A 111,822-nucleotide genomic window follows, 5' to 3' on the forward strand; every position below is an offset into this window, starting at 1 on the left:
CAACTACAAGGCGCTGGCCGACCTGGGCTACAGCGAAGCGCAAGTGGGCCTGGCCGACATCAAGGTCGCCACCCGCGACCCGGCGAAAATCAAGGAAGCCGAGGCCACCTACCGCGCCGCGGCCGCCATCTCGCCGCGTGCCCAGGCGCGCCTTGGCCGCCTGCTGGTGGCCAAGCCCGACAGCACCCAGGCCGAGCGCGAAGAAGCCGAAACCCTGCTCAAGCAAGCCGCCAAGCAGGGCGAAAGCAACACCCTGATCCCGCTGGCGATGCTCTACCTGACCTACCCGCAGAGCTTCCCCAAGGTCAACGCGCAGCAGCAGATCGACCAGTGGCGCGCCGCCGGTAACCCGGAAGCGGGCCTGGCCCAGGTGCTGCTGTACCGCACCCAGGGCACCTACGACCAGCACCTGGGCGAAGTGGAGAAAATCTGCAAGGCCGCCCTGAACACCACCGACATCTGCTACGTCGAGCTGGCCACCGTGTACCAGAAGCGTGGCCAGGCCGACCAGCAGGCTGCCCTGCTCGGCCAGCTCAAGGCTGCCTACGCCCGTGGCGCAGTGCCGGCCACCCGGGTCGACAGCGTTGCCCGGGTACTGGCTGACCGCAGCCTCGGCCAGACCGACGAAAAAACCGCCAAGGACCTGCTCGAGCAGGTGGCCCCGGCCAACCCGGCGTCCTGGGTCAGCCTGGCGCAACTGGTGTACGACTTCCCCGAGCTGGGCGATACCGACCAGCTGATGGCCTACATCGACAAGGGCCGCGAAGCCGAACAGCCACGCGCCGAACTGTTGCTGGGCCGCCTGTACTACGAAGGCAAGACCGTGCCTGCGGACGCGGCCAAAGCCGAAGAACACCTGCAGGCTGCCGCCGACGCCGGCGAAGTCAGCGCCCATTACTACCTGGGCCAGCTGTACCGCCGCGGCTACCTGGGCAATGTCGAGCCGCAGAAGGCCGTCGACCACCTGCTGGCCGCCGCCCGTGGCGGACAGAACAGCGCCGACTACGCCTTGGCCCAGCTGTTCAGCGAAGGCCACGGCATTCGCCCGCAGCCGGGCAACGCCTGGGTATTCGCCCAGCTCGCCCAGGCCAACCCGTCGCCGCAATCCGCTGAACTGCTGCAGCAGCTCGACCAGCAACTTACGCCTGACCAGCGCAGCCAGGCCCAGCAACTGCTGGCACAAGAGAAGCAGGCGCGCGGCAGCATGGCGCAAGGTGCCAACAGCACCCTGGCCATCGAAGCCCTGCAAGACGACGAAAAAGAAGTAACCGGTGAGGACTCGCTATGACGCTCAATCCCTTCGTGAAAGCTGGCATCGGCCTGAGCTTCGCCCTGCTGTGGTCCTGCCCGACCCTGGCGGAAATGACCGCTGAAAAGAACTTCGGCCTGGATGTGAAGATCACCGGCCAGTCGGAAGACGACCGTGACCTGGGCACCCGCTCCGGCGGCGACGTCAACGGCCTCGGTCTTGATCTGCGCCCCTGGGTATATGGCGAGCGTGGCAACTGGAGCGCCTATGCCATGGGCCAGGCAGTCACCGCCACCGACACCATCGAAACCGACACCCTGCGCCAGAACGACGACGGCACCACCACCGACACCGCCGCCGACGGCCGCGAACAAGACAAGAGCTACCTGGCCATGCGCGAATTCTGGGTCGGCTACAGCGGCCTGACCGCCTACCCCGGCGAGCAGCTGCGTTTCGGCCGCCAGCGCCTGCGCAGCGACGATGGCATGTGGCGTGACACCAATATCGAGGCGCTGAACTGGACCTTCGACACCACCCTGCTCAAGGCCGACCTGGGCGTGGCCCAGCGCTTCAGCGAATACCGCACCGACCTCACCGAGCTGGCCCCGGAAGACAAGGACCGCACGCACCTCTACGGCAACGTCGCCACGCAGTGGACCCCTGGCCACTGGGTCGGCGTACGCGCCCACCACACCCACGACGGCGGCAGCCTGAAGAACCCGGGCGAAACCGTCGATGCGCTGGACAAGACCCGCACCGGCGACCTCACCTGGCTGGGCCTGGAAGCGAACAGCGACGCCTACAACTGGCGCAACGACCACACCGTCAACTACTGGGGCAGCGTCACCTGGCTGACCGGTGACCGCGACACCCTCAGCAGCCAGGTCGTCGGTGACGAAACCGTGGCCACCGGCAAGCAGAGCGGTGACGTCAACGCCTGGGCCACCGACCTCGGCATCCGCCTGCGCCTCGACCCGCAATGGCAGGTCGGTGCGGCCTACGCCCGTGGCAGCGGCGGTGGTGGCGACGACGGTTCGAGCAACTACGAGCAGACCGGCCTGGAGAGCAACCGCTCCAACTACACCGGCACCCGTTCGCGCGTGCACCGCTTCGGTGAAGCCTTCCGTGGCGAGCTGGGCAACCTGCAGGCGGCCACCCTGTTCGCCTCCTGGCAGCTGCGCGACGACTACGACGCCAGCTTCATCTACCACAAGTTCTGGCGCGTCGATGGCAACCAGAACATCGGTTCCAGCGGCATCAACGCGGTGGTCAACGACAACGGTGTGAACCGCCCGCTGGTCGATGGTGAAAAAGACCTTGGCCAGGAAATGGACGTGGTCGTGACCAAGTACTTCAAGCAAGGCCTGCTGCCGGCTTCGATGAGCCAGGCCATCGACGAGCCATCTGCCCTGGTGCGCCTGCGCGCCGGTGTGTTCAAGCCGGGTGACGCCTACGGCAAGGAAGCGGACTCGTACATGCACCGCGCCTTCGTCGACGTGATCTGGCGCTTCTGAGGCCGGGAGACCCTGATGAACCTTCACCCGCACTTACGTCACAGCCTCCTGGCCAGCGCCCTGCTGCTGGCCAGTGGCCTGGTCGCTGCCGCAGAGCCCCAGGTGATCGCCAAGGAACTGCAGCAGGCCAAGACCTACACGGTCTCCAGTGCACCGGTCGAGCCGCTGCACATGGACCCGCCGAAGCTGCCTGACCTGACCGGCTACACCGCCGAGGCGGTGCAGAAGAAAATCGACCGTCGCCACAAAGGCAAGGTCAGCCTGCGCCGCATGTTCCAGGAGGACACCCTCAAGGAATTCGTCGGCGGCGACAACAAGGCGGCCGAGTGGGTCCAGCGCCAGCATGGCATTCCGCAGGCGATCTTCGTCGATGACGGCCATGTCGACCTGGTCGAGCTGAGCAAGAAGGTACCCAAGCAGTACCTCAGCGAAGTCGAGCCAGGGGTCTACCTGGCGCGCCTGCCGATCGTGGTCGGGCAGAAGGGCATCCTCGAGATCGACGGCAAGGTCAAGCAACTGCGCCTGTCCCAGGAAGGCGGTTCGTTCCTGGTCAACGACGGCAAGCTGTTCGTCACCGACACCCAGGTGACCGGCTGGCGGGAAAAGGAAAACGGCCCGGCGACCTTCCGCTCGCCCAAGGAGTTCCGCCCGTTCCTGCTGTCGTGGGGCGGTACCGAGACCTACATCGTCAACACCAAGATGGCCAGCTTCGGCTACGCCAAGTCCAAGTCGTACGGCGTGAGCATCTCGCAGTACACGCCGAACATGGCCAAGCGCATGGGCCGCCCGGAACCCACCGGCTGGATCATCGGCTCCGAGTTCAGCGACATGTGGTACGGCTTCTACTGCTACGAAACCCAGGACTTCGTGGTCAAGGACAGCACCTACCGCGACAACATCGTCTACGGCATCGACCCGCACGACCGCTCGCACCGGCTGATCATCGCCGGCAACACGGTGTACGGCACCAAGAAAAAGCACGGCATCATCGTTTCGCGTGAGGTCAACGACAGCTGGATCATCAACAACAAGAGCTTCGACAACAAGCTCTCGGGCGTGGTGATCGACCGTAACAGCGTCAACAACCTGATTGCCTACAACGAGATCTACCGCAACCACACCGACGGCATCACCCTGTACGAAAGTGGCGACAACCTGATCTGGGGCAACAAGCTGATCAACAACCGCCGCCACGGCATCCGCGTGCGTAACAGCGTGAACATCCGCCTGTACGAGAACGTCGCAATGGCCAACGGCCTGGTCGGCGTGTACGGCCACATCAAGGACCTGTCCAACACCGACCGCGACATCGCCCTCGACCCGTTCGACACCAAGGTGTCGCTGATCCTGGTCGGTGGCGAACTGGCGGCCAACGGCTCGGGCCCGCTGTCGATCGACTCGCCGCTGTCGGTCGAGCTCTACAAGGTATCCATGCTCGCCCCGCGCAAGGCCAACGGCATCAGCCTCAACGGCATCCTCGGCGAACGCCAGGACGAAATCCTCGACCTGCTGGTACGCCAGCAAAAGGCTGTGCTGATCGACCCGGTCGAACGCCAGACCGAAATGATCGATTAAGGAAGCCCAGACCATGACTCCACATCTGATGAAACTGCTGGGCCTGTCCGCCGCCCTTCTGGCGATCAGCCAGGGCGTGCGCGCCGAAGACGTCAAGGCCCCCACCTTCAGCGCCGAGCCTTGCTGCCAACTGTGCCCTGAAGCGCATGACCCAAGCCGCTACACCACCCGTTACCAGCAGAACTTCACCACGCTGGTGCAGGCCCAGGGCGACTGGCTGTTCCGTACCCGCGAAGACCTGCGCACCGAGTTCAATACCACCCCGGCCGGCTACAAGCGCCTGCAGCAAGTGCACGACGCGTTCAAGAAGCGCGGCGTGGAACTGGTGGTGGTGTACCAGCCGACCCGTGGCCTGGTGAACCGCAACATGCTCAACCCGGCGGAAAAGGCGGCCTTCGACTACCAGAAGGCCCTGGGCAACTACCAGGCCATGCTCAAGCGCTTTGCCAGCATGGGCTACAACGTGCCCGACCTGTCGCCGCTGACCAACGAACAGCTGGCCGCTGCCGACCAGGGCAAGGACTTCTACTTCCGTGGCGACCAGCACTGGACGCCTTATGGCGCCGAGCGCGCAGCCAGGATCGTGGCCGATACCGTGCACAAGATGCCGGCCTTCGAAGGCATCCCGCGCAAGGAATTCGAAACGAAAAAGTCCGGGCGCATGGGCAAGACCGGCACCCTGCATAACGTGGCCGGCCAGCTGTGCGGCACCAGCTATGCCGTCCAGTACATGGACCAGTTCGCCACCGAGCCGAAAGGTTCCACCGGCGGCGGCGACGACCTGTTCGGTGACGGCGGCAACGCGCAGATCACCCTGGTCGGCACCAGCCACAGTGGCAAGAACTACAACTTCTCCGGCTTCCTCGAGCAGTACATTGGCGCCGACGTGCTCAACGTGGCCTTCCCTGGTGGTGGCCTGGAAGGTTCGATGATCCAGTACCTGGGCAGCGAGGAGTTCCAGAAGAACCCGCCGAAGATCCTGATCTGGGAATTCTCCCCGCTGTATCGCCTGGACCAGGAAACCATCTGGCGGCAAATCCTTGGCCTGCTCGACGACGGCTGCGATGACCGCCCGGCCCTGATGAGCGCCAGCGCCACCCTCAAGCCCGGCAAGAACGAGCTGATGGTCAATGGCAAGGGCGGCGTGATCAAAGACCTGATCAACCGCAACATGCAGATGGACATCAAGTTCGAAGACCCGTCGGTGAAGGTGCTGCAGGCGACCCTCTGGTACCTCAACGGCCGCCACGAGGACATCAAGCTGGAAAAACCGGAAACCTCCGACACCGACGGCCGCTTCGTCTTCCAGATGCGCGAAGACGAGGACTGGGCCAGCCAGAGCCTGCTGGCGTTCGAGGTGCAGGGGCCGGAAAGCGGTACCCAGAAGGTCGAAGCCAAGCTCTGCAAACGCAACAACTTCGCCGTGCCTGCGCAGACCGCGCAGGCCGGCCAGTGAGGCGACCATGATCCCGTTCAAGCGAATTTCCCGCCCCGCCCTGCTTGCCCTGGCGTTGTGCGGCGGTGCCGCGCACGCCGCGCTGGTACCGCCCCAGGGTTACTACGAGGGGATCGAAAAGCTCAAGACCGGCGACGGCAACTTCCGCTGCGAAGCTGCCCCCAAACCGTATACCGGTGCCCTGCAGTTCCGCAGCAAGTACGAAGGCTCGGACAAGGCGCGGGCAACACTCAACGCCGCCTCGGAAAAGGCCTTTCGCAAGTCCACCGAAGACATCACCACCCTTGAGAAAGGCGTGAGCAAGATGATCGGCCAGTACATGCGTGACGGCCGCCCGGCGCAACTCGACTGCACCCTGGCCTGGCTGGGCAGCTGGGCCCGCGCCGATGCGCTGATGTCCACCGACTACAACCACACCGGCAAGTCTATGCGCAAATGGGCGCTGGGCAGCATGAGTGGTTCGTGGCTGCGCCTGAAGTTCTCCAATTCGCAGCCGTTGGCCGCGCACCAGGCCGAGGCCGAGCTGATCGAAAAATGGTTCGCCCGCCTGGCCGAGCAGACCGTGCGCGACTGGAGCGACCTGCCACTGGAGAAGATCAACAACCACAGCTACTGGGCTGCCTGGGCGGTAATGGCCACCGCCGTGGCCACCGACCGTCGCGACCTGTTCGACTGGGCCGTGAAGGAATACAGGGTTGGCGCCAACCAGGTAGACGAGCAGGGCTTCCTGCCCAACGAACTGAAGCGCAAGCAACGCGCCCTGGCCTACCACAACTACGCCCTGCCGCCGTTGACGATGATCGCCAGCTTCGCCCAGGTCAATGGCGTGGACGTGCGCGGCGAGAACAACAACGCCCTGCAGCGCCTGGCGCAGCGGGTGCTGAACGGGTCGAAGGACCCCAGCGCGTTCAAGGCCCGCAATGGCGAGAAACAGGACATGAAAGACCTGAAGATCGACAGCAAGTACTCGTGGATGGAGCCCTATTGCAGCCTGTATGCGTGCAGTGGCGACACCCTGCAGCGCAAGCGCGGTATGCAGCCGTTCAACAGCTTCCGGCTGGGCGGCGACCTGACCCGGGTCTATGACCCGAGCGCGGAATCGAAAAAGTAACGTAAAACCCCTGTGGGAGCGGGTTTACCCGCGAAAAGGCCAGACCTGCCATGTGCGGTGCCTGTGCCGGCCTCTTCGCGGGTAAACCCGCTCCCACAGGAATCTAGGTAGCCCGCCACGAACATGTGGGGGGTTTGGGGGGCGCTTTGCCCCGGATGCTGTGAACAAAAAGGAGAACCGGGATGGTCTTCTCGTCCAACGTGTTCCTGTTCCTGTTCTTGCCGATCTTCCTCGGCCTGTACTACTTGAGCGGGCAACGCTATCGCAACCTGCTGCTGCTGATCGCCAGCTACATCTTCTACGCCTGGTGGCGGGTCGACTTCCTCGCCCTGTTCGCCGGCGTGACCCTGTGGAACTACTGGATCGGCCTGAAAGTCGGCGCCGCCGGTGTGCGCACCAAGCCCGCGCAGCGCTGGCTGCTGCTCGGCGTCGGTGTGGACCTGGCGATTCTCGGCTACTTCAAGTACGCCAACTTCGGCGTCGACAGCCTCAACGCGATCATCTCCTCGTTCGGCCTGGAGCCGTTCATCCTCACCCACGTGCTGCTGCCGATCGGTATCTCGTTCTACATCTTCGAGTCGATCAGCTACATCATCGACGTCTACCGCGGCGACACCCCGGCCACCCGCAACCTGATCGACTTCGCGGCGTTCGTGGCGATCTTCCCGCACCTGATCGCCGGCCCCGTGCTGCGCTTCAAGGACCTGGTCGACCAGTTCAACAACCGCACCCACACCCTGGACAAGTTCTCCGAAGGCTGCACCCGCTTCATGCAGGGCTTCATCAAGAAAGTGTTCATCGCCGACACCCTGGCGGTAGTGGCCGACCACTGCTTCGCCCTGCAGAACCCGACCACCGGGGATGCCTGGCTCGGCGCTTTGGCCTACACCGCGCAGCTGTACTTCGACTTCAGTGGCTACAGCGACATGGCCATCGGCCTGGGCCTGATGATGGGCTTCCGCTTCATGGAGAACTTCAAGCAGCCGTACATCAGCCAGTCGATCACCGAGTTCTGGCGGCGCTGGCACATCAGCCTGTCGACCTGGCTGCGCGACTACCTGTACATCACCCTGGGCGGTAACCGCAAAGGCACCTTCAACACCTACCGCAACCTGTTCCTGACCATGCTGCTGGGTGGCCTGTGGCACGGCGCCAACTTCACCTACATCATCTGGGGCGCCTGGCACGGCATGTGGCTGGCCATCGAGCGCGCGCTGGGCATCGACACCAACCCCCAGCGTTTCAACCCGGTGAAGTGGGCATTCACCTTCCTGCTGGTGGTGGTCGGCTGGGTGATCTTCCGTGCCGAGAACCTGGAAGTGGCCGGTCGCATGTACGGCGCCATGTTCAGCTTCGGCGACTGGCAGCTGTCGGAACTCAACCGTGCCCAGCTCACCGGCCTGCAGGTAGCCACCCTGGTGGTCGCCTACATCACCCTGGCGTTCTTCGGCCTGCGCGACTTCTACCGCAACGCCCGGCCAACGCCCAAGGCCACCCCGGTGCAGGTCAACAGCGACGGTTCGATCGGCCTGGACTGGCCCCGGGTGATGACCCGCGCCCTGGTGCTGCTGCTGTTCGTAGCCTCGATCCTCAAGCTTTCGGCGCAGAGCTACTCGCCGTTCCTCTACTTCCAGTTCTGAGGTTGATGACATGACCCGGACATTACGCATTACCTATTCGCTGTCGTTCCTCGGCCTGCTGGTGGGCATGGGCGTCTGGTCCACCGGTGGCCTGCAAAGCTTCCAGCGTACCGAGCAGATGACCCTGCTCAACGGCAAGCTGGCCAAGGCCGCCGAGACCCACTACGACGAGCAGTTCCCGATCAAGCGCCTGGGCACCAACCTTTGGGCGGCGATGGACTTCAAGCTGTTCAACGAAGGCCGCCCTGGCGTGGTGCTGGGCCGCGACCAGTGGCTGTTCAGTGACGAAGAGTTCAAGCCCACCGCCGGTGCCGAGCAGCTGATGCAGGAAAACCTGGCGCTGATCCGTGGCGTGCGCGACACCCTGCAGCAGCACGGCAGCCAGCTGGTGCTGGCGATCGTGCCGGCCAAGGCGCGGGTGTACGCCGAGTACCTGGGCAAGGAACTGCCGACCAGCCTGCATGACGACCTGTACAACCAGTTCCATGCCCAGGCACGCCAGGCCAACGTGTTCGCCCCGGACCTGATGGCACCCATGGAGCAGGCCAAGGCCCGCGGCCAGGTGTTCCTGCGCACCGACACCCACTGGACGCCGATGGGCGCCGAAGTGGCGGCGCAGGCACTGGCCGAAGCGGTCAACCGCCAGAGCCTGCTCAACGGCGACCCGCAGGCGTTCATCACCGAAGCCGGCAGCACCGCGCCATACAAGGGCGACCTGACCAACTTCCTGCCACTGGACCCGCTGTTCAGCAACCTGCTGCCAGCCCCGGACAACCTGCAGCAACGCACCACTCGCCCGGTCGAGGCCGAAGGTGAAGCCGGTGACGCACTGTTCGCCGACACGCAGATCCCGGTTGCGCTGGTGGGTACCAGCTACAGCGCCAATCCGCACTGGAACTTCCTCGGTGCGCTGCAGCAGGCCCTGCGCAGCGACGTGGCCAACTACGCCGAAGACGGCCATGGCCCGCTACTGCCGATGCTCAAGTACCTGCAAAGCGATGCCTTCAAGAACGCCGCACCCCAGGTGGTGGTGTGGGAATTCCCAGAACGTTATCTGCCAATGAAGAACGACCTCAGCAGCTTCGATCCACAGTGGATCGCCCAGCTGAAGAACACCCGTAAATCCGAAGAAAACCTGGCTTTGTCGTCCACCCGGACTAACCACTAATCAGAGGAACATACATATGACTACCAAGACTTCCATTGCCAAAGCTCTCACCCTCGCTGCCGGCCTGTCCCTGGCCTCCATGCAGGCCTTCGCCGGCGCCGACGCCGCGCTGTATGGCCCGAGCGCGCCGAAAGGCTCGACCTTCGTGCGCCTTTACAACGCTTCCAGCGCACCGGCGGCAGCTTCGGTCGGCAACACCCAGATCAAACAGGTTGGTGCACAGGGCAGCAGTGACTTCAGCTTCCTGCCAGGGGGTGACTACACCGCTCAGGTCGGTGGCAAGAGCGTGCCGGTCAAGCTGGCTGCGGACAAGTACTACACCCTGGTCAACAGCGCCAGCGGCAACCCGCAGTTGATCGAAGAGCCGCCGTTCAAGAACAAGCAGAAAGCCCTGGTTCGCGTGCAGAACCTGAGTGACCAGCAACTGACCCTGAAGACCGCCGACGGCAAGACCGAAGTGGTCAAGCCGGTGGCCGCCAACGGCCGCGGCGAACGCGAAATCAACCCGGTCAAGGTCAACCTGGCGCTGTTCCAAGGAGACAAGAAAGTGGGTGACGTCAAACCCGTCGCCCTGGAGCGCGGCGAAGCCGCAGTGCTGTACGTAACGGGTTCCGGCAACGCCTTGTCGCCGGTGTGGGTAACTCGCCCCGTGGCTAGCAACTGATTCCCCTGCCTCTCAACGACTATTGGAGAAACATGATGATCCCGGTAATTCTTTCTGGTGGTAGCGGTTCCCGTCTGTGGCCTCTGTCGCGAAAGCAGTTCCCCAAGCAGTTCCTGGCCCTGACCGGTGAACACACACTGTTCCAGCAAACCCTCGAGCGCCTGGTGTTCGAAGGCATGGACACGCCGATCGTGGTCTGTAACAAGGACCACAAGTTCATCGTCCAGGAGCAACTGGCCGCGCTGAAGCTGGAAACCCAAGGCATCCTGATGGAACCGTTCGGCCGCAATACCGCGCCGGCCGTGGCCATGGCTGCCATGAAACTGGTCAACGAAGGCCGCGACGAGCTGATGCTGGTGCTGCCCGCCGACCACGTGATCGATGACCAGAAGGCTCTGCAACGCGCCCTAGCCCTGGCCACCGTGGCCGCCGAGCGTGGCGAGATGGTGCTGTTCGGCGTGCCGGCGACCAAGCCGGAAACCGGCTACGGCTACATCCGTTCCAGCCAGGACGCCCTGCTGCCTGAAGGCGTGGCGCGCGTGGCGCAGTTCGTCGAGAAGCCCGACGAAAAACGCGCCGCCGAGTTCGTCCAGGCCGGCGGCTACTTCTGGAACAGCGGCATGTTCCTGTTCCGTGCCAGCCGCTTCCTCGAAGAGCTGAAAAAGCACGACGGCGACATCTACGACACCTGCGTGCTGGCCCTGGAGCGCAGCCAGGAAGACGGTGATGTGCTGAGCATCGACGAAGCCACCTTCGCCTGCTGCCCGGACAACTCCATCGACTACGCGGTGATGGAAAAGACCCAGCGCGCCTGCGTGGTGCCGATGTCGGCTGGCTGGAGCGACGTGGGCTGCTGGTCGTCGCTGTGGGAAGTGCACGAGAAGGACGACAACGGCAACGTCACCAAGGGCGATGTGGTGGTGCAGGACAGCCACAACTGCATGATCCACGGCAACGGCAAGCTGGTGTCGGTGATCGGCCTGGAGAACATCGTGGTGGTCGAGACCAAGGACGCCATGATGATTGCCCACAAGGACAAGGTCCAGGGCGTCAAGCAGATGGTCAAGACCCTCGACGAGCAGGGCCGCAGCGAAACCCAGAACCACCTGGAAGTGTATCGCCCGTGGGGCTCGTACGACTCGGTGGACATGGGCGGCCGCTTCCAGGTCAAGCACATCACCGTCAAGCCGGGCGCCAGCCTGTCGCTGCAGATGCACCACCACCGTGCCGAGCACTGGATCGTGGTGTCCGGCACCGCCGAGGTGACCTGTGACGAGAACGTGTTCCTGCTGACCGAGAACCAGTCCACCTACATCCCGATCGCATCGGTGCACCGCCTGCGCAACCCGGGCAAGATCCCGCTGGAGATCATCGAAGTGCAGTCCGGCAGCTACCTCGGCGAGGATGACATCGAGCGCTTCGAGGATGTTTACGGGCGTACCTCCACTCCGATCGAACGGGGTGTTTCGGTGAAGACCATCGCGCAGTAATGCAACCCTGGGGCCGCTTTGCGGCCCCGCTTTTTGAGCCACTCTCCATTTCGGGCTACGATGGTCAGACCCCGCGCAATCAAGGTCTGCACGTCCCATGATCATCGGTGCCTTCCTCATCCTCACCTGGCTGGTGCTGCTGTTGCGCTACCCGGCCAAGGCCCTGCCGATCTCGCTGGCTGCCGTTTGTGGCCTGGGCCTGGTGGCCCTGTTCGTCGTCTGGCAGGACACCCGCGAAACCTCGCAACTGGCCCGCCTGGACCTGCGCCTGACCTACGCCCCCGAACACTGCCCCGCCGACCGCGCCCTGCAGGTACGCATGAAGAATGGCAATGACGTGCCGCTGACCGAGTTGCGCTGGCGGGTGGCGGCGTATGCGCCGGGCGATACCGTGAACCTGGCGGAGAACACCTACAACGCCCCGCGCTACCGTGGGCCGGGTGAGCTGCAGCCAGGGGCCGAGTGGAAGGACTGCCTGCCACTGCCGCCACTGCGCTCCGGGTACAGGCCGCAGACCCTGGAGTTTCGTGCAGAGCATCTGCAAGGTACGTTTGCCAACTAATGTATCGCCTGTGCCGGCCTCTTCGCGGGTAAACCCGCTCCCACACGGACTACACAGGTCTCAAATTCTGTGGGGTACCTGTGGGAGCGGGTTTACCCGCGAAGAGGCCGGCACAGGAAAAACCAATCCTCACTGACAACAGGCCCCAACCATGCCCACCGTCCTGATCACCGGTTGTTCCAGCGGCATCGGCCGCGCCTTGGCCGACGCCTTCCGCGATGCCGGCCACCACGTCTGGGCTACCGCCCGCAAACCTGAGGATGTCGAGCAACTGAACGCCGCCGGCTTCACCGCCCGGCAACTTGATGTGAACGACAGCGAGGCGCTGGCCCGCCTGGCCGAGGAACTGGTAAACCTCGATATCCTGATCAACAACGCCGGCTACGGCGCCATGGGCCCGCTGCTCGATGGTGGTGTGGATGCCCTGCGCCAGCAGTTCGAAACCAATGTATTCGCCGTGGTCGGCGTTACCCGCGCATTGTTCCCCCAGCTACGCCGCTCACGGGGCCTGGTGGTGAACATCGGCAGCGTATCAGGCGTGCTGGTCACGCCATTCGCCGGCGCCTACTGCGCCTCGAAAGCCGCCGTGCATGCCCTGAGCGATGCCTTGCGCCTGGAGCTGGCGCCGTTTGGTGTGCAGGTTATGGAAGTGCAGCCAGGGGCGATTGCCTCGCAGTTCGCCAGCAATGCCCAGCGCCAGGCCGAGCAGGTGCTGGCGACGGATTCGGCGTGGTGGCCGTTGCGCGAGCATGTGCAGGCACGGGCACGGGCTTCGCAGGACAAGCCCACCTCGGCGGCGGTGTTTGCCCAGGGCGTGTTGGCAGCGGTCGGGAAGTCGCCGGTGCCGGCGGTGGTGCGGTTGGGGAACGGCAGTACGGCGTTGCCGTTGATGGCCCGGTTACTGCCGCGGCGGGTGCTGGATTGGGCGTTGCGCAAGCGGTTTGGCCTGCTGCGCCCGCTCTGATCGAATGGTTACCTGTGCTGGCCTCTTCGCGGGTAAACCCGCTCCCACAGGTACCCCACAGAATTTGAGTCCTGTGCGATACCTGTGGGAGCGGGTTTACCCGCGAAGAGGCCGGTACAGGCAAAACAGATCAGGCAATGGAACGCAGCACCCCGCCATCTACCCGCAAGGCAGCCCCGGTAGTGGCACTGGCCTGCATCGACGCCAGGTACACCACCATGTTCGCCACCTCCTCCACCGTCGCCAGCCGCTTGATCAGCGAGGTCGGCCGGTGCTCGGCCAGGAAGTTGGCTTCCAGCTCTTCAGTCGACACCCCCTGCTCCTCGGCCAGCCTGGCAAAGAAATCGCCCACGCCTTCCGAACGCGTAGGCCCCGGCAACACCGAGTTCACCGTGACCCCGGTGCCAGCCAGGGTCTCGGCCAGCCCGCGCGACACCGCCAGCAATGCGGTCTTGGTCATGCCGTAATGAACCATCTCGGTCGGGATCTGCAGTGCAGACTCACTGGACAGGAACACCACTCGCCCCCATTTGCGCTCGGCCATGCCCGGGGCATAGTGGCGCGACAGGCGAACGGCACTGAGCACATTAACGTCGAAGAAACGCTGCCAGTCCTCATCCTCGATCTCGAAGAACGGCTTGGGCTCGAAGATGCCCAGGTTGTTGACCAGGATGTCGGTGTGCGGCACCTGCTTGAAAAGCGTCTGCGCACCGGCCTGGGTGCCCAGGTCGGCAGCGATGCCGATGATGCGCGCCTGCGGCAGGCGCTCGCGCACTACCTTGAGGGCTTCGTCGACCCGGGCCTGGGTGCGACCGTTGAGGACCACTTCGGCCCCCGCCTCGGCCAGGCCGATGGCGATGGCCAGGCCGATGCCGGCGGTGGAGCCGCTGACGATGGCGCGCTTGCCGTTCAGGGAAATGTGCATCTGTGCCTCCTCATCTGTCTGGGAAATTGCTGGGGCTGCTCCGCAGCCCTTCGCGGGCACGCCCGCTCCTACAGGTTTAACTGTGGGAGCGGGCATGCCCGCGAAGGGCCGCAGGGCGGCCCCCTGCCGCTATGCCTTCTTCACAGGCTGCTCATCAAACGCCTGCCAGCCACCACCCAGGGCCTTGTACAACCCCACCAGCGCCTGCGACACCGCCGCAGAACTGTCGATCCACTGCTCCTCGCTGGCCAGCAAAGCCCCCTGCACCGTCAGCACATTGAGAAAGTCCACCGCCCCTTCCACATACTGGCGCTGGGCAGTTTCCAGGGCGATGCGGTTCTGCCGCACCGCCTCGGCCAAGTGGTCGCGGCGCAGCTGGCTGGCGTTGTACAGGCGTAGCACATCGTCGATTTCATGCCAGGCACCCAGCACCACCTTGCGGTAGTTCAGCGCCGCTTCCTGCTGCTGCGCCTCGCGCAGCTCCAAGGTGCCCTTGAGCCGGCCACCCTCGAAGATCGGCAGCGACAGCTGCGGCCCGAAGGCGAAGCGGCGTGAATCCCAGGCGCCGAAATCGGACAGCTGCATGGCCTGGAACCCGACACTGCCCGACAGCCGGATGCTGGGGTAGAAGTCGGCCTTGGCCACGCCAATGCTGGCGGTGGCGGCATGCAGGCGGGCCTCGGCCTGGCGAATGTCCGGGCGGCGTTCGGCCAGTTCGGACGGCAGGCCAATGGCGAACTTCTGCTGCGGCGTAGGCAGTTCGCCGCCCTGCAGCAACTCGGCCTGCAGGCTGCGCGGCGGTTCGGCGGCGAGCAGGCTGAGAGCGTTGATCAGGTCATCGCGCCGCGCTTCCAGGCTTGGCAGGCGCGACTCGATCGAGGCGACCTGGGCACTGGCCTGAGCCACGTCCAGGCGCGTGGCGACACCTTCGGCCTGGCGGTTTTCGGACAATTTCAGGCTGTGCTGGGCGACCTTGAGGTTGTCGCGGGTCACATCGATGGTGTGCTGCACAGCGCGCAGCTGGATATAGTTGCCGGCGGTTTCCGAAAGCAATGCCAACAGCACGCCGCGGCGGTCGTTCTCGGCCACTTCGACCGTGGCATCGGCAGCCTCGACCTGGCGCCGCACACGGCCCCACAGGTCCAGCTCCCAGCCGGCCACAAGGTCACCCTGCCAGAGGTTGAAGGCTTCCTTGCCCGCCTTGCCGGACGGGTCACTCAGGCCTTCGGCACTGTTGCGCGAGCGGCTGTAGCCAGCGTTCACATCCACCGACGGTACTTCGTCGGCAGCTACGGTGCTGCGCAGGGCGCGGCTTTGCAGCAGGCGGGCGCTGGCCATCTGCAGGTCGAGATTGCGCTCGGCAACGCGTTGGATCAAGGCACTCAGGCGGGCGTCGTGGAAGCTCTCCCACCAGCGCAGTTCCAGCGGTTCGGCCTGCGGCTGGCTGGCCGCCGCCTCGCCTTGCAGCGGCGCCCACTGTTGCGGGGCCTGGCTGTCAGGGCGCTGGAAGTCAGGGCCCAAGGTGCAGCCGGCCATCAATACGGCCAGCAGCAACGGGCTCAAGCGTAATGCCGCTTTCATCGTGCACTTACCTCTTTGCCGTCCAGCTTGTCACCACGGGTGTCGATGGTCGCTTCCACCGACATGCCCACGCGCAGGCGGGCAAGCAGCGGCTGGCCGTCATCGAAAACGATTTTCACCGGGATGCGCTGCACCACCTTGGTGAAGTTGCCGGTAGCGTTGTCCGGCTTGACCGCAGCGAAGGTCACGCCGGTGGCCGGGGCGATGCTTTCCACATGGCCTTGCAGCTTCTCACCGGCAAAGGTGTCGACGCTGATGCTCACGGCCTGGCCAGGCTGTACGTGGGTCAGCTGGGTTTCCTGGAAGTTGCCGACCACGTAGGCCTGCTGCAACGGCACCACCGACAGCAGGCGGGCGCCCGGGTTGACGTAGGCACCGACACGCAAGGCACGCTCGCCGACCATGCCGTCCACCGGTGCGGTGATGCGGGTGTAGGACAGATCGAGCTGGGCCTTTTCCAGCCCTGCCTCGGCCCGCTTAAGCTGGCCGTCGGCACTGGCCACCTGGGCGGTAAGGATATCCACCTGCTTGCGCGCCGCTACCAGTGCCGCCTGGGCATTGGCCAGGCGTGCGCGGGCCTGGTCGACCCCGCTGCGTGCCTGCTGGGCGTTCTGCACGGTGCCGGCACCTTGCTCGGCCAGGCGGCTGTAGCGGTTGACCTCATGGTCGGCGAACGCAGCTTCGGCCTGGGCCGCTTTCACTGCAGCCTCAGCCTGGGCAATCAGCGACGCCTGGCGCTCGAGCGTGGCACGGGCATCGGCGCTTTGCGCCTGAGCCACCAACAACTGCGCCTGCGCAGCATCCAGCGCGGCCTGGTAGTCACGGGCATCGATGGTAGCCAGCAACTGGCCGGCCTTGACCTGCTGGTTGTCCTCCACCAGCACCTCCTTGATGAAGCCGGCGATCTTGGGCGCGACCACGGTGTAGTCGGCGACAACATACGCGTCATTGGTGCTCTGGCGGTGGTCGCTGCCAAACATCCACGGACCGACGATGGCAGCCAGGACGGCCACGGCAAGCACCGAGCCGATGAACAGGGTTTTGCGGTTGTTGGTCATTTAAGTGGTTCTCGAATTCATCCAGGGTTCAGGCCACCGCGCGCGGCGGATAGACCCGGGTAGGCACGAAAGGAATCAGGCAGATCAGGGCCACGGCAATGCAGGCCATGACCAGGTAGAGGTCGGCCGAGGTCAGCACCAGCGCCTGGTCGTGGATGCGCCTGGCCAAGCCGGCTGCGTTACCATCGACCAGCGGGGCGTTGCCCAGGCTGTCCACCAGGTGGTTGGAATGGAAGTGCCGACGCAGGGTGCCAAGGGCGTCCAGCAGGCCACCGGCGATCACCGCGGCCAGGCCCTTGACGGTGTTGAACCAGCTGGAGGCGAACGGGCCTTCCTGCGGGGTCATGCCGTTGGTGGACAGCATCAGCAGCGGCAGCACTGCCATTGGCTGGCCGAACACCTGCAACAGGTAGAACGGGTAGAAATCGCCTCGGATCCACTCGCTGGTCAGCAGGCTGCTGCCGACACAGGACACCGCCAGCATCGCCAGGCCGATCCCTAGCACCCAGCGGCAGTCCACTGCGCGGATATTGCACAGCGCCGCCGTCAACGGCAGGGCGACCAGCTGCGGCATGGCCACCAGCATCATCAGCGGGCTGGTCTGCGCCGGGCGGTAGCCCTGAATCTGCGCCAGGTAGGCCGACGGAATGCTGCCAATGCCCGAGAGCACGATCAGCACACCGGCCAGGGTCACCAGGGCGAAACTCAGGTTGCGCCGCGACAGCATGCGCAACTGGAAGAATGGCAACGGCTCGGACCATTCGTTGTACATGAACAGCACCAGCAACAGCAGGCCACCGCCGAGCAGCCAGCAGATCAGCGGCGAATCGAACCAGCCCCAGCGGTCACCCAGCGACAGGCCCAGCACGATGCAGCTGATGGCGGGCAGGCCGAGCAGCACGCCGCGCCAGTCGAACTGCTTGAAGCGCTCCAGGCGCAGCGGGTCCTGCGGCAGGCCCCAACCGACGCAGAACATGGCCAGCGCCGAGGGCAGGATGATCTGCCAGAACGCCCACTGCCAACCGACGTATTCAGTCCACAGCCCTGCCAGCGGCGTGCCGAGGTTGGGGCCGAAGGTGGCGGTGAGGGCATAGCAGGCTAGGCCATAGACCTTGATGCCCGGTGGCAGGAAGCGCAGGGCCACGCTCATCAGCATCGGCGGCAAGGCGCCAGAGGCAAAGCCCTGGAGCACACGCAGCAGCATCAGGCTGTGCAGGTTGGGGGCGAACGGTTGCAGCAGGCCGAGCACGGCGAACAGGCCGATGGCGCTCATGGTGAAGCGCCGCAGCGAGAACGTGGTGGCCAGCCATGGCGCGAAGGCCATGGCCGAAACCGAGGCGGCGCTGTAGACCGCCAGCAGCCAGGCGCCTTCGTCGGCACCGATGCCCATGGCCCCACGGATATCGGCCAGGGAGATCTTGGTCACCGACTCGTTGAGGCCCGCGCACAACACGGCCAGCAGCACACCGAACAGCCCGACCACTACCTGCAGGCCGAACGCAGTCTGCGCAGGCGCGGCCGGCGCGGGGGCGGCGGCAATCGCGGCAGACGGGGCGGACAGGGAACTCATGGGCAGACATCTCCAGCAACAAATTTGCGACTGGAGCAAGTCTAAGAAGGTCGAATGCTGACGAAAACTGACTTATCGGTAGGTTTATGTTGCGTCAGGCGCAATCCACTTCAAAACCCAGTCGCCTGCTTCGCGGGTGAACCCGCTCCCAGAGGGACATCACAAGCCTTGAGAGGTGTGTTGTACCTGTGGGAGCGGGTTCACCCGCGAAAAGGCCGGCCCAGGCAGTACATCACTCAAGGGTCGACACTGCAGCAAGCCTTCAGGGTCTGCCGCAACCACCGATGCGCGGGGTCATTGTGAAACCGTGGGTGCCATGCCTGCAGCACGTTGACCCGCTCTAGCGGCACCGGGATCTCGAACGAGCGCAGCGGCAACCCTAGCTTGTGCACGCTGTTGAGAATGTTGGCCGGCATCGGCAGGATCAGGTCGGAATCCGGCAGCGAGAAAAGCGCCGAGTGAAAACTCGGGGTAATCAGTGCCACCCGCCGCTGCACCTTGAAGTTGGCCAGCTCCACATCGATCGGCCCATTGGCCCGTCCACGGCGGGACACGCTGATCTGTGGATAACTGGCAAAACTGTGCGCCGTGATCGGCTGCTCGAAGATCGGGTGGTCGCGCCGCGCCAGGCCCACATAGTAGGTCTGGAACAGGCTCTGTACCTTGATCTCCGGCCCCAGGTCCACGGTCGAGCTGATGATCAGGTCGGTACGCCCGTCGCGCAGCACGCTGTCGTCATCGCCGCCGGGGCTTTCCGGCACGAAGCGCAGCACCGTGCGCGGTGCCTGCTCGTGCATGCGCCGCAGCAACTGGGCGCCGTACAGGGCGATGAACAGGTCGTTGGTGCGGATGTTGAAGGCTCGGTCAAGCTTGGGCAGGTCGACCTCGTCGCCACTGCGGAACACCTCGCCGGCCTGCTCCACCAACGCCGCCACCTGCTCGCGCAGGGCCAGCGCCCGCGGCGTCGGCACCAGGCCGCGACCGGCGCGCACCAGGATCGGGTCACCCAACGCATCGCGGATACGCCCCAGGGTCCGGCTCATCGCCGCCGGGCTGAGGTTCATGCGCTGCGCCGCGCCGACCACGCTGCCTTCGTCGAGCAGGGCATCGAGGGCGACGAGCAGGTTCATGTCCGGGAGTTGCATGGCCGTTTTCCGTTACAGCTGTGGGGAATGGCGATGGTAGCAGGTTGCTGGATTGCACCAGACGCAATGCGCTCGTGCGTGGTGGGGCATTTATTCACTGGCAGTGTTCGGCCTTAAATGAAGCATCGGCAGGTCTGACCCTTTCGCGGGCACGCCCGCTCCCACAGGAACCCCACAATGCTCGAGTGATGTGCGGTACCTGTGGGAGCGGGCATGCCCGCGAAAGGGCCGCCCATGCAGATACATCACCCAGCTTTTGCCAAGGACCCCACATGCCCAGCCCCGTCCTGATCGCCATCGACGCCTCCCATGCATCCACTGCCCTGCTCACCCTCGCTCGCCGCTACTGCAGCCCCGGCGAGCACGAACTGCATGTGCTGCTGGCCATCGACTCGACCTTCGCCGTCCATGACCAACCCGCGCCTTACACCGCAGAAGAACTGGAAGAATACCCCGCCGCCTGCGAAGAGCAGCACCAGGCCGACCAGGCCGTGGCCGAGGCGGTGCGCGAGTTGCAGCAAGCCGGCTTCGCCAGCCGGGGCTGCATGGTGGCCGGGCAGCCGGTCGAGGCGATCGTGGCCAAGGCGCAGGAACTGAATTGTGAACTGATCATCATGGGCCACCGCCACCTGTCGCGGCTGGGGCGGATGCTGGACCCGTCGATCAGCGCGAAGGTGATTGATCGGGTGAGGGTACCAGTGTTGGTGGGGGCAGCGAGCTAACTGCGCCGCTCCCACAGGATTTGCGCCAGCCCCAAGAGCAGCGCTCCACTTGTGGGAGCGGGCAAGCCCGCGAAGAGGCCAGTAGCTGCACCACCTCACCCCGGCTCAGCCCTCGCTCGGCTTCACCACCACCGTACAAGTCGTACCCGCCGCCAGCAAAAACCCGTCCGGCACTTCATCGATATGAATGCGCACCGGCACCCGCTGCGCCAGCCGCACCCAGTTGAAGGTCGGGTTCACATCGGCGATCAACTCGCGGCTCTGTGGGTTGTCGCGGTCGTAGATGCCGCGGGCGATGCTCTCCACGTGACCCTTGATGCGCTCGCCGCTCATCATCTGCAGCTCGGCCTGGTCACCCACCTTCACATGCGGCAGCTTGGTCTCCTCGAAGAACCCGTATACCCAGAACGAATTCTCGTCGACCACCGCCATCACCGCTTCACCGGTACGCGCATAGTCACCCTTGTGGATATTCAGGTTGGTCACATAGCCGTCCACCGTGGCCACGATATGGGTGCGTTTGAGGTTCAGTTCGGCGGCAGCCAGCTCGGCAAGGGCCTGCTGGTAGTCCGCCTGGGCGGAGTTGGCGATGTTGCTGGCGTCGTCGCGGTTTTCCTTGGAGATCACCAGGTTGTCCATGTCGGCACGGCGCTTGGCGTTGACCTTGCGCATCTCCCAGGTGGCCTTGCGCGACGCAACCTGCGCCTTGGCCTGGTCGACCGCCAGCTGGTAGTGCTCAGGGTCGATCTGGATCAGCAGGTCGCCCTTCTTCACCCGCTGGTTGTCCTTGACCGGCACGTCCACCACATAGCCAGGCACGTCGGCAGCGACGTTGATGATGTCGGCACGCACACGGCCGTCGCGAGTCCAAGGCGTGGTCATGTAATGCAGCCACAACTGGCGACCGATCACCACGGCAGCGGCAAGCACCAACAGGGTGGCGATCAGGCTGAAGAACTTTTTCATCGAAGGATTCTCACCAGTAGAGCGACAGCGCCAGGGCGCCGAACAGGCAGACGAACAGGCTCAGGCGCAGCAGCGCCGGGTGCCAGAAGAAGCGGTAGCCATCATGGCTGGCGATGTATCGGTCCAGGCCCCAGGCCAGGCCCAGGGCGAACAGGAACATCAAGGTCATGGTGGGCATGTACACGCCATGGAAGGCGATTTCACGGGGCATGGTTTCACGGAGCATCGTGCAGTCCTTTCGCCGGTGCCAACGGCGACTGTGGGTCGAGCAGGGAAGATCGGATGAAGTGCAGGTAGCTTTGCGCGCGGCGCAGCACCGAAGTGTCGAAGTGGCGGGCGAAGGGCTCGTCGGTGGCCTGCACGCGGGCGATGGCGTGGTCCACTGCCACCAGCGCGCGTTCGTGGTTGCTGGCGCTGGGCTGCAGGAACAACCGGGCCAGGGCACGGCCCATCACGCGGATCGCCTGGCGCCAGGGCTGCGACTCGGCGTAGGCCGGGTGCACCGGCGCGCGGGCCTGCTCCTTGCGCAGCTCGATGATGGCATGGCCGATTTCCAGCACGGTGAACATCCAGCCCATCAACTGGCTCTGTACCTGCGGCTTGCCGGCTGCCAGGCCATAGGCCTGGTGCAGCAGGTCACGGGTGCGGCTTTCGAAGGCTGAACCCAGGCCGCGCAGGCGCCCGCTGATGGCGAACAGCACCTGCTCGCGCAGTTCCTGCTCCAGGCGGCTCCACAGCCAGCGGCTGTTGGGCGGCAGGATGATCGCCCCGGCAGCGGCACAGACGAACATGCCGATGACCATGCCGATGTAGTCGTTGATGAAGGTGTACGGGTCATACACGGTGAGGTTGTTCGGCACCGAGCCGATGGCGAAGAACACCAGCAGGCCGATGCCGTACCCGGCATAGGCCGGCCGTGACGAGAGGAACGCGCCCAGTACGAACACCGGTGCCAGGACCATGCACAGCAGCGGGAAACCGTCGATCCAGGGGAACACGAAGAAGGTTTCGAAGAAGCCGACGAAGGCACCAATCGCCGTGCCGCAGGCCATCTGGAACGACATGCGCTTGGGGTTCGGCGAGGCCGCAGACAGGCCCACGGTGACGGTGGCGATCAGGGTCATCATGGCGCCGCTGGGCCAGTCGCTGAACAGCCAGTAGCTGCCCAGCAACAACAGCACCGCCGAGGCGCGCACACCGGCGGCCAACGATACCAGCCAGCTGGTCTGCGCCACGTAGGGCTCATCCCACTGCTCGCGTTCGTGCCGGTGCGCTGCCAGCGAGGCATGGGTTTCGGCATAACTGTACATCTCGTCGACGAAGCGGTAGAGCAGCTCGAAGGCAGTATGGAAGTCGAGCAGGTCGGACTCGCTCGGCTCGGTTGCCAGGTACTCGGCGCGCAAGCCGCGCACCTGTGCCTGCAAGCCTTCCTTGTAGGCGGCCAGCTCCAGGGTCAGGCGCAGCGCATCGGCGTCGGTCAGCGCCCGGCCCACGTAAGGCTGCAACAGCTCCACCAGGGTGTTCAGGCCTGGCTCGATGGCGCCGACGATCTGCAGCGGGCCGCGGGCGCGAAGGCGTTCCAGCAAACGGTGCAGGGCATTGAAGCGCGTGGTGATGGCCATGAACTCGCTGTTCATGCGCACCAGGCGACCAGAGCGCCGGCGCATGTGCGGGTCTTCGAAGGCGGTGACGTTGCGCAGGCTCTCGAGGCCCACTGCTTCAGCGACGAAGCGCACGTTGCTGCTCTCGAAGCGGTCCCGCTGGCTTTCACCACGCAGGGCCTCGACCACCACCCCCGCGAAAACGCCAAAGCGCTGGTACAGGGCGTTGCGCATGGCGGCACTGGCCGACTGCGGCAGGATCGCGGCGCTGACGAAGGTCGACACCAGAATGCCCAGGGCGATTTCCAGCACCCGCCATACCGCCGCCATGAACGCCTGGTCAGGGTGCTCAAGCACCGGCAGGCCAATCATGGCCGCGGTGTAGCCGGCCAGCACGAAGCCATAGGCGCGGAAGGTGCGGTAGCGCATGGCACCGGCCGAGCACAGGCCTACCCACAGGGCCAGGCTGGGCAGGAACAGCTCGGTGTTCTGCGGGAATATGGCGATCAGCGCCACCATCATCGCCGAGCCGGCCAGGGTGCCGAGCACCCGGTAGAAGCTTTTGGCAAACACATGCCCGCTTTGCGGCTGCATGACGATGAACACGGTGATCATCGCCGTGCGCGGTTGCGGCAACTCCAGGCGCATGGCCAGCCACAGGGTGATGAACGCAGCGGCCAGCACCTTGAAGATGTACACCCAGGTCACCCCGTCGGTGCGCGCCCAGGCAAAGAAGCCCCGGCGCCATTCCAGGCTCTGCAGCCAGCGCACGGGCAAACTGGAAATGCTCATTCGGCGTTATCCGGCTTCTTGTCGAAAATGGCCAGGGTGGCCGGGGTTTTCGGTGCGGCCTGGCGCTCCTCTTTCGGCACATCCTGACCAGCCTGCAAGCCACCGCCCAGGGCGGTGACCAGCTCGGCATGGGCAATCAGGCGGGCAGCCTGCACCTGCTGTTGCACCTGCTGCTGGCGGAACAGCAAGGTCTGGGCGTTGAGCACGTTGAGGTAGTCGGTAAGGCCACGCTGGAAGGCGACCATGGCGATGTCGTAGGTTTTCTGCGCGGCCGCTACCGACTCGGCGGCGAAGTGCGACTGCTCCTTCATCGACTCACGGCGAATCAGCTGGTCGGAGATGTTCTTCAGCGCACCGACCACGGTCTGGTTGTAGCGCGCCACGGCCACGTCATAGCCCGCCGAGGCCACGCCCAGCTGCGAGCGCAGGCGGCCACCGTCGAAGATCGGCAGGCTGATGGCCGGGCCGACGTTGTAGTTGAACTTGCGCCCGGTGAGGAATTCCAGCGGGCCACCACCGGTTGCCATGAAGCCAAGGCTGCCGACCAGGTCGACGTTGGGGAAGAAGCCGGCGTGGGCGACATCGATGCCCCGCGCCTGGGCGGCCACCTGCCAACGGCTGGCGACCACGTCGGGGCGCTGGCCGACCAGTTCGGCCGGCAGGTTCGACGGCAGCTTCAGCGGCGCGGCCAGGGCCAGGCTCGGGCGCTGCAACTGCGCACCCTCCCCCGGGCCCTTGCCGGCCAGGGCGGCCAGCTGGTTGCGGGCCAGGGCAATTTCTTCGTCCAGGCTGTCGAGCTGGCGGTGGGTTTCCGGCAACGGTGCTTCGGCCTGGCTGACTTCGAAGTGAGTGCCGATGCCGGCATCCAGGCGGCGCTTGGCCAGGGCCAGGATCTGCTCCTGCTGTTCCAGCTCGGCCTTGACGATATCGCGCTGGGCGAAGTGCAGGCTCAGCTGGATGTAGGCGCGCACCACGTTGTTCTGCAGCTCCAGCTGCGCCTGGCGGGCTTCGGCCACGCTCATGTGCGCCTGGTCCACGGCCTGCTCGCTGGCGTTGCGTTCGCGGCCCCACAGGTCGAGTGCATAGCTGAAGCCAATGGCGGCGTTGTTGTCCCAGGTATTGGCGCCGGATAGCGCGCCCGGGCCATAGAACTGGTCTTCAGGCCAGTTGTGGCGCTTGAGCGTGGCCTGGCCGTTGGCCTGGAGTTTTTCCGCCGATTCGACCACGCCGGCCATGGCCTTGGCTTCGCGTACCCGCGCAGCAGCCATGGCCAAGCTCGGGCTGCCGGCCACGGCCAGGGCAACCCAGCGGTCCAGCTGTGGGTCGCCATAGGCGTGCCACCACTGCTGGTCGGGCCAGTGGGCGTCGGTCGCGGCTTCGCGTATGGCCGCGTCGGTGGTCAGGGTATTGGCTTGCAGCGTCTTGCTTTGCGGGGCAATGCCCCAGGTTCCGATACAGCCGCTCAAGGTGAGGGCAAGGGCACAGGCACTGAACGCATTGAGCGTTCTGATGATGCGACGCGGCACAGCTGCGATTTCCCGAGGAAGAGGTGAAGGGGCCGGGCAATTCTAGGGGGCGGCAGCACTGGCGATAAGCGTGGATTCCTGCGAATCTTTGTTACCAAAACAGCGATAATCCGCCTTTGGTCGAAGGCAACTTTTCATCTCTTTTACGTTACTTCGTGACACAATTTTGTCCTCTACATCGAGAGTGACCCATGGACACCCTGCAAAACATGCGTGCTTTCAGTTGCGTAGCCCAACTCGGCAGCTTTACCGCTGCCGCCGGGCAACTGGATACAACCACCGCGAACGTGTCGCGGGCGGTATCCAACCTGGAAGCCCATCTGCAAACAAGGCTGCTCAACCGTACAACCCGACGCATTGCGCTGACCGAAGCCGGCAAGCGCTACCTGATGCGTTGCGAACAGATTCTTACCTATGTCGAAGAAGCCGAAGCCGAGGCCAGCGACGCCCATGCCCGCCCGGCCGGGCAGTTGAAGGTGCACTCGATGACCGGGGTCGGTCAGCACTTCGTGGTCGACGCCATCGCCCGCTACCGCGAATCGCACCCGGACGTGACCTTCGACCTGACCATGGCCAACCGCGTGCCCGACCTGCTCGACGAGGGCTATGACGTGTCCATCGTGCTGGCCACCGAACTGCCCGACTCGGGGTTCGTGTCCCAGCGCCTGGGCATCACCTACAGCATCGTCTGCGCCTCGCCCGCCTACATCGCCCGCCACGGCGTTGCGCACAAGCCTGCCGACCTGCTCAAGCACGCCTGCCTGCGCATGGTCAGCCCGGTGATCCCGTTGGAGAAATGGCTGTTCGACGGGCCGGAAGGCCAGGAGATGGTCAACATCACCAGCTCGCCGTTCATGGTCAATACTGCCGATGCCATGAAGACCGCCATCCGCAGCGGCATGGGCGTGGGCGTGCTGCCAATCTATTCGGCCATCGACGGCCTGCGCGATGGCAGCCTGGTACGGGTGCTGCCCGAGTACCGGCTGCAGGAGCTGAACCTGTACGCCATCTACCCATCGCGGCAGTACCTGGATGCCAAGATCAAGACCTGGGTGGAGTACCTGCGCAACTCGCTGCCGGAGATTCTGGCAGCCCATGAGGCAGACCTGAAAACCCATCAGGTGATGATTGCCAACTAAAAAGCTGCTGCATTGCGGGGGCGGACAATGGTAGGTTGCTAACCATTGTTTCCAGCGCCAGGCCCCTGGGAGGGCTCCGCCCTCCATTCGCAGCACAAGGCTGCTCCTACAGAAGGCCCAGCGCCTGTCCTTGTAGGAGCAGCCTTGTGCTGCGAATGACCGCATCGCGGTCAACTGCCCGGCATTCCCCTAGCCTTGCAGAGAAGAAGTTGCCGATGAAAAAGACCGTCCTGGCCTTCAGCCGTATCACCCCGGCCATGGCCGAACGCCTGCAGCAAGACTTCAACGTGATCGTGCCGAACCCCAAGCTCGGCGACATCAATGCCCAGTTCAACGAAGCCCTGCCCGAGGCCCATGGCCTGATCGGCGTTGGCCGCAAGCTCGGCCGGGCGCAACTCGAAGGGGCGGCCAGGCTGGAGGTGGTATCCAGCGTGTCGGTCGGCTACGACAACTACGACCTGGACTACTTCAACGAACGCGGCATCGCCCTGACCAACACCCCCGACGTGCTGACCGAAAGCACCGCCGACCTGGGCTTCTCGCTGATCATGGGCTGCGCCCGCCGCACCGCCGAGCTGGATGCCTGGACCAAGGCCGGCAACTGGCAAGCTACCGTAGGTCCGGCCCATTTCGGCAGCGATGTGCACGGCAAGACCCTGGGTATCGTCGGCATGGGCAACATCGGTGCTGCCATTGCCCGTCGCGGCCGGTTCGGTTTCAACATGCCGGTGATCTATTCCGGCAACAGTCGCAAGACCGCACTGGAACAAGAACTGGGCGCGCAGTTCCGCAGCCTGGAGCAACTGCTGGCCGAAGCCGACTTTGTCTGCATCGTGGTGCCGTTGTCCGATGCCACCCGCAAGCTGATCGGTGCGCGAGAGTTGCAACAGATGAAGCCGAGCGCGTTCCTGATCAACATCGCCCGCGGGCCGGTGGTGGACGAGGCGGCGCTGATCGAGGCACTGCAGAACGGCACCATTCGCGGTGCGGGCCTGGACGTGTACGAAAAAGAACCGCTGAGCGATTCGCCGCTGTTCAAGCTGCCCAATGCCCTGACCTTGCCGCACGTTGGCTCGGCCACTGCAGAAACCCGCGAGGCCATGGCCAACCGGGCAATCGACAACCTGCGCGCGGCGCTGCTGGGTGAGCGGCCGCGGGATCTGGTAAATCCGCAGGTGTGGAAGGGCTGATTGGCCTCTACTGCCTGCACCGGCCCTATCGCCGGCAAGCCAGCTCCCACAGGTAACCCACAGGCCTGAGCCTTGTGCAGTACCTGTGGGAGCTGGCTTGCCGGCGATAGGGCCAGTGCAGGCAACCCATCACCTATTTGGCCACCACAACACCCTCAGCCACCCTGGCCTTGGGCTTGCGAAACACCAGCACATTCCCCGCCATCACCGCCACCAGCCCCAACAAGGCCGGCGCTGTCCACTGATACCCCTCGGCCACCGCCGACACGTTCAACGCCACCAACGGGAACAGCACCGTGCAGTACGCTGCCCGCTCCGGCCCCATGCGCCCGACCAGGGTCAAGTAGGCGGTAAAGGCGATCACCGAGCCCGGCACCACCAGGTACAGCAACGAGCCGATGTAGCGCACGTTCCACTCCATGCTGAACGGCACGCCGCTGACCACGCAGAACACCGCCAGCATCGCGGCCCCGTAGACCATGCCCCAGGCGTTGGTGGTCATGGGTTTGAGCCCGGCCTTCTGCTGCATGCTCGACAGCATGTTGCCGGCCGAGAAGCACAGCGTGCCGAGCAGGGCCAGGCCAAGGCCGTACAGGGTTTCGCGGCTGGCCGCGTGGTGGGACAGCTCGGGCCAGAACAGCAGGCCCAGGCCAAGTAGCCCCAGGGCGCCGCCGCCGAGCACGTTGCTGGCGATCTTCTGGCCGAAGAAGATCCGCGCGTTGAGCGCATTCCACAGGGTGGCGGTGGAGAACACCACGGCGATCAGGCCGCTGGCAATCCACTGGCTGGCGCTGAGGAAGCAGATGAAGTTGACGCAGAACAGGCACAGGCCCTGGGCCAGGCAGATCTGGTGGCCACGCCGGTTCATTGGCTGCAGGCGGCGGGTGAGCAGCAGGAAGGCGAACAGGATCAGCCCGGCCAGGGCGAAGCGGTAGACGATCGAGACCGGAATGGCGACCACGCCCAGTTGGAGTTTCAAGGCAATCCAGGTGGTGCCCCAGATCAGGACGGTTAGCAGGTAGAGTGACAGGTTCATGGCGACGGTTCCTTGGGCCTTTCAAGATCGGTGCCCGGCGCTTCGCGGCTAAAGCCGCTCCCACAAGGACCGCGCTGCTCTCGAGGCTGGCGCGGTCCCTGTAGGAGCGGGTTCACCCGCGAATCGAGGGCGCAGCCCTCGCCGAGGCATTTCAGTGTTCTCCTGTCGAACACCCACGCGCTTGCACAAACTTGCGCATTTGTCCCGCGGGTAGCTGTAAGCCTGGCCAAGGCGCAGTAGGATGGCTGGCAAGAGGAACCGCCCATGACGCCACTCACCCAGCTGCAAGTGTTCAACGCCATGCACGCCTCGCCCCACGCCCGGCTGGAGCTGAGCGCGCACCTGGGCGACGGGCTGGCGGCGGCGTTGTGGAGCAACCGCGACGATGCCCGCGACTACCAGGCACCGAGCCATCACACCCTGTCGTGCTACATCGCCGACGGCACCGGCACCTTTCGCCGCCAGCGCCCCGGCGACAAAGGGGCGCCCGACAAGCTGTGCGTGATGCCGGCCGGGCAGGAATCGAACTGGGTGGTCAATGGCGCGATACGCCTGGCGCACCTGTATGTCAGCGAAACGCAATTCGCCCTGGGCTGTGTGCGCCTGCTCGACCGTGAACCGCGTGAGCTGCAACTGCGGGAAGCGACCTTTCTCGACGACCCGCAGCAAGCCAAGCGCTTTCGCCAGCTGATAACCCTGGACTGGGATGAACCTGGCGAACGCTTGCTGGCCAGCAGCCTGGCGCACGAGATCGTCGACCATGCGCTGCTCAACCAGGTCGGGCTGCGCCAGGGCCTGCGCCTGAAAGGCGGGCTGGCACCGAGCCTGCGCCGGCAACTGGTTGACTACATCGAAGCGCACCTGGACCAGCCCATTACCCTGGGTGAACTAGCCTTGTACTGCAACCTGTCCGAATACCACTTTGCCCGTATGTTCCGCGCCAGTTTCGGGCTGCCGCCGCACCAGTACCTGCTGGCTCGACGGCTGCATCGGGCCTGCCAGCTGTTGCGGCTGGGGGTGATGCCGCTGGGGGAGATTGCCCTGTTGTGCGGGTTTGCCAGTGCCAGCCATTTCAGCAACCGGTTCCGCCAGGCGGTCGGTGCAACGCCAGGCGAATACCGTTCGGCCATTCGCGGCTAAAGCCGCTCCCACAGGGACCGCGCCACCCTCAAGGGCAGTGCAGTACCTGTGGGAGCGGCTTTAGCCGCGAAGAGGCCGGTACAGGCTGGCCTAGAACTCGAAGGTACTGGACAAGCTCACCTGCCGCGCATCGCCAATGGCCACAAAGTACTGGTTCACCGCCGAGCTGTAGTAAACCTTGTCGAACAGGTTCTTCACGTTCAGTTGCAACAGCACCTTGTGCTCGTCGAGCCTGGTCTCGTAGCTGGCAAAGGCATCGGCCACGGTATAGGACGGCAGGTCGAAGGTGTTGGTCGGGTTGCCAGCGCGCTCGCCCACGTATCGGGCCCCCGCGCCAATGCGCAGGCGATCGCCGCCGAACAGGCTGCCATAGTCATACACCGCCGACAGCGAACCACTGTGGCGGGCCACGTTCTGCAGGCGGTTGCCCTTGAGGTCCGGGTCCTTGGTCACTTGCGCATCGGTGAAGGCGTAGCTGCCGATCAGGCTCCAGCGCTCGCTCAACTGACCGGTCAGGTCCAGCTCGACACCCCGTGAGCTGACCTCTCCAGCATTGCTGTACACCGTTTCGCGCGTACTGGCATCAAAATTGGAAACCAGCACGTTGCGCTTGGTGATGTCGAACAACGCCAGGGTTCCGGTAAGGCGGCCTGGCATGTCGAGCTTGGCGCCCAGCTCCCACGATTTGCCCTCCTCCGGCGCCACCGACGAGTCAAGCACCACATTGCCGACCAGCGGCGCGATGGTGGAGTTGGGCTTGAACGACTCGCTATAGCTGCCATAAAACGACAGCTGCTCGTCCACCTTGTAGACGATACCTGCATGCGGCACCCACGCCTGGCCATTGATGTCTGTGTTGGCCTTGAACGGGCGGCCGCGGCCGGCGTATTGGTCGAACTGCTGGAAGCGTGCACCGGCCACCAGGATCCAGTGATCATCCAGGTGCAGCGCGTCCTGCACGAACAACGCGTCGGTGCGTAGCTTGTCGGTCTGGTCGCTGTCACTGGCTTTGACGGTGGTGCCCTCCACTTCCTGCCCGTAGATCGGGTTCATGTAGCTGAAGGTAGATTGGGCGCTCTGCCGGATCAGGTCCCCACGAAAGACCTTGCGGTCTTCATGATCGACACCGAACAGCAGGTCGTTCTGCATCCCGGCCAGTTGCACATTGCCGGCCAGGCTCAGGGTGGCGAACTGGTCACGGCTCATGGCGTTGTGGGTGCCGTCGATGCTGCGCGACAGCGTGCCGCTATTTTCATTCACGCCGGTCACCCGCACCTGGCTGGCATCATAGGTTTCGCGGTTGAAGCTGTAGCCGAAGTGCAGCTTCCAGTCATCGGCCAGCTGGTGGTCGACTTCCAGACGGTACAGGTCGGAGCGCCCTTCCATGTCGTTGAAGGGCTCGTCCAGGCGCCGCGTGGCTGGGATGTCCAGCGGGTGGCCGTTGTTGCCGAACGCCGTGCCACGGTCGAAGGGGTAGAGAAACTCGCGATGCTCGTAGGCCAGCACCACCTGGGTATCCTCGCCCAGCCAGGCCAGCGATGGCGCTACCAGCGACTCACGGTGCACGCCGTAGTTGCGCCAGTAGTCCTCATCTTCGTGGTCGACGATCAGCCGATAGGCGAAGTTGCTGTCGCCCAGTGCGCCGGTACTGTCGAACCCGCCACCGCTGCCGTTCTTGCCGCTGCCGTAGGTAGAACCGCGCACGGTCAGGGCGTTGTACTGCTCGAGTTGCGGGCGCTTGCTGACCACGTTGATGACCCCGCCCGGGTCCTGGATGCCGTACAGCAGCGAGGCCGGGCCCTTGAGCACTTCGACCCGCTCGGTGCTGGCGTTGAGGCTGCGGCCCTGCACGATGGGCATGCCATCGCGCATGATCGAGCCGTCGCGGTTGTCGCCGAAGCCGCGCTTCATCACGGTATCGGAGGTGCCACCGAAATTGTTGCCCTGGGTGATGCCGCTGACATTGGCCAGAGCGTCATCAAGGTTGCGTGGGGCCTGGTCACGGATGACCTGGGCCGGTACCACATTGATGGCCTGGGGGATGTCCTGGCTCGGGCCCTGCCCGCGCATGATCGAGGCGGTAGCGGGGGGCTGATAGCTGTAGTCGTCCAGTTGCGAGGTCACGGTGATGGCCTGCAGGTTGAGGGCGCCGGAAGTGTCCACCGCTTCGAGGGTGAGCGTGCGCGAATCGACGCGGCGCCAGGCCAGCCCGGTAGTGCCCAGCAACTGTTGCAGGGCCTGTTCGGCGCTGAACCTGCCGTTCAATGCCGACGCCTGCACACCTGGCAGTTCCAGGGTGTAGACCACGCTCTGGCCGGTGGTGCGGCTGAAGGCGCTGAGTGCCTGGGCAAGGGGTTGCGCCGGCTGCGCGAAGGTATACGCCTGCTGCTGCTCGGCGGCACAGGCCAGGGGGGCGACAGCGAATGCCGGGAGCGCGGAAAGGCCGAGCCAGAGAGGGACGCAACGCGGGGTGAACTTCATGGACGCTGACCTGTGAGAGGGATATGACTGCGAATGAATCGCACTTCCACTCATTACACGGATGCCACGTCCTGTTACCTCACCCGCTATCTGAAAATTTTTTTGCCTGTGCGGGCCTCTTCGCGGGTGAACCCGCTCCCACAGGTACTGCACAGGATTTGAAACTTGCGCCCTTCCTGTGGGAGCGGGTTCACCCGCGAAGAGGTCCGCACAGGCGACTACCGGATCAGGGTCAACCGCCCCAGCACTGTCTGCCGCGAAAAGCCCATCACCTTGCCCAGCGAATCCAGCGCCAGCAACGGCTCGGCCACGGGGAAACTGCCACTGACCTTGCGCTGCCCCAACTCATAATCGAGCAACAGGATGCGCCCCGGGTAATAGCGCCCCAGGTCTTCGACCACCTGCGCCAGCGGCACCTGGTAGTAATTCAGCCAGCCCTGGCGCCAGGCCAGGCGGTTGTCGCTGTCCACCGCCAGGGTGTCGCCGACTTGGCCGGCAGCGTAGGCCGCCTGCTGGTTGGCCGTCAGTTCACGCGCTGCTGCGCCCGGCGCCGGGCTCACCGCCACCCGCCCGCTGCTCACAGTGACCTGGGCTCCCTCGTCCTGCTCGCGCACTTCGAACTGGGTGCCAAGCACGCGCACCTCGCCACCGGCAGCTTCCACTACGAACGGCGTGCCGGTATGCGTGACCTGGAAAAACGCCGCGCCATGCAACAACCGCACGCGGCGCTCGCCCTGCACAAAATCGACTGCAATCGCGCTCCCCGCATCCAGCGTCACCTGCGACTGGTCGGCCAAGGTCACCTGGCGAACTTGACCAGCACTGCTGTAGTCGGCCTGCAGGTCCTGCAGCCACAGGGCCGGGTGCCAACCACCGGCAACGCCCACGGCCAGTACCAGGCACGCAGCCACCGCCAGCGCCGCGGCCCGCTGCCGCCAGGGGTGCCTGACCGGTGGCCTGGCCATCGCATCCAGGTAACGTTGCAGGCTTGCCTGTTCTTCAGCGGCCAGACGCGCAGCCGGGGCGGCGCTGTTCTGCCACAGCGCCTGGGCCTGGGCGTAGGCCTCACGGTGCCCAGGTTCGGCCAGCAGCCAGCGCTTGAACGCCGCGCCCTCGGCTTGCGCAGGTTGCTCGTTGATGCGGCTGAGCCATTCAAGTGCAGCCCGGGACTGCGCCTCGGTGATCGGCGGTAAACGGCTCATCGACGGGCACTCCCTGGCCGGCGTGGGGTGGACGCGGGCTCGGCAACACTCGCCTTGCACGCTTCGAGGGCGCGCATCATATGCTTTTCCACAGCACTCTGGGACAGTTGCATGGCCTTGGCGATTTCGCCGTACTTGCAGCCGTGGATACGGTTGAGCAGGAAGATCTGCCGGGTGCGCTCGGGCAAGGCGCGCAAGGCAGCGTCGATGCGCTGCAAGTCGTGATCGACCTCCACGGCCTGTTCCGGGGCCTGGGCCATGGCCGCTTCATCCTGCGGCAGCACAGCTTCGGCTGCGCGCTCGCGGCTGCCTTCGCTGCGCAGGTGGTCGATGGCGAGGTTCCCGGCGCAACGCAGCAGGTAGGTATCCAGTGCCTCGACCTTGACCTCAGGGCGACGCCAGAAGCGCAGGAACAACTCCTGGACCAGGTCCGATGCCGTCGCCCGGCAGCCGACCCGGCGGCTCACCAGGGCCTCCATGCGTGCCCGCTGGGCCTGGAACACCTGGACGAAGCGCGCACGCCCGCCGCCGCTTTCGGCATCCGCCTCGATCATGTCGCCCGGCTCGCTCACCTGGTCACTCGGCGAACACGGCCAGCAACGGCCCCAGCACCACGCTGGCGGCGGCCAGGCCCAGCAACAGGCGGGGCTGGTATGGCAGGCCGAACACCCACAGGGTCACCCCGGCCATCATCACTGCGGTCCATTCCACCAAGCCATGGGCCCAGCCCCGCAGGTGCACGCTGAGCACCAGCGACAGCACCAGCGACAGCACCAGCAACAGCCAACCGGCACTGCGCAACAGGCGCAACTGCCCGGGGCGCGGCTTACGCCCGAGCAGGTCGACGAAGTGCTTCTCCATGGCCAGGCACAGGGCAACGAAGCCGGCGTAAGCGATCAGTGCATTACCCAGCATCAGCTCGCCTCCGCCGTCTCAGTGCTTGGCTTCCTTGCCGCACGAGGGGCCCGCATGGCCACAGCCTTCGGGCTGTGCAACATCTTGCCGGCCAACCAGGCCAGGAACAGGCCGGTGCCCAGCGCTGTCAGGTCGAAACCAGCCATGGCCCAGTCACCCGCAGGTAGCGAATGGTTCAGGCCCTGGCCGGTGGTCAGGCCGTTGAGCAGCGGCAGCAAGGCGAAGGCCAGCGCGCCCAGTGCCAGTTGCTCGCCCCATGCCCGCCGCCCGCTACGCAGCACAGCGTGCACCAGTGACAGGCCCCAGGCGGTGAAGAAGGCGTTGACCTCCCAGTCGGCCCGGTCTGCGACACCCATCGGGATAAGGCGGTTGGCCCAGAAGAAGCCCGCCACGGCCAGCAACAGGCCACTCATGCTGGCGATATTGAGCACCTCGACCAGGCGTAGTTCACCCGGCAGGCGTTCGCTCCTGGCATGCTTGAGCTGGCGCTTGCCCAGCCACATCACCAGGCCGGTGCCAATCACCGCAGTACCGGCCACGCCAAAGAAGAAGTACAGCCAGCGCAGCCAGGGCCCGGCGAAATTGCCCATGTGCAGGCCGGCAAAGCTGAAGGCGGTCATCATTGCCCCACTCTCCGGTTTGCCCTGGCCCAGCAGGGCACCGCTGACGCCATCGAAGGTCCAGTTGGCGCTGCGCCGATAGGCTACATGGTCGGCCGCAGATTGGGTGAAGGTAACGCGGGCATTGCTGTCGCCGGCATTTTCCACCTGGATACGGCCGATACGCGCGCCCGGTTGCAGGGCCTGCACCTTGGCGTACAGGCTCGGCAACGGTACCAGCGGCGCGGCCACATGGGCCGCCTTGGGCGCATTGTTACGGCCGAACAGTTCGTTGAAGTACTTGCCGGTGTCATTGCCGTAGCTGGCCATGATGCCCGCCGGCATCACCATGTACATGAACAACACCAGGCTGCTGTAGCTGATCATCAGGTGGAAGGGCAGCACCAGCACGCCAATGGCGTTGTGCCCGTCCAGCCAGGAGCGCTGGCCCTTGCCTGGGCGGAAAGTGAAGAACTCCTTGAAGATTTTCTTATGGGTGATGATGCCGGTGACCAGCCCCAACAGCATGATGAAGGCGCACAACGTCGATAGCCATCGGCCGAAAGGGTGTGGCATCTGCAACTGGAAGTGGAAACGGTAGAAGAACTCGCCTCCGCGACTGTCGCGTGCCGCCACCGGCTGCCCGGTCTGGGTATCAAGGGTCTTGGTGACGAAACCGCGTGGCCCGCCATTCGGGTCGCGATAACCCACGTTCAAGGCGGCCTCGCGTGCGTTGGGCATACGAATCAGCCAGGTGCCCGAATGCCCTGCATTGTCCTGCAGATAACGCTGGGCCACCTCCAGGCTATGGCTCGGGTCCAGCGCATGGCTTCGTACTTCTGGTTGCGTCCAGTGGGTGATTTCTTCCTTGAAATACGACAGCGTGCCGGTGAGGAAGATGGCGAACAACAGCCAGCCGAAGATCAGGCCGGTCCAGGTGTGCAGCCAGGCCATGGCCTGGCGGAAGCCTTCTTTCATGGGTTTTTCATCCAGTATGCCAACCCGCTGATCACCCCCAGCAGCACGCTTGGCGCCAGTACGCCCAGCCAGGCGCGCAAAGCGCTGCGGCAGGCAAAGCACCAGATGAACGCCAGCAGGTAGAAAACGAATGACAGCAGCAGGCCGGTGAGCGTGGCATCGACCCGTGGCAGCGGCGCTACCAGGGAAATGCAGACGGTGGCCACGGACGCCAGCAGGTAGCCACCCAGCAGCGCGGCAAGGCTGCGTGACGTCACGGCCAGGCGATAGCTGAGCGAGAGACCGGCGGTTTTGCGCGTCATGGCGATGGTCCGGGCGTTTTCGGGGCTGCAATAATAATGATTTCAATTCTCATAAGCAAAGGCCATGCGATGAGCCGCCTGCTGCCTTGAATGCAACAAGAAATTTATTTTCAAAAAGGGCTTGAATTCGTTTCGCCGTTGCCTGACCTTAGAGTCAAGAGACGCAGAAATACCAAGGGTCTCAGAGGCCTAGGCGCGTCTCCATGCGAGCAAGCTGAATAAGGATTGAATCATGCAAATCCAGGTCAACAGCAGCAACCATTTCGAAGGCAACGCCCGGCTCGACCAGTGGGTCCGCAGCACACTGCAGAACTCGCTGGAACGTTACGAAGACGACCTCACCCGCATCGAGGTCCACCTGCGCGACGAGAACGGCGCCAAGCCCGGACCGCATGACAAACGCTGCCAGATGGAGGCTCGCCCCAAAGGCCATCAACCGATTTCCGTGACCCACATCGCCACTTCGCTGGACCAGGCGGTCGATGGTGCCGCCACCAAGCTCAACCACGCGCTGGAACACTTCTACGGCAAACTGCGCAGCAAGCGCGGCGCCCTGGAACTGAGTGACCCAGACGCCTGATCGGTAACGCAAGACGCCCGGCCTGATGCCGGGCGTTTTCGTTTGTATCGATCGATGGCGCTGAACCAACAGGTAATTTCCCCGGTCAACTTCTGCATTCATTCAGCGCAGAAGCATGACCATGAACAACCCATTCGAACGAATCAGTGCTGCATTCGCCCCCGAATACCGGGTCAACCTGAGCATTGCAAACCTCGACGGCAGCATCATGCTGACCCTGTCCGACGACGCTGGCGTGGTCGCCAAGCGCCTCATCACCCAGGCCCAGCGCAATGACCCGGTGCGCCTGCAGCGGGTGATTGACAGCATCCGCCTGGGCCTGGCCATCGAGCACAACCAGAACCCCCTTCAGGTGCTGGCCGCGCTGACCCGTGACGCCCGCCACGAGCCGCGCCATTTCATCGCCAACTGAGGGCTACTTGCCCTCCTCCACTTCCTTGCCGCTGGCATCCAGTACCTTGGTCGAGGGGTAGCGGTACGAGGCGTAGCGCACCACCAGGATCGCGAACGCCAGCAACAGGATGCCGCCGCACAGGTACAACAGCCCTACGTCCGGCGCCTTGTGGTGCGAGACGTCGCCGATCAGCAGGCGGGTCAGCGCGGTGATGGCCACGTACAGCAGGAAGCGGATCGGCATGTGGTTGGTCTTGAAGTAGATGCCGACCATCGCCCCCAGCTCCAGGTAGATGAACAGCAGCAGGATGTCATCGACACTGACCCCGCCCTTGCCGAGCATGTCGAGGAACGTCATCACCGCCGCATAGGCGGTGATCGCGCCAATGCCGAACAGCGCCAGGTAATGGAATGCCTCGACGCACAGGTTTCCCAGCGAGTCGGCCGAGCCGTGCAGACCCTTTCGCAGCTTTTCTGCCCATTTGATGTTCACGATGTTCCATTCCCCGATACGTCTTGAAGGATGATGCGTCACCGGTGTGACGCTTGTGCCATGCAGTTAAAGGGCCAGGCCCCTGCCTTGGAAGGCGACCGATTGCCGCAAGGCACCTTGAGGCGTGGCAAGTTGCATGAGCTGGAGACGTTGCGGGCTTTGCTTGAGTCGGCACTGGTTCAGGTGCAGATGCCCGCTGAGCCTCGGACTTTGCACTGAGGTTTGAGTGTTGCGTTGTCTGGGCTGGCCTCTTCGCGGGTAAACCCGCTCCCACAGGATCTCCACAGGCCTTGAGGTAGATGCCGTACCTGTGGGAGCGGGTTCACCCGCGAAAGTGCCCGGATGGCCAAGGCGCTGATGGATGATGCTGAGTTGGGCATGAAGCAGTAAGCCCTCTGCACCACGCTACAATTTCTGCTTGCGAAGCAATCAACATTGCCATTACTGTATATAAATACAGCAAATCGAAACGCAACCAGCAAAAGGCATAGAGGTGATGAATGGCCGTCGAAGTGGTGTACCGCAGCAGTCGCGACCCGGAGCGCTTGTTCATGGATAAGGCCGAAGCAGACCGTCACGACAAGATGCTCGAACTGGCCGAGCGCCTGGCCGAAGTACTGCACAAGGCAGTGCCCTCGCTGAGCGAGAAACAGGTCGAGGAAGCCGGTATCTACATGGCCAAGAACCGCGATGTGTTCGCTCGGGCGTTCAAGAGCCAGCCGGATGCGCTGGCCGAGTTGCTCGAAGCGCCAGCGGCCGAGTAATTGCCTGCTCCCACAGGGACCGCGCAGGTTTCAAGGTTTGGGCGGGGCAGTTGCTGCTCCACGTACGGCACAAGCGCTGGGCTCGGGCGCTATCCCTGTGGGAGCGGGTTTACCCGCGAAACAGGCGACGCGGTGGATGGCACGGGCTACGCCCGTGTTCGCGGGTGAACCCGCTCCCACAGGGACCGCGCAGGTTTCAAAGTTTTGCGCGGGGCAGTTGCTGCTTCAAGTCCGGCACAAGCGCTGGGCCGGCGCTATCCCTGTGGGAGCGGGCGTGCCCGCGAAGAGGCCAGCAAAGCCGGTATCGCCCCTCAGCCGTAGAGCAACCGCTCCGCCAGCATCTGCGCCACCCGCGCCGGCGAGCGCTTCTCTGCCTGTGCATGGCCAAACACTTCGGTCAGCCGTGAAGGTATCCGCGCCAGGTGCGCGGTGATGGTGCCCAGGTCTTCGCCACGATGGGTAAGTGCCACGTAGATCAACCCACCGGCATTGATCACGTAATCGGGCGCATACAGTATCCCGCGCGACTCCAACTGGTCGGCTACCTGCAAGGTGGTCAGCTGGTTGTTCGCCGCTCCCGCCACGGCCGCACAACGCAACTGCATCACGCTCTGCCCGTTCAACACCGGCCCCACACCGCAAGGGGCAAAGATATCGCAAGGGGTGCTGATCAACGCATCGTTGGTTACCGGATGGGCATTGAACTGCTCCACCGCCAGCCGCACCCGCCCGGGGTCCAGGTCGCTCACCAGCAGGTCAGCACCCGCCGCATGCAGCTGCTCCGCCAGCGCATAACCGACATTGCCCAGCCCTTGCACCGCAACCCGAAGCCCTTGCAGGTCATCACTGCCAAGGCGGAACGAAGTGGTGGCACGAATGCCGGCAAAAACCCCCATCGCCGCATGCGGTGAGGGATCACCCGAGGCCGTGGTGCTGGTCACATGCGGTGTGCTCTGGGCAATGCAGTCCATGTCCAGGGTCGAGGTGCCGCTGTCCACGGCGATGATGAAGCGCCCTTGCAAGGTGTCGATGAAGCGGCCGAAGGCCTCGAACAGCGCGGCACGGTTTTCCACATGCGGGTTGCGCATGATCACCGCCTTGCCGCCCCCCAATTGCAGGCCAGCCAGCGCCGCCTTGTAGCTCATACCCTGGGCAAGGCGAATGGCGTCTGTCATGGCGCTTTCATCATCGGCATAAGGCAGGTAGCGGCAACCGCCCATGGCGGGGCCCAACTGCTCGCTGTGGATCACCACCACAGCCTTCAGGCCGGTAGGCGGATCGGTGAACAAGTGCAGCGACTGGGTACGGGTGCTTTGCATCAGCGCGAACATCGACAGGCTCCCCTACGAGGTGCTCTTTCCAGTATAGGCACGGCCCTTGGGCTGGTAGCGCCGCCGGACCACTGGACGAAACCGCGCACCACGGCTAATACTCAAGCGTGTGTGGAGAAGCCCCATGAAGCCACGTCAAGCCTGCCTGGCCTGCCTGGAACGCGAGCCCGTCGCCCTGCTGGAAGCCGCATTATGGATTGCTGCCGAGCACGACCGAAGCGTCGAGCCCGCGGCCAGCCTTGCCAAGCTGCATGACCTGCAGCGTGAGATAAGCACCAATCTGCCGATGCTGCCGCTGTGCGAACTGGCACAGCCATTGTTGCGCCAACTCAATGCCCTGGGCTTCCAGCAGGATGAATATCACCCGCTGCGCCCGCATGCCGCGATGATGGACAAGGTGCTGCAACGCCGCCGTGGCCAACCGCTGACACTTGCCATCCTCGCCCTGGAACTGGCCCGGCGTCTGTCCATACCCCTTGAGGGCGTAGGCTTCCCTGGCCATTTCCTGCTGCGCGTGCCGGGTGCCGATCACCTGCTTGACCCCTGTGGCGGCCGGCGTCTCTACCCCAACGACTGCCGTGAGCTGCTGGCTCGCCAGTTCGGCCCGCATGTAGCGCTGACTGCCGAGCACATGCGCAGTGCCAGCCCGCTGCAGATGCTGCAACGCCTGTCACGCAACCTGCGCCAGTTGCATATAAGCAACGACAACCACCTGGCGGCACTGATTGATGCCGAGCGGGTCATGCAACTGGGCCCGGTGCAGGTCAGCGACTATGTGACTCGCGCTTCGCTATACCAGCATCTGGATTGCCCGCAGGCCGAGCGCTTTGATCTGGAGCATGCGTTATTGCTGACAGAGGACCCGGTCCAGCGCCTGAAGCTTTCCGAACGTATCGGCAAGCTTCCGGCGGCGAACCGTTCCATTCACTGAGCCGGGCTGTCCGGCTGCCGGGCGGGGTGGGCCTGGGCGAACGCCGCGTGTTCGGCCGCAAGGGCGGCAACCCGAAGGATGCGCGGGAAGCTGTCGAGGTCGACGTTGAAACGTTCGGCCGCGTACAACTGCGGGATCAGATAGACATCCGCCAGGCCCGGCTCATCGCCGAAGCAGAAGCCATGATCGCCTATCAGTTGCTCAACTGCCGCCAACCCTTGGCTGATCCAGTGACCAATCCACTGGTTGACCTGGCTTTCGTCCTGGCCGGCCTGGCGCAGTCGGTTGAGCACGCTGACGTTGTGCAGCGGGTGGATGTCGCAGCCGATGATCGCCGCCACACCCCGCACCTTGGCACGCGCCTCAGCCGTGGCCGGTAACAGCGCAGGTTGTGGATAAACCTCTTCCAGGTACTCGATGATCGCCGGCGACTGCACCAGCAGCTCACCGCCATCGGTACGCAACGCCGGAACGCGCCCCTGCGGGTTGACCGCGACATAACCCGCGCCGCTCTGTTCGCCCTGCAGCAGGTTGACCGGAAGGGACTGGTAACCCAGCCCCTTCAGTGCCAAAGCAATGCGTACCCGGTAGGACGAGGTGGAACGGTAATAGGTGTACAGCTCCATGCCCCTGCCTCCTCAGTTGGCCGCGACGACCTTACCGCGGCATTCGCCGAAACCGATGCTGGCCACGCCATCACGCACGCAGCGGGCACGCAGGATGATCTCGTCGCCGTCTTCGAGGAACTTGCGCACCTCGCCACTGGCCAGTTCCACCGGGTGCTTGCCACCTTCGGTTATCTCCAGCAGGCTGCCGAACGAACCTGGCGTGGCGCCCGACAGCGTGCCCGAACCGAACAGGTCGCCCGGTTGCAGCTGGCAGCCGTTGACGCTGTGGTGCGCGACCAGCTGCGCCACGGTCCAGTACATGCTGCGGGTGTTGCTCAGGGTCAGGCGGTGCGGGGCGAGGCCCTGCTCGCGCATTTGCTCGGTCAGCAGCAATACCTCAAGCTCGATATCGAATGCACCTGCGGCCTGGTCGCGCTTGTCCAGCAGGTACGACAGTGGCTGCGGGTCGCCCTCCGGGCGTGCCGGCTGGGCACAGCGGAACGGCTCAAGCGCTTCGGCGGTAACTACCCAAGGCGAGATGGTGGTGATGAAGCTCTTGGACAGGAACGGCCCCAGCGGCTGGTATTCCCAGGCCTGGATATCGCGCGCCGACCAGTCGTTGAGCAGACACAGGCCAGCCACGTGCTCGGCGGCATCGCCTACCGGGATCGCCTGGCCAATGTCGTTGCCCTGGCCGATCCAGATACCCAGTTCCAGCTCATAGTCCAGGCGCGCGCAGGGGCCGAAGCTTGGCTCGGTGTGCCCGGCCGGCAGAGTCTGGCCCTTGGGCCGGCGCACATCGGTGCCGGATGGGCGGATGGTCGAGGCGCGGCCGTGATAACCGATCGGCACGTACTTGTAGTTGGGCAGCAGCGGGTTGTCGGGGCGGAACAGCTTGCCCACGTTCTTGGCGTGCTCGATGCCCACGTAGAAGTCGGTGTAGTCACCGATCTGCGCCGGTACATGCAGCTGGCAGGCGCTTGCCGGGTACAGGGCGGCCTGCAGCGCCGCCTGGTGTTCGCTGTGCTCGCCCAGCAGCACCAGCAGGCGCTCGCGCAGGGCAACGCGGGCATTGCGGCCGAGGGCGAAGAATGCGTTCAAGGCCCCACCACGGGTGGCCTCGACAGCGGCCTTGGTGGCACCGTCGAACAGGCCGGCGGCCAGCACCGCCTCCAGGTCAAGGATGGCGTCGCCGATGGCCACGCCACAGCGCTTGGCTTCACCCGGCCGGCTGAAGATGCCCAACGGCAGGTTCTGCAGCGGGAAGTCGCTGTGCCCGTTGGCGTGCTCGACCCAGCTACGGGCAATGGCGGTCTGGTTCATGGGTTATCTCCGGTTCGGGTTGAAGGTGCTCGGCAAGGTGGCCCAGCAACTATCGTAGTCGGCCTGCAACTGCGGGCATTCAAGGGCTTGCAGGCTCGGGCGCAGCACCTGGCTGGTCTCGAACATGAAGGCCATGGTGTTGTCGATCTTGTGCGGTGCCAGGTCGGCAGCAATAGCCTTTTCGCAGGTTTCGGCGTCGGGGCCATGGGCGCTCATAACCCCGTGCAGCGAGGCGCCACCCGGCAAGAAGCCCTCGGCCTTGGCGTCGTAGGCACCATTGATCAGGCCCATGAACTCGTTCATCAGGTTGCGGTGGAACCATGGTGGACGGAAGGTGTTCTCGGCCACCATCCAGCGTGGCGGGAAGATCACGAAGTCCATGTTGGCCATGCCATGCACGCTGGTCGGCGAGGTCAGCACAGTGAAGATCGACGGGTCCGGGTGGTCGAAGCTGACCGTGCCGATGGTGTTGAAGCGACGCAGGTCGTACTTGTACGGCACGTTGCTGCCGTGCCAGGCGACCACGTCCAGTGGCGAGTGCTGCAGTTCGCAGGCCCAATGTTCGCCCAGGAACTTCTGCACCAGCTGCATCGGGCCATCGGCCTCTTCGTAGTGCGCCACCGGGGTGAGGAAGTCGCGCGGGTTGGCCAGGCCGTTGCTGCCGATCGGGCCCAGGTCCGGGATACGCAGCGGCGCGCCGTGGTTTTCGGCGATATAGCCGCGGGCCTCGCCGTCGAGCAGTTCGACGCGGAACTTCATGCCACGCGGGATGACCGCGATTTCCAGCGGCTCGACTTCCATCACCCCCAGTTCGGTGGCAATGCGCAGGCGGCCCTGTTGCGGCACCAGCAGCAGTTCACCGTCGGCGTTGAAGAACACCCGCTCCATCGACCGGTTGGCGCGGTAGATGTAGATGCTCACGCCGGCCGGTTTTTCCGCAGCGGCGTTGGCCACCATGGGCAGCCAGCCCTCGATGAAATCGGTCGGTTCGACGGGGATCGGCTGGGGGTTCCAGCGCAGGCGGTTGGGAGTGATGGGCCCCAGCGGGCCGGTCAGCGGCTGACGCGCCAGGCGTTCGAAACGCGGGTGCAAGGCAGACGGACGAATACGATACAGCCAGGTGCGGCGCAGCTCGCTGCGGGTCATGGTGAACGCCGTGCCCGAGAGCAGCTCGGCATACAGCCCATAGGGCGCCTTCTGCGGCGAGTTCTGCCCGACCGGCAAGGCCCCTGGCAGCGCTTCGCTGGCAAACTCGTTGCCGAAGCCGCTGAGGTAGTGAAGGTCGGGTGACGTATCGCGATTCATCGATGCCTCCGGGCTCTGGCCGAGCCGTTGCTGGCAGCTGGCTGCTGGCCCGGGGCGGGGTGGCAGCGCGTCTGCATTGTTTTTATCGTAATCAGATTACGAATAACGTAATTTGCTACGGGCAATGCGTCAAGCTATAAAGGCGCGACTCGACGAATCCGGAAGAAGATGTCCATGGCCAAAGCCAGCTCCCCCGCCGACAACGGCAAGCAGAAAGTCCGCTCGGCGGAGGTCGGCACCGACATCCTCAAGGCCCTTGCCGAGCTCTCCCCGTCCACCTCCCTGTCACGTCTCGCGGAACATGTGCAGATGCCGGCGAGCAAGGTGCACCGTTACCTGCAGGCGTTGATCGCCAGCGGTTTTGCCGAGCAGGATGCGGCCACCAACCATTACGGCCTGGGGCGCGAGGCACTGCGGGTGGGGCTGGCGGCGCTGGGCAGTATCGATGTGCTGAAGATTGCCGCGCTGCCGTTGTCTCAACTGCGCGATGAGCTGAACGAGAGCTGCTTCGTTGCCGTATGGGGCAACCAGGGCGCGACAGTGGTCAGCATCGAGCCGGCAGTACGCGCGGTCACGGTGGTAACGCAGATCGGCTCGGTACTGCCGCTGCTCACTTCGTCCACCGGGCTGGTGTTCGCCGCCTATCTTCCCGAGCGCGAGACCGTGGAGTTGCGTGACCGGGAACTGGCCGCCCTGCAGCACAGCGCCGCCGACTACCAGGCAGTACTGGCGGGCATTCGTGAACGTGGCCTGCACCATGTGCACGGGCTGTTGATGCCGGGCGTGGATGCGCTGTCGGCCCCGGTGTTCAATGCCATGGGGCAGATCGCCGCGGTGATGACGGTGGTCGGGCCGACCTCGATCTTCCATGCCGACGAGCATGGTCCGGCGGCGCAACGGTTGCTGGCAGCAGCACGGGAAACCAGCTGGCGCATGGGCTATTCGCCCGCCGACTGAGCGCCTTCGGCACTATTGCCCGATACGTAAAGGTGAATGTCATAAGCGGCTATTTTTCCTGCAGGATCAGGCGCTTATTCTTACCTCACTGGCCGGCATGAAGGGCTCTCCCCCCCGCCTTTCAGGCCTGCGAGGTTCACCGACGTAGATTTTGAAGCTCCTTGATCTGACGTCTCGATTGGCCGCTGCGGCTTGCAGCGGCCTTTTTTATCTGCCCTGAAAATTTCCGTCGCCTGTGCTGGCCTCTTCGCGGGCTTGCCCGCTCCCACAGGGATATCACCAAGCCTGAGGGCAGTGATATCCCTGTGGGAGCGGGCAAGCCCGCGAAGAGGCCAGCACAGGTAGTACAAAGCTCAGCCCAGCGGATACTTCTGCAAGTTGGCCATCATCTGCTGCAACGCCTGCAAGCTGTCCTGTGGGTGCACTGCCTCGTCGAAGTCGCCAATCCGTGCCCAGTTCTCCGCCACCTGCTCCGGAGTAAAGCCTTCACGCGGATCGAAGCCTACCCCCAGGCTGCGCTCCCACCGCACCTTGCCCACCCAACCGCCACCCACTTCGAACAACTCGCCACTGCCCTGGCACTGCTCGCTGCCCAGGTACACAACCAGCGGGCTGACCAGCTCAGGCTTGAGCCGCTCGAACACCTGGGGCGGGATCAACCCTTCGGTCATGCGGGTGCCACCCGTGGGGGCGATGGCGTTGACCAGGATGCCGTGCTTGCGCCCTTCGATCGCCAGGGTACGTGTCAGCCCATACAGGCCCAGCTTGGCCATGCCGTAATTGGCCTGGCCGAAGTTGCCGTAGATGCCGGACGTGGAAGCGGTGAAGATCACCCGCCCCCAGTTCTGCTCGCGCAGGTGCGGCCAGGCGGCGCGGGTGACCTTGTAAGCCCCCTCGACATGCACCTGATACACCTGCTCCCAGTCGCTGTCTTCCATCTTGTGGAAGGTTTTGTCACGCAGGATGCCGGCATTGTTCACCAGCACATCGACTCGGCCGAAGCTGTCCAGGGCCTGCTCGACAATACGCGCGCCTTGGCTGACCGAATCATGGTTGGCAATGGCACTGCCACCAGCGGCGCGGATCTCCGCTACAACTCGGTCGGCGGCGGAGGCGCTGGCACCTTCACCGTGGGTGGACCCGCCGAGGTCGTTGACCACCACCCGCGCACCACGGGCAGCGAACAGCAGCGCATGGGCACGGCCCAGGCCGCCCCCGGCTCCGGTGACTATCACCACGCGATCTTGCAGACAGACAGGCTCGCTCATGCTCATGGCTCCAGGCAGGTTCAGGTAGGCCGAGTGTCCGCCGCCAGCAGCGGGTGGACAATCAAGCTCACGCAGGCTGAATGCCTGGCAATAACGCAGCACGATGGTTATGGGGCCGCTGTACGGCCCATCGCCGGCAAGCCAGTTCCCACACCAACCGCGCCGGCCTCCAGGCCTGCGCTGTATCTGTGGGAGCAGGCTTGCCGGCGATGAGGACCTGTCAGGACCACGCCACTTTCTGCTGGAAACAGCTCAGCGGTTGTTCTCGAAAGGCCAGGTAATGGCGCAGCACCTGCACCGGCGCTTCGGTATGCGGGTAATGGCCGATGCCCTGCAACTGCACGGTGTCCGGCTCCGGCACCAGTTGCCGGTAGCGCTCCACCATATGTGCGCCGGAAAGCGGGTCGACCACGCCATTGATGAAACGCAGCGGCACGCCTTCATGCTGCATCGCGCCAACCCAGCGGTCCCGGTGCAACCTGCGCTCTGGCATGTAACCCACCAGCTTGTGCAGGATGCGCGTGCCACGGTTGGCGGCTATCAGGCTCCAGAAGTCATCCAGCGCACTTTCACTGGGGTGGGTGCAAGGGCCGTAGACCTGGGTCACGTTGCGCACCAGGTCGTCGCGACCGAACGAGCGCCCTACCAGCCAGCCCAGGCGGCTGAGCAACAGCTTCTGTACCAGCAGCATGCGGCAGCTTTCGGGGAACAGCCCGCTGTTGAGGAACACGCAGCTGGCAATGCTGGCGCGCTGTTCATGATGCCGCGCCAGCATTTCCTGGGCCACACTGCCGCCGTAGTCATGGGCCAGCAGATGCACCGGCTGGTCGACCTTCAGCTCGGCGAGCAAAGCCTGCTGCAGGTCGGCCTGCTCCATCAGGCTATACACGTGATCGACCGGTTTGGCCGAATCGCCAAAGCCGAGCATGTCACAGGCGATAACCCGGAAGCGCTGGGCCAAAGGCCCCCACAGGTAGTGCCAATCCCAGCTGGCGGTGGGGAAACCGTGCAACAGAAGCAGGGGCTCTCCTTGCCCTGCGGTCCAGTAGCGGATGCTCTGGCCCCGGAAGCTGAAACTCTGTCCCCGGGTACGCCAGACGCACAATGGAATTTCGGCCATGGGCATCAGAACGGTCCCGGTGAAGTGGTGTTGGTGGAATAGAGCAAGGCTGCGGTCATTGCATGTCACCTCGGCACTTACATGTGCTCTCTATGTCGAGGCTGAGTCTAGCCAGCAGCCCATCGGCTGGAACTTGCGTTGCCAGCCAGCTTGATGACTTGGCGAGTCAGTGGCACGAACGGTCAGAGGAGCACAGCCAGCAGCGGTGCCGCGAACAGGTTCAACAGCCCGGTCAGGACCATGACCAGGCCGGCCACCGAGCCCTCCTCGCGGCCTACCTCCTGTGCCCGGCTGACACCGGCACCATGGGCGCCCACGCCGAACAGCGCGCCCCGCGCCAGTGGTGTGCGCAATGGCAACCAGCGCAGCAGTACGCCGCCGAACATGGCGCCCAGTACGCCGGTGAACATCACGAACACCGCCGTGAGCTCCGGTACGCCACCCAGGTCATGGGCCAATGGCATAGCAAAGGGCGTGGTGATCGAACGCGGCACCAGCGACAGGCTGGTCGCGCTGTCCAGCGCCAACATATGAGCCAACCCCCAGGAACTGGCGATCGAAGCGCTGCTGCCGGCGACCATGCCCACCATCAGTGCCGGCCAGTGGCGCGCCAGCATGGCCCGTTGCTGCCAGATCGGCACCGCGAAGGCCACGGTCACCGGGCCAAGCACGCTCATCAGCCAGTGGGTGTTGCGGGCGTACTCGGCATAGGCGGTGTGCAGCGGTACGGCCACCGCCAGCAACAGAACCGGCACCAGGATCAGCGGCGACAGCAGGTAGCGCCCGCTGCGCCGGTACAACCAGCGGCTGCCCAGATACGCCAGCAAGGTCAGGGCCAGCCAGAACAGCGGCATGGGTTCAAGGCTCATGGCGCAACCTCCAGCGGCACACCAGTTCCACGGTCAACGCGGTCACCACCATTACCGTCAGGGTGCTCACGGCAATCACCAGCAGGATGCGCCAGCCCTCGTCACGGATCAGAGCGCCATAATCGAGCAGGCTCATCAGCGCCGGAATGAAGAACAGCAGCATCTCAGCCATCAGCCAGCCGGCGCCCAGTTGCAGCATGGCTGGCTTGAGCACACCTGAGGCAAACAGCAACAGCAGCAATGCCAAGCCCATCACGCCGCCAGGAATCGGCCAGCCCAGCCAAGTGGCAAGCTGGCCACCGAGCAGGAACAGAGCACAGAGGATCGCCAGCTCGACGAGCAGGCGCAGGGCTTTTTTCAACAACGCGGGTTTCATGGGGGGTTCCTCTACAGGCCCTCATTTTAAGTTTTGGCTGCCTAGGCCAGAAGCGAATTGTTAGACTGAACACCATTCCATAATGGAATTGTGATCATGGAATTCAAACAGCTGCGCAGCTTTATCGAAGTGGTCCACCGCGGCGGTTTTACCCAGGCCGCGCAGACCCTGCACATCAGCCAGTCGGCGGTGAGCAAGCAGGTGGCTCAGTTGGAGCAAGATGTGGGCCAGCCGCTGCTGGAGCGCCAGGCCTCGCAGTTGCACCTGACCGCTGCCGGGCGCATCGTCCTGGAGCGCGGCGAAGCCTTGTTGCGCCAGCGTCAGGCATTGCTCGGCGAACTGGACGACCTAAGCCAGATGGGCCGCGGCGAACTGCGGCTGGGCCTGCCGATGCTGGGCAGCGACGCGCTGTTCGCCGGGTTGTTCGCCGAATATCGGCGGCGTCACCCGAACATTACGATCCACTTGCTCGAAGGTGGCAGTCGCAGCATCGAACAGGCGGTCAGGAGTGGCGAACTGGAACTGGGGGGCAGCCTGACGCCCAGTGACGAGGCGTTCGACTACCAGCCGTTCTGCAACGAGCCAATGGATGCACTGTTGCCTGCCGGGCACGAGCTGGCAGGCCAGGAAGTGGTAGATCTGCGGCAGCTGGCCGATACCCCGTTCCTGCTTTACCAGCGCAGTTTCGTGCTCAATGACCGGTTGCTGAAGGCGTGCCCGCAGCAGGGCTTTACCCCCAAGGAAGGCGGGCGCAGTGGCCAGGCGGACTTCCTCGCGGCGCTGGCGGCAGCGGGCCAGGGCGTGGTGCTGCTGCCCCGTGTGGTGGCGAAAGCGCTGGAGCGCCCCGGTGTGGTGCGCCTGCCCCTTCGCTCGCCGGCGGATTTGCGTTGGGATATCGCGTTCATCTGGCGGCGCGGGGCGTATCTGTCACGGGCGGCGCAGGCGTGGTTGGCGCTGGTGAGCGAGTGGCCGGTGCTCGGCAGCAAGGGATGAGTTGCCCTTGCCGGCCTCTTCGCGGGTAAACCCGCTCCCACAGGAACACCACAGCCTCTGAAATCTGTGCAGTACCTGTGGGAGCGGGTTCACCCGCGAAGAGGCCGGTACAGGCGAAAAATACCCGTCAGGCTTTAAGTGTACTCACCAACTCAGCCAACCAAGGCTCTGCATCCGCCTCCGGAGTCACCGTCTCGCTGGCATCCAGGCGCAACATCGGCTGCACTTCGCGCACGCCCAGTTCGGCAAACAGTTCGCGCATCTGCTCGCCTCCACCGCAATAGGTATCGCCATAACTGCTGTCGCCCAAGGCAATCACCGCACCCGGCAGGCCACGCCAGGCCGCAGGCAGGGTATCGCGAATGCTGCAATACAACGGCATGAGGTTGTCCGGCAGTTCGCCCATGCCAGTGGTCGAGGTCACGGCCAGCAAGGCGTCGGGGGCGAAACCTTCAAGGTCCTGCAAGGTGGCGCGCGCCGCATGCCAGGCCTCCAGGCCAGCAGCCTTGAGCAGCGATTCAGCGTGACGGGCGACTTCTTCGGCGGTGCCATAGACCGATCCGGAAATAATGGCGACTTTCATCGGGTAGAGGATTCCGAAACTGAGTGAAAACGTAGGATACTAGCATCCGGCGCTGGCAAAAGGCCGCCTCTACCAAAGTCACCATCCTCAACCCTGCTTCGCACCTTTGTTCACTCAATGGCCCGAACATGATCAATGCGCAACTACTGCAATCCATGGTCGATGCGTCCAACGACGGCATCGTGGTCGCCGAACAGGAAGGCGACGACACCATCCTCATCTACGTGAACGCGGCCTTCGAACGCCTGACCGGCTACGGCCGTGACGAAATCCTCTATCAGGATTGCCGCTTCCTGCAGGCCGACGACCGCGACCAGCTTGGCCGCGCCCGCATCCGCAAGGCCCTGGCCGAAGGCCGCCCGTGCCGCGAAGTGCTGCGCAACTACCGCAAGGATGGCAGCCCTTTCTGGAACGAACTGTCGATCACCCCGGTAAGGCACGATGCCGAACAGCGCACTTACTTCATCGGCATTCAGAAAGACGTTACTCGCCAGGTCGAACTGGAGCGGGAACTGGCGCAACTGCGCGTTCGTCAGAAACCCGACGAACGCACCTGAACCAAGTTCGCCACGCACGGTCAATCCCGTTGAAGAAATCGCCATCGAGTTCGATCATGCAAGCAGAAGCGCTCCTGACCCAGGACGAGCTGGACTTCATACAGAACATGCAGCATTCGCCGCAGTTGAACCTGGCCGACCCCATGTCGAGCCTGCTGGTCAATGGCGACCATCGCATCCAGAGCTTGCTCACCCGCTTGGTGGCCAACGAGCAGGTAACCCTGCAGGCCCAGTTCAACAACCAGCAAATCAGCTTCCCGCTGCAACTGGTGGAAGACGAGTTCCACGCCCTGCACCTGCAACTGGGCTCACCGGAAATCTACGAGGACGGCCCCATGCTGCGCCCCTGGCGCCTGTCGATGGAGAAGCCGAGCGCACTGCTCGATGCCCATGGGCAGGAAACTGGCCTGTGGGTTCGCGAGATCTCGTTCAAGGGTACATTGCTGGAAGTCCGTGGCCTGCCAGCGGCACCAGCCCACTTCGAATTGCGTTTCGCCCCTGATGGCATCCCCCCCATCGAACTGCATGGCGTGCTGGGCCGGCGCATCGGCCCGGACCTGGCAGCCTACGACCTCAGCCAAAGCCCGGCCGAAGAGATCGAACGCCTGCGCGACTACATCCTCCAGGCCCATCGCCGGGCCCACCCCGAGCTACACACTCAGGTATCGAACTGACCGGCCAGAAACTGCCGCAAACGCTGGCGCATCACGCTACCCTGCGCACCCAGGCAAGCGATCGGGCTGCCAGCCAGGCTGTCCTGTGCCAGTTCCGCCGCTTCACCCGCCAGTAACAACGGGCACTCCAGCCCTGCCACCAGGCGCGTCAGCCGCCGTGTGAGCTCCGCCGTGGGCGGCTGATGGGAAAACAGCACCAGGGCATCCGGTTTCAGGCGTTCGCAGACCAGTGCCAGTTCTGCCAGCGGCTGCCCGCTCGCCAGTGGCGTCACGCCAACTTCATCGCTGCCCAAGGTCAGGCTGGTCACCAGCAAATCCAACTCGTGGCACTGCCCCGGCAATGGCGCCAGCAGCACCATGCGGCTGCGCGGCGCACGGGCGAGTTGCAAGCGGGTATACACCCGTCCACGCAGGAACTGATCGAGGAACAGCCACTCGCTGGCCTGCCCGTAGCCGCCCTGACCGGCCGCCAGGTCATGCCACACCGGCATGAACACTTCACTGAATACCTGGTCCAGGGTGCAGGCGGCAAATACCTCGTCGAACAGGCGGTCCAGGCCGACAAGGTCAAAACGTTGTAACGCCTGACGAATCTGCTGCTGCCAGCGCCCCCAGGCGCCCGTCGCGCCACCTGCCTGCCCGGCACGGGCATGGTCGCGCGCGAGGATGCTGGCAACCTTGCTTACCGCCACGCCGCGCTCCAGCCAGCCAAGGATGCGGCGGATGTCATCGATGTCGGCCTGGGAATAAAGGCGGTGGCCGCTTTCGGTGCGGGTTGGCTGGATCAGACCGTGGCGGCGCTCCCAGGCGCGCAAGGTCACGGCATTGACGCCGGTCAGGCGGGAAACCTCACGGATCGGAAACAGGTCCTGCGCGAGGCCCGCATCGATTACCGGATTCAGTCCCTGTTCGTTCATCTGCACGGGGTTCCCTGTGTGTCCAAGTTGAACACCTAGTCTACTACGGCAATACCAGACGCTGGGGCGCAACCGTTTGCCGGCTTACAGTTGCCGAAGATCGCAGATGGGCGATAATCCGCGCCCGATTCTTGCATGCATGCCTGTGTCGCCCACCACCCCGGGCCACTCAGCCAAAGGGGCCGGCTACCCGCCAGCCCCGTTGCCAGGAGATACACGATGTCTACCCCACCCGTCACCTTGATGGTGTCGCGCCGCGCCGCCCATGGCCGCTACCAGGACTTGCTGGCCTGGCTGCATGAAGGCGAGCAGCTGGCCACCGACTTCCCCGGCTACCTTGGCTCGGGCATCCTCGCGCCCCCCCGCGACAGCGACGAATTCCAGATCATCTTCCGTTTCAGCGACGAGCCGACTCTGCATGCCTGGGAACATTCCGCCTCGCGTCGGGCCTGGTTGCAACGCGGCAACGGGCTCTTCGAACGCCCCAAGGAAGCGCGCGTGAGTGGCATCGACGACTGGTTTGGCACCAACATGGTGCAAAAACCACCACGCTGGAAGCAGGCTGTGGCCATCTGGCTGGCCTTCTTCCCGGTCTCGCTGGTGTTCAACCTGGTGTTCGGCCACTGGCTCGCTGCGCTGGACCTGGTACCACGGGTACTGCTCAGCACCCTTGGCCTGACGCCGGTGATGGTCTACCTGTTCATCCCCCTGTCCACCCGTTTGCTGGCCGGCTGGCTGCATGCGTCCCCCGCCCCTGCCGGCGCCCTGCGCAGCCGCTGAGGCCAGGCCGTACACGCGGTAGACAGTTCGGGTATGCTGGGCGGCAACCAAAGGACAGACAAGTTGACCGCCCCGAACATGAACAGCCCCATTCTCGTTACCGGAGCCAGCCAGCGCGTCGGGCTGGCCCTGGCCCTTGAACTGGCACAGGCCGGCCATACGGTGGTCAGTGCCAGCCGCAGCGTCCAGCCACAGGCGGCCCACCCGAACATCGTGCAGTTCCAGGCCGACCTGTGCCAGCTGGCCGATCGACAGGCCCTGATCGACTACTTGCACAACCATTACGACGGCCTGCGCGCGATCATCCACAACGCCTCGTTGTGGCTCGACGATGGCCTCGACAACCTCGAGACCATGTTCCGCCTTCACGTCGAAGCGCCCTACCACCTCAACCTGGCCTTGGGCGACCTGCTGGCCAAGGTGGAAAAGGCCGACATCATCCACATTTGCGACGAAACCTCTTCGCGCGGCAGCAAAAGCCACATCGGCTACGCCGCGACCAAGGCCGCGTTGCAGAACATGGTGCTGTCTTTCGCCGAAAAATATGCGCCCAAGGTGCGTGTGAACGGTATCCTGCCCGGGCTGCTGATCCTCAAGGAAGGGGGTGACGAAACCTACCGCCAGCAGACCTTGAAAAAGGCCCTGCTGGAGTTCGAACCCGGCGCCGGCCCGCTGATCGAGACGGTCAGGTACCTGCTCGCCAGCCAGTACAGCACCGGCAGCCAGGTGGTCATCAACGGTGGCCGCCACCTGAAGAACCGCATGACCTGAGAGAAGCCCATGACCCCACAGCAACAGCTCGAACTCGAGGCCGCCGCGTTCCGGCGCCTGGTCGAACACCTGCAGAAGCGCACCGACGTGCAGAACATCGACCTGATGAACCTGTCCGGCTTCTGCCGCAACTGCCTGTCCAAGTGGTACAAGGCCGCGGCTGACGAGCGCCAGCTCGACCTGAGCCTGGATGATGCCCGCGAAGCGGTGTACGGCATGCCTTACGCCGAGTGGAAAGCCCAATACCAGAAAGAAGCCAGCGCCGACCAACAAGCGGCGTTCGAAAAAGGAAAACCCCGTGACTGACCTGAACACCCTGCGCGCCAGCCTGGCCAGCGGCCAACACGTGTTTGCCGACACCCTGGCGTTCATTGCCGACAACTACAGCTACCAGCCACAGGCCTTCGACAATGGCGGCGTGGCAAATGCGGCCGGGCAGAACGAAGGTTCGTGCAAGACCCTGGGCCTGGCGCTGCTGGAAGGGCTGAGCGACCAGGAAGCGCTGCTGGCCTTTGGCGAGCACTACCGTGACGTGGTGGCCACGCCCGAGGGCAGCGACCATGGCAATATCCGTGCGCTGATCAAGCATGGGCTGGCGGGCGTCAAGTTCGCCGAGCTGCCGCTTGCGCGCAAGGCTTGAGATTTTGGGGCCGCTCCGCGGCCCTTTCGCCGGCGCAGACAGCATCAACCCATGATCCTTCCTGGGACCTCACCCGCCAACCCACCCTGCTGCAACCACTGCAAGGCCACCGGCCACAAACTTTCGCGAAAGCGGTCATGGAAGAACGCGAAATGGCCAATTTCATCGACCGAGATATCCACAGGCGCAATACGCAGGTGCTGGCGCTCGGCGCCCTGCAGATAACCCAGCAAACGCTCGGTCGCCGCCACGGTACCAAAGGGATCATCGGTCAGGCTGATGGCCAGCGTCGCCGCCCGCACCTGAGCGAACGGTAGTGCCTCCAGTGCACGCCCGCTGGGTCGGTGCTCATAGCGCGGGGTACGGGTGGTCCAATCGTGCACCACGCCGGATGGCGTGTCCTCCAGCCAACCCAGACGCTTGCCGGGAAAGTAACCGAACACGCGGGTGAGCAGCGGCATTACCACATGCCACTTGCAGAACAGCTGCCAACGCTGGTCAGCCGCATAATCACGCCAGTAGGCGAATTGCGCGCCAACCATCACCACCCGGCGAACCTTGCTCGCCGACGGTGCCAGCCCCACTGCGCACCCGCCAAAACTGTGCCCCACCACGTCCACCGGCTGACCGGGGAAATGTTCTGCTGCATGCACCAGCATGGCTTCGAAATCCAGCCGGCCCCAGTCGCTCCAGGATGCCTGAAAGCCACGCAGCGAGGCCGGGCGGGATTCGCCAATGCCACGGTAATCGTAGGTCAGCACATCGCACCCCTGGGCAAACAGGTGGTCGGCGAAACGCGAGTAGTAACGGCAGCGTACCGAGGTGGCAGCATTGATGATCACCAGCGGGCGCTGGCGGTCAGGTCGGGCGTGGCGCCAGCGAAAACCGCCGAGGCTGTAGCCGTCGGCTGCGGTATGGCGAAAGGCAGTGGCGGGTTGGGTGAGGCTGCTCATGGCACATTCCCTGTCGTTGTGCGCCAAAGCTAGCAAAGATTTTATAGCCTGTACCGGCCTCTTCGCGGGTAAACCCGCTCCTACAGGTACTCCATTCCCCTCAAGTTAGAAGTGATCCCTGTGGGAGCGGGTTTACCCGCGAAAGGGCCGGTACAGGCCGACAGCGATTACAGCTCGATGCAGTCGAACTTCACATCGGTAGCCACGTCTTCGTCATAGTTGACGTCAGCGCGCTCGAAGCCGAACAGGTTGAGGAACTGCTTCTTGTAACCGGCATAGTCGGTCAGCTCGAACAGGTTCTCGGTGGTCACCTGTGGCCACAGCGCCTTGCAAGCGTCCTGCACGTCATCACGCAGTTCCCAGTCGTCCAGGCGCAGGCGGCCCTTCTCGTCGACCTCGGCCGGCGCGCCGTCGGCACGGTACATGCGGTCGCGGTACATGCGGTCCAGCTGGTCCTGGGTGCCTTCGTGAACACCCTTCTCCTGCATGATCTTGAACACCATCGACAGGTACAGCGGCATCACCGGGATGGCCGAGCTGGCCTGGGTAACCACCGACTTCAGCACCGCCACGTTGGCGCCGCCCTTCACTTCATCGGCCAGCTTCTTGTCCAGGCGCAGGGCGGTTTCGTCCAGGTCCTGCTTGGCCTGGCCCAGCGCACCGTGCCAGTAGATCGGCCAGGTGATGTCGCTGCCGATGTAGCTGAAGGCCACGGTGCGGGCGCCTTCGGCCAGCACGTTGGCACCAGCCAGGGCGTCGATCCACAACTGCCAGTCCTGGCCACCCATGACGGTGACGGTGTCGGCGATTTCCTGCTCGGTAGCCGGCTCGATGCTGGCCTCGATGATGGTGTCCTTGTTGGTGTCGATGGCGGTCGACTTGTACGGCTGGCCGATCGGCTTCAGGGCCGAACGCACCAGTTCACCGGTCTGCGGCAGCTTGCGCACTGGCGAGGCCAGCGAGTAGATGACCAGGTCGACCTTGCCGCCCATTTCGTTCTTGATCAGCTCGATGACCTTGGCACGGGCTTCGTCGGAGAAGGCGTCACCATTGATCGACTTGCTGTACAGGCCCTCGGCCTTGGCGAACTTGTCGAAGGCTGCAGCGTTGTACCAGCCAGCGGTGCCGGCCTTGGTCTCGGTGCCTGGTTTTTCGAAGAACACGCCCAGGGTGTCGGCCTTGAAGCCGAACGCCGCGGTGATGCGGGCTGCCAGGCCGTAGCCGCTGGAAGCACCGATGACCAGGACCTTCTTCGGGCCATCCTCGCGCACGCCCAGCTTGCGGGTGGCTTCGATCTGGTCACGGACGTTGAGCTCGCAGCCCTTCGGGTGAGTCGTGGTGCAGATGAAACCGCGGACCTTAGGATGAATGATGGCCAATGTCTGTACCTCGTCAGGTTTATGCCGGGGGAAGCGCCGCCATGGGCGATTCCGGTTGATCAGAGGGTGAGACTACCCCCGCAGGTTATCCGACACATATTACGGGGTGATCTTGGGGATGCAAAACGGTGGATTACCTGTACCGGCCCTATCGCCGGCAAGCCAGCTCCCACAAAGACGGCGCAAAACTTGAGCCCTGTGAGGAACCTGTGGGAGCTGGCTTGCCGGCGATAGGGCCTGTGCAGGCAACATCAATCTGACAAGAGAGCCTCTTTCAGCCATTCCAGGAACTGCCGGGCCAGCAGATCATCCTGGCTGTCCCGATGCACCAGGCAAGCCCACGCCGGCCCACGCACGCGCTGCGCCGACAAAGCCTGCAAACGCCCCTCCTCCACCGCCCGCCGCGCCAGCAACTGGCTGACCAGGGCCACCCCCAACCCCTCGCTCGCCGCATCCAGCAGCAGCCCGGGGTCGGAAAAGTTCAGCCCCTTGCCCTGCTGCCCCACATCCTCGCCACCCTCCAGCTGCCAGTGGCTCCAGTCCATTTCGCGCTCGCCATGCAAGGTGGTGCGCCGCGACATCGGCGTTTGCAGCAACGACGGGTGGCAGGCCGGGTACAGCTGGTCCTGGTGCAGCACGTTGAAGCTGCACTCGGCCTGGGCACTGAGGTCATCGCGGATGGCCAGGTCAATGGTCTCGGTCGCCATGTCCGGCACTTCGAAACTGGTGAACAGCCACAAGTCGACATCCGGGCAGCGCTGGTGAAAGTCGGCCAGCCGCGGCAGCAGCCAGTGCCTGGCAAAGGCCGGGCTGGTGTTGACCACCAGTTGATTGGGCTTGCGGTACTGGTCGAGCCGGCGAATGCCCACCGCCAGGTGCTGCAGCAGCGACTGCGTGGTGCTGAGCAGGTCGTGCCCGGCGTCGGTCAGGCTCACGCTGCGGCCACTGCGGTGGAACAGCGGCTGCTCCAGGTAGGTTTCCAGGCTGCGAATCTGCTGGCTGATGGCCGACTGGGTCAGGTTCAGCGCTTCGGCGGCCTTGTGGAAGCTGCCCAGCCGCGCAGCGGCTTCGAAGCCGCGCAGGGCATTCAGGGGTGGCCAGTGTTTGAGCATGATTGATAAGCCCTGCTGATCAGATGTGCGCTAAATCTATCGTTTGTCGCAGGCCAAGCCTAGCCATAGCATGGACATCAACACCCGCGACGGCGGGCTTCGTTGATAAAAATCCTTAATTGATCGGAGTTCTCTATGCACCTGTCCCTCGACAGCGGCTGGCGCATGCCCGCCGAATGGGCCCGCCACGCTGCCACCTGGATGGTCTGGCCACACAACCAGGCCCTGTGGGAAAGCGGCTGGCACGTGCGCCTGGCCGACGTACAGCAGGACTACGCCCGGGTCGCGGCAGCCATCGCCCGTTTCGAGCCGGTGAAGATGGTGGTCGACCCTTCGGCCTGGCAAAGCGCACGTGCCCTCTGCGGCGCCAATATCGAACTGGTCGAAATGGCCGTGGACGACAGCTGGTGCCGGGACAGCGGCCCAAGCTTCGTCTGCCACCCACAGCATGGCCTGGCCGGCCTGAGCTGGCGCTTCAACGCCTGGGGTGGCAAGTCGCAGCACGGCCAGGACCGCAGCCTCGGCCGGCGCATCCTCGACCACCTGGGCCTGGACGGTTTCAGCACGGCGCTGTGCAACGAAGGCGGGGCGATTCATGTGGACGGCGAAGGCACCTTGATCACCACCGAGTCGGTGCTGCTCAACCCCAACCGCAACCCTGGCGTGAGCAAGGCTGAGTTCGAGGCCTGCTTCGCCCGCTACCTGGGCATCCGCAAGACCATCTGGCTACCGGGCGACCCACAATACATCACCGGCGACATGACCGACGGCCACGTCGACGGTGTATGCGCCTTCGCCCGCCCCGGCGTGCTGCTGGTCGATGCCACCCATGACCAGCATTCGGTGTACGCCGAAGTCGTGCGGGAAAACCGCCGCGCCCTGGAACTGGCCACCGACGCGCAAGGCCGGCACTTCGAGCTGCTCGACCTGTATGAAGCCAGCGCCGCCGTCGACCAGGACGCCGAGGTATTCTGCGCCTCGTACACCAACTTCTACATCGCCAACGGCGCGATCATCATGCCGGCCTATGGCATCGCCGCCGACCAGGAAGCCGCCTCGCAACTGGCTCACGCGTTCCCGGGCCGGGAGATCGTACCGGTGCGCATCGACCACATCGCCCATGGCGGTGGCGGCATTCATTGCATCACCCAGCAACAACCCGAGGTGCAGCCATGAGCCTGCTGCGCATCGCCACCACCCAGATGCCATGCAGCTGGGACCTGCCTGGCAACCTCGACCGCGCCGAACAACTGGTACGCCAGGCCGCCGCCAAGGGCGCCCAGGTGATCCTGCTGCAGGAGCTGTTCGCCACCCCTTATTTCTGCATCGAACAGGACCACCAGCACCAGGCCCTCGCCCAGCCCTACCCCGCCAGCCCGATCCTGCAGCGCTTCGCCGCACTGGCCGGCGAGCTGGGCGTGGTGCTGCCGCTGAGCTGGTACGAGCGCGCCGGCAATGCCTTCTTCAACTCGTTAACCGTGGCCGATGCCGATGGCCGCCTGCTTGGCGTCTACCGCAAGACCCACATCCCCAACGCCATCGGCTACCAGGAGAAGGAATACTTCAGCCCCGGCGATACCGGCTTCAAGGTTTGGGACACCGCCTTCGGCCGCCTGGGCATCGGCATCTGCTGGGACCAGTGGTTCCCCGAGACCGCCCGCTGCCTGGCACTGATGGGCGCCGAAGTGCTGCTGTTCCCCACCGCCATCGGCTCCGAGCCCGGCTGTGCCGAACTGGACTCGCGCGACCACTGGCAGGTAGCCATGCGCGGCCACGCCGCCGCCAACCTGTTGCCGGTGGTGGCGGCCAATCGGGTGGGCGAGGAAGTCGCAGCCAGCGACGCATCGTTGGCCATGCGCTTCTATGGCTCGTCGTTCATCTGCGACCACAAGGGCGCCATGCTCGCCGAAGCCGACCGCGACAGCAGTGGCATCTGGCTGCACGACCTGGATCTGGCCGGCATGCGGGAAGACCGCCTGAGCTGGGGCATCTACCGCGATCGCCGCCCGGAGATGTACACACCGCTGCTGACCCTGGACGGCACTCACCCACACACCCTGAGGGCATGAGCATGAAACGCCACGTTCTGGCCGCCTTGGCGCTGGCTGTCTGCGCCTGCCAGGCTCAGGCCGAGCAGCCCGTGCTGCGCCTGTACAACTGGGCCGACTATTTTGCCGAGGACACCCTCAAGCAGTTCACGGCCGAAACCGGCATCCAGGTGATCTACGACGTGATGGATGGCAGCGAAGTGCTCGAGGCCAAGCTGATGTCCGGGCGCAGTGGCTACGACCTGGTCTTCCCCGGTGATACCGTCGCCGAGCGCCTGATGCACGCCGGCAGCCTACAGCCACTGGACCACAGCCGCCTGCAGGCCCTGGACGACATCGAGCCCGGGCTGCGTCAGCTGCACGCCCGGTACCCCAAGGCCAGCCAGGCGACCGTGCCCTACACCTGGGGCACCATCGGCCTGACGGTGAATGCCGACAAAGTCCGCCAGCGCATGCCCGATGCACCGCTGGACAACCTCGACCTGCTGTTCAAGCCGGAGCTGGCAGCTAAATTCGCCGACTGCGGTATTTCAGTCATCGATTCACCCGACGAAGTGCTGGCAGTGGTCCTCAACTACCTGGGCCGCGAGCCACGCAGTGCCAAGCGCGAGGACCTGGCCGCAGCCAGCGAACTGCTCAAGGCGATTCGCCCGTACGTGCGCAAGTTCCAGTCGCAACCAGTGACCGAACTGGTCAACGAGAACCTGTGCCTGTCACTGGGCTACAGTGGCGACGTGATCCAGGCGCAGCGTACCGCCGAAGCCGCGGGCAAGCATCTCGACTTCCAGTACCGCGTGCCGCGCCAAGGCACCACGGTGTGGATGGATACCATGGCCATCCCGGCCGATGCCAAGCACCCGGAATACGCCTATCGTTTCATCAACTTCGTCATGCGCCCGGCGAACATGGCGGCCATCAGCAACTTCACCGGTTACCCTACCGCCAGCGCCAAGGCACGCCAGGCAGTGGATCCGCGCATGCGCGAAAACCCCGATATCTACCTCGACCAAGCCACCTATGCCCGGCTGATCCCGGGCCGCGATATCCCAAAGGCCGACATGCGTGCACGCATGCGCGTGTGGACCCGCTTCAAGACTGCACAGGACTGAGCCATGCCAAGCCGTAGAACCTTCCTGCAACTTTCGCTGGCCGCCGGCCTCGGTGCCAGCCTCGGCCTGCCGCTGGGCCTGGCCCGCGCCGAAGAACCGGGGCGCTGGTTCATGCCGGACGAAGGCGAGCCGCAGCAACGCGCATTCATCGCCTTTGGCGCCCAGGATGCGATCTGGGAGGACTTCACCGCCGATGTGCAGGCCGCCCTCGGTCGCATCGCCCAGGCCATCGCGCGCTATCAGCCAGTGACGGTGTTCTGCCGGGCCAGCGAGCGCGAGCTGGCCGAGCAGCACTGTGCCAGCCAGCGCACAAGTTTCGTCGAGTGCGAGCTGGACGACATCTGGATGCGCGACATCGGCGCCAACTTCGTCGTCGATGATGACGGAGCTCTGGCGGCGGTGGACTTCAACTTCAATGGCTGGGGCAACAAGCAACGTCACCGCAACGATGCCCAACTGGCCAGACACGTGACCACGCTGGCCGGTGCCCGCTACCAGCGCAGCGACCTGGTGGGTGAAGGCGGCGCCATAGAGGTGGACGGCCACGGCACGGGCATCATGACCGAGAGCAGTTGGGTCAACGCCAACCGTAACAAAGGCTGGAGCAAGGCCGAGATCGAGGCGGAGCTCAAGGAAAGGCTGGGGCTGAGCAAGATCATCTGGCTACCGGGCATCGCCGGCCAGGACATCACCGACGGGCATGTGGACTTCTATGCCCGCTTCGTCAGGCCGGGGGTGGTGATTGCCAACCTGGATAACGACCCGGACTCGTATGACTACGCCGTGACGCGCAAGCACCTGGATATCCTCAAGCGGGCCACCGATGCCGAGGGCCGCAGGTTGCAGGTGCATGTCGTGTCGCCGCCGCTGCACGGGCGGCGCAACAGGTTCAGCAAAGGTAATGACGACTTTGCCGCTGGGTACATCAACTACTTCGTGATCAATGGCGCGATCATTGCGCCACAGTTTGGCGATGGGGCGGCGGACGAGAAAGCGCGGGGGCTGCTGGCGGCGTTGTATCCGGGGCGGGATATCGTGCAGTTGGATATCGATGCCATTGCTGCGGGGGGCGGGGGGATTCACTGTGTAACCCATCAGTGCCCGGCTGTGTAGCAGAGTTGCCTGTGCTGGCCTCTTCGCGGGTAAACCCGCTCCCACAGGTACTGCGCAAACCTTGAGTTTTGCACAATCCTTGTGGAAGCGGGCTTGCCCGCGAAGAGGCCGCCACAGTCAATCGCGGTGCCGACGGCGCCCCGTGATCATCGACCACGGCAGGTTTTCCCGCATGCGCACGCTCTCGTAGATGGCCGCCAGCACATGGACGCAAACCAGCACCAGCAGCGCGTTGGCCAGCCAGCTGTGCAGGTCCATCGGCCAGTCGACACCAAACAGTGCGTCCACCTCCTGCGACGCCCACCCGGTAAGGCCCAGGCCGGCGATGCAAGTCAGCATCAGCACCATCACCAGGGCGCCAATCGGCGAATGCCCCATATGATGGTCAAGCCCCCCATGCAGCAGCGCACGGGCATGTCCGACCAGGCTTGCCGGGGATGGCCAGAAATCGGCCCAGCGCGCGCTGCGTGGCCCGACAAAGCCCCAGACCACACGCACCACCACAACGGCCAGTGCGTAGTAGCCCAGCCACTGGTGCCAGTCTTCACCCTCTTCGTTGAAGAAGTAGTTGGCGAAGAACACCACGGCGATCGACCAGTGGCACAGCCGCAGTAGGGGGTCCCACAGCTGTACCGTGCCGTCGCTGTTCAATCGTGGTACTCGGTCTTGACTGCCTTGCCCGTCACTGGGTCATGGTAGATCTCGACCTTCTTGCCATCCTTGTCGAAACCGTAGATCTCGTAGCAGTTACCCTTGGTGACCTTGAACTTGTTGATCTTGTAGCCCTGCTCCTTGAGCTGCGCCTGGAATTTTTCCTGATCCTGCCAGGTGCTTTTGTCAGCGGTGGTGCATTCGGTGGCGGCGAATGCAGCGCTGCTGCCGATCAGGAGGGTCATGGCGATCAATGTACGCATGGGCATGTGCTCCCATCCAGATGAGTGTAATAGCGCATCCCTGAGCATAGTTCCGCAGGTCGCTTCGCGCTCATTCATTTGCTTTACACATCAATCGCAAAGAAAAACAAACTTAACAAATGAGCCAAAGCCACCGATGCTTGAGGCATTACGCCCATCGCACGGAGAACAACAACATGAACGACGTGGTCATCGTCGCCGCAACCCGTACCGCCATCGGCAGCTTCCAGGGCGCCTTGGCCACTGTGCCTGCAGTAGACCTCGGTGCCGCCGTGATCAAGCGCCTGCTGGAACAGACCGGGCTGGCCCCGGAGCAGGTCGATGAAGTCATCCTCGGCCAGGTGCTTACCGCCGGCGCCGGGCAGAACCCGGCACGCCAGGCCGCGATCAAGGCCGGCCTGCCCTTCAGCGTGCCGGCAATGACCCTGAACAAGGTCTGCGGCTCGGGCCTGAAGGCACTGCACCTGGCCGCTCAGGCCATTCGCTGCGGTGATGCCGAGGTGGTCATCGCCGGCGGCCAGGAGAACATGAGCCTTGCCCCTTATGTGATGCCTTCAGCCCGCACCGGCCAGCGCATGGGCCATGGCCAGCTGATCGACAGCATGATCAGCGACGGCCTGTGGGATGCCTTCAACGACTACCACATGGGTATCACCGCCGAAAACCTGGTGGACCAGTACGGCCTCAGCCGTGAGCAGCAGGATGCCTTCGCCGCCGAGTCGCAGCGCAAGGCGGTGGCGGCGATGGAAGCCGGCCGCTTCGATGATGAAATCACCCCGATCGTGCTGCCGCAGAAGAAGGGAGAACCCAAGGTGTTCGCGCGGGACGAACAGCCACGCCCGGATACCACCGCTGAATCCCTGGGCAAACTGCGCCCGGCGTTCAAGAAGGATGGCAGCGTCACTGCCGGCAACGCCTCGAGCCTGAATGACGGCGCCGCCGCCGTGCTGCTGATGAGCGCCGCCAAGGCCAAGGCCCTGGGCCTGCCGGTGCTGGCCAGGATCGCGGCTTACGCCAGTGCCGGTGTAGATCCGGCGATCATGGGCATCGGCCCGGTGTCGGCCACCCAGCGCTGCCTGGACAAGGCCGGCTGGCAACTGGCCGAGCTGGACCTGATCGAAGCCAATGAAGCCTTTGCCGCGCAGGCGCTGGCCGTGGGCAAGGCGCTGGAATGGGATGCCACGCGGGTCAACGTGAATGGCGGGGCGATTGCCCTTGGCCACCCGATTGGTGCGTCCGGGTGCCGGGTGCTGGTGACCTTGCTGCACGAGATGATCAAGCGGGACGCCAGGAAAGGCCTGGCAACCCTGTGCATTGGTGGCGGGCAAGGCGTGGCCCTGGCAATCGAGCGGTGATCACAGATTGAATTGAACAGGCCTGGCCCTTTCGCGGGTAAACCCGCTCCCACAGGAACCCCACTGAAGCTGAATCCAGTGGGGACCCTGTGGGAGCGGGTTTACCCGCGAAAGGGCCGGTACAGCCAGCGAAAAATCAGGCAGTGGCACGCAGCTCGCGGGCAGCTGCGACCATGTTCACCAGCGCTGCCTCGGTCTCCGGCCAGCCGCGGGTCTTCAGCCCGCAATCCGGGTTGACCCACAGGCGCTCGGCCGGGATACGCTGGGCAGCCTTGCGCAGCAGCTTGACCATTTCCTCACGGGTCGGCACCCGTGGCGAGTGAATGTCATACACACCCGGGCCGATCTCGTTGGGGTAGGCGAACCGTTCGAAAGCCGCCAGCAGCTCCATGTCGGACCGCGAGGTCTCGATGGTGATGACGTCGGCATCCATCGCCGCGATCGACTCAATCACGTCGTTGAACTCGCTGTAGCACATGTGGGTGTGAATCTGGGTTTCGTCACGCACCCCCGAAGCACACAGGCGGAAGGCCTCGGTGGCCCACTCCAGATAATGGGCCCAGGCGCCGTGGCGTAGCGGCAAGCCTTCACGGAACGCCGCTTCGTCGATCTGCACGATCCTGATACCCGCCGCTTCCAGATCGACCACTTCGTCGCGGATCGCCAGCGCCAGCTGCCGCGCCTGCACTTCGCGGCTCACGTCTTCACGCGGGAACGACCACATCAGCATGGTCACCGGGCCGGTCAGCATGCCCTTCATCACCTTGCTGGTCAGGCCCTGGGCATAAGTGATCCACTCCACGGTCATGGCCTTCGGCCGGCTCAGGTCGCCAACGATCACCGCAGGCTTCACACATCGCGAACCATAGCTCTGCACCCAACCGAAGCGGGTGAATACATAGCCATCGATCTGCTCGGCGAAGTACTCGACCATGTCGTTGCGCTCGGCCTCGCCGTGCACCAGCACATCCAGGCCCAGGTCCTCCTGGATTTTCACCGCATGGCGGATCTCGCTGTGCATGGCCTCGACGTAATCGGCCTCGGTCAGCTTGCCCTGCCTGTAGGCCTGGCGTGCCAGACGAATCGCCGAGGTCTGCGGGAACGAACCGATGGTGGTGGTCGGGAACGCCGGCAGGTCGAGCCCCGCACGTTGCTTGACGATACGTTGGGCAAAGGCTGATTTTCGCTGGCTGTCAGCGGGCTTGATGGCCGCCAGGCGGGCCTGCACGGCCGGCTTGTGAATACGCGGCGAAGCGGCGCGGCTGGCCTGCACGGCCTGGCTCTGGGCCAGTGCAGCGGCCACGTCGTCGGCGTGCGGGGCATTGATGGCCTTGGCCAGCAGCGCCACTTCCTGGCACTTCTGCACGGCGAAGGCCAGCCAGCTGTGCAGTTCGGCATCGAGCTGGTCTTCACGGTCCAGGTCCACCGGGCTGTGCAGCAGCGAGCAGGACGGCGCCACCCACAGCCGCTCACCCAGGCGCTCATGGGCATGGCGCAGTACCTCCAGCGCCTTTTCCAGGTCGCAGCGCCAGACGTTGCGGCCGTTGACCAGGCCCAGCGACAGCACCTTGTAGGCCGGCAGGCGGTCGAGGATGGTCGGGTACTGCTCGGGCGCCCGCACCAGGTCGATGTGCAGGCCATCGACTGGAAGGTTGGCGGCCAGGCCCAGGTTGTCTTCCAGGCCGCCGAAGTAGGTGGCGATCAGCTTCTTCAGTGGCGCCCGCTGAAGGATGTTGTAGACGCGCTCGTAGGCATTCTTCCAGTCCTGAGGCAGGTCCAGGGCCAGGATCGGCTCATCGATCTGCACCCATTCCACGCCTTGGGCAGCCAGGCGGTTGAGGATCTGGTCATACAGCGGCAGCAGGCGGTCGAGCAGCTCCAGCTTGTCGAAATCGCCACCTTTGGCCTTGCCCAGCCACAGGTAGGTCAGCGGGCCGATTACCACCGGTTTGACCGCATGGCCCAGGGCCTGGGCTTCTGCCACTTCTTCGAACAGTTGCTCCCAGCTCAGGGCGAACTGCTGGTCGGCGGTGAATTCGGGGACCAGGTAGTGGTAGTTGGTGTCGAACCACTTGGTCATTTCCTGGGCGTGCGCGCCGCCGCAGCAGCTGTCACCCACAGCGCCACGGGCCATGGCGAACAGGGTCTGGAGAGTGGGCCTGGCAGCGTCGTGGCTGCGGAAGCGCTGCGGGATCACGCCGAAGGTCAGCGAGTGTGTGAGCACCTGGTCGTACCAGGCGAAGTCGCCAACCGGTAGCAGTTCGATGCCGGCGTCTTTCTGCACCTGCCAGTGGCGGGCACGCAGCTCGCGGCCGACGGCGCGCAGGCCGGCTTCGTCGAGTTCGCCCTTCCAGAAGGCTTCCTGGGCCTTTTTCAGCTCGCGGTCGCGGCCGATACGTGGAAAGCCCAGGTTGTGTGCCAGTGCCATGTCTTGTCCCTCAGCATGCATAAATGAATGAGGGGATTTTCCGGGCACTTTCATCTTGAGACAAACTCATTAAATTTGAGATGAACTCAAGACTTATTCATGTTCGTGAATTTGTACTGCCTGTACTGGCCCTTTCGCGGCTAAAGCCGCTCCTACAGGTACCGCGCCACCCTGTGGGAGCGGCTTTAGCCGCGAAAGGGCCGGCACAGGCAAACCCGGATGTCTCATTCAGAGCACCAGCCTGCGCATCCGGACATGACCGCACCCGCCTTCTGCCGCACAATGCCAGCCTGACCAAACCAGGTACCCGGCCCCATGAGCCTGCTGAAAACCGCGCTGCGCGAAAACACCTTCGTCTGCATCATGGAGTTCGTCCCCAAGCCCTCCACAGAACGCTTCGCCGCCATGGACGCGATCCTGGCCCGTGCGCACCTGTGCGGCTGGCCGATGACCGTGGCAATCGGCGACCGCGTCGGCAGCCCGCTGGACATGTCGCCACTGGACGCCCTCGCCTCGTTCAGCAACCCGGTACCCGCCCTGCCGCACTTCTCCGGCAAGGACCGCGAACGCCACCACCTGCTCGCCCAACTGCAACGCATGGATGCCGCCGGCCTCGACCAACTGTTGCTGCTTACCGGCGACCGCCTGCCCGGCCACCAGCCCGGCCAGCGCCCGGTGCGCTACCTGGAATCGGTCGCAGCCCTGCAGATCGCCCGCCAGGCCTGCCCGCACTGGCTGCTTGGCGCGGCGCTCAACCCGTTCAAGTACTGCGAGGAAGAAGGCGGCGCCCAATACTTCAAGGCCGAGAAAAAACTGGCGGCGGGCGCCGACTTTCTCACCCTGCAACTGGGTTTCGATGCCGGCAAACACCAGGAAGCCATGCACTGGATGAGCCGCCAGGCCACGCCCAGGCCGATGCTGGCCTGCCTGATGAGCCTCACCCACGGGCGTGCGACGATGCTCGAGCACGTGGCCGGCGTGACCGTCACGCCGTCCATGCGCGACATGCTGGAAGCGGAAGCGGCGCAGTCCAAGGCCTTTGCCCAGGCCCGCAGCGTCGACCGCCTGGCCTTGCAGATCATCGGCGTGAAGCTGATGGGCTACGCCGGCGTGCATCTGTCGGGGGTTCATGAACTCAAGCAACTGCTGGCCCTGGAGGCACGCATCGAGCACTGGCAGGCGCAAATCCACACACTGGAACAATGGGCGCCGGCCTGGCAGGCCAGCTGGCAGATGCCCGGTCTGCCGGCAGTCAGCTTCCATCCGCCGCAGGCAAGCTGGCGCCAGGGCGAGTCACGGGTCGATGCCTCGTTCAAGGAGAAAGCGCGCTATCACCTGATGCACGGCATGCATTCGCTGCTGTTCAGCCGCCGCAATAGCCTGAGCAAGGCATTTGGCTGGGCCGTGCGCCAACCGATGTGGGCTACCCGCCTTGGCGCACAGGTGCTGCACAAGGTGGAACACGCGGTGAAGCACCCGCTGGTAGGCTGCGACACCTGTGGCCGCTGCCGCCTGGAAGACACCCTGTACATCTGCCCGGAAACCTGCCCCAAGGGCCTGGCCAACGGCCCCTGCGGCGGCACCGCGCTGAACCGCTGCGAGTTCGGCGACCGCGAATGCATCCACAGCGTCAAGTACCGCACCGCCAAGGCAGTGCGGCAGACGGCGCTGCTGACCGAGCGCCTGATCCCGTGCATCGAGCTCGAGACACGCCACCGCAGCTCATGGCCGCAGTGGTTCCAGGCCCAGACGCCACGTCAGCTCAGCCCGCAGCCAGCGCCTCGAACCCAGCCCGAATCGTAGCTTCGGGCAATTCGTCAGCGATGAACACCATCACGCTCTCGCGAGTTTCACCCTCGGCCCACTCGGCGTCCCAGTCGAAGCCATAGAGCTTGAGCACACCCTGGAACACCAGCTTGCGCGCTTCACCGGCAATGTTCAGCACGCCCTTGTAGCGCAGCAGCTGCTTGCCGTGGGTTTCCAGCAGTTCGTTCATGAAGTCGCTGAGGCGGTCGATGTCCAGCGCGCTTTCCGTGCGCAGCACCAAGGTGGAGATCCGGTCCGGGGTAGCGGGCTTGAGCAGCGGGCGTAGCGCTGGCTTCAGGTTCGCGCCCAGATCGGGGTTGAGGTTGAAACCACGCACATCCAGCAGCTCGGCCAGGTCGATGCGACCATGCTCGACCACGCGGATCGCCGCCCGGCCATTGATGCGGGCCAGACGCTCGCGCAGGGCCTCGACCGCAGCGGGCTCGACCAGGTCGGTCTTGCTCAGCAGCAGGCGATCGGCAAAGCCGACCTGGGCCTGGGCGATGGTCTGGGTCAGGTGCAGCTCGGCGTGGGCGGCATCGACCAGGGTCATGATGCCATCGAGGATGTAGCGCTCACGCAGTTCCTCGTCGATGAAGAAGGTTTGGGCCACCGGCGCCGGGTCGGCCAGGCCGGTGCATTCGATTACCAGGCGGTCGAAGGCGATCTCGCCGGCATCCAGGCGTTCGAGCAGCAGGTACAAGGCGCGGGTCAGGTCGCCGTGGATGCTGCAGCACACGCAGCCATTGGCCAGGGTCATCACCTGCACCGGCTCGTCGCCCAGCAGCTGGCTGTCGATGCCGGCCTCGCTGAATTCGTTTTCGATCACGGCGATCTTCAGGCCGTGCTCGGCCTTGAGCATGTGCTTGAGCAAGGTGGTCTTGCCGGCACCGAGGAAGCCAGTGAGTACGGTTACGGGGATAGGCGTCTGCACGCAGAACATCTCCTGTGCGGAAAAAACACTGGCCTCATCGCCGGCAAGCCAGCTCCCACAGGTACCGCACAGACCTTGAGGGCTGCGGAGTACCTGTGGGAGCCGGCTTGCCGGCGATGAGGCCGGGACAGGTTAACGCTTGAGGCTCAACAGCACTTGGGCCCGGACTTGCCGCCGTAACGCGCTTCCTGGCGTTCGCGGAAGAACTCCTCGTACGTCATGACCGGCTTGTCCGGGTGCTTGGTCTGCATGTGCTCGACGTAGTTGTCGTAGTCGGGCATGCCGACCATCAGGCGGGCTGCCTGCCCCAGGTATTTACCCAGTCGACCCAGGTCGTTGAACATCGCAGCAGTCCTCTCAAGCGTCAGGCAGGGCCTGGAACGGGGTTTCCTTGTCGGTGCGCTCTTTGCGGCCGAGGGCGGCGAAGCCGACCTTTACAGCGAAGAACAGCACGCTGAACACCACCACCAGGAACAGCACGGTCAGGCCGGCATTGGTGTAGGCATTGAAGATCACGTGCTGCATCTGCCCGATGTCCTTGGCCGGGGCCAGTACCTGGCCGGCGTCCAGTGCGGTGCTGTACTTCTTGGCCAGGGCCAGGAAGCCCACTGCCGGGTTCGGGTCGAACAGCTTGATCAGGCCGGCGGTGGTGGTGCAGATCAGCAGCCACACGGCCGGCAGCAGGGTGACCCAGACGTAGCGCTGACGCTTCATCTTGATCAGCACCACGGTGCCGAGCATCAGGGCGATACCCGCCAGCATCTGGTTGGAGATACCGAACAGCGGCCACAGGGTGTTGATGCCACCCAGCGGGTCGATCACGCCCTGGTACAGCAGGTAGCCCCACAGGGCCACGCAGCCGGCAGTACCGATCAGGTTGGCAGTCCACGATTCGGTGCGCTTGAGCGCCGGCACGAAGCTGCCCAGCAGGTCCTGCAGCATGAAGCGCCCGGCACGGGTGCCGGCGTCCACTGCGGTGAGGATGAACAGCGCCTCGAACAGGATCGCGAAGTGGTACCAGAACGCCATGGTGTTTTCACCCGGCAGCACCTGGTGCAGGATCTGCGCGATTCCCACAGCCAGGGTCGGCGCACCACCGGCACGGGCCAGCACGGTGTGCTCGCCAATGTCGCGGGCAGTGGCCTCGAGTTGCTCAGGGGTGATCAGGAAGCCCCAGCTGCTGACCGTCTGCGCCACCGACGCCACATCGGCACCGACCACCGCGGCCGGGCTGTTCATGGCGAAGTACACGCCTGGTTCGATCACCGAGGCGGCGACCATGGCCATGATGGCAACGAACGATTCCATCAGCATGCCGCCGTAGCCGATGTAGCGAGCGTTGGTTTCGTTGTCCAGCAGCTTCGGCGTGGTCCCCGAGGAGATCAGCGCGTGGAAGCCGGACACCGCGCCACAGGCAATGGTGATGAACAGGAACGGGAACAGGGTGCCCTTCCACACCGGGCCAGTGCCGTCGGTGAACTGGGTCAGCGCCGGCATCTTCAGTTCGGGCGCGATGATCAGGATACCGATGGCCAGGCCGACGATGGTGCCGATCTTGAGGAAGGTCGACAGGTAGTCACGTGGCGCCAGTACCAGCCATACCGGCAGTACCGCGGCGACAAAGCCATAGCCCACCAGCATCCAGGTGATCTGCACGCCGGTGAAGGTGAACGCCGGGCCCCAGGTCGGGTCTGCGGCAATCTGGCCCCCCAGCCAGATCGAAGCCAGCAGCAGCACCACGCCGATGACCGATATCTCACCGATATGGCCCGGACGGATGTAGCGCATGTAGATGCCCATGAACATCGCGATCGGGATGGTCGCCATCACCGTGAACATGCCCCAAGGGCTTTCGGCCAGGGCCTTGACCACGATCAATGCCAGCACCGCAAGGATGATGATCATGATCAGGAAGCAACCGAACAGCGCGATGGTGCCTGGAATGCGGCCCATCTCCTCGCGCACCATGTCGCCCAGCGAGCGGCCGTTGCGGCGGGTGGACAGGAACAGAACCATGAAGTCCTGCACCGCACCGGCCAGCACCACGCCGGCGATCAGCCACAGCGTACCGGGCAGGTAGCCCATCTGCGCGGCAAGTACCGGGCCGACCAAGGGCCCTGCACCAGCGATGGCGGCGAAGTGGTGACCGAAGAGGATGTGTTTGTTGGTCGGGACGTAGTCCAGGCCGTCGTTGTTGAGCACCGCCGGGGTGGCACGGCGTGGGTCGAGCTGCATCACCTTGGTGGCGATGAACAGGCTGTAGTAGCGATAGGCGACCAGGTAGATGGCCACTGCCGCGACCACGATCCACAAGGCATTGATCGCCTCGCCGCGACGCAGGGCAACCACACCCAGCGCACAGGCTCCTATGACTGCCAGCGCCAGCCACGGAATGTGGCGTAGCAGGCTATTATTGTTGTTCATGGTTTGCTTCCAGCTGGTGGATTGGAAAAGACCGCCCATCGAGTCTAGGGCGAGTCATCGCGCATTGCCACACTTGCTTTGGTCTAGAGCCTCTGCGGCCAGATTGCGGTACCTGATGTACATACCACTCTAACTATAGTCAGGATGTCACCTGAGGACCTATGCGAGGATCTAACCCATGAGCGACCACGACGAACGCCGCCGTTTCCAGCGCATCGATTTCGACGCCCCCACCGAGCTGCGCCAGGGCCTGCGACGCTGGCCTGCGAAGCTGCTGGACCTTTCACTCAAGGGTTTGCTGATCGAACGACCGGCCAATTGGGATGTCGACCTGACCCAGGACTTCGATGCCATCATTCACCTGGGCCCCGATGCACGCGTGCAGATGCAGGTTGAACTGCGCCATGAGGAACCAGACCGCCTGGGTTTCATCTGCTTGTACATCGACCTCGATTCGATGAGCCATCTACACCGTCTTGTGGAATTGAACGTGGCCGACAGCACCGAAATGATGCGTGAGCTGCGCGAACTGATCGAATAATGAAATCTCTTAGCTAGCTAATAGCTTCCCCACCTTTTGTTTCCTGTCTACTCAGACAGCTTTAAGCCTGGGTAGCAGCGCTTTGTACACACCCCTCTAGTACAGCCTCTGACAAGTTGGTACGCCTTCTGCATTGAGCTCTCGCACACCTTGCGGGCGCTCTTGTGCGCGCTCCAATCAAAATATTGTATACAATTCTTGTGGCAATCATTTGTAGGAAGTGTCTACAGTAGCACCACAACAATAAACAGAGAGCCTGCTCCATGACTACGTCCCCTAGCACGTCTCCCGCCAAGCGCCCCGAGGATGAAAACCTCGGCCTTGGTGCCAACCTGGCCTATGGTCTGCAGCATGTGCTGACCATGTACGGGGGGATCGTCGCGGTACCCCTGATCCTGGGGCAGGCCGCGGGCCTGAACGGTGCCGAAATCGGCATGCTGATCGCCGCTTCGTTGTTTGCCGGTGGCCTGGCCACCCTGCTGCAAACCCTCGGTCTGCCGTTCTTCGGCTGCCAGTTGCCGCTGGTGCAGGGCGTTTCGTTCGCCGGTGTGGCAACCATGGGTGCAATCCTCAGCAGCGAGGGCGGCGGTGGCCTGCCGGGCGTGCTCGGTGCGGTCATGGCAGCATCGCTGATCGGCTTTCTGATCACCCCGGTGTTCTCGCGCATCACCAAGTTCTTCCCGCCGCTGGTGACCGGCATCGTCATCACCACCATCGGCCTGACCCTGATGCCCGTGGCCGCTCGCTGGGTGATGGGTGGCAACAGCGCCTCGCCGGAATTCGGCAGCGTGGCCAACATCGGCCTGGCGGCCCTGACCTTCGCCATCGTGCTGCTGCTGAGCAAACTGGGCAGCGCGGCGATTTCACGCCTGTCGATCCTGCTGGCCATGGTGGTCGGCACCCTGATCGCCTGGGCGCTGGGCATGGCCGACTTCAGCAAAGTGACCGAGGGCCCGATGTTCGCCTTCCCCACGCCGTTCCATTTCGGCATGCCGGAATTCCACATCGCCGCGATCCTGTCGATGTGCATCGTGATCATGGTGACCTTGGTGGAAACCTCGGCCGACATCCTCGCCGTGGGTGAGATCATCGACACCAAGGTCGACTCCAAACGCCTGGGCAATGGCCTGCGCGCCGACATGGCATCGAGCATCCTGGCGCCAATCTTCGGCTCGTTCACCCAGAGCGCGTTCGCCCAGAACGTCGGCCTGGTAGCCGTGACCGGGGTCAAGAGCCGCTACGTGGTGGCCACCGGTGGCTTGATCCTGGTGGTGCTCGGCCTGCTGCCGATCATGGGCCGGGTGATTGCCGCAGTCCCTACTCCGGTACTGGGTGGCGCGGGCATCGTGCTGTTCGGCACCGTGGCTGCCAGCGGTATCCGCACCTTGTCCAAGGTCAGCTACAAGAACAACGTCAACCTGATCATCGTCGCTGCCTCGCTGGGCTTCGGCATGATCCCGATTGCCGCACCGACCTTCTACCACCACTTCCCGAACTGGTTCGAGACCATCTTCCACTCGGGCATCAGCTCGGCGGCGATCATGGCCATCCTGCTGAACCTGATCTTCAACCACTTCACCGCCGGCAACTCGGACCAGCAGTCGGTGTTTGCCGCCGCGTACGAGCGCACCATCCAGTACTCGGACATTTCAGCGCTGCGTGATGGCGACTACTTCAAGGATGGCAAGCTGTTCGATGCCGAGGGTAATGAGGTGCCGATGCTGGAACTGGACGAGCATGGCAATGAAACGGTCAGGCGCAGTGCGGTTGCCGAGCATTGACCGCTGACTGAGCGGTGAGGTGGGGGGCCGATGCGCATCGTCGGCCCCTTTTTCGTTTTGCCTGTGCCGGCCCTTTCGCGGGTAAACCCGCTCCCACAGGGTTTGCGCAATCCTGAAGCTGATGCGGTACCTGTGGGAGCGGGTTTACCCGCGAAGAGGCCAGTACGGGCCACGAATTATTCGAACAACGCATCCAGAGCCTGCTCCAGCCGGGTAACGGCAATCACCTGCAACCCGGCCGGAGCCTCTTTCGGCGCATTGCCCTTGGGCACGATGGCCCGCTTGAAACCATGCTTGGCGGCCTCCTTCAAACGCTCCTGACCACTGGGCACCGGCCGTACCTCGCCAGACAGGCCGATCTCGCCAAACACCAGCAGGCCATGCGCCAGGGGCCGGTTGCGCAGGCTGGACATCACCGCCGCCAGCAACGCCAGGTCAGAAGCGGTTTCCAGCACCTTCACCCCGCCCACCACGTTGAGGAACACGTCCTGGTCATGGGTGGGAATACCGCCGTGGCGGTGCAGCACCGCCAGCAACATGGCCAGGCGGTTCTGGTCAAGGCCCAAGGTCACGCGGCGCGGGTTGGCCAGGTGGCTGTCGTCGACCAGTGCCTGCACCTCCACCAGCATTGGCCGGGTGCCTTCCCAGGTGGCCATCACCACGCTGCCCGGTACTTCCTCCTGGGTGCGGTTGAGGAAGATCGCCGAGGGGTTGGACACTTCCTTCAGGCCCCGGTCGGTCATGCCGAACACACCCAGCTCGTTGACCGCGCCAAAGCGGTTCTTGACTGCCCGCAGCAGGCGCAGGCGGCCATCGGACTCGCCTTCGAAATACAGCACGGTGTCCACCATGTGCTCGAGTACCCGCGGGCCGGCCAGCGAGCCTTCCTTGGTCACGTGGCCGACCAGGAAGATCGCCGTGCCGCTCTGCTTGGCGTAGCGCACCAGCAATGCCGTACTTTCGCGCACCTGGGCCACTCCGCCGGGTGCCGATTGCAGCTGCTCGGTGAAAATGGTCTGGATCGAGTCGATCACCATGACCCGCGGTTTTTCGACGCGAGCCGTGGCGATGATGGTCTCGATACAGGTTTCGGTCATCACCTTGAGCTGATCCTGGGGCAGGCCCAGGCGCCGGGAGCGCATGGCCACCTGCTGCTGCGACTCCTCGCCGGTGACATACAGCGCCGGCATGCCCACGGCAATGTTGCACAAGGTCTGCAGCAGGATGGTCGATTTGCCGATGCCGGGGTCACCACCGATCAACACCACCGAGCCATCCACCAGGCCACCGCCCAGCACGCGGTCCAGTTCGGTGCTGCTGGTGGTGAAGCGCGGGATCTCCTCGACGCTGACTTCGGCCAGGGTCTTGATCTGCGCCTGCTGCCCGGTCCAGCCAGCACGGCCGCTACTGGGCGCAGCGGCACCACCGCTTTCGATCATGGTCTCGACCAGGGTGTTCCAGGCCCCGCATTCGCCACACTGGCCGGCCCATTTGGGGAAGGTCGCACCGCACTCGGTGCAGCCATACAAGCGCTTGGCCTTGGCCATGGCTGGGGTCTCCTGGAAAAAACCGCCATGATAGCCGAGCTGGACGTGCCTCGAACGCCTCGGGATGCGACAAAACTATTCGTTCTAACAGCGGTCTGTGGCCCTGAACACAACGCATGAAGCGTTTAAGTGGCTTACACTGCGTAAACCTCACCTTTTGTTACAAGGAACCAAACATGGGCATGATCAGTGAGTTCAAGGCCTTCGCGGTCAAAGGCAATGTCGTCGACATGGCGGTTGGTATCATCATCGGCGCGGCCTTCGGCAAGATCGTCTCGTCTTTCGTCGGTGACGTGGTCATGCCGCCACTGGGCCTGTTGATCGGTGGTGTGGACTTCAGCGACCTGGCAATTACCCTGAAGGCTGCCGAAGGTGACGTTCCGGCGGTGGTGCTGGCGTATGGCAAGTTCATCCAGACCGTGATCGACTTCGTCATCGTGGCCTTTGCCATCTTCATGGGAGTCAAGGCGATCAACCAGCTCAAGCGTGAAGAGGCGGTGGCGCCGACTACACCGCCTGTACCGACTGCAGAAGAGACCTTGCTGACCGAGATTCGCGACCTGCTCAAGGCGCAGAACCAGAACCGCTTGCCTTGAATTTGCGGGGGGCCGCTTTGCGGCCCCATTAGCCTTACCAGTAATTCTCTACCGCCACCTGCCCCGGCCGCTTGCTCAGGCTCAATTGCAGGTCGCGCGCCTTCAGTACCTTGCGCGTCTCATCAATCATCTCCGGGTTGCCACACAGCATCACCCGCGAATGTTCCGGCGACAGTTCCAGCCCCGCCGCCTTCTCAAGCTCGCCATTCTCGATCAGCGTGGTAATCCGCTGGTTCAACGCCCCTGGGTGCTGTTCACGGGTCACCACCGGAATGAACTGCAACTTGCCGGCGAATTCAGCCAGGTAATCGCGCTGCTCCAGCCCGGCAATGTCGTCCACATAGGCCAGCTCTTTCGCTTCGCGCACCGAGTACACAAGCTTGATGTTGTCGAAACGCTCCCAGGCCTCGAAGTCCTGCAGGATCGACATGAACGGCGCAATGCCAGTACCGGTCGCCAGCAACCACAGGTCACGGCCACCAACGAAGCGGTCGAGGGTAAGGAAGCCGAAGGCCTGGCGATCGATCAGCAAGGTATCGCCTGCCCCCAGCCGGCTCAGTTCGCTGGTGAACTCCCCGCCTGGCACCACGATGGAGAAAAAATCGAGGTGCTCGTCATGGGGCGCGCTGACCATGGAATAGGCGCGCCACACCACACTGCCATCGGCCTTGGTCACGCCAAGACGGGCAAACTGGCCGGAACGGAAGCGGAACCCCGCATCGCGCGTAACCCGCAGGCTGAAGAGGTTCGGCGTGAGTGGCTGAACATCGAGCAGGGTCTGGCGGGTGAACTTTTCAGCGCTAGCGGTCATATCGGGCTCCAGGTTTGGCGTGCGCACAGTGTCGCGCAAAGTGACGCGGATAAAAACCACTGCTTTGTAGGGCCTCATCTGCGACGATCCTGTCTTACTCGCAGCAAATCCTGACTGCTATAACAAAAAATTCTCAGCGAATCGGTAGGTCCTTTCCTACAATCATGCGGGTACCCAAACGGACTGGATCCTGAGGCAAGGAGTATTTCAGATGCTTAACTGGAAACCCGAGCATCTTCATTTGTTCATCGACGAACGCTGTCCAAAGAAGTTGTTCGACATCGCCGTGCATCTGGCGCAGGACCTGGACATGGAGTACCTGGGACTGAACATTCGCATCCAGATCGCGACGCAAACACCCCACCTGTTCCTGTACAGCAATTACCCCCGCGAATGGATCGAGCGCTACCAGCGCGATGAGTTCTACAAGCAGGACGCGGCCGCCAATGTGAGCCACAGCTCGACCATGCCGGTGCTGTGGACTGATGACCTGTATCACGAGGCTCCGCAGTTTCGTGAAGCGGCCTGCCGGAGCGGTCTGCGCTATGGTTGGACACAGTCATTGCACGACCAGCGGCACAACGAAAGCCAGATCAGTGTGGCCAGGCCCGCCGGGGCCATCGATACGGTCGAACTCTACAGCAAGGCCGGCAATGTGCAGTGGCTGTGCCATACGCTGCATGCGGTGCTTGGCGAACATCACCTCAAAGCACTGTGCCCGCCACAGCCGAAAATGAGCGAGCGGGAGCTGGAAGTGCTGAAATGGTCCGCCGCCGGCAAGACCGCCGCAGACGTTGCCTGCATCCTTTCACTGTCGCAAAGCACGGTGAACTTCCATATTCGTAGCGTTATCACCAAGACCAACGCCGCCAACAAGGCCGGCGCCATCGCCATCGCCGCCCTGCGTGGCTGGCTCTGAGCTCGAAACCTGCGACCTTGGGCAAAGCCCTGTAGAATCGCCCGGCAAAGCCCGGGGCGAACCGCAACGGGCAGTTTCATACCCGAGCCAGACGCCATGCCCCTGTTGACCACCCCATACGCCGAACTCGACCTGATCCGCCAGCCGGAACAGGCCAACGACCCGCTGCAGGCTTTCGATGCCGCCGACGAGTACCTGCTTGCGCAGCTGCACGAGCAGGCACCCGAGGCCAACTGCCGGGTGCTGGTGCTCAATGACAGCTTCGGCGCCCTGGCCGCCAGCCTGGCAGGCAAGCTGCAGGTGGTCAGCAGTGGCGATTCGCACCTGGCGCACCTGGCCCTGGAAAAGAACCTGGCACGCAATGGCCTGCCGTTCGACAGCGTGCCGTTCGTGCCGGCCAGCGAACATTGGCAAGGCCCGTTCGACCGGGTACTGGTGCGCGTGCCCAAGACCCTGGCCCTGCTCGAAGAACAGCTGATCCGCCTGCAGGGCCACCTGGCACCCGGTGCGCAGGTGATTGCCGGGGCGATGATAAAGCACCTGCCACGGGCGGCCGGAGACCTGATGGAGAAGTACATCGGCCCGGTGCAGGCCTCGCTGGCGCAGAAAAAGGCCCGCTTGCTGACCGCGACGGTGGCCAAACGGCCGGTCGCCCGCTCGCCCTACCCTAGCCGCTACCGCCTCGACGCGCCGGCGCTGGAGCTGCTCAACCACGCCAACGTGTTTTGCCGGGAGGGGCTGGATATCGGCACGCGGGCGTTCCTGCCGCACCTACCCCGCGAACTGGGCCGCGCGCGAGTGGCGGACCTGGGCTGCGGCAACGGCGTGCTGGCGATAGCCAGCGCCCTGGCCAACCCGGATGCCCAATACACCCTGGTCGACGAGTCGTACATGGCGGTGCAATCGGCGCGGGAGAACTGGCAGGCCGCGCTGGGCGAGCGCCCGGCGGTGTTCGAGGCAGCCGATGGGTTGGCGGGGGTAGAGAAGCAGTCGCTGGACGTGGTGCTGTGCAACCCGCCGTTCCACCAGCAGCAGGTGGTGGGCGATTTCCTCGCCTGGCGCATGTTCCAGCAGGCGCGTGAGGCGTTGGTGGTGGGTGGGGCGCTGTATATCGTGGGTAACCGGCACCTGGGCTATCACAGCAAGCTGGCGCGGTTGTTCCGGGGGGTGGAGCAAGTGGCGGCAACGCCCAAGTTCGTTATCCTGAAGGCCCGCAAGTAAGCCTGTACCGGCCCTATCGCCGGCAAGCCAGCTCCCACAGGTACCCCACTGCATTCAGGGCAGTGACTTACCTGTAGGAGCTGGCTTGCCGGCGATAGGGCCAGAACAGGCTTACCTCAATGGGTGGTCAGCCCCGCAGCCCCCATGAACAGGCGCATCACGTAGGCCGCCACGCCCAGGGCCGCCACGCTCATCGCCCAGATCAGCAGCAGCCAGCCCAACCGCTGCCACAGGGGTTTCTTCTCCTCCAAGCCAGGCTTGCCGGTCATCATGCAGCCCTCCTAGTGATAGCCGTCTTCATGGGTCACCTTGCCGCGGAACACGTAGTAGCTCCAGAAGGTATACATGAGGATGAACGGCAGGATGAACAGTGTGCCCACCAGCATGAAGCCCTGGCTCTGCGGTGGCGCCGCGGCATCCCAGATCGAGATCGACGGCGGGATGATGTTCGGCCACAGGCTGATGCCCAGGCCGCTGTAGCCGAGGAAGATCAGCACCAACGTCAGCAAAAACGGCGTGTAGTGCGCATTGCGCGCCACCGCCTTGAGCAACCCGTAGAAGGTTACCAGCACCAGGATCGGCACCGGCATGAACCAGACCAGGTTAGGCATGCTGAACCAGCGCTCGGCAATCTGCGGGTAGGCAATCGGTGTCCACAGGCTGACGATGCCGATCACCACCAGCAGCACCAGCGCCAGCGGCCGGGCAATGTCGTGCATCTTCTGCTGCAGCGACCCTTCGGTCTTCATGATCAGCCAGGTGCAGCCCAGCAGGGTGTAGGCAACGATCAGCCCCAGGCCGCAGAACAGGCTGAACGGGGTCAGCCAGTCAAGGGTGCCACCGGCGAAATGCCGGTCGACCACCTTGAAGCCTTCGAGGAACGCACCCAGCGCCACGCCCTGGAAGAAGGTGGCGATCAACGAGCCCCAGATGAACGCCTTGTCCCAGATGTGGCGCTTGTCGGCCTTGGCCTTGAAGCGGAACTCGAAGGCCACGCCGCGGAAGATCAGACCGATCAGCATCAGGATCAATGGCAGGTACAGGGCCTCCAGCACTACCGAGTAAGCCATCGGGAACGCCCCGAACAGCCCGGCACCGCCCAGCACCAGCCAGGTCTCGTTACCATCCCAAACGGGGGCGACGGTGTTCATCATCACATCACGGTCATGCTCGCCCTTGACGAACGGGAAGAGCATGCCGATCCCCAGGTCGAAACCATCCATCACCACGTACATCATGACGCCGAAGATGATGATCACGGCCCAGATCAGCGGAAGGTCGATACCCATGGCTCAGTTCCCCTTGCTCAGGCTGGCGGAGTTGGCCTCTCGGCCATCATCGGCGGCGGACAGCGGTCGCGCCGGCGTGCGTTTGGTGCCAGGGCCACCAGGGTTGTGCTCGTCACCCTCACCGGTCCGCGGACCTTTGCGCACCAGGCGCATCATGTAGCCAAGGCCGGTGCCGAACAGGGCGAAGTACACCACCACGAAGGCCACCAAGGTGAAGCCGAGCTGGGCGTAACTGTGGTTGGACACACCATCTGCCGTGCGCATCAGGCCATACACCACCCAGGGCTGGCGGCCGATTTCGGTGGTGAACCAGCCGGCCAGCAGCGCGATCAGCCCGGAAGGGCCCATCCACAGGGCCAGGTACAGGAACGGCCGCGAGGTGTAGAGCGTGCCGCGCTTGCGCAGCCAGAGGCTCCACAGGCCGACGAAGATCATCAGGAAACCCAGCCCGACCATGATCCGGAACGACCAGAAGACGATGGTCGAGTTGGGCCGGTCTTCGGGCGGAAACTCCTTCATCGCCGGCACCTGCTTGTCCAGGCTGTGGGTCAGGATCAGGCTGCCGAGTGCCGGGATCTCGAGCTTGAAGCGGGTAGTTTCGGCCTGCATGTCGGGGATGCCGAACAAGATCAGCGGGGTCGGCTCGCCGGGCACGTTCTCCCAGTGGCCTTCGATCGCGGCAATTTTCACCGGCTGGTGCTTGAGGGTGTTCAGGCCATGGAAGTCACCGATCACCGCCTGGATCGGGGCGACGATCAGCGCCATCCACATGGCCATCGACAGCATCTTGCGCACGGCCGGGTTGTCACGCCCGCGCAGCAGGTGCCAGGCCGCCGAGGCACCGACGAAGAACGCGGTGGAAACGAATGCGGCAGTGGCCATGTGCATCAGGCGGTAGGGGAACGAGGGGTTGAATACCACTGCCAGCCAGTCCACCGGCACAACCCGGCCGTCGATGATCTCGTGACCTTGCGGGGTCTGCATCCAACTGTTGGAGGCGAGGATCCAGAAGGTCGAGACCAAGGTGCCGAGCGCCACCATCACCGTGGAGAAGAAGTGCAGGCCACGGCCGACACGGTTCCAGCCAAACAGCATGACCCCGAGGAAGCCAGCCTCGAGGAAGAACGCGGTCAATACCTCGTAGGTGAGCAGCGGGCCGGTGATAGCGCCGGCGAAGTCTGAGAAACGACTCCAGTTGGTACCGAACTGGTAGGCCATGACCAGGCCGGAGACCACCCCCATGCCGAAGTTGACGGCGAAGATTTTCGACCAGAAGTGATAGAGGTCACGGTAGACCTGGTTGTTGGTCCGCAGCCAGAGGCCTTCGAGGACTGCCAGGTAGCTCGCCAGGCCAATGGTGATGGCCGGGAACAGGATATGGAACGACACGGTAAAGGCAAACTGCATTCGGGCGAGCTCTAAGGCCTCTATTCCGAACATGGTGCTTCCTCTTCAGATAATCCGGCGTCCGGGCCGCTGGCCCCGTCGCCCACTGCCCCCACGGTAGTCGAGTGCGGCGCGTTGGAATTGTTCTGTTCGATCGCAGGGATTTCGGCCCAAGGGCCCGATCGTTACATCTGGAACGATTGACCCAGATCAACGATTGCTAGGAAGCATAGTCCTGAATGGTGCGCCGGGCCGTGTGGTTGATTGCCGCGTGACCGGTTGCCCCACCCCCTTCCACGCCGCATGAAAAAGTGCCGACCCCAGCAAACAGTAACCGTTTGTTACAAACAGATGATACGCTGCGCCCCCCTCTACTGCGCCGAGGCCCCTGGTTTCCGATGTCCGATTCCGAACCGCAGTTGTTGCGTCACCACCGCCCTTTCCTGGCCTTCTGGCTGGCCCGCGTGTTCACCGCCAGCGGCTTCCAGATGCTCACCGTGGCAATCGGCTGGCACCTCTACCAGCTGACCGGCAATGTGCTGGACCTGGGCTTGGTCGGCCTGGTCGAATTCGCCCCACGGGTGCTGTTCATGCTGCATACCGGGCATGTCGCCGACCGCTATGACCGGCGCAAGGTCGCTGCGCTGTGCCAGAGCCTGCAGGGACTGATAGCCCTGGCATTGGCGCTTGGCAGTGCCACCGACAACGTCACCCGCGAGCTGATCTTCGCCCTCGCCTTCCTGCTCGGTGCCACGCGTTCGTTCGAAATGCCGGCGACCCAGGCGCTGCTGCCCAACGTGGTACCAGCCGGGCTCTTCCCACGCGCGGTGGCGGCTTCGGCATCGGCCACCCAATCGGCAACCATCGTGGCGCCAGCGGTAGGTGGCTTCCTGTATGCCTTCGGCAGCATCTGGGTATACGGCCCCACCGTGGCCCTTTACGCCATCGCCTGCGTGCTGACCCTGAGCCTGCAGGCACGCGGCCAGGTGGCCCAGCGCGGGCGCGCCAGCATCGAATCGTTGCTGGCCGGCATCCGCTTCATCCGCAGCCGGCCGGACATCCTCGGCGCCATCTCGCTGGACCTGTTCGCCGTACTGCTGGGTGGGGCCACCGCGCTGCTGCCGGTGTTCGCCAAGGACATCCTGCTGACCGGCCCGCTGGGCCTCGGCCTGCTGCGCTCTGCGCCAGCGGTGGGGGCGTTGCTGATGTCGCTGTGGCTGGCGCGCTTCCCGTTCGAGCGCAATGTGGGGCGGACCATGTTCACGGCAGTGGGCGTGTTCGGCGTGGCGACCATTGCCTTCGGCCTGTCGACCTCGTTCTGGTTCTCGCTGGCAGTGCTGGTGGTGCTGGGCGCGGCGGACATGATCAGCATGGTCATCCGCGGCGCTTTCGTGCAGTTGGAGACGCCGGATGAAATGCGCGGGCGGGTGAGCGCGGTGAACGGCTTGTTCATTGGTGCCTCGAATCAGCTCGGCGAGTTCGAATCGGGGGTGACCGCGCACTGGTTTGGCACAGTGCCGGCTGTGGTGCTGGGTGGGGTGGGTACGTTGGTGGTGACCGGGGTGTGGATAAAGCTGTTCCCGACACTGGCCAAGCGGGACCGGTTGCATAATGGTTGATCTGTAGCCTGTACCGGCCCTTTCGCGGGTAAACCCGCTCCCACAAGGACCGCGCCGCCTTCAGCCCTGGTGGAGTACCTGTGGGAGCGGGTTCACCCGCGAAGAGGCCGGCACAGGGAAAAAATGACCATTCCCCAACGGCCATAGGCCCCCGCCGAGCATGCTGGTATGATGCGCGGCTTTTTTCCGCCCCACACAAAACCACGGCAACCGGTACGGTCTGTGCTTTGCTGATGGGGTCGATATATTCATGGCGCCGGGGGCGCCTTGGGGAGCGGGCATGCTGGAAAGGCTGTTTCAACTAAAAGCACACAACACCAATGTGCGCACCGAGATTCTCGCGGGCGTCACCACCTTCCTGGCCATGGCCTACATCCTGTTCGTCAACCCGAGCATCCTCGGCGAGACCGGCATGGACAAGGGCGCGATCTTCGTCGCCACCTGCCTGGCCGCGGCCATCGGCTCGGTGACCATGGGCCTGATCGCCAACTACCCGATCGCCCTGGCGCCGGGCATGGGCCTGAACGCGTTCTTCACCTACACCGTGGTCCTGCACATGGGCCACACCTGGCAGGTGGCACTGGGTGCGGTGTTCCTGTCGGCGGTGATGTTCTTCCTGCTGTCGATCTTCCGCATCCGCGAATGGATCGTGAACAGCATCCCACTGCCGCTGCGTTCGGCCATTGCCGCAGGTATCGGCCTGTTCCTGGCGCTGATCGCCCTGCATAACGCAGGCATCGTCGTCGATAACCCAGCCACCCTGGTGGGCCTGGGCGACCTCAAGCAGCCGGCACCGATCCTCGCCACCCTGGGCTTCTTCCTGATCGTCGGCCTCGAGTCGCTGAAAGTGCGCGGCGCCGTGCTGATCGGCATTCTCGCCGTAACCATCGCCTCGATCCTGATGGGCGTGACGCCCTTCGGCGGCGTGGTCTCCATGCCGCCTTCGCTGGCCCCGACCTTCCTGCAACTGGACATCGCCGGCGCGCTGGACGTGGGCCTGGTGAGCGTGATCTTCGCCTTCCTGTTCGTCGACCTGTTCGACAACTCCGGCACCCTGATCGGTGTGGCCAAGCGCGCCGGGCTGATGGGCAAGGACGGCCACATGCCGAAAATGGGCCGTGCCCTGATCGCCGACAGTACCGCCGCCATGGCCGGTTCCCTGCTGGGCACCTCGACCACTACCAGCTACATCGAATCCGCCGCGGGCGTGAGCGCCGGTGGCCGCACCGGCCTGACCGCCATCGTGGTCGCCGTGCTGTTCCTGCTGGCGCTGTTCTTCGCCCCGCTGGCCGGTAGCGTGCCGGCCTTCGCCACCGCCCCGGCGCTGCTGTTCGTCGCGGTGCTGATGGCCTCGGGCCTGGCAGAAATAAACTGGGACGACGTCACCGAAGCCGCACCGGTGGTGGTGACCGCCCTGGCCATGCCGCTGACCTACTCGATCGCCAACGGCATCGCCTTCGGCTTCATTTCCTGGACCGCCGTCAAGCTGATCTCCGGCCGCCACCGCGACCTGAACCCGGCCCTGGTGATCCTTTCCATCCTGTTCGTCATCAAGCTGGGCTGGTTCAACGCATGAGTGCTGCTTTCGACCCCTCCTCCTACACCACCCAGCTGGACGCCAAGGTGGCCCGGCTGCGCGAGCTGCTGGCGCCGTTCGGCGCGCCGGAGCCGGCTGTTTTCGACTCGCCGCGCGAGCATTACCGCTTGCGCGCCGAATTCCGCCTGTGGCGCGAGGATGGCCAGCGCCACTACGCCATGTTCGCCCCGGGCGAGAAGCACAAGGCGATCCTGATCGATGACTTCCCTATCGCCAGCCAGCGCATCAATGCACTGATGCCGCGCCTGAAGGCGGCCTGGCAGGCCAGCGAGGAATTGGGCAACCGCCTGTTCCAGGTGGAGTTCCTTACCACCCTGGCTGGCGATGCCATGGTCACCCTGTGCTACCACCGCCCGCTGGACGAGGCATGGGAAACGGCCGCACGGCAGCTGGCCGAAGACCTGGGCGTCAGTATTATCGGCCGCTCCAAGGGCAAGCGCCTGGTCATCGGCCGTGACTACGCGGTGGAAAACCTCGAAGTCGCTGGCCGTGTGTTCAGCTACCGCCAGCCGGAAGGCGCGTTCACCCAGCCCAACGGCGCGGTGAACCAGAAGATGCTGAGCTGGGCCTTCGAGGCTATCGGCGAGCGCGACGATGACCTGCTGGAGCTGTACTGCGGCAACGGCAACTTCACCCTGCCGCTGGCCACCCGCGTGCGCCAGGTGCTGGCCACCGAAATCAGCAAGACCTCGGTCAATGCCGCGCTGAGCAACCTTGACGAGAACGCTGTGGATAACGTGCGGCTGGTGCGCCTGTCGGCAGAAGAGCTGACCCAGGCGCTGAATGAGGTGCGGCCGTTCCGCCGGCTGGAAGGCATCGACCTCAAGAGCTACGAGTTCGGTACGGTGTTCGTCGACCCGCCACGGGCGGGGATGGATCCGGACACCTGCGAGCTGACCCGGCGTTTCGAGCGGATCCTGTACATCTCGTGCAACCCGGAGACGCTGGCGGCGAACATTGCCCAGTTGCAGGATACGCACCGCATCGAACGGTGTGCGTTGTTTGACCAGTTCCCGTATACCCACCATATGGAGAGTGGGGTTTTGCTGGTTCGGCGCTGACCTTCAGATCGCCGGGGCTGCTTTGCAGCCCATCGCGACACAAGGCCGCTCCTACAGGAGGAACGCGATTCCCTGTAGGAGCGGCCTTGTGTCGCGATGGGCCGCAAAGCGGCCCCCGAGGTCCGACTCAGAAGTCGAAGAACACCGTCTCCCCTTCCCCCTGAATACGGATATCGAAGCGATACGCCGTCTTCCCGTCCACCTCGCAACGCTTGGCCACCAGGGTCTCGCGCCGCTGCGGCTGCTCGATCAGGTTGAGCACCGGGCACTTGGCATTAGCCTCGGCCTCGTCATCGAAATACAGCCGCGTGTGCAGGTGGATGTTGATCCCCCGGGCAAACAGGCTGATGTTGATGTGCGGCGCCATCGGCACGCCCGCAGCGTTGTTCACCGCACCCGGCTTGACCGTGTGCAGGGTCCACTCACCGGCATCGAAAGTGGTGGCGGTGCGACCAAAGCTGTTGAAGGCGTTTTCCAGGTTGTAGGCATCCTGGTACTCGCCGTTGGCATCGGCTTGCCACACTTCCAGGAACGAATCGCGCACCAGGTGGCCGTTACCGTCATACACCTGGCCGATCAGCAGGATGTGCTCGCCCGGCGCGTCCGGCTTGGCCAGGCGGTTCCAGATTTCCTGGTCGCGGGTCGGGTTGCCGGCCGCTTCCAGGGCCAGGCCGATGTGTACGTAGGGGCCGGCGGTCTGCGAAGGGGTTTCCGGCAGCAGTTCGATTGGCATGGCGGGGTCCTCAGCAGTTTTCGAAGTGGGTCTTGCGCTGGCCGCGCAGCACGATGTCGAAGCGGTAGGCCAGGCAGTCCATCGGGTTGGCGTTGCTCATGTCGAGCTTGGCGATCAACTGCTGCACGGCTTGCGGGTTGGCGATCGACTTGACGATCGGGCACATCGGGATCAGCGGGTCACCCTCGAAGTACAGCTGGGTAATCAGCTTGGTGGCGATCGACGGGCCGCTGATGGCGAAGTGGATGTGCGCCGGGCGCCAGTCGTTCGGGCCGTTGCGCCATGGGTACGGGCCCGGCTTGATGGTGCGGAAGCTGTAGTAGCCATCACGGTCGGTCAGGCAGCGGCCGACGCCACCGAAGTTCGGGTCCAGCGGCGCCAGGTAGCGGTCGTTCTTGTGACGGTAGCGGCCGCCGGCGTTGGCTTGCCACATTTCCACCAGGGTGTTCGGCACAGGCTTGCCGTACTGGTCGACGATACGGCCGGCAACTATGATGCGCTCGCCGATCGGCAAGCCGCCGTTGTTGAAGTTCAGCAGCAGGTCATGGTCATGGGCGCCGAAGCCCAGGTGGGAAAAGTCCGGGCCGGTGGTTTCGCTGATCGACTGCGGGATGCTGACCAGTGCCTGGCGTGGAGAACGGGCAATGGACGTCTTGTAGTCAGGCGTAAGAGCTTTCGGGTGCCAGTTGCGATCACGGATCACGAAGCGGCTGTTGTCCTGGGCGGGCATGCCGGTTTCCTCTCTTGGAATTATGGAAATGCGCGGGGGGATTATTTGAAACCCTGTCGCGGGCAAGCCCGCTCCCACATGCAGTTTCAGGCAGGTAGCGCGCAATGAATATTGAAATCAGCCACATCAAACATAACCATTTGGTTATGCATAATCACCTTGGCCTGACACTCGCCGCTGTCGTGGACTAATCTTTGTCTTCTTGTTTCACGCTTCGGAGAGCATTCATGGATTGGCGAAAAGGCCGACGCAGCGACAATGTGGTCGATGCCCGAGGCGAAGGTGGTGGCGGCGGCATGCGTTTCGGCGGCGGCAAGGGGCTGGGGCTTGGTGCGGTGCTGCTGATTGTCGGTATCGGCTGGCTCACCGGCCAGGACCCATTGCAGATTCTTGGTCAGCTCGCCGGCCAGATGGAGCAGCAACAGCAGGCACCCAGCAGCGCGGGCGGCAAGGCGCCGCCGGCCAACGACCAGCAGGCCGAGTTCGTCGCCTCGATCCTGGGCGACACCGAAGACACCTGGAAAGCCCTGTTCGCCGAGGGCGGCAAGCAGTACCGCGACCCCAAGCTGGTGCTGTTCAGCGGCCAGGTCAATTCGGCCTGTGGCTTTGCCTCGGCGGCGGTGGGGCCGTTCTACTGCCCGGCAGACCAGCGGGTCTACCTGGACATGTCGTTCTTCCGCGAAATGGAAACCCGCTTCGCCGCCGCCGGCGACTTTGCCCAGGCCTACGTGATCGCCCACGAAATCGGCCATCACGTGCAGACCCTGCTGGGCGTGTCGGCCAAGGTCGATGCCGCGCGCCGCAGCGGCCAGCGCATGGAAGGCGACAATGGCCTGCTGGTGCGTCAGGAACTGCAGGCCGACTGCCTGGCCGGTGTATGGGCCTACCAGGCGCAGAAGCGCCTGAACTGGCTGGAGCCGGGCGACGTAGAAGAGGCCCTGAACGCGGCCAATGCCATCGGCGATGACCGCCTGCAGCAGCAAGGCCGCGGGCGCGTGGTACCAGACTCGTTCACCCACGGCACCTCAGCGCAACGGGTGCGCTGGTTCAAGACCGGGTTTGCCGAGGGTGAGGTGAACCGCTGCGATACCTTCAGTGCGCGCAACCTTTGAATAGCTTCCAAAACCGACGCGATCCCTGTAGGAGCGGCTTTAGCCGCGAACACCGGCAAAGCCGGTGCCATCCACCGCGAAGGGCTGCAAGGCAGCCCCAATCAAGCCAGTTACAAATCTGCTGAAAAAGCGTTTCAGCTTCCTCCATCACTGCCGATAACCCCTGCACGAATCAGCGGGCATCCAGAACAACAACGCCTGGCGATCGGAGATCAAGCGAGCGAAAAACAACTTCTGGAGAGCGTGCATGAACAGCTGGTTCGCCAACATCAGCGTCAACCTCAAACTCGGCCTGGGCTTCGGCCTGGTACTGATCCTCACCGGCCTGCTGGCCCTGACCGGCTGGACCAGCCTGGGCAGCCTGATTGACCGCAGCAACTGGATGGGCGATATCGGCCAGCTCAACAAGGACCTGACCGACCTGCGCATTGCACGCCTGCAGTACATGATCGCCAACGGTGACGATGCTGCCGCCGCCAACACCCAGACCAAGCTTGACGCCTTCAGCAAGCAACAGGCCTACCTGGCCAGCACCTTCAAGAGCCCGGAAAACATCAAGCTGCTGGGTGAACTGGGCGAGACCATCAGCGCCTACAAGGTGTCGCTGAACAAGATGCGCCAGGGCTACGATGCCACCCGCACCGCGCGCACGGCCATGGACGGCTCGGCCAGCCGTGCCGACCAGGCCATGGACGCCCTCAGCCAGGAAGTCATGGCGCGCCCCGAAGCCGACAGCGTGCGCCTGGCCCAGTACCAGCTGATCAGCAAGGCCCGCCAGCAACTGCTGCAGGTGCGCATCGACGTACGCGGCTACATTGCCGAAAACAGCGCTGCCAACGAGCAGGCAGCCCTGCGCCAGCTGGACACCGCCCTGGCCGAAATCGACAACCTCAAGCGCCAGCTGCCGGCCGAAGACACGCGCCTGCGACAGTTCGAAGGCTCGGTGCTGGCCTACCGTGAAGCCGTGCGTCAATTCCGCGATGCGGTCGCCAACATCACCACTGCGCGCGCCGAGATGACCGTTCAGGGTGCCGACATCGTCAAGCGCAGCGACGCTCTGTACCAGATCCAGTTGCAGCGCCGCGACATGGAAAGTACCCAGGCCCGCAGCCTGCAGGCCATCGCCACGCTGCTGGCGCTGTTGGTCGGCGTGCTGGCGGCAGTGCTGATCACCCGGCAGATCACCCGCCCACTGCGCGACACCATGGTGGCAGTTGAAAAGATCGCCAGCGGCGACCTCACCCAACACCTGCGCGTCACCCGCCGCGACGAACTGGGCGTGCTGCAACAAGGCATCGCCCGCATGGGCACCACTTTGCGCGAGCTGATCAGCGGCATCCGCGATGGCGTCACCCAGATCGCCAGCGCTGCCGAGGAATTGTCGGCAGTGACCGAGCAGACCAGCGCCGGCGCCAACAGCCAGAAGGTCGAGACCGACCAGGTGGCCACCGCAATGCACGAAATGGCCGCTACCGTTCAGGAAGTGGCACGCAATGCCGAGCAGGCCTCGCATGCTGCCACCGGTGCCGATGACGAAGCCCGTGCCGGCGACCGCGTGGTAGGCGAAGCAATTGGCCAGATCGAACGCCTGGCCGAGGACATGCACCGCTCCACCGAAGCCATGAACCTGTTGCAGCAGGAAAGCCAGAAGATCGGCAGCGTTATGGACGTGATCAAGTCGGTGGCCGAACAGACCAACCTGCTTGCACTTAACGCTGCGATTGAGGCGGCGCGTGCCGGCGAGGCTGGCCGTGGTTTTGCCGTGGTTGCCGATGAAGTGCGCGGCCTGGCCCAGCGCACGCAGAAATCCACCGAAGAGATCGAAGAACTGATCGCCAGCCTGCAGCATGGTACCCAGCAAGTGGCTACGGCCATGCACGGCAGCCGCACCCTGACCGACAGCAGCGTCGAGCTGGCGCGCAAGGCCGGGGCTTCGCTGGAGAGCATCACCAGCACGGTGTCGAGCATCCAGTCGATGAACCAGCAGATTGCCGCGGCGGCGGAACAGCAGAGTGCGGTGGCGGAGGAGATCAGCCGCAGCATCCTGAATGTACGCGATGTGTCGGAGCAGACGGCGGCGGCCAGTGACGAGACGGCGGCGTCCAGCGTGGAGTTGGCGCGGTTGGGTGGGCAGTTGCAGACGTTGGTCAGCCAGTTCCGCGTCTGATCCTGGAATCTGGGGCCGCTTTGCGGCCCATCGCGACACAAGGCCGCTCCTACAAGGGACCGCGATCTCCTGTAGGAGCGGCCTTGTGTCGCGAAAGGAGGGCAAAGCCCTCCCAGCGATGGAACAGGTATTACTTGACGATCATCCCTACCCCGCGCCCACGCGGATCCGAAGCGGTCTCCAGCTTCGTCCCATCAACCCGGATCGCCTGGATATCCCCCATCTCCCAGCCCTGGTCCTCCAGCACATAGCCCATCTTCTTCAGTTCATCAGCCACCGGCCCGGTCAGCGGCGCATAGCTGTCGAAGTAGATGGTGTCCTTGGGCAGCAACTGATGGTGCACGCGCTGCGCCGCCACCGCCTTGTCCAGCGGCATGTCGTAGTCGTACAGGTTGTTCATCACCTGAAAGATCGAGGTGAAGATCCGCGAGCCACCCGGGGTGCCGATGACCAGCTCGACCTTGCCATCGCGGGTCATCAGGCTGGGGCTCATGGACGACAGCATGCGCTTGCCCGGGGCGATAGCATTGGCATCGCCACCTACCACACCAAAGGCGTTCGCCGCCCCCGGCTTGGCGCTGAAATCGTCCATCTCGTCGTTGAGCAGGAAGCCGGCGCCTTTCACCACCACACCACTGCCGTAGTCGAGGTTGAGGGTGTAGGTGTTGCTGACCGCATTGCCCTGCTTGTCGACGATCGAGAAGTGCGTGGTCTGGTGCGGTTCCAGGCCCGGCTTGACCTTGTCGGTATCGGAAATGGCCTTCGGGTTGACCTGCGCGGCGCGCTTGGCCAAGTAGTCCTTGGCCACCAGCTTGTCCACCGGTACTGCGGTGAAGGCCGGATCACCGAGGTAGTCGGCACGGTCGGCGAACACGCGCTTCTCGATCTCGGCCAACAGGTGAATGTACTGCGCCGAGTTGTGCGCCACACCCTTGAAGTCCGCCGCGCGGTTTTCCTTGATACCCAGCAGCTGGGCCAGGGCTACACCACCGGAGCTTGGCGGTGGCGCGGTATAGACCACATTGCCACGCCAGCTCACGGCCATTGGCTCGCGCCATACGGCCTTGTAGTCCTTCAGGTCTTGCTTGGTGATCAGGCCCTTGTCGGCTTGCATCTGCGCCACCAGCAGGTCTGCGGTCTTGCCCTGGTAGAACTCGCTCACGCCCTTGTCGGCGATGCGCTCCAGGGTCTGGGCCATTTCCGGTTGCTTGAACAGCTCGCCGACCTTCATGTTGCCGAAGTAGTCGTTGAAATTGGTCGCGGTCTTGAACATGCCCTGGGCGTCGTTGCGGTACTGGTACTGCTTGGCCGCAACCTTGAAGCCGTTTTTCGCATAGCCGATGGCCGGGGTCAGCAGTTCGCTCCAGGGCAGCTTGCCGAACTTCTGATGCGCCTCCCACAACCCCATCACCGTGCCCGGAACGCCAGCAGCACGTGCCCCGACCAGGCTCAGGTTCTCGATGACCTCACCCTTTTCGTCCAGGTACATGTTGCGCGTGGCGGCCTTGGGCGCGACTTCGCGGTAATCGAGGAAGTAGGGTTTGCCGTCTACGAACAGGGTCATGAACCCGCCACCACCGATGTTGCCGGCCTCGGGATAAGTCACCGCCAGGGTGAAAGCCGTGGCCACTGCCGCATCCACCGCGTTGCCGCCTTTCTTGAGGATGTCGGCGGCCACCTGTGCACCATATTGATCGGGCGCGGCCACCGCGCCGCCCTCAAGGTTGGCGGCATGAACCGAGGAACAGCTCAGGATCGCGGCTGCGAGAGCCAGGTACTGGAACGGAGCAATACGCATGACACTTCCTTGGTGTTGTTTTTGTTGAGCAGTCAGTAAGGCCGAAGCGCTTCGACTGTGCAATCAATCGCAGGAAGTTTCGCCGCCCGTGGACAGGACCTGTCGCGTTCAGGCAACTCAGCTGGCGTACATCGCCAACTTGCGCTGGATGAAATCGAGGAAGCACTGGATACGCAGCGCCAGCTGGGTGTTGCGGTAGTACACCGCATGGATCGGCTGGCGATAGCCGTTGTTGGCTTCGCTCAGCAGCACTTGCAGGCGCCCGGCGCGGATGTCCTCGTGGGTCATGAAGTGCGACAGGCTGACGATGCCCTCGCCGGCCAGCGCCAATTGGCGCAAGGTCTCGCCGCTGGAGGCGATCAGTGACGGGCGAATGCTCCAGCGGTCACCCTGGGCATGGCGCAGTGGCCAATGGTTGAGCGATTCGGGCTGGCTGAAGCCGAGCAGGCAGTGGTTGGCCAGGTCCTCGACCCGCTGCGGCGTGCCGTGCTGCTCGAGGTAGGCCGGGCTGGCCAGCACCTGTACCGGGCTGCATCCCAGGCTGCGCGCGTGCAGGCTGGAGTCGGCCAGTTCACCGATGCGGATTGCCACATCGGTGCTCTGCTCCAGCAGGTCGATGATCAGGTCGTCGGTATTGAGTTCCAGTTCGATGCCAGGGTATTGGCGGCGAAACTCGCCGATCCACGGCAGGATGGCATGCAGCATGAACGGCGCGGCGGCGTTGATGCGCAGGCGCCCGGTGGGGGTCTGGCGGTTCATCGACAGGCGCTCTTCCATCTCGTCCATCTGTTCCAGGATCAACCGCGCGCGCTCGAGGAAGAAGCGGCCCTCCTCGGTCAGGTCCATGCGCCGGGTGGTGCGGTTGACCAGCGTGGTACCCAGCTTGCCCTCAAGGCGCGACAGGGTACGGCTGACGGCGGACGGAGTCTGGCCCATCTGCTCGGCAGCAGCGGAAATCGAGCCGCAGTCGATGACGGTGACGAATACCTGGAGTTCTTCGGATCGGGTTTTCACATCTGCGCCTGTGGTTGGTCTCTGCAGGGATTAGATAGCCGCTTGTCGAGGCCAAGTCCAGCGGTGCCTGTGCTGGCCTCTTCGCGGGCTTGCCCGCTCCCACAGGGATCACACAGATTTCAAGGACTGTGGAGTACCTGTGGGAGCGGGCAAGCCCGCGAAGAGGCCGGCACAGAGAAAACCTTACTGTGCCTTGCCGAACACCTTGTCCAGATGCGCCTCATAGGCCGCCAAAGCAGCCGGCACATCCGGCCGCTTCATCACATCCACCGCCAGGAAAGTTGGCAACCCGGTCATGCCGAGGAACTGGTTGGCCTTGTGGAATGGGAAGTACACCGCGTCCACCCCCTTGCCCTCGAAGAAATCGCTAGGGTCGTCGAATGCCTGCTGCGGTGCATTCCAGGTCAGCGAAAGCATGTACTGCTTGCCGTGCACCAGGCCACCACTGCCGTACTTCTGCGAGTGGTCCGAACGGGTACGGCCGTCGTTGGCATACAAGCTACCGTGGCCGGCAGTGAACACCTCGTCGATGTACTTTTTAACGGTCCATGGCGCGCCCATCCACCAGCCGGGCATCTGGTAGATGACCACATCGGCCCAGAGGAACTTCTCCACCTCTTCCTGGGCATCATAGCCACCGTCGATGAAGGTCTGGCGTACATCGAAACCGGCCCGGTCCAGGTGAGCGATGGCCGCTTCGTGCAAGGTCGTGTTCAGACGACCGTCGGAGTGGGCGAACTGTTTACCACCGTTGAGCAAAAGGATCTTCTTCATGCGGGCCTCGCGGAAAAAATTCAGGCCGGCAGGTTAGGGGCTCGCGGGCGCGGGATACAGTAATGCAGCGGCAAAATACAATTGACCTGAAGTCACAAATCAATAATGCATTATTGCCTTAGAATCTCATCACCTCCCATCACCGAGTAGCGACCCATGAGTGAGCAGTACGCCTTCATCCTCAAAGCCAAGACCCGCCCGGAAATGGCTGAAGCGTTCGAAACCCTGTTCCGCGCTTACGTCGAGCCAAGCCGCCAGGAGCCGGGCTGCATCGAGTACCACATGCTGCGCGACAAGCAGGACCCGAGCCTGTTCGTGTTCTTCGAGGTCTGGGCCGACAAGGCCGCGCTGGATGTGCATTCGGCACTGCCGCACATGACCGCGTTCTTCGAAAAACGCATGGACTACCTGGAACGCGATTTCGACATCCAGATGATCGACATGCTCAGCGCATCAAGCGCTAACCGCTGATCAGCAAATGGCCGCCGAGGGCGGCCAGGCCGATGAAGAAGCACCGTTTGAACAGCGGCGTACTGATGCGCTGACGCAGCCACTGGCCGGCCAGCATGCCGACTAAGGCCGGCGCCAGCATCAGCAGCGAAGCACCCAGCGCCTGGCCACCCAGGGCATGCTGCCCGGCCAGGCCAACGGCCAGGGCCAGGGTCGAAACCGTGAACGACAGGCCCAGGGCCTGGACCATCTGATCCCGATTCAAACCCAGGCTCTGCAGGTAGGGCACAGCCGGTATCACGAACACCCCGGTCGCCGCCGTGACCACGCCCGTGACCAGCCCGCAAAGCGGCGCCAGCCAAGGCTCCCGCCCCGGTGCCAGGCGCAGGCCCGGACCGACCAGCCCGTACAGCGCATACACCATCAAGGCCGCGCCCAGTGCATGTGCGGCCCAAGGGCCGCTGTTGATCCCCAGCCAGGCGCTGCCCAGCAAGGTACCGACGAAGATCATCGCCAGCATCGGCCACAGGCGTGCCAGCAACCTCCGCAGGTGCCCCCCACTGGCCAGCTGCCAGAGGTTGGTGAGGGTCGAAGGCACAATCAGCAATGCCGCAGCCTGCGCCGGTGACATAGCCAGGCCCAGCAGGCCCATGGCGATTGTCGGCAGGCCGAGGCCGATCACGCCCTTCACCGCGCCGGCCAGCAGGAAGGTCAGTACCACCAGCAGCGACAGCGCTGGACCAATGTTCTGGTAGAAAGCGAGCAAGGTATTCATGGGCCGATGATGGCGTGCTTCGGCCGGGCTGAAAATCTGCCATATACTCAGCCAGACTCTTGCCAGGACAGAGCCACATGCATTTCGACCTGATCGACCTCAGGCTGTTCCAGCACACCCTGGAGTGCGGCAACATCACCGCCGGTGCCAGCCGCAGCCATCTTTCGCTGGCAGCAGCCAGTGCGCGGATCCGCGCAATGGAGGCTTCGCTGGGCATCCCTTTGCTGGAACGCAACCGCCGTGGCGTGCAAGCAACTCTGGCCGGCCAGGCACTGCTGCAGCATGCCCGGCTGATATCGCAGCAGGTCGAGCGCCTGCAGTTCGACCTGAGCCAGTACGCACAAGGGCAGCAGGGCCAGGTGCGCCTGCTGTGCAACACGGCTGCACTCACGGAGTACCTGCCGGAGCTGCTGGCCGGCTACCTGGCTGAAAACCCAGGCGTCAGTGTGGATGTGCAGGAGTTGCCGAGCCTGCGCATCGTGCAGTCGATTACCCAGGGCATGGCGGACCTGGGCATAGTTTCAACCGCCGCCCCCAGCGAGCACCTGCAGACCCGGCCGTTTCGCGAAGACCCACTGGTGCTTGTAACGCCGCAGCGCCATCCACTGGCCAGCGAGGTAGCGCCGAGCTTCATCGATAGCCTGGCCCATGGCTACGTCGGCCTGGGTGCCGGCAGTGCACTGGCGTTGTACCTGGAAGAGCAGGCACTGCGCGAGGGCCGGCGCATGCGGGTTCGGGTGCGTGCCGAAGGGTTCGATGGCGTGATCCGCATGGTTGCGGGCGGAGCCGGAGTAGGGATTGTGCCGCTGGCTGCGGTGAAGCGCTGGCAAGGGCTGTTGCCGTTGCACTGGGTGGCGCTGACGGAACCATGGGCCAATCGCCGCTTGCTGGTGTGTGCACGCGATTTTGCGGCATTGCCGGGGTATGCCGCAGGGTTGGTAACCACCCTCACCCGCTGACGAAGTGGATGGCACGGGCTTCGCCCGTGTTCGCGGGTGAACCCGCTCCCACAGGATATGTGGTAGCTCTCGGATGAACGCTATACCTGGGGAGCGGGCGAGCCCGCGAAGCAGGCACCGCGATTGATGGCACGGGCTTCGCCCGTGTTCGCGGGTGAACCCGCTCCCACAGGATGTGTGGTATCTCTCGGTTGGACACTATACCTGTGGGAGCGGGCGAGCCCGCGAAGCAGGCACCGCGATTGATGGCACGGGCTTCGCCCGTGTTCGCGGGCGGGCCCGCTCCCACAGGATATGTGGTATCTCTCGGATGGACGCTATACCTGTGGGAGCGGGTTTACCCGCGAAGAAGGCTCACACACAATGGCGCCATAACGCCCCACCGAAAAGGACTTTCCAGTGGCATCGATCTACCAGCTCAAACCGCGCTTCCAGGCCATGCTCCGCCCTGCTGTCCAGCGCCTCTACGACCGCGGTGTCACCGCCAACCAGGTCACTGTCGCCGCCGCCCTGCTGTCGATCCTGCTGGGCCTGCTGCTGGCTGCCCTGCCCCATCTCACCTGGCTGTTCATCCTGGTGCCAGTCTGGATGCTGCTGCGCATGGCACTGAACGCTGTCGACGGCATGCTCGCCCGCGAGTTCGGCCAGCAATCCACCCTCGGTGCCTACCTCAACGAACTGTGCGACGTGATCGCCGATGCCGCGCTGTACCTGCCCTTCGCCCTGCTGGCCGGTGTATCGCCAACCTTGGTCGTGCTCGTGGTGCTCAGCGCCACCTTCAGCGAATACGCCGGTGTCATGGGCCCACTGGCCGGTGCTTCACGGCGCTACGATGGCCCAATGGGCAAGAGCGACCGGGCCTTTGCCTTCGGTGTGCTGGGTACCGGTGTCGCCCTGGGCCTGCTGAATGGCACCTGGCTCAACGGCTTGTTGCTGGTCATCCTCGCACTCTCGCTCTATACCCTCTACAACCGGGTTCGCCAGGGGCTGGCCGAAACCCGCTGAGCCCACTGCCGTCGCAAAAGGATGTCGACCATGCGCCAAGCGCAAGCGCTGCACTTCTCCACCCATGACGGCGTCGAGCTGCACTACCGTCACTGGCCTGCCACCCGTAACCAACACCAGCCACGCCGGGCCGTGGTGATGTTCCATCGCGGCCACGAACACGGCGGGCGCATGGCACACCTGGCCGACGAGCTGGACATGCCGGGCTACGATTTCTTCGCCTGGGATGCCCGCGGCCACGGCCATTCGCCGGGCGCGCGTGGCGACAGCCCGGGCTTCGCCACCAGCGTGCGCGATGTGCAGACCTTCATCGAGCACATCCAGGCCAGCCATGGCATCGCCGAACAGGACCTGGTGGTGCTGGCGCAGAGCGTAGGGGCCGTGCTCGTGGCCACCTGGGCCCACGACTACGCGCCCAAGGTGCGCTGCCTGGTGCTGGCCTCGCCAGCGTTCAAGGTCAAACTGTATGTGCCGTTCGCCCGCACCGGCCTGAAACTGCTGAAAGCCTTGCGCGGCAACTTCTTCGTAAACAGCTACGTCAAGCCCCGCCTGCTCACCCACGACCCGGAACGGGTCATGTCGTACGTGGCCGACCCGCTGATCAGCCGGCCGATTTCGGTAACCATGCTGCTGGGCCTGTACGAAGCCGCCGACCGGGTGGTGGCGGATGCCCAGGCCATTCAGTTGCCAACCCAGCTGCTGGTGTCCGGTGCCGACTTCGTGGTCGAACGCCAACCGCAGGAACGCTTCTTCGAACGCCTGGGCAGTGCGCGCAAGGAAATGCACATCCTGCCAGGCTTTTTCCACGATACCCTTGGCGAGCGTGACAGGGCCCATGCCTTGCGGCGCATCGAGCGGTTTGTCGAACATTGCTTCGCCAGCCCCGCCGCCCTGCCGTCACTGCTCGATGCCGACAAGACCGGCGCCAGCTGCGCCGAAGCCGAAAGCCTGGCCGCACCGCTGCCGCGCAACTCGCCCAGCGACCTTTACTGGCGTGCTACCCGTGCCGGGCTGCGTCTGGGCAAGGGGCTGTCCGAAGGTGTGAAGCTGGGTTTCGATACCGGTTTCGACTCGGGCAGTACCCTGGACTACGTGTACCGCAACCAGCCGACCGGCAAAGGCAAGCTCGGCCGCCTGATCGACCAGAACTACCTCGACGCCATCGGCTGGCGCGGCATCCGCCAGCGCAAGCTGCACGTAGAGGAACTGCTGCGCCTGGCCATCGTCCGCCTGCGCGACCAGCAGCGGCCGGTGCACATCGTCGATATCGCCGCCGGCCATGGCCGCTACATTCTCGAGTCCCTGCAGGAGCTCGAACAGCTGCCGGATTCGATCCTGCTGCGTGACTACAGCGAACTGAACGTGCAGCAAGGCAGCGCATTGATTGCAGAAAAGGGCCTGGCCGACATCGCCCGCTTCGTCCAGGGCGATGCCTTCGACCGCCAGAGCCTGGCCACCCTGGAACAACCACCGACCCTGGCCGTGGTCTCCGGCCTGTACGAACTGTTCGCCAGCAACCAGTTGGTAGGCAACTCGCTGGCCGGCCTGGCGGATGCGCTGGAAGATGGCGGCTATTTGGTCTACACCGGCCAGCCGTGGCACCCGCAACTGGAAATGATCGCCCGCGCCCTCACCAGCCACCGCGGCGGGGAGGCCTGGGTCATGCGTCGCCGCAGCCAGGCCGAAATGGACCAGCTGGTAGAAGCGGCGGGGTTCCGCAAGCTGGCCCAGCGCATCGATGAATGGGGCATTTTCAGCGTCAGCCTGGCACAACGGGTGCGCTGAATGAGCCCATCACGCGAGCCCCGGCTGATCCGCCGAGGCGTGTTCTGGCTTCTGTTGCTGGGGCCGCTGTTTTTCCTCAGTTACGGGCTGGCGAACAACCATACCGCCGGGCGCAGTGATGTCGGCAGCCTGGTGTTCGGCTGGGAAAGCCGCATGCCGTTGTGGCCGTGGACGATCATCCCGTACTGGTCGATCGACCTGCTCTACGGTTTGTCCTTCCTGCTGCCACGCACGCGCCAGGAAATGGACCGGCACGCGCTGGCGCTGCTCACCGCGCAGCTGATCAGCGTCAGCTGCTTCCTGCTCTGGCCGCTGCGCTTCACCTTCGAGCGGCCGGAACTGGGCGGGGTGTTCGGCTGGATGTTCGATGTGCTCATGGGCTTCGACAAGCCGTTCAACCAGGCACCGTCGCTGCATATTGCCCTGCTGGTGATCATCTGGACGATGTTTGCCCGGCACGTGCAGCGCCAGCTCTGGCGTTGGCTGATGCATGGCTGGATGGCACTGATCGGGGTCTCGGTACTGACCACCTGGCAGCACCATTTCATCGACGTGCCGACAGGGGCATTGGCGGGGTTCGTCTGCGTCTGGTTGTGGCCACATCAAGGGCAACTGCCCTGGCAGCAGGTGCGCCTTGCGCGGGATGCCAAGCGTTGGCGCTTGGCGTTGCTCTATACCGTGGGTGGACTGCTGTGCGCGGTGCCAGCCGTTACGTTCGGCGGTGCCTGGCTATGGTTGACCTGGCCGGCCGTGTCGCTGGCCCTCGTGGCGCTGAACTATGCCGCGCTCGGTGCAGGCGGGTTTCAGAAATGCGCCGATGGTCGCTTGTCGAATGCCGCCAGCTGGCTGCTGGCGCCTTATCTGGTGGGGGCGTGGGTCAACTCGCGGCTGTGGACATGGCGGCATCCGCAGGCGGATGAAGTATGTGATGGCGTATACCTCGGGCGAATTCCAGGGCGCGGCGCGCAGTTCGCTGCGGTGGTCGATTTGTGCGCGGAGCTACCGTGTCATGTTCAGCACAGCGCTCCTACACAGGCCACGTCCGCCGTTGGCTACGCATGTTTTCCTACCCTGGACCTGATCGCCCCGGAAAGCCCATTGCTGCACCAAGCCGCCGTCACCATCGAACGCCTGCGCTCGCAAGGCCCGGTGCTGGTCTGCTGCGCCCTGGGCTATTCGCGCAGCGCCAGCGCCGTGGCAGCCTGGCTGGTGCTCACGGGCCGCTGCAGTGATGCTCGCCAGGTCGAAGCGCTGATCCGCAAGGCCCGCCCTGGCGTGGTGCTGCACAGCGCACACCGCCAGGCCTTGCAACAGCTAGGGACACAACCATGACGCTGTACGTGGTGGCCAGCCTGCTGGGCCGAGGCAAACAACTGGAACGCCTGTCGGACGGCCTCACCCTGCTGGCCCTGGCCTACGGTTTGGCGCCCTTGCTGGGTGCCCAATTGCAACCGCTGTCCAGCCTGCTGTGCATTGCGCTGCTGGTACTAGGCGTGCTGCACAAGTACTGGGCCATCCGTGTGGCCATCGATGCCCAATTGTTCGCCCGCCTCGCCGCCAGCCGCGACCTGGCGGCGGACACCCAGGCCCTGGACCACGCACTGTTCGAGCTGAAACTCAAACCGCAGGCCGCCGACACTCGAGCATGGCCTGCCCGTAGCCGGGCCGCGCTGGCCCTGTTACGCCGCCAGGCAGTGTGCCTGGGCCTGCAGCTGTCGCTGGCCTTGGCTACCCTGCTGACACTGCCTTTGAAGGGATGACTACCGATCCATGCTCGCCAACCTGACCGCCTACCTCATCACTTCCGCCGCCCGCCTGATCACCGGTGCCCGCGCCCTGTGGCTGGGCTGCACGCCGCTGCCGGTGCAGCGCCTGTATTTCGCCAACCACAGCAGCCATGGTGATTTCGTACTGCTGTGGGCCTCGCTGCCGCAGCCGCTGCGCAAGCGTACCCGTCCGGTAGCCGGTGCCGATTACTGGGCCAAGCCGGGTATTCGCGATTTTCTTATCCGCAAGGTCTTCAACGGTGTGCTGATCAACCGGCAACACAGCGCCGGCCAGGGCAGCCCGTTGCAGCCGATCCTCGAAGCAGTGGCACAGGGCGACTCGCTGATCTTCTTTCCGGAGGGCACTCGCAATCTCGGCGACGAGCCGCTGATGCCGTTCAGGAGCGGGCTGTACCACCTGGCAGCAGCCAACCCCGAAGTCGAACTGGTGCCGGTATGGATCGCCAACCTCAACCGGGTGATGCCCAAGGGTCGTGCCTTGCCATTGCCGTTGTTGTGCACATTGAGCTTTGGCGAGCCGCTGCACCTGCAGGCGGATGAAAGCAAGCAAGCCTTTCTCGAGCGGACCAGCCAGGCCCTGCTGAACCTGGCCCCCAAGGATGCCTGAGATGGACGACAACACCCTTTCCCTGTTTGCCGGCATCGGCGCCCTGCTGCTGCTCGCCAGCGTGATCGGCCGCCTGCTCAAATGGCGCGCCGGCCCGGCACCGCACGCGGTGATCGACAACCTCAACGCCCGCATCAACGCCTGGTGGGTGATGGTACTGGTGATCGGCATCGCCTTCCTGTTCGGCAAGTATGGCGTGATCGTGCTGTTCTACGGCGTATCGTTCTATGCCTTGCGCGAGTTCATGACGCTCACCCCGACCCGGCGCAGCGACTACCCGGCACTGGTGGCGGCGTTCTATGTGGCGCTGCCGGTGCAATACGTGCTGATCGCCATGGACTGGTACGGGTTGTTCAGCATCTTCATCCCGGTGTACCTGTTCCTGTTGCTGCCGATCCTGGCCAGCTTCGGCGGCGACACCACGCGCTTTCTCGAGCGCGCCTCGAAGGTGCAGTGGGGGCTGATGATCGCGGTGTACTGCGTATCGTCGGTGCCGGCATTGATGACCCTGGACATCCCGGGTTACGAGGGCCGCAACCTGTTGCTGATTGCCTGGCTGATCCTTGTGGTGCAGATCAGCGACGTGCTGCAGTACGTGTGCGGCAAGCTGTTCGGAAAGCACAAGGTAGCGCCCAACCTGTCGCCATCCAAGACCGTCGAAGGCCTGGCCGGCGGCGTGGCGCTGGCCACCCTGATCGGCGCCATGCTGTGCTGGATCACCCCGTTCAGCTTCTGGCAGGCCGCACTGATGGCGTTAGCGGTGAACGCCATGGGCTTCTTCGGCGGGCTGGTGATGTCGGCGATCAAGCGCGACCGTGGGGTGAAGGACTGGGGGCACATGATCGAAGGCCACGGCGGCATGCTCGACCGCATGGATTCGGTGTGCTTTGCCGCGCCGGTGTTCTTCCACTTTGTGCGGTATTGGTGGGCGTAGCGAAAGTGAGCCTACCGATTAGTGCGAAAGGGCCAACTCTCGCAGTGCAGCCGAAGCCAGAAAACCGGAGCGGGACGCATAGCGATGATCACGCTTCACTTTTTCGTCGATTCGTTGAAGCAGGTTTTCCGGCAGCGTTGCATTGAAGCGAACCGCCTTACCCAGGTACGGGGTGACATCAAAATCCACAACGGCCCAGACCCCGCCTTCATAGTCAGGGTTTGCCACATGGACGTCGACTTCCTGTGCCTGCGGCAATGCCTCGTTATCTGCGACCAACCCTTCAAAATGTAGTGCCAGCGCTTCCTGAACATTCTCCAGTGCTTTTGCAACAGTGGCACCGGCGCTGAAGCAACCGGGCACATCAGGTACGGTCACGCCGTAGTCCGAGTCGGCGTCTTTGTGCAATACGACCGGGAATTTCATTGACTACCTCCGTTGATGCTCGTGCTGGCAGTGCCGTTGGCTTGTATCAAGCCAGCCTGCTTCAAGATGCTGCGTACTGTGCCCTTGGGGAGCTCACTCTTGGGATGAGGAACCGTGACTCGCCCCCTTTTTGTCGGATGCCTGAACTGGTAATGACTACCTTTCACATCAACCTGGTACCAGCCGTCGGCTTCAATAAGCTGGATAACTTCACGACTGCGCATTCATTCTTCCTCGGCAGTCGATGTGTATCATACACACCGAATTGACCAGAACAAAGCGCACTACACACTATGCACACGTATCGCGACCAGCGGACAGATTGGATGGCAAAGTAGGAACATGCCTTCTGACACGTAGGAAATCAGCAAGTACCATCGGGTACCAATACCTCCCTAGGGTATCGGTACCGCCGGTCTGCTACTTGAGGTACGACCGCAGCAACGTCGCCACCTTGTCCGCCTCGTCCTGCCGCTCCTCGGCACTCAGCCCGTCCGCCACCAGGTGTTCGCGGATATGCCCTTCCATCACTTCGGCCATCAGCCCGTTCACCGCACCGCGCACGGCGGCGATCTGCTGCAGTATCGCCAGGCAGTCCTTGTCCTGCTCCAGCGCTGTCTCCAGGGCGGCGGCCTGGCCTTTGATCTTGCGCACCCGGGTCAGCAGCTGCTTCTTGCTCTTCAGGGTATGTGCCATTGGGTTTCACACCATGCTAGGTATACTGGGGTATAGTATATTTCTCGACGTTCCGGGAGCATGATAAACCATGGCGACACAAACCTCAGACCGCTGGCAGCACAGCCACCAGTTCCATACCAGCAACCTGAGCGCCGAGCGCAAGACGCGCCTGGCCGTGTGGCTGACCGCAGTGATGATGGTGGCGGAAATTACCGGGGGCTGGTTCTTCAATTCCATGGCGTTGCTGGCCGACGGCTGGCACATGAGCTCCCACGCCCTGGCCCTGGGCCTGTCGCTGCTGGCCTATGCCGCCGCGCGGCGTTATGCCGGCGACCGGCGCTTTGCCTTCGGCACCTGGAAGATCGAGATTCTCGGCGGCTACTCCAGCGCCCTGCTGTTGCTGGGCGTGGCCGGGCTGATGGCATTCCAGTCGGTGCAGCGCCTGCTGGCACCGGGGCCGATCCATTATGACGAGGCGATCTTCATCGCCGCCGTGGGCCTGGCCGTCAACCTGATCTGCGCCTGGCTGCTGCGTGACGACCATCTCCATCACGATCACGATCTTCACCACCATGGCCACGACCATCACCATGACCATGGCCACCATCACCACGACCTGAACCTGCGCTCGGCCTACCTGCACGTGATGGCCGACGCAGCCACCTCGGTGCTGGCTATCGTTGCCCTGCTGGCCGGCAAGTACTGGGGCGCCGGGTGGCTCGACCCGGTAATGGGCCTGGTCGGTGCGCTGCTGGTGGCGCTGTGGGCTCGCGGGCTGCTGCGCGATACCGGGCGGGTGCTGCTGGATGCGGAGATGGACGCGCCGGTAGTGGAGGAAATCCGCGAGGTGGTCGCGCAGCTGCCGGTGCCGGCCAGCATCACCGACCTGCACGTGTGGCGCGTGGGCAAAGACCAGTACGCCTGCATTCTCGGCCTGGCCGCCCGGGCCGAACTCAGCGCCGACAGCGTGCGCATGGCCCTGGGCGTACACGAAGAACTGGCGCACATCACCGTCGAGGTCAACCGCCTGGCATAGCGCGACCAGACAGCTGGACGTCGAGCCCAGGCAACTGCGGCTCGGCCAATGGCCCTATGGTGACGAGTCATTCAGCCAGTCACCAGGAGTTGTGCCATGTCCGATTTCATCACCGTCCTGCGCGAAACCTGCCCGACGCCGGTCGTGGACGCCACCAAGTGGAAGCGCATCGGCGGCGATCCGCACACCGTCAACCTCAACGCCTACCTGTCGGCCGACGGCAGCAAGATCATGGGCACCTGGATCTGCACCCCGGGCAAGTTCGAGGTCAACTACGAGAAGTGGGAGTTCTGCCACTTCCTCGATGGCTACTGCATCATCACCCCGGAAGGCGAAGAGCCGAAGCACCTGAAAGCGGGTGATGTGTTCGTGATCGAACCGGGGATGAAAGGCACCTGGGAAGTGGTCGAGACCGTGCGCAAGTACTTTGTCTTTGCTTGATTCATAAGCGGACCTTGGTTTGGGTCATGTGGGATGAGTGAAAATTCCCACATGACTCTGCTCGCAATTCAACATGATGAATAAGGCAACCAGAAGTTAAGTAAACATCATCCTACTGCAAGGGTAACAGTTACATTTTTTGACATATAATTTCAGCTTTCCCCCTTCATTTGTAGTCCATTTCTGAACTGCACCTCTTCATTCCCTGAAGTATTGCCCCCGACTCATCGCAGGCCTAGGCTCTGCAAATCAGCCGGGTCACCGGGCAGCAATACCCAATTGATTCAATTGTCAGGGAGAAGAAAACATGGCTTTCGACGCCTACATTCAGATCGACAACATTCCAGGTGAAGCACTGGACGCGCAATACAGTAAATGGATCGAAGTGCTTGGCTACGATTTCGGCGTCAGCCAAAGCACATCTGCCACTGCAAGTTCTACTGGCGGAGCCACTTCCGGCCGTACCTCTGTCACCAACTTCACTTTCACCAAATACCTCGACAGTGCCAGTTGCAAACTGATGGAAGCCAGTTGCACCGGGCAGCACCTCAAGGAAGTGAAACTGGCACTCTGCCGCGCGGCTGGTGACAAACTCAAGTACTACGAAATAATCCTCGAGGAAGTGATCATCGCCGAATATTCGCAGAGCGTGGACACCGGCGTACCGCTTGAAGTAGTGCAGCTCAACTACGGCCGGATCAAGACCACCTATACCCAGCAGCGGCGCATTGATGGCGCCGGTGGCGGCAATATCGCCGGCGGCTGGGACCGGATCGGCAACAAGAAATACGCGTAAGGACAAGGCTATGTCTGAAGCCCGGGCGTTTCTCAATCTCAAGCTGCAAAACTATCATAGGCTGAAATCCGACCTGGCGCTGACCGGTCATTCCCTGGAAAAGTTTGACGTGCTGAATTCGCACATCGCCAATACTGTGGTCCGTAGCGGTGAACTTATCATCATCGGCGATCCCACCACGGCTTCCTGCACCAGCCAGGAAGCCTGGATGATGAGACAGGCGACGATTGCGCACATGGGGCTGATGCGCAACGGCCAAGGTGTGGATAACTTTTTCCTGGACAATTTCGAGACCTTGAAGAGCCTCATCGCGCATGCATCTGTGGGCGCTGGTGTAGTCAGTGAAGGGTGGAGCAAGCACCTGAAAGCTATCGAGGCCACCTTGATGGATATCGAGAAGCTGCATCAACAGCATCTCGGGTCAGGGGCCATGGAGGCTCGCGATCAGTTCTATGCAAAGCGTGCCGTCTTGTTCATGAAGTTGGATGAGCAGCTGAACAAGCTGGCGGCTTACGGTTCCGGGATAAGGAACAAGGGCTCGATCAAAAGGACGCTGGGGATATCCACAAAGAGTTATTTGCATACCGGCGAGATTGCAGGATATGCCAACAAAGTCTCAGGCGTGGCGACGGCTGCTAATTTGATCAAGAAAGGAACGTATGTAGGGATTGCATTAGACGTCGCTGCCACGGGCCTGGAGATACATAAAGCCTGTACGCTCGGACGCGAGGAGGAATGCAAAAAGGCGCAGTATGTCGAGGTTAGTTCATTAACCTTGGGTTTGTTGGGTACTACTGCTGGGGCAGCCAGTGGCAAGCTTATTCTTGGTGCTGCTTGCAGCGTGGTGTTTGGCGTAGCGACAGGTGGAACCGGAGCACTCGCTTGTGGGATATTCGGCGGTACAGTGGGGGGAATGGCAGGCGGAAAATTTGGGAATGAAGCAGGCGCCTGGGCTGGGGAACTTCTATACGAGGCAGTCGCAAAATGACAATCATGCACTGGATTTTTTTAGTCTACAGCATGACAGTCACAACTTTACTTTTCTTGAACCTGGCATTAACAATATATATCGCTCATCGCAAAATTGATTACATTGAAGGACTTTTATTAAATTGCAATGCAATAACCGGTGAAAAAAAACTCTGGCTACATGCTGGCTTGATGGGAAAATTCTTTCGACTAACGAATATATCATTCATACTGCTCATTCCTAAAATCTATGCACGAAAAAACCTCATTGACATCAAGGAAATAAATAATCTACCTTCAAAAATCAAGACCCTCCTAATCTTCATAGGCTCCTCGCTTTTGATATTGACTATCGCATTTTTTGGTTTGGGAATTTTCATGTATTACTTACCCCCCTTGCCTAAATAATGCTCAAAAAACATCGCAGTACGGGCCCCCTCCCCTCTGGTGCGCAGTTACAGAGGGAAGGCCGCCCGGCCCGCGATAAAGTCCTCGCTCGTCAATCCTTCTTGCGGTAACCCTCGACGATCGCCGAGAAGTCCTTGCCACCCTCGCCGCGCAGGCTCATGGCCTGATACAGCTGCTGGGCCACGGCCCCCAGGATCACCGGTTGATGCGCCTGGCGTGCAGCCTCGGTGGCCAGCCCCAGGTCCTTGAGCATCAGCTCGGCGCCAAAGCCACCGGTATAGCCACGCGATGCCGGCGCGGTTTCGATGATGCCCGGCCACGGGTTGTAGGTGTCCGAGCTCCAGCAACGCCCGGTCGAACTGTTGATGATGCCGGCCAGCACCTTGGTGTCGATGCCCAGCGCGTTGCCCAGGGCCATGGCCTCGGACACGCCGATCATCGAGATACCCAGCAGCAGGTTGTTGCAGATCTTGGCGATCTGCCCGGTGCCGACTTCACCGCAGTGCACGATGTTGCGGCCCATCTGCTCCAGTACCGGCTTGAGGGTGGCAAACAGCTCGGTGCTGGCACCGACCATGAAGGTCAGGGTGCCTGCCGCCGCGCCGCCGGTGCCACCGGACACCGGTGCATCGCCCATGTCCACGCCCTTGGCCGCTGCGGCCTTGGACACATCACGCGCCGTCTGCGGGTCGATGGTGCTGCAATCCACGGTCGGCGTGCCGGGGCGAATGCCCGCCAGCACACCGTCTTCGTTCAGGTACACGCTGCGCACATGGGCAGCAGCCGGCAGCATGGTGATCACCAGCTCGCTGTTGGCCGCCGCGTCCTTGGGCGACGGGCTGACCTGCCCGCCCAGTTCTGCCAGCTCGGCCAGCACAGCCTTGTTCAGGTCGAACAGGTTCAGTTGGTGCCCGGCCTTGATCAGGTTGCGGGCCATGGGTGCGCCCATGTTGCCGAGCCCGATGAATGCGATACGCATGACTCTCTCCTTAGCGCAGGCTGATGGTGGTGTTCACACCGTCGTTGACGCTGTCGTCATCGAACCAGCGGGCGGTGACGGTCTTGGTCTGAGTGTAGAACTGCACCACTTGCTTGCCGTACGGGCCGAGGTCGCCGAGCTTGGAGCCACGCGATCCGGTGAAGCTGAAGAACGGCACCGGGACCGGGATCGGGATGTTGATGCCGACCTGGCCGACGTCGATTTCGCTCTGGAACTTGCGCGCTGCCGCGCCACTCTGGGTGAACAGGCCGGTACCGTTACCGAACGGGTTGGCATTGACCAGGGCGATGGCCTCGTCAAGGGTGTCGACCTCCAGGGTCACCAGCACCGGGCCGAAAATTTCCTGGGTGTAGACCTGCATGTCGGTCTTCACGCCCGAAAACAGGGTCGGGCCAATGAAGTTGCCTTGCTCGTAGCCCGATACCGTGACGTCACGGCCGTCGAGTTCCAGCTTGGCGCCTTCCTTGATGCCACTTTCGATCAGACCCAGCACACGCTCCTTGGCGCGTTTGGAGACCACAGGGCCGACATCGGTGCCTGGCTCGCAGCCGGCATTGACCTTGAGCTTGCTGGCCGCTTCCTTGATATCCGGCAGCCATTCGCGGGCCTTGCCCACCAACACCGCCACCGAGGTGGCCATGCAGCGCTGGCCTGCTGCACCGAAGGCGGCACCGACCAGGGCGTTGACGGTTTGCGTGCGGTTGGCATCGGGCAGCACCACCGCGTGGTTCTTGGCGCCCATCATCGACTGCACGCGCTTGCCGTGCTGGCTGCCCAGGTTGTACACGTGGGTGCCCACTTCGGTGGAGCCGACGAAGGAAATCGCCTTGATGTCCTGGTGGGTGCAAATGGCATCCACCACTTGCTTGCCGCCGTGCACCACGTTGAGCACGCCAGCCGGTATGCCGGCTTCCAGCGCCAGTTCGACCAGCAGCATGGTCGACAGCGGGTCCTGCTCGGACGGCTTGAGCACGAAGGTGTTGCCGCAGACGATGGCCATGGGGAACATCCACAGCGGGATCATCGCCGGGAAGTTGAACGGGGTGATGCCAGCGCATACGCCGATCGGCTGGCGCAGGGTGTAGGTATCGACGCCGCCGGCAACGTTCTCGGCGAATTCGCCCATCTGCAGGGTGCCGATGGAGGCGGCGTGCTCGACCACTTCCAGGCCGCGGAAGATATCGCCTTCGGCGTCGGCCAGGGTCTTGCCCTGCTCGGCACTGAGGACCTGGGCGATGCGTTTGGTGTGTTCGCGGATCAGCGCCTGCAGCTTGAGCATGATGCGCATGCGCGCGCCGATCGGCGTGTTACGCCAAGTCTGGAAGGCGCGGTGGGCAGCGGCGACGGCTGCGTCGACTTCTTCGACGGTGGCGAACGGTACGCGCGCCAGCACCTCTTGGGTAGCCGGGTTGACGATGTCGCGCCATTCGGTGGTCTTGGACTCGACCCATTGGCCGTCGATCAGCAGCTTGACCTGCTCGATTTTGGTCTGGTTAGGGGATTGCGGTGCGTTCATCTGCGTTCTCCTTGGAATTATTGTCGGGACGAGATCGCCATTGCCGGGCAAACGCGAGGTGGCGTCCTGAGGCTTGTTTCGAGTATAGATGTGCAAACATCCAACAAGAACGCACAAAAAAACCGGATCATCATGCAAAAAGACCTTACATCCCTGAGCGCGCTCAACTGGGACGACCTGAAGTTCTTCCTTGAAGTGGCGCGTACGCGCAAGGCCAGCAGCGCCGCCAAGCGCCTGAGCGTGGACTACACCACTGTGTCGCGGCGCATCAGCTCGCTGGAGGGGGCGCTGGGCACCTTGCTGTTCGAGAAATCCCGGACCAACGGCTTTGTCCTCACCGCCGAGGGCCAGCGCTTGCTGGGCTATGCCGAGTCGATCGAGAGCACGCTGCACATGGCCTGCGAGCAGGTGTCCGGGTCGGGCGTGGCGTTGTCGGGGCATGTGCGCATGGGCTGCACCGAAGGCTTCGGCAGCTTCTTCGTCACCCCGCAGCTAAGCCACTTCGTCGATGCCTACCCGGCGATTTCGGTGGATATCCTGCCGCTGCCGCACTTCATCAGTCTGTCCAAGCGCGAGGCGGACATCGTCATCGCCCTGGAGCGGCCAGAGCATGGGCCTTATGTGTGCTGCAAGCTGTGCGACTACCGCTTGCGGCTGTACGCGACCCAGGACTACCTGGACCGCCATGCACCGATCAACCAGATCGCGGACCTGGCCAGGCACCCGTTCATCAGCTACGTAGACGACCTGGCATTCAGTTCGGAGCTGCTGTACCTGGCCAACCTGATCCCCAGCGCCAGCGCGCATTTGCGCAGTACCAGCGTGATTGCGCAGTACACGGCAGCGTTGCAGGGGCGTGGGCTGGCGATCTTGCCGTGCTTCCTGGCAGCACAGGACCCGCGGCTGGTGACGGTGTTGCCGGAAGAGATCGAAGTGACACGGCAGTTCTGGATGTATTGCCGGGAGGATTTGCGCAAGTTGAAGCGGATTACGCTGTTGTGGGACTACATCCGGGGGGCGACCGAGGCGAATGCGCCGTTGTTGATGGGGGAGACGCGGGAGATGCGGTTTGCTCAGGAATAAGGGGCTGCGTTGCAGCCCATCGCCGGCAAGCCAGCTCCCACAGATGCAGCGTTGATCTAGAGGTTGTCGCTGTACCTGTGGGAGCGGCCTTGTGTCGCGAAAGGGCAGCAGAGCAGCCCCGGCAATTTGTGCATCTGCGCTAAAACCCCGGGGGTAACACAGATAATGTGGGAGCGGGTTTACCCGCGAAGCAGACAACTCGGTGCATGGCACCGGCTTCGCCGGTGTTCGCGGGTGAACCCGCTCCACAGGGATATCTGATAGCACGTAGGCTGTGGTCAGTAGGAAGCCACCACAATGGATACCCGCCGGTTCTCGGTACGCCCGGCGCTGGTGCGGTTGTCCGCCACCGGCTGGCTGCTGCCCAGCCCGCGGGACTGGATGTTCTGCGCCGGCATGCCT

Annotated in this window: 109 protein-coding genes (2 of these 109 running past the window's edge); 56 read left to right on the plus strand and 53 right to left on the minus strand. The window is 63.7% G+C overall.

Features of this window, described 5'->3' with window-relative positions; genetic code table 11:
• The 11 genes from algK to E5221_RS23825 form a co-directional block, all read left to right on the plus strand.
• On the plus strand, positions 1–1,288 hold the 3' portion of the coding sequence (gene algK / locus E5221_RS23775; RefSeq protein WP_039613016.1) for an alginate biosynthesis TPR repeat lipoprotein AlgK. 140 nt of this gene lie to the left of the window's left edge; the window shows 1,288 of its 1,428 coding nt (coding positions 141–1,428); the start codon falls outside the window, past its left edge; it ends in the stop codon at positions 1,286–1,288.
• The gene (locus E5221_RS23780) at positions 1,285–2,763 is read left to right on the plus strand and encodes an alginate export family protein (protein ID WP_003257139.1); all 1,479 of its coding nucleotides are present in this window, start codon (positions 1,285–1,287) and stop codon (positions 2,761–2,763) included. Before algK ends, E5221_RS23780 begins: the two co-directional genes overlap by 4 nt.
• Positions 2,764–2,778: 15 nt before the next feature.
• Entirely contained in the window at positions 2,779–4,338 is a 1,560-nt protein-coding gene (gene algG, locus E5221_RS23785; RefSeq protein ID WP_039613017.1) for a mannuronan 5-epimerase AlgG, read from the plus strand.
• A gap of 13 nt (positions 4,339–4,351) precedes the next feature.
• Complete coding sequence (locus E5221_RS23790; protein ID WP_039613018.1) at positions 4,352–5,794, plus strand: alginate O-acetyltransferase; 1,443 nt, start codon at positions 4,352–4,354, stop codon at positions 5,792–5,794.
• 7 nt (positions 5,795–5,801) lie between these two features.
• Positions 5,802–6,905, plus strand: coding sequence for a mannuronate-specific alginate lyase (locus E5221_RS23795; RefSeq protein ID WP_061303675.1), 1,104 nt, complete (start codon positions 5,802–5,804; stop codon positions 6,903–6,905).
• A gap of 182 nt (positions 6,906–7,087) precedes the next feature.
• Complete coding sequence (locus tag E5221_RS23800; RefSeq protein ID WP_247846540.1) at positions 7,088–8,545, plus strand: MBOAT family protein; 1,458 nt, start codon at positions 7,088–7,090, stop codon at positions 8,543–8,545.
• Between the two features lie 10 nt (positions 8,546–8,555).
• Positions 8,556–9,713 carry an alginate O-acetyltransferase gene (locus E5221_RS23805; RefSeq protein WP_025340586.1) on the plus strand — a complete coding sequence of 386 codons (1,158 nt, stop codon included), beginning with the start codon at positions 8,556–8,558 and terminating at the stop codon, positions 9,711–9,713.
• Positions 9,714–9,729: 16 nt separating this feature from the next.
• The gene (locus E5221_RS23810; RefSeq protein WP_013974158.1) at positions 9,730–10,377 is read left to right on the plus strand and encodes an alginate O-acetyltransferase AlgF; all 648 of its coding nucleotides are present in this window, start codon (positions 9,730–9,732) and stop codon (positions 10,375–10,377) included.
• 35 nt (positions 10,378–10,412) lie between these two features.
• On the plus strand, positions 10,413–11,867 hold the full coding sequence (locus E5221_RS23815; RefSeq protein WP_024087718.1) for a mannose-1-phosphate guanylyltransferase/mannose-6-phosphate isomerase: 1,455 nt from the start codon (positions 10,413–10,415) through the stop codon (positions 11,865–11,867).
• Between the two features lie 97 nt (positions 11,868–11,964).
• Positions 11,965–12,429 (plus strand): hypothetical protein, encoded by a 465-nt coding sequence (locus E5221_RS23820; RefSeq protein WP_015271749.1) that lies wholly within the window; start codon positions 11,965–11,967, stop codon positions 12,427–12,429.
• 151 nt (positions 12,430–12,580) lie between these two features.
• Positions 12,581–13,393 carry an SDR family oxidoreductase gene (locus tag E5221_RS23825; RefSeq protein WP_061552458.1) on the plus strand — a complete coding sequence of 271 codons (813 nt, stop codon included), beginning with the start codon at positions 12,581–12,583 and terminating at the stop codon, positions 13,391–13,393.
• A gap of 130 nt (positions 13,394–13,523) precedes the next feature.
• Here the strand turns inward: E5221_RS23825 and E5221_RS23830 are convergent, their stop codons facing one another.
• The 5 genes from E5221_RS23830 to E5221_RS23850 all read right to left on the minus strand — a co-directional run bounded on the left by E5221_RS23830 (position 13,524) and on the right by E5221_RS23850 (position 19,672).
• Positions 13,524–14,318 (minus strand): SDR family oxidoreductase, encoded by a 795-nt coding sequence (locus E5221_RS23830; protein WP_182328980.1) that lies wholly within the window; start codon positions 14,316–14,318, stop codon positions 13,524–13,526.
• Between the two features lie 129 nt (positions 14,319–14,447).
• A complete protein-coding gene (locus E5221_RS23835; RefSeq protein ID WP_247846541.1) occupies positions 14,448–15,899 on the minus strand; it encodes an efflux transporter outer membrane subunit in 1,452 nt (483 codons plus the stop codon).
• Positions 15,896–16,957, minus strand: a complete 1,062-nt coding sequence (locus E5221_RS23840; RefSeq protein WP_015271753.1) for an HlyD family secretion protein — start codon at positions 16,955–16,957, stop codon at positions 15,896–15,898. Before E5221_RS23840 ends, E5221_RS23835 begins: the two co-directional genes overlap by 4 nt.
• Positions 16,958–16,985: 28 nt before the next feature.
• A complete protein-coding gene (locus tag E5221_RS23845; protein ID WP_247846542.1) occupies positions 16,986–18,527 on the minus strand; it encodes an MFS transporter in 1,542 nt (513 codons plus the stop codon).
• A gap of 236 nt (positions 18,528–18,763) precedes the next feature.
• The gene (locus E5221_RS23850) at positions 18,764–19,672 is read right to left on the minus strand and encodes a LysR family transcriptional regulator (RefSeq protein ID WP_024087722.1); all 909 of its coding nucleotides are present in this window, start codon (positions 19,670–19,672) and stop codon (positions 18,764–18,766) included.
• A 272-nt stretch (positions 19,673–19,944) separates the two neighbouring features.
• Here E5221_RS23850 and E5221_RS23855 point away from each other — a divergent pair, with 272 nt between their 5' ends.
• Positions 19,945–20,394, plus strand: coding sequence for a universal stress protein (locus E5221_RS23855; RefSeq protein ID WP_247846543.1), 450 nt, complete (start codon positions 19,945–19,947; stop codon positions 20,392–20,394).
• Between the two features lie 105 nt (positions 20,395–20,499).
• On the opposite strand, the gene E5221_RS23860 is transcribed toward E5221_RS23855, so the two are convergent.
• Genes E5221_RS23860 through E5221_RS23875 form a run of 4 tightly spaced genes read right to left on the minus strand, consistent with a single transcriptional unit; the run spans position 20,500 to position 25,279 of the window.
• A complete protein-coding gene (locus tag E5221_RS23860) occupies positions 20,500–21,360 on the minus strand; it encodes an HlyD family secretion protein (protein ID WP_013974168.1) in 861 nt (286 codons plus the stop codon).
• A 10-nt stretch (positions 21,361–21,370) separates the two neighbouring features.
• On the minus strand, positions 21,371–21,571 hold the full coding sequence (locus E5221_RS23865) for a DUF1656 domain-containing protein (protein ID WP_003257154.1): 201 nt from the start codon (positions 21,569–21,571) through the stop codon (positions 21,371–21,373).
• Positions 21,572–21,575: 4 nt separating this feature from the next.
• Positions 21,576–23,753, minus strand: coding sequence for an FUSC family protein (locus E5221_RS23870; RefSeq protein WP_247846544.1), 2,178 nt, complete (start codon positions 23,751–23,753; stop codon positions 21,576–21,578).
• The gene (locus E5221_RS23875; protein ID WP_247846545.1) at positions 23,750–25,279 is read right to left on the minus strand and encodes an efflux transporter outer membrane subunit; all 1,530 of its coding nucleotides are present in this window, start codon (positions 25,277–25,279) and stop codon (positions 23,750–23,752) included. Before E5221_RS23875 ends, E5221_RS23870 begins: the two co-directional genes overlap by 4 nt.
• 191 nt (positions 25,280–25,470) lie before the next feature.
• Here E5221_RS23875 and E5221_RS23880 point away from each other — a divergent pair, with 191 nt between their 5' ends.
• A complete protein-coding gene (locus E5221_RS23880) occupies positions 25,471–26,418 on the plus strand; it encodes a LysR family transcriptional regulator (RefSeq protein ID WP_013974172.1) in 948 nt (315 codons plus the stop codon).
• 215 nt (positions 26,419–26,633) lie between these two features.
• The gene (locus E5221_RS23885) at positions 26,634–27,608 is read left to right on the plus strand and encodes a D-glycerate dehydrogenase (RefSeq protein WP_039613029.1); all 975 of its coding nucleotides are present in this window, start codon (positions 26,634–26,636) and stop codon (positions 27,606–27,608) included.
• A 133-nt stretch (positions 27,609–27,741) separates the two neighbouring features.
• On the opposite strand, the gene E5221_RS23890 is transcribed toward E5221_RS23885, so the two are convergent.
• Positions 27,742–28,644 (minus strand): DMT family transporter, encoded by a 903-nt coding sequence (locus tag E5221_RS23890; protein ID WP_123084226.1) that lies wholly within the window; start codon positions 28,642–28,644, stop codon positions 27,742–27,744.
• A gap of 264 nt (positions 28,645–28,908) precedes the next feature.
• Here E5221_RS23890 and E5221_RS23895 point away from each other — a divergent pair, with 264 nt between their 5' ends.
• Positions 28,909–29,784: an AraC family transcriptional regulator gene (locus E5221_RS23895; protein ID WP_247846546.1), complete on the plus strand. Its 876-nt coding sequence runs from the start codon at positions 28,909–28,911 to the stop codon at positions 29,782–29,784.
• 90 nt (positions 29,785–29,874) lie between these two features.
• Here E5221_RS23895 and E5221_RS23900 read toward each other — a convergent pair whose 3' ends face one another.
• The 6 genes from E5221_RS23900 to E5221_RS23925 all read right to left on the minus strand — a co-directional run bounded on the left by E5221_RS23900 (position 29,875) and on the right by E5221_RS23925 (position 36,261).
• On the minus strand, positions 29,875–32,265 hold the full coding sequence (locus E5221_RS23900; RefSeq protein ID WP_182328974.1) for a TonB-dependent receptor: 2,391 nt from the start codon (positions 32,263–32,265) through the stop codon (positions 29,875–29,877).
• Between the two features lie 218 nt (positions 32,266–32,483).
• Complete coding sequence (locus E5221_RS23905) at positions 32,484–33,467, minus strand: FecR domain-containing protein (RefSeq protein WP_247846547.1); 984 nt, start codon at positions 33,465–33,467, stop codon at positions 32,484–32,486.
• Positions 33,464–34,021 carry a sigma-70 family RNA polymerase sigma factor gene (locus E5221_RS23910; protein WP_182329065.1) on the minus strand — a complete coding sequence of 186 codons (558 nt, stop codon included), beginning with the start codon at positions 34,019–34,021 and terminating at the stop codon, positions 33,464–33,466. The genes E5221_RS23905 and E5221_RS23910 overlap by 4 nt, the downstream gene beginning before the upstream one ends.
• A 22-nt stretch (positions 34,022–34,043) precedes the next feature.
• Positions 34,044–34,382 (minus strand): DUF3325 domain-containing protein, encoded by a 339-nt coding sequence (locus E5221_RS23915; RefSeq protein ID WP_161551461.1) that lies wholly within the window; start codon positions 34,380–34,382, stop codon positions 34,044–34,046.
• On the minus strand, positions 34,382–35,959 hold the full coding sequence (locus tag E5221_RS23920) for a PepSY-associated TM helix domain-containing protein (RefSeq protein ID WP_247846548.1): 1,578 nt from the start codon (positions 35,957–35,959) through the stop codon (positions 34,382–34,384). Before E5221_RS23920 ends, E5221_RS23915 begins: the two co-directional genes overlap by 1 nt.
• Positions 35,956–36,261, minus strand: coding sequence for a DUF3649 domain-containing protein (locus E5221_RS23925; RefSeq protein ID WP_247846549.1), 306 nt, complete (start codon positions 36,259–36,261; stop codon positions 35,956–35,958). The genes E5221_RS23920 and E5221_RS23925 overlap by 4 nt, the downstream gene beginning before the upstream one ends.
• Positions 36,262–36,493: 232 nt before the next feature.
• Here E5221_RS23925 and E5221_RS23930 point away from each other — a divergent pair, with 232 nt between their 5' ends.
• Positions 36,494–36,841 (plus strand): HPF/RaiA family ribosome-associated protein, encoded by a 348-nt coding sequence (locus tag E5221_RS23930; RefSeq protein WP_247846550.1) that lies wholly within the window; start codon positions 36,494–36,496, stop codon positions 36,839–36,841.
• Between the two features lie 121 nt (positions 36,842–36,962).
• A complete protein-coding gene (locus tag E5221_RS23935) occupies positions 36,963–37,253 on the plus strand; it encodes a DUF3509 domain-containing protein (RefSeq protein WP_024087728.1) in 291 nt (96 codons plus the stop codon).
• A 3-nt stretch (positions 37,254–37,256) separates the two neighbouring features.
• On the opposite strand, the gene E5221_RS23940 is transcribed toward E5221_RS23935, so the two are convergent.
• Positions 37,257–37,727 (minus strand): phosphate-starvation-inducible PsiE family protein, encoded by a 471-nt coding sequence (locus E5221_RS23940; RefSeq protein ID WP_013974183.1) that lies wholly within the window; start codon positions 37,725–37,727, stop codon positions 37,257–37,259.
• A 500-nt stretch (positions 37,728–38,227) separates the two neighbouring features.
• Here E5221_RS23940 and E5221_RS23945 point away from each other — a divergent pair, with 500 nt between their 5' ends.
• Positions 38,228–38,491: a YebG family protein gene (locus tag E5221_RS23945; RefSeq protein WP_003260692.1), complete on the plus strand. Its 264-nt coding sequence runs from the start codon at positions 38,228–38,230 to the stop codon at positions 38,489–38,491.
• 311 nt (positions 38,492–38,802) lie between these two features.
• On the opposite strand, the gene E5221_RS23950 is transcribed toward E5221_RS23945, so the two are convergent.
• Positions 38,803–39,822 (minus strand): Glu/Leu/Phe/Val dehydrogenase dimerization domain-containing protein, encoded by a 1,020-nt coding sequence (locus tag E5221_RS23950; protein ID WP_247846551.1) that lies wholly within the window; start codon positions 39,820–39,822, stop codon positions 38,803–38,805.
• 124 nt (positions 39,823–39,946) lie between these two features.
• On the opposite strand from E5221_RS23950, the gene E5221_RS23955 reads away from it, so the two are divergent.
• Positions 39,947–40,753, plus strand: coding sequence for a tetratricopeptide repeat protein (locus E5221_RS23955; protein ID WP_013974185.1), 807 nt, complete (start codon positions 39,947–39,949; stop codon positions 40,751–40,753).
• Here E5221_RS23955 and maiA read toward each other — a convergent pair.
• Genes maiA through hmgA form a run of 3 tightly spaced genes read right to left on the minus strand, consistent with a single transcriptional unit; the run spans position 40,747 to position 43,989 of the window.
• On the minus strand, positions 40,747–41,379 hold the full coding sequence (maiA, locus tag E5221_RS23960; RefSeq protein ID WP_061552472.1) for a maleylacetoacetate isomerase: 633 nt from the start codon (positions 41,377–41,379) through the stop codon (positions 40,747–40,749). The two genes, E5221_RS23955 and maiA, sit on opposite strands and share 7 nt — an antisense overlap.
• Before the next feature lie 12 nt (positions 41,380–41,391).
• The gene (gene fahA / locus E5221_RS23965; protein WP_247846552.1) at positions 41,392–42,684 is read right to left on the minus strand and encodes a fumarylacetoacetase; all 1,293 of its coding nucleotides are present in this window, start codon (positions 42,682–42,684) and stop codon (positions 41,392–41,394) included.
• A 3-nt stretch (positions 42,685–42,687) separates the two neighbouring features.
• Positions 42,688–43,989, minus strand: a complete 1,302-nt coding sequence (gene hmgA / locus E5221_RS23970; protein ID WP_247846553.1) for a homogentisate 1,2-dioxygenase — start codon at positions 43,987–43,989, stop codon at positions 42,688–42,690.
• A gap of 174 nt (positions 43,990–44,163) precedes the next feature.
• Here hmgA and E5221_RS23975 point away from each other — a divergent pair, with 174 nt between their 5' ends.
• The gene (locus E5221_RS23975; protein ID WP_061552474.1) at positions 44,164–44,946 is read left to right on the plus strand and encodes an IclR family transcriptional regulator; all 783 of its coding nucleotides are present in this window, start codon (positions 44,164–44,166) and stop codon (positions 44,944–44,946) included.
• Between the two features lie 353 nt (positions 44,947–45,299).
• Here E5221_RS23975 and E5221_RS23980 read toward each other — a convergent pair whose 3' ends face one another.
• The 4 genes from E5221_RS23980 to E5221_RS23995 form a co-directional block, all read right to left on the minus strand.
• The gene (locus E5221_RS23980) at positions 45,300–46,214 is read right to left on the minus strand and encodes an SDR family oxidoreductase (RefSeq protein ID WP_247846554.1); all 915 of its coding nucleotides are present in this window, start codon (positions 46,212–46,214) and stop codon (positions 45,300–45,302) included.
• A 220-nt stretch (positions 46,215–46,434) separates the two neighbouring features.
• Entirely contained in the window at positions 46,435–47,340 is a 906-nt protein-coding gene (locus E5221_RS23985) for an alpha/beta hydrolase (protein ID WP_061552475.1), read from the minus strand.
• 176 nt (positions 47,341–47,516) lie between these two features.
• Positions 47,517–48,203, minus strand: coding sequence for an LrgB family protein (locus E5221_RS23990; protein ID WP_123084217.1), 687 nt, complete (start codon positions 48,201–48,203; stop codon positions 47,517–47,519).
• Positions 48,193–48,579, minus strand: coding sequence for a CidA/LrgA family protein (locus E5221_RS23995; protein ID WP_015271778.1), 387 nt, complete (start codon positions 48,577–48,579; stop codon positions 48,193–48,195). The genes E5221_RS23990 and E5221_RS23995 overlap by 11 nt, the downstream gene beginning before the upstream one ends.
• 96 nt (positions 48,580–48,675) lie before the next feature.
• Here E5221_RS23995 and E5221_RS24000 point away from each other — a divergent pair, with 96 nt between their 5' ends.
• Positions 48,676–49,572, plus strand: a complete 897-nt coding sequence (locus E5221_RS24000) for a LysR family transcriptional regulator (RefSeq protein WP_247846555.1) — start codon at positions 48,676–48,678, stop codon at positions 49,570–49,572.
• Between the two features lie 127 nt (positions 49,573–49,699).
• Here the strand turns inward: E5221_RS24000 and E5221_RS24005 are convergent, their stop codons facing one another.
• Entirely contained in the window at positions 49,700–50,155 is a 456-nt protein-coding gene (locus E5221_RS24005; protein WP_013974195.1) for a flavodoxin, read from the minus strand.
• A gap of 128 nt (positions 50,156–50,283) precedes the next feature.
• Between E5221_RS24005 and E5221_RS24010 the strand changes: the two genes are divergently transcribed.
• Together E5221_RS24010 and E5221_RS24015 are read left to right on the plus strand one after the other, a co-directional pair.
• Positions 50,284–50,712, plus strand: a complete 429-nt coding sequence (locus tag E5221_RS24010) for a PAS domain S-box protein (protein WP_003260703.1) — start codon at positions 50,284–50,286, stop codon at positions 50,710–50,712.
• A gap of 56 nt (positions 50,713–50,768) precedes the next feature.
• A complete protein-coding gene (locus tag E5221_RS24015) occupies positions 50,769–51,386 on the plus strand; it encodes a hypothetical protein (RefSeq protein ID WP_024087734.1) in 618 nt (205 codons plus the stop codon).
• On the opposite strand, the gene E5221_RS24020 is transcribed toward E5221_RS24015, so the two are convergent.
• A complete protein-coding gene (locus E5221_RS24020; RefSeq protein ID WP_039613042.1) occupies positions 51,371–52,303 on the minus strand; it encodes a MerR family transcriptional regulator in 933 nt (310 codons plus the stop codon). The genes E5221_RS24015 and E5221_RS24020 overlap by 16 nt on opposite strands.
• A gap of 219 nt (positions 52,304–52,522) precedes the next feature.
• On the opposite strand from E5221_RS24020, the gene E5221_RS24025 reads away from it, so the two are divergent.
• The 4 genes from E5221_RS24025 to E5221_RS24040 are packed head-to-tail and all read left to right on the plus strand — an operon-like array spanning position 52,523 to position 54,494.
• On the plus strand, positions 52,523–53,083 hold the full coding sequence (locus tag E5221_RS24025) for a hypothetical protein (protein WP_015271784.1): 561 nt from the start codon (positions 52,523–52,525) through the stop codon (positions 53,081–53,083).
• Positions 53,084–53,116: 33 nt separating this feature from the next.
• On the plus strand, positions 53,117–53,854 hold the full coding sequence (folM, locus tag E5221_RS24030) for a dihydromonapterin reductase (RefSeq protein ID WP_054572761.1): 738 nt from the start codon (positions 53,117–53,119) through the stop codon (positions 53,852–53,854).
• 9 nt (positions 53,855–53,863) lie between these two features.
• Positions 53,864–54,160: a DUF1244 domain-containing protein gene (locus E5221_RS24035; RefSeq protein WP_003260708.1), complete on the plus strand. Its 297-nt coding sequence runs from the start codon at positions 53,864–53,866 to the stop codon at positions 54,158–54,160.
• Positions 54,153–54,494: a HopJ type III effector protein gene (locus E5221_RS24040; RefSeq protein WP_003260709.1), complete on the plus strand. Its 342-nt coding sequence runs from the start codon at positions 54,153–54,155 to the stop codon at positions 54,492–54,494. The genes E5221_RS24035 and E5221_RS24040 overlap by 8 nt, the downstream gene beginning before the upstream one ends.
• 44 nt (positions 54,495–54,538) lie before the next feature.
• On the opposite strand, the gene E5221_RS24045 is transcribed toward E5221_RS24040, so the two are convergent.
• From E5221_RS24045 to E5221_RS24055, 3 genes are all read right to left on the minus strand, one after another.
• A complete protein-coding gene (locus E5221_RS24045; RefSeq protein WP_039613043.1) occupies positions 54,539–55,447 on the minus strand; it encodes an alpha/beta fold hydrolase in 909 nt (302 codons plus the stop codon).
• Positions 55,448–55,614: 167 nt separating this feature from the next.
• Positions 55,615–56,826, minus strand: a complete 1,212-nt coding sequence (gene fabV, locus E5221_RS24050) for an enoyl-ACP reductase FabV (protein WP_023661196.1) — start codon at positions 56,824–56,826, stop codon at positions 55,615–55,617.
• Between the two features lie 251 nt (positions 56,827–57,077).
• Entirely contained in the window at positions 57,078–57,938 is an 861-nt protein-coding gene (locus E5221_RS24055; protein ID WP_247846556.1) for a LysR substrate-binding domain-containing protein, read from the minus strand.
• A 135-nt stretch (positions 57,939–58,073) separates the two neighbouring features.
• Between E5221_RS24055 and E5221_RS24060 the strand changes: the two genes are divergently transcribed.
• Genes E5221_RS24060 through E5221_RS24075 form a run of 4 tightly spaced genes read left to right on the plus strand, consistent with a single transcriptional unit; the run spans position 58,074 to position 62,208 of the window.
• Entirely contained in the window at positions 58,074–59,114 is a 1,041-nt protein-coding gene (locus E5221_RS24060) for an agmatine deiminase family protein (RefSeq protein ID WP_061552479.1), read from the plus strand.
• Positions 59,111–60,007 carry an N-carbamoylputrescine amidase gene (gene aguB / locus E5221_RS24065; RefSeq protein ID WP_061552480.1) on the plus strand — a complete coding sequence of 299 codons (897 nt, stop codon included), beginning with the start codon at positions 59,111–59,113 and terminating at the stop codon, positions 60,005–60,007. Before E5221_RS24060 ends, aguB begins: the two co-directional genes overlap by 4 nt.
• A 2-nt stretch (positions 60,008–60,009) precedes the next feature.
• Positions 60,010–61,095, plus strand: coding sequence for an extracellular solute-binding protein (locus tag E5221_RS24070; protein ID WP_182328966.1), 1,086 nt, complete (start codon positions 60,010–60,012; stop codon positions 61,093–61,095).
• Positions 61,096–61,098: 3 nt separating this feature from the next.
• Entirely contained in the window at positions 61,099–62,208 is a 1,110-nt protein-coding gene (locus E5221_RS24075) for an agmatine deiminase family protein (protein ID WP_061552482.1), read from the plus strand.
• A gap of 117 nt (positions 62,209–62,325) precedes the next feature.
• On the opposite strand, the gene E5221_RS24080 is transcribed toward E5221_RS24075, so the two are convergent.
• Positions 62,326–62,859, minus strand: a complete 534-nt coding sequence (locus E5221_RS24080; protein WP_023661197.1) for a cytochrome b/b6 domain-containing protein — start codon at positions 62,857–62,859, stop codon at positions 62,326–62,328.
• Positions 62,856–63,122: a PepSY domain-containing protein gene (locus E5221_RS24085; RefSeq protein WP_003260712.1), complete on the minus strand. Its 267-nt coding sequence runs from the start codon at positions 63,120–63,122 to the stop codon at positions 62,856–62,858. Before E5221_RS24085 ends, E5221_RS24080 begins: the two co-directional genes overlap by 4 nt.
• A 176-nt stretch (positions 63,123–63,298) precedes the next feature.
• On the opposite strand from E5221_RS24085, the gene E5221_RS24090 reads away from it, so the two are divergent.
• Positions 63,299–64,477, plus strand: a complete 1,179-nt coding sequence (locus E5221_RS24090) for an acetyl-CoA C-acetyltransferase (protein WP_061552483.1) — start codon at positions 63,299–63,301, stop codon at positions 64,475–64,477.
• A gap of 136 nt (positions 64,478–64,613) precedes the next feature.
• On the opposite strand, the gene metE is transcribed toward E5221_RS24090, so the two are convergent.
• Positions 64,614–66,905 carry a 5-methyltetrahydropteroyltriglutamate--homocysteine S-methyltransferase gene (gene metE / locus E5221_RS24095; RefSeq protein ID WP_061552484.1) on the minus strand — a complete coding sequence of 764 codons (2,292 nt, stop codon included), beginning with the start codon at positions 66,903–66,905 and terminating at the stop codon, positions 64,614–64,616.
• A 315-nt stretch (positions 66,906–67,220) separates the two neighbouring features.
• Here metE and E5221_RS24100 point away from each other — a divergent pair, with 315 nt between their 5' ends.
• A complete protein-coding gene (locus E5221_RS24100) occupies positions 67,221–68,708 on the plus strand; it encodes a methylenetetrahydrofolate reductase C-terminal domain-containing protein (RefSeq protein WP_182328965.1) in 1,488 nt (495 codons plus the stop codon).
• On the opposite strand, the gene yjiA is transcribed toward E5221_RS24100, so the two are convergent.
• From yjiA to E5221_RS24115, 3 genes are all read right to left on the minus strand, one after another.
• Complete coding sequence (gene yjiA / locus E5221_RS24105; protein WP_061552508.1) at positions 68,668–69,645, minus strand: GTPase; 978 nt, start codon at positions 69,643–69,645, stop codon at positions 68,668–68,670. The two genes, E5221_RS24100 and yjiA, sit on opposite strands and share 41 nt — an antisense overlap.
• 146 nt (positions 69,646–69,791) lie before the next feature.
• Positions 69,792–69,989, minus strand: a complete 198-nt coding sequence (locus E5221_RS24110) for a YbdD/YjiX family protein (protein WP_013974210.1) — start codon at positions 69,987–69,989, stop codon at positions 69,792–69,794.
• Positions 69,990–70,002: 13 nt separating this feature from the next.
• Positions 70,003–72,069 (minus strand): carbon starvation CstA family protein, encoded by a 2,067-nt coding sequence (locus E5221_RS24115; RefSeq protein ID WP_024087740.1) that lies wholly within the window; start codon positions 72,067–72,069, stop codon positions 70,003–70,005.
• 178 nt (positions 72,070–72,247) lie between these two features.
• Between E5221_RS24115 and E5221_RS24120 the strand changes: the two genes are divergently transcribed.
• Together E5221_RS24120 and E5221_RS24125 are read left to right on the plus strand one after the other, a co-directional pair.
• Positions 72,248–72,610: a PilZ domain-containing protein gene (locus tag E5221_RS24120; protein ID WP_013974212.1), complete on the plus strand. Its 363-nt coding sequence runs from the start codon at positions 72,248–72,250 to the stop codon at positions 72,608–72,610.
• Positions 72,611–72,873: 263 nt separating this feature from the next.
• Positions 72,874–74,391, plus strand: coding sequence for a nucleobase:cation symporter-2 family protein (locus tag E5221_RS24125; RefSeq protein ID WP_013974213.1), 1,518 nt, complete (start codon positions 72,874–72,876; stop codon positions 74,389–74,391).
• A 176-nt stretch (positions 74,392–74,567) separates the two neighbouring features.
• On the opposite strand, the gene radA is transcribed toward E5221_RS24125, so the two are convergent.
• Complete coding sequence (gene radA, locus E5221_RS24130; protein WP_003251626.1) at positions 74,568–75,938, minus strand: DNA repair protein RadA; 1,371 nt, start codon at positions 75,936–75,938, stop codon at positions 74,568–74,570.
• Between the two features lie 176 nt (positions 75,939–76,114).
• Between radA and mscL the strand changes: the two genes are divergently transcribed.
• The gene (gene mscL / locus E5221_RS24135; RefSeq protein ID WP_003258332.1) at positions 76,115–76,534 is read left to right on the plus strand and encodes a large-conductance mechanosensitive channel protein MscL; all 420 of its coding nucleotides are present in this window, start codon (positions 76,115–76,117) and stop codon (positions 76,532–76,534) included.
• A 34-nt stretch (positions 76,535–76,568) separates the two neighbouring features.
• Here mscL and E5221_RS24140 read toward each other — a convergent pair whose 3' ends face one another.
• On the minus strand, positions 76,569–77,345 hold the full coding sequence (locus tag E5221_RS24140; RefSeq protein ID WP_023661108.1) for a ferredoxin--NADP reductase: 777 nt from the start codon (positions 77,343–77,345) through the stop codon (positions 76,569–76,571).
• Positions 77,346–77,556: 211 nt separating this feature from the next.
• Between E5221_RS24140 and E5221_RS24145 the strand changes: the two genes are divergently transcribed.
• Together E5221_RS24145 and E5221_RS24150 are read left to right on the plus strand one after the other, a co-directional pair.
• Entirely contained in the window at positions 77,557–78,264 is a 708-nt protein-coding gene (locus E5221_RS24145) for an autoinducer binding domain-containing protein (protein ID WP_039613046.1), read from the plus strand.
• A gap of 96 nt (positions 78,265–78,360) precedes the next feature.
• Positions 78,361–79,485 carry a methyltransferase gene (locus E5221_RS24150; RefSeq protein WP_247846557.1) on the plus strand — a complete coding sequence of 375 codons (1,125 nt, stop codon included), beginning with the start codon at positions 78,361–78,363 and terminating at the stop codon, positions 79,483–79,485.
• A gap of 116 nt (positions 79,486–79,601) precedes the next feature.
• Here E5221_RS24150 and E5221_RS24155 read toward each other — a convergent pair whose 3' ends face one another.
• The 3 genes from E5221_RS24155 to E5221_RS24165 are packed head-to-tail and all read right to left on the minus strand — an operon-like array spanning position 79,602 to position 82,214.
• Positions 79,602–79,757 carry a DUF2474 domain-containing protein gene (locus E5221_RS24155; protein ID WP_013974218.1) on the minus strand — a complete coding sequence of 52 codons (156 nt, stop codon included), beginning with the start codon at positions 79,755–79,757 and terminating at the stop codon, positions 79,602–79,604.
• A 9-nt stretch (positions 79,758–79,766) separates the two neighbouring features.
• On the minus strand, positions 79,767–80,774 hold the full coding sequence (gene cydB, locus E5221_RS24160) for a cytochrome d ubiquinol oxidase subunit II (protein ID WP_013974219.1): 1,008 nt from the start codon (positions 80,772–80,774) through the stop codon (positions 79,767–79,769).
• Positions 80,775–80,777: 3 nt separating this feature from the next.
• Entirely contained in the window at positions 80,778–82,214 is a 1,437-nt protein-coding gene (locus tag E5221_RS24165) for a cytochrome ubiquinol oxidase subunit I (RefSeq protein WP_023662143.1), read from the minus strand.
• Between the two features lie 344 nt (positions 82,215–82,558).
• Between E5221_RS24165 and E5221_RS24170 the strand changes: the two genes are divergently transcribed.
• The 3 genes from E5221_RS24170 to trmA all read left to right on the plus strand — a co-directional run bounded on the left by E5221_RS24170 (position 82,559) and on the right by trmA (position 86,437).
• Positions 82,559–83,779: an MFS transporter gene (locus tag E5221_RS24170; RefSeq protein ID WP_013974221.1), complete on the plus strand. Its 1,221-nt coding sequence runs from the start codon at positions 82,559–82,561 to the stop codon at positions 83,777–83,779.
• 280 nt (positions 83,780–84,059) lie between these two features.
• Entirely contained in the window at positions 84,060–85,355 is a 1,296-nt protein-coding gene (locus tag E5221_RS24175) for an NCS2 family permease (RefSeq protein ID WP_015271803.1), read from the plus strand.
• Positions 85,352–86,437, plus strand: coding sequence for a tRNA (uridine(54)-C5)-methyltransferase TrmA (trmA, locus tag E5221_RS24180; protein WP_061552488.1), 1,086 nt, complete (start codon positions 85,352–85,354; stop codon positions 86,435–86,437). Before E5221_RS24175 ends, trmA begins: the two co-directional genes overlap by 4 nt.
• A 127-nt stretch (positions 86,438–86,564) precedes the next feature.
• On the opposite strand, the gene pcaG is transcribed toward trmA, so the two are convergent.
• Together pcaG and pcaH are read right to left on the minus strand one after the other, a co-directional pair.
• The gene (gene pcaG / locus E5221_RS24185) at positions 86,565–87,170 is read right to left on the minus strand and encodes a protocatechuate 3,4-dioxygenase subunit alpha (RefSeq protein ID WP_013974224.1); all 606 of its coding nucleotides are present in this window, start codon (positions 87,168–87,170) and stop codon (positions 86,565–86,567) included.
• 10 nt (positions 87,171–87,180) lie between these two features.
• Entirely contained in the window at positions 87,181–87,900 is a 720-nt protein-coding gene (pcaH, locus tag E5221_RS24190) for a protocatechuate 3,4-dioxygenase subunit beta (protein WP_024087742.1), read from the minus strand.
• A gap of 227 nt (positions 87,901–88,127) precedes the next feature.
• On the opposite strand from pcaH, the gene E5221_RS24195 reads away from it, so the two are divergent.
• Together E5221_RS24195 and E5221_RS24200 are read left to right on the plus strand one after the other, a co-directional pair.
• Positions 88,128–89,012, plus strand: a complete 885-nt coding sequence (locus tag E5221_RS24195) for a neutral zinc metallopeptidase (protein WP_013974226.1) — start codon at positions 88,128–88,130, stop codon at positions 89,010–89,012.
• A 247-nt stretch (positions 89,013–89,259) separates the two neighbouring features.
• Positions 89,260–91,179, plus strand: coding sequence for a methyl-accepting chemotaxis protein (locus tag E5221_RS24200; RefSeq protein ID WP_015271807.1), 1,920 nt, complete (start codon positions 89,260–89,262; stop codon positions 91,177–91,179).
• A 130-nt stretch (positions 91,180–91,309) separates the two neighbouring features.
• Here the strand turns inward: E5221_RS24200 and ggt are convergent, their stop codons facing one another.
• The 3 genes from ggt to E5221_RS24215 all read right to left on the minus strand — a co-directional run bounded on the left by ggt (position 91,310) and on the right by E5221_RS24215 (position 94,765).
• A complete protein-coding gene (gene ggt / locus E5221_RS24205) occupies positions 91,310–92,977 on the minus strand; it encodes a gamma-glutamyltransferase (RefSeq protein ID WP_247846558.1) in 1,668 nt (555 codons plus the stop codon).
• Positions 92,978–93,094: 117 nt separating this feature from the next.
• Entirely contained in the window at positions 93,095–93,991 is an 897-nt protein-coding gene (locus tag E5221_RS24210) for a LysR family transcriptional regulator (protein WP_015271809.1), read from the minus strand.
• A 183-nt stretch (positions 93,992–94,174) separates the two neighbouring features.
• Positions 94,175–94,765, minus strand: a complete 591-nt coding sequence (locus E5221_RS24215; protein WP_039613053.1) for an NAD(P)H-dependent oxidoreductase — start codon at positions 94,763–94,765, stop codon at positions 94,175–94,177.
• Between the two features lie 156 nt (positions 94,766–94,921).
• Here E5221_RS24215 and E5221_RS24220 point away from each other — a divergent pair, with 156 nt between their 5' ends.
• Positions 94,922–95,236: a putative quinol monooxygenase gene (locus tag E5221_RS24220; RefSeq protein ID WP_003258316.1), complete on the plus strand. Its 315-nt coding sequence runs from the start codon at positions 94,922–94,924 to the stop codon at positions 95,234–95,236.
• Here the strand turns inward: E5221_RS24220 and E5221_RS24225 are convergent.
• Complete coding sequence (locus E5221_RS24225; RefSeq protein WP_247846559.1) at positions 95,226–95,990, minus strand: sulfite exporter TauE/SafE family protein; 765 nt, start codon at positions 95,988–95,990, stop codon at positions 95,226–95,228. The two genes, E5221_RS24220 and E5221_RS24225, sit on opposite strands and share 11 nt — an antisense overlap.
• Before the next feature lie 77 nt (positions 95,991–96,067).
• On the opposite strand from E5221_RS24225, the gene E5221_RS24230 reads away from it, so the two are divergent.
• The 7 genes from E5221_RS24230 (at position 96,068) to E5221_RS24260 (ending at position 103,067) form a co-directional block, all read left to right on the plus strand.
• A complete protein-coding gene (locus E5221_RS24230; RefSeq protein WP_061552491.1) occupies positions 96,068–96,949 on the plus strand; it encodes a LysR substrate-binding domain-containing protein in 882 nt (293 codons plus the stop codon).
• A gap of 399 nt (positions 96,950–97,348) precedes the next feature.
• Positions 97,349–97,954, plus strand: a complete 606-nt coding sequence (locus tag E5221_RS24235; protein ID WP_039613056.1) for a CDP-alcohol phosphatidyltransferase family protein — start codon at positions 97,349–97,351, stop codon at positions 97,952–97,954.
• A gap of 30 nt (positions 97,955–97,984) precedes the next feature.
• Entirely contained in the window at positions 97,985–99,739 is a 1,755-nt protein-coding gene (locus E5221_RS24240) for a bifunctional alpha/beta hydrolase/class I SAM-dependent methyltransferase (protein WP_182328958.1), read from the plus strand.
• The gene (locus E5221_RS24245; protein WP_247846560.1) at positions 99,740–101,071 is read left to right on the plus strand and encodes a phosphatase PAP2/dual specificity phosphatase family protein; all 1,332 of its coding nucleotides are present in this window, start codon (positions 99,740–99,742) and stop codon (positions 101,069–101,071) included. It begins immediately after the preceding gene.
• Positions 101,068–101,499, plus strand: coding sequence for a hypothetical protein (locus E5221_RS24250; protein WP_247846561.1), 432 nt, complete (start codon positions 101,068–101,070; stop codon positions 101,497–101,499). The genes E5221_RS24245 and E5221_RS24250 overlap by 4 nt, the downstream gene beginning before the upstream one ends.
• Positions 101,500–101,509: 10 nt before the next feature.
• Positions 101,510–102,133, plus strand: a complete 624-nt coding sequence (locus E5221_RS24255; RefSeq protein WP_247846562.1) for a lysophospholipid acyltransferase family protein — start codon at positions 101,510–101,512, stop codon at positions 102,131–102,133.
• Between the two features lies 1 nt (position 102,134).
• A complete protein-coding gene (locus E5221_RS24260; protein WP_039613060.1) occupies positions 102,135–103,067 on the plus strand; it encodes a phosphatidate cytidylyltransferase in 933 nt (310 codons plus the stop codon).
• 18 nt (positions 103,068–103,085) lie between these two features.
• Here E5221_RS24260 and E5221_RS24265 read toward each other — a convergent pair whose 3' ends face one another.
• The 3 genes from E5221_RS24265 to E5221_RS24275 form a co-directional block, all read right to left on the minus strand.
• Positions 103,086–103,493 carry a type II toxin-antitoxin system HicB family antitoxin gene (locus E5221_RS24265; RefSeq protein ID WP_003258416.1) on the minus strand — a complete coding sequence of 136 codons (408 nt, stop codon included), beginning with the start codon at positions 103,491–103,493 and terminating at the stop codon, positions 103,086–103,088.
• The gene (locus E5221_RS24270) at positions 103,490–103,717 is read right to left on the minus strand and encodes a type II toxin-antitoxin system HicA family toxin (protein WP_003258415.1); all 228 of its coding nucleotides are present in this window, start codon (positions 103,715–103,717) and stop codon (positions 103,490–103,492) included. Before E5221_RS24270 ends, E5221_RS24265 begins: the two co-directional genes overlap by 4 nt.
• A gap of 196 nt (positions 103,718–103,913) precedes the next feature.
• Entirely contained in the window at positions 103,914–104,189 is a 276-nt protein-coding gene (locus tag E5221_RS24275; protein WP_003258414.1) for a metal/formaldehyde-sensitive transcriptional repressor, read from the minus strand.
• A gap of 70 nt (positions 104,190–104,259) precedes the next feature.
• Between E5221_RS24275 and dmeF the strand changes: the two genes are divergently transcribed.
• The 4 genes from dmeF (at position 104,260) to E5221_RS24295 (ending at position 107,432) form a co-directional block, all read left to right on the plus strand.
• A complete protein-coding gene (dmeF, locus tag E5221_RS24280) occupies positions 104,260–105,207 on the plus strand; it encodes a CDF family Co(II)/Ni(II) efflux transporter DmeF (protein WP_247846563.1) in 948 nt (315 codons plus the stop codon).
• 96 nt (positions 105,208–105,303) lie between these two features.
• Positions 105,304–105,648 (plus strand): cupin domain-containing protein, encoded by a 345-nt coding sequence (locus E5221_RS24285; RefSeq protein ID WP_003258412.1) that lies wholly within the window; start codon positions 105,304–105,306, stop codon positions 105,646–105,648.
• A 307-nt stretch (positions 105,649–105,955) separates the two neighbouring features.
• Positions 105,956–106,444, plus strand: a complete 489-nt coding sequence (locus E5221_RS24290; RefSeq protein WP_247846564.1) for a type VI secretion system tube protein Hcp — start codon at positions 105,956–105,958, stop codon at positions 106,442–106,444.
• Between the two features lie 10 nt (positions 106,445–106,454).
• On the plus strand, positions 106,455–107,432 hold the full coding sequence (locus E5221_RS24295) for a hypothetical protein (protein WP_247846565.1): 978 nt from the start codon (positions 106,455–106,457) through the stop codon (positions 107,430–107,432).
• Positions 107,433–107,912: 480 nt separating this feature from the next.
• Here the strand turns inward: E5221_RS24295 and mmsB are convergent, their stop codons facing one another.
• Together mmsB and E5221_RS24305 are read right to left on the minus strand one after the other, a co-directional pair.
• A complete protein-coding gene (gene mmsB, locus E5221_RS24300; protein ID WP_015271823.1) occupies positions 107,913–108,800 on the minus strand; it encodes a 3-hydroxyisobutyrate dehydrogenase in 888 nt (295 codons plus the stop codon).
• A gap of 10 nt (positions 108,801–108,810) precedes the next feature.
• Positions 108,811–110,337, minus strand: a complete 1,527-nt coding sequence (locus E5221_RS24305; RefSeq protein ID WP_061552497.1) for a CoA-acylating methylmalonate-semialdehyde dehydrogenase — start codon at positions 110,335–110,337, stop codon at positions 108,811–108,813.
• A gap of 132 nt (positions 110,338–110,469) precedes the next feature.
• Between E5221_RS24305 and E5221_RS24310 the strand changes: the two genes are divergently transcribed.
• Positions 110,470–111,420, plus strand: a complete 951-nt coding sequence (locus E5221_RS24310; protein ID WP_247846566.1) for a LysR family transcriptional regulator — start codon at positions 110,470–110,472, stop codon at positions 111,418–111,420.
• Between the two features lie 278 nt (positions 111,421–111,698).
• On the opposite strand, the gene E5221_RS24315 is transcribed toward E5221_RS24310, so the two are convergent.
• Positions 111,699–111,822: the 3' portion of an OmpA family protein gene (locus E5221_RS24315; RefSeq protein WP_247846567.1), read on the minus strand. It continues 368 nt past the right edge of the window; only the last 124 of its 492 coding nucleotides appear in the window; its start codon lies beyond the right edge, outside the window; its stop codon occupies positions 111,699–111,701.

The sequence above is a fragment of the Pseudomonas sp. A2 genome, from assembly GCF_023100865.1.
Lineage (GTDB): Bacteria > Pseudomonadota > Gammaproteobacteria > Pseudomonadales > Pseudomonadaceae > Aquipseudomonas > Aquipseudomonas asiatica.

Coding starts and splice junctions, on each gene's coding strand:
- E5221_RS23780 (WP_003257139.1), top strand. CDS start 1,285: ATGACGCTCAATCCCTTCGTGAAAGCTGGCATCGGCCTGAGCTTCGCC.
- algG (WP_039613017.1), top strand. CDS start 2,779: ATGAACCTTCACCCGCACTTACGTCACAGCCTCCTGGCCAGCGCCCTG.
- E5221_RS23790 (WP_039613018.1), top strand. CDS start 4,352: ATGACTCCACATCTGATGAAACTGCTGGGCCTGTCCGCCGCCCTTCTG.
- E5221_RS23795 (WP_061303675.1), top strand. CDS start 5,802: ATGATCCCGTTCAAGCGAATTTCCCGCCCCGCCCTGCTTGCCCTGGCG.
- E5221_RS23800 (WP_247846540.1), top strand. CDS start 7,088: ATGGTCTTCTCGTCCAACGTGTTCCTGTTCCTGTTCTTGCCGATCTTC.
- E5221_RS23805 (WP_025340586.1), top strand. CDS start 8,556: ATGACCCGGACATTACGCATTACCTATTCGCTGTCGTTCCTCGGCCTG.
- E5221_RS23810 (WP_013974158.1), top strand. CDS start 9,730: ATGACTACCAAGACTTCCATTGCCAAAGCTCTCACCCTCGCTGCCGGC.
- E5221_RS23815 (WP_024087718.1), top strand. CDS start 10,413: ATGATCCCGGTAATTCTTTCTGGTGGTAGCGGTTCCCGTCTGTGGCCT.
- E5221_RS23820 (WP_015271749.1), top strand. CDS start 11,965: ATGATCATCGGTGCCTTCCTCATCCTCACCTGGCTGGTGCTGCTGTTG.
- E5221_RS23825 (WP_061552458.1), top strand. CDS start 12,581: ATGCCCACCGTCCTGATCACCGGTTGTTCCAGCGGCATCGGCCGCGCC.
- E5221_RS23830 (WP_182328980.1), bottom strand. CDS start 14,318: ATGCACATTTCCCTGAACGGCAAGCGCGCCATCGTCAGCGGCTCCACC.
- E5221_RS23835 (WP_247846541.1), bottom strand. CDS start 15,899: ATGAAAGCGGCATTACGCTTGAGCCCGTTGCTGCTGGCCGTATTGATG.
- E5221_RS23840 (WP_015271753.1), bottom strand. CDS start 16,957: ATGACCAACAACCGCAAAACCCTGTTCATCGGCTCGGTGCTTGCCGTG.
- E5221_RS23845 (WP_247846542.1), bottom strand. CDS start 18,527: ATGAGTTCCCTGTCCGCCCCGTCTGCCGCGATTGCCGCCGCCCCCGCG.
- E5221_RS23850 (WP_024087722.1), bottom strand. CDS start 19,672: ATGCAACTCCCGGACATGAACCTGCTCGTCGCCCTCGATGCCCTGCTC.
- E5221_RS23855 (WP_247846543.1), top strand. CDS start 19,945: ATGCCCAGCCCCGTCCTGATCGCCATCGACGCCTCCCATGCATCCACT.
- E5221_RS23860 (WP_013974168.1), bottom strand. CDS start 21,360: ATGAAAAAGTTCTTCAGCCTGATCGCCACCCTGTTGGTGCTTGCCGCT.
- E5221_RS23865 (WP_003257154.1), bottom strand. CDS start 21,571: ATGCCCCGTGAAATCGCCTTCCATGGCGTGTACATGCCCACCATGACC.
- E5221_RS23870 (WP_247846544.1), bottom strand. CDS start 23,753: ATGAGCATTTCCAGTTTGCCCGTGCGCTGGCTGCAGAGCCTGGAATGG.
- E5221_RS23880 (WP_013974172.1), top strand. CDS start 25,471: ATGGACACCCTGCAAAACATGCGTGCTTTCAGTTGCGTAGCCCAACTC.
- E5221_RS23885 (WP_039613029.1), top strand. CDS start 26,634: ATGAAAAAGACCGTCCTGGCCTTCAGCCGTATCACCCCGGCCATGGCC.
- E5221_RS23890 (WP_123084226.1), bottom strand. CDS start 28,644: ATGAACCTGTCACTCTACCTGCTAACCGTCCTGATCTGGGGCACCACC.
- E5221_RS23895 (WP_247846546.1), top strand. CDS start 28,909: ATGACGCCACTCACCCAGCTGCAAGTGTTCAACGCCATGCACGCCTCG.
- E5221_RS23900 (WP_182328974.1), bottom strand. CDS start 32,265: ATGAAGTTCACCCCGCGTTGCGTCCCTCTCTGGCTCGGCCTTTCCGCG.
- E5221_RS23905 (WP_247846547.1), bottom strand. CDS start 33,467: ATGAGCCGTTTACCGCCGATCACCGAGGCGCAGTCCCGGGCTGCACTT.
- E5221_RS23910 (WP_182329065.1), bottom strand. CDS start 34,021: ATGATCGAGGCGGATGCCGAAAGCGGCGGCGGGCGTGCGCGCTTCGTC.
- E5221_RS23915 (WP_161551461.1), bottom strand. CDS start 34,382: ATGCTGGGTAATGCACTGATCGCTTACGCCGGCTTCGTTGCCCTGTGC.
- E5221_RS23920 (WP_247846548.1), bottom strand. CDS start 35,959: ATGAAAGAAGGCTTCCGCCAGGCCATGGCCTGGCTGCACACCTGGACC.
- E5221_RS23925 (WP_247846549.1), bottom strand. CDS start 36,261: ATGACGCGCAAAACCGCCGGTCTCTCGCTCAGCTATCGCCTGGCCGTG.
- E5221_RS23930 (WP_247846550.1), top strand. CDS start 36,494: ATGCAAATCCAGGTCAACAGCAGCAACCATTTCGAAGGCAACGCCCGG.
- E5221_RS23935 (WP_024087728.1), top strand. CDS start 36,963: ATGAACAACCCATTCGAACGAATCAGTGCTGCATTCGCCCCCGAATAC.
- E5221_RS23945 (WP_003260692.1), top strand. CDS start 38,228: ATGGCCGTCGAAGTGGTGTACCGCAGCAGTCGCGACCCGGAGCGCTTG.
- E5221_RS23950 (WP_247846551.1), bottom strand. CDS start 39,822: ATGTTCGCGCTGATGCAAAGCACCCGTACCCAGTCGCTGCACTTGTTC.
- E5221_RS23955 (WP_013974185.1), top strand. CDS start 39,947: ATGAAGCCACGTCAAGCCTGCCTGGCCTGCCTGGAACGCGAGCCCGTC.
- maiA (WP_061552472.1), bottom strand. CDS start 41,379: ATGGAGCTGTACACCTATTACCGTTCCACCTCGTCCTACCGGGTACGC.
- fahA (WP_247846552.1), bottom strand. CDS start 42,684: ATGAACCAGACCGCCATTGCCCGTAGCTGGGTCGAGCACGCCAACGGG.
- hmgA (WP_247846553.1), bottom strand. CDS start 43,989: ATGAATCGCGATACGTCACCCGACCTTCACTACCTCAGCGGCTTCGGC.
- E5221_RS23975 (WP_061552474.1), top strand. CDS start 44,164: ATGGCCAAAGCCAGCTCCCCCGCCGACAACGGCAAGCAGAAAGTCCGC.
- E5221_RS23980 (WP_247846554.1), bottom strand. CDS start 46,214: ATGAGCGAGCCTGTCTGTCTGCAAGATCGCGTGGTGATAGTCACCGGA.
- E5221_RS23985 (WP_061552475.1), bottom strand. CDS start 47,340: ATGCCCATGGCCGAAATTCCATTGTGCGTCTGGCGTACCCGGGGACAG.
- E5221_RS23990 (WP_123084217.1), bottom strand. CDS start 48,203: ATGAGCCTTGAACCCATGCCGCTGTTCTGGCTGGCCCTGACCTTGCTG.
- E5221_RS23995 (WP_015271778.1), bottom strand. CDS start 48,579: ATGAAACCCGCGTTGTTGAAAAAAGCCCTGCGCCTGCTCGTCGAGCTG.
- E5221_RS24000 (WP_247846555.1), top strand. CDS start 48,676: ATGGAATTCAAACAGCTGCGCAGCTTTATCGAAGTGGTCCACCGCGGC.
- E5221_RS24005 (WP_013974195.1), bottom strand. CDS start 50,155: ATGAAAGTCGCCATTATTTCCGGATCGGTCTATGGCACCGCCGAAGAA.
- E5221_RS24010 (WP_003260703.1), top strand. CDS start 50,284: ATGATCAATGCGCAACTACTGCAATCCATGGTCGATGCGTCCAACGAC.
- E5221_RS24015 (WP_024087734.1), top strand. CDS start 50,769: ATGCAAGCAGAAGCGCTCCTGACCCAGGACGAGCTGGACTTCATACAG.
- E5221_RS24020 (WP_039613042.1), bottom strand. CDS start 52,303: ATGAACGAACAGGGACTGAATCCGGTAATCGATGCGGGCCTCGCGCAG.
- E5221_RS24025 (WP_015271784.1), top strand. CDS start 52,523: ATGTCTACCCCACCCGTCACCTTGATGGTGTCGCGCCGCGCCGCCCAT.
- folM (WP_054572761.1), top strand. CDS start 53,117: ATGCTGGGCGGCAACCAAAGGACAGACAAGTTGACCGCCCCGAACATG.
- E5221_RS24035 (WP_003260708.1), top strand. CDS start 53,864: ATGACCCCACAGCAACAGCTCGAACTCGAGGCCGCCGCGTTCCGGCGC.
- E5221_RS24045 (WP_039613043.1), bottom strand. CDS start 55,447: ATGAGCAGCCTCACCCAACCCGCCACTGCCTTTCGCCATACCGCAGCC.
- E5221_RS24055 (WP_247846556.1), bottom strand. CDS start 57,938: ATGCTCAAACACTGGCCACCCCTGAATGCCCTGCGCGGCTTCGAAGCC.
- E5221_RS24060 (WP_061552479.1), top strand. CDS start 58,074: ATGCACCTGTCCCTCGACAGCGGCTGGCGCATGCCCGCCGAATGGGCC.
- aguB (WP_061552480.1), top strand. CDS start 59,111: ATGAGCCTGCTGCGCATCGCCACCACCCAGATGCCATGCAGCTGGGAC.
- E5221_RS24070 (WP_182328966.1), top strand. CDS start 60,010: ATGAAACGCCACGTTCTGGCCGCCTTGGCGCTGGCTGTCTGCGCCTGC.
- E5221_RS24075 (WP_061552482.1), top strand. CDS start 61,099: ATGCCAAGCCGTAGAACCTTCCTGCAACTTTCGCTGGCCGCCGGCCTC.
- E5221_RS24085 (WP_003260712.1), bottom strand. CDS start 63,122: ATGCGTACATTGATCGCCATGACCCTCCTGATCGGCAGCAGCGCTGCA.
- E5221_RS24090 (WP_061552483.1), top strand. CDS start 63,299: ATGAACGACGTGGTCATCGTCGCCGCAACCCGTACCGCCATCGGCAGC.
- metE (WP_061552484.1), bottom strand. CDS start 66,905: ATGGCACTGGCACACAACCTGGGCTTTCCACGTATCGGCCGCGACCGC.
- E5221_RS24100 (WP_182328965.1), top strand. CDS start 67,221: ATGAGCCTGCTGAAAACCGCGCTGCGCGAAAACACCTTCGTCTGCATC.
- E5221_RS24110 (WP_013974210.1), bottom strand. CDS start 69,989: ATGTTCAACGACCTGGGTCGACTGGGTAAATACCTGGGGCAGGCAGCC.
- E5221_RS24115 (WP_024087740.1), bottom strand. CDS start 72,069: ATGAACAACAATAATAGCCTGCTACGCCACATTCCGTGGCTGGCGCTG.
- E5221_RS24120 (WP_013974212.1), top strand. CDS start 72,248: ATGAGCGACCACGACGAACGCCGCCGTTTCCAGCGCATCGATTTCGAC.
- E5221_RS24125 (WP_013974213.1), top strand. CDS start 72,874: ATGACTACGTCCCCTAGCACGTCTCCCGCCAAGCGCCCCGAGGATGAA.
- radA (WP_003251626.1), bottom strand. CDS start 75,938: ATGGCCAAGGCCAAGCGCTTGTATGGCTGCACCGAGTGCGGTGCGACC.
- mscL (WP_003258332.1), top strand. CDS start 76,115: ATGGGCATGATCAGTGAGTTCAAGGCCTTCGCGGTCAAAGGCAATGTC.
- E5221_RS24140 (WP_023661108.1), bottom strand. CDS start 77,345: ATGACCGCTAGCGCTGAAAAGTTCACCCGCCAGACCCTGCTCGATGTT.
- E5221_RS24145 (WP_039613046.1), top strand. CDS start 77,557: ATGCTTAACTGGAAACCCGAGCATCTTCATTTGTTCATCGACGAACGC.
- E5221_RS24150 (WP_247846557.1), top strand. CDS start 78,361: ATGCCCCTGTTGACCACCCCATACGCCGAACTCGACCTGATCCGCCAG.
- E5221_RS24155 (WP_013974218.1), bottom strand. CDS start 79,757: ATGATGACCGGCAAGCCTGGCTTGGAGGAGAAGAAACCCCTGTGGCAG.
- cydB (WP_013974219.1), bottom strand. CDS start 80,774: ATGGGTATCGACCTTCCGCTGATCTGGGCCGTGATCATCATCTTCGGC.
- E5221_RS24165 (WP_023662143.1), bottom strand. CDS start 82,214: ATGTTCGGAATAGAGGCCTTAGAGCTCGCCCGAATGCAGTTTGCCTTT.
- E5221_RS24170 (WP_013974221.1), top strand. CDS start 82,559: ATGTCCGATTCCGAACCGCAGTTGTTGCGTCACCACCGCCCTTTCCTG.
- E5221_RS24175 (WP_015271803.1), top strand. CDS start 84,060: ATGCTGGAAAGGCTGTTTCAACTAAAAGCACACAACACCAATGTGCGC.
- trmA (WP_061552488.1), top strand. CDS start 85,352: ATGAGTGCTGCTTTCGACCCCTCCTCCTACACCACCCAGCTGGACGCC.
- pcaG (WP_013974224.1), bottom strand. CDS start 87,170: ATGCCAATCGAACTGCTGCCGGAAACCCCTTCGCAGACCGCCGGCCCC.
- pcaH (WP_024087742.1), bottom strand. CDS start 87,900: ATGCCCGCCCAGGACAACAGCCGCTTCGTGATCCGTGATCGCAACTGG.
- E5221_RS24195 (WP_013974226.1), top strand. CDS start 88,128: ATGGATTGGCGAAAAGGCCGACGCAGCGACAATGTGGTCGATGCCCGA.
- E5221_RS24200 (WP_015271807.1), top strand. CDS start 89,260: ATGAACAGCTGGTTCGCCAACATCAGCGTCAACCTCAAACTCGGCCTG.
- ggt (WP_247846558.1), bottom strand. CDS start 92,977: ATGCGTATTGCTCCGTTCCAGTACCTGGCTCTCGCAGCCGCGATCCTG.
- E5221_RS24215 (WP_039613053.1), bottom strand. CDS start 94,765: ATGAAGAAGATCCTTTTGCTCAACGGTGGTAAACAGTTCGCCCACTCC.
- E5221_RS24220 (WP_003258316.1), top strand. CDS start 94,922: ATGAGTGAGCAGTACGCCTTCATCCTCAAAGCCAAGACCCGCCCGGAA.
- E5221_RS24225 (WP_247846559.1), bottom strand. CDS start 95,990: ATGAATACCTTGCTCGCTTTCTACCAGAACATTGGTCCAGCGCTGTCG.
- E5221_RS24230 (WP_061552491.1), top strand. CDS start 96,068: ATGCATTTCGACCTGATCGACCTCAGGCTGTTCCAGCACACCCTGGAG.
- E5221_RS24240 (WP_182328958.1), top strand. CDS start 97,985: ATGCGCCAAGCGCAAGCGCTGCACTTCTCCACCCATGACGGCGTCGAG.
- E5221_RS24245 (WP_247846560.1), top strand. CDS start 99,740: ATGAGCCCATCACGCGAGCCCCGGCTGATCCGCCGAGGCGTGTTCTGG.
- E5221_RS24250 (WP_247846561.1), top strand. CDS start 101,068: ATGACGCTGTACGTGGTGGCCAGCCTGCTGGGCCGAGGCAAACAACTG.
- E5221_RS24255 (WP_247846562.1), top strand. CDS start 101,510: ATGCTCGCCAACCTGACCGCCTACCTCATCACTTCCGCCGCCCGCCTG.
- E5221_RS24260 (WP_039613060.1), top strand. CDS start 102,135: ATGGACGACAACACCCTTTCCCTGTTTGCCGGCATCGGCGCCCTGCTG.
- E5221_RS24265 (WP_003258416.1), bottom strand. CDS start 103,493: ATGAAATTCCCGGTCGTATTGCACAAAGACGCCGACTCGGACTACGGC.
- E5221_RS24270 (WP_003258415.1), bottom strand. CDS start 103,717: ATGCGCAGTCGTGAAGTTATCCAGCTTATTGAAGCCGACGGCTGGTAC.
- E5221_RS24275 (WP_003258414.1), bottom strand. CDS start 104,189: ATGGCACATACCCTGAAGAGCAAGAAGCAGCTGCTGACCCGGGTGCGC.
- dmeF (WP_247846563.1), top strand. CDS start 104,260: ATGGCGACACAAACCTCAGACCGCTGGCAGCACAGCCACCAGTTCCAT.
- E5221_RS24285 (WP_003258412.1), top strand. CDS start 105,304: ATGTCCGATTTCATCACCGTCCTGCGCGAAACCTGCCCGACGCCGGTC.
- E5221_RS24290 (WP_247846564.1), top strand. CDS start 105,956: ATGGCTTTCGACGCCTACATTCAGATCGACAACATTCCAGGTGAAGCA.
- E5221_RS24295 (WP_247846565.1), top strand. CDS start 106,455: ATGTCTGAAGCCCGGGCGTTTCTCAATCTCAAGCTGCAAAACTATCAT.
- mmsB (WP_015271823.1), bottom strand. CDS start 108,800: ATGCGTATCGCATTCATCGGGCTCGGCAACATGGGCGCACCCATGGCC.
- E5221_RS24305 (WP_061552497.1), bottom strand. CDS start 110,337: ATGAACGCACCGCAATCCCCTAACCAGACCAAAATCGAGCAGGTCAAG.
- E5221_RS24310 (WP_247846566.1), top strand. CDS start 110,470: ATGCAAAAAGACCTTACATCCCTGAGCGCGCTCAACTGGGACGACCTG.